A 115,343-nucleotide genomic window follows, 5' to 3' on the forward strand; every position below is an offset into this window, starting at 1 on the left:
TTGGACCCACCTGACTCCATGCCGAACTCAGTAGTGAAACGAAACAGCGCCGATGATAGTGTAGCATTTGCTATGTGAAAGTAGGACATTACCAGGCTTCAAATTGTAGAAAGCCCGACTAGAAATAGTCGGGCTTTTTTACGTCTGCAGAAAAGTGAAATGCGCGCAATTAACATACACTCACAGCAACACCCATCTCGTAGGCCGGGCGAGCGTAGCGACTCCCGATGTGAAAATCGCAACAAAACCCCTCAATATCTCAGTCGGTCGATACAGTAGCATTTCACTGTGATTTTCTACCGCTGTGGGCACTACGACATCCTACTGCGTAGCGCACCGACCTCAAATTGTAGAGAGCCTGACTAGAAATAGTCGGGCTTTTTTTCATCTTCAGAAAAGTGAAATATGGGGAGTAACGGACATTACATACTCGATTCTTCTCTAATTCATCTAAATGTACAAGTTGAGCGGAATAGCTCATTATTCCAGTACTAAAGTTAATAACCAAATTTAAAGGCTATTTAAAATAGTCCATAAGCTTGGGTTTCTTCACTTTCAGATTCTTCTAGTTGAGCTGGTTTAAATATTACGCTTGGATCAATTAATACACTATGCTTTTGGGGGAGCTTGATTAATCCTAGCATCATATTTTTAGTTTGTGGGTCTAGATCAAAACCAACCTCAGTGAGCTTATCCAGTGGCTTTATGTCTTCTTCTTTATAGTCGATATTATCTTCAACCTTATCTACTAATAAACCAACATGTGGATTTAGTCCGTCTTTGGTGGTGAAAACAATAATAGGTTTATAGTCTAAGGTTATTTGCTCTTTAGCGGATTCAAATAAACGCTCAAGCTGAATTAGACTATTACGCTTAATTTTGTCGAGCAGAGCTGATACTTGTTTATGATCACTTCGATTATGGGCTGCTATAGCTGCTTTTGCTGTCTCTAGTAATGATTGGAAGGGCTCGTCAAGCCGAGACATTGTTAATTTTAAGTCTTCATTGTCGGTGTTGAATTCTTTGTAAAACAAAACAAAATCTTGTAGTTCTGCGTCATTATTTGAAATAGAAGCCGAGCTATTTAATAAGTTACTTTGAAGGGTATTAAACCAGTTTAATAGTTTGTCTTGCCATATTCTTAGTTGTTTTAGTACATGCGCATTACTTTGTTCAGTTGAGATATTATTTAAAATAATACCTAAATCAAAAACAGGTGTTGGTATATCCATATAATCTTTAACACCAATAAAGCTTTTATTATTGTTTGGTAAAGTTGTTAGATTATTGTCAAAGCGCTCAGTTAATAAAATATCGAGTATTTTTAGCGAAATTGTTTTGCAGCCCACTTTAAAGTTTATTAATTCCATGCCTTTATCTTAATTTACCTATTAATGCTTTAAGGATAGAACAAATTAAATAAATAGCTTAAAGATGGATAAAATTTAACAGAGATAGGGCAACTAGAAATTATTAGATGGTGCTAGTGAGGTTTTTTATGGCACGTTTAAATTGATTCTCAAGCTGCTTTTTTCCTAATAAACCTAAGTGTTGAATCACTTTTTCATTACTTTCATTTTGAAGTACTAATTTTATTAAAAGTTGTTTATCCGACTCTGTTAATTGAGATATATAAGAAGGTGACTGACTCAGTAACTGCCAAAGAGTTGCAGAGATACTAAATTGAGTGAAGTTACTTTTAGTGAGCAGTGCTAATCGCTCGTGAGTCTCTAGGCTTATTAACTCGTCGCTAAATCCTTCAATTATAATATTCACGAGTTGCCAATCTAGTGTTTTAAAGTGTGTTAAAAGAGCATAAAAGAAATCGTTTTTAAACTGCTTTTTTAGGGGTTGGAGAATTGTACTTTTGTCACTCAAGCATTTAACCACAAGCGCCGAATGTTCAGCGGTGCTTTTATCGCGTTGATAACCTAATTTTACAGTATCAAACCCTAGGTTTTGCCAAAAATTAAGTAACTGCGCTGTTGCGCCAAAGCTTGCACCAAGCCAACTACATTGGCTTTTTACCTGCGACTCGCAATAACTAAGTAACTTTTTACCAAGTCCTATATTGTGGGAACTCGGATCAATCGCTATTCGTACAACGCGGGCGCTCAGTTGTGTTAAACAGTCATTATTAAAGCTAAGTTGTGAGAGTGCTTGCGCCATTAAATGTCCTTGCGGACGGCGCTCTCCACTTATAACTTGTAGGGCAAGTTCTTCACTCAAACCACCTTCTATGGCGATTAAGCATACGCCAACTAATTGATTATTAATTTTGCTAATAAATAGTCTTTGCGATGGTGCGTCTAGTAGTTGGCGTAAGTCGTTGACACTACTTTGATAGTGAGCCAGTGCAAGTAGGGCAATAACTTGCTGCAGTAAAGATTCATTGTTTACAAGGGATTGCTGAGTTACTTCGCTATGAATTGGCTGCTCTAATTCATCACTCCTTAACTCTATATATTCTGCATCGAGTGCAAGCAAGGTGCGAATGTGCTTCTCGAGGGGATCGTGTTTAGCAAAACGCAGTGGCTCATCAAGCGTTACAACTTTAGAGGCTTTATAGTGTGCTTTAATATAGTTACTAAAGCGAATGGTATAACCCCTACCATTGCCCTCATACCCAACCAGAGTGCTTGCAAATACTATACGAGGGTAATGAGCTAGCATTAGTAGTAATAACGGAACAGGGATTGCTGCAGCTTCATCAACGAGTAGTAAATCGCACTCAGGTAGTGTGTTTAATAACGCGTCAGGTGCAACGTAGTGCAAGTTGGCGAGCTGTTTATGTTCAGCGTTGTATTGAAGGCTTAACTCTTGGGCTAAATGTTTAAAGCTGCTATGGGTCGCTTTAAACTGAGTGCTGCAAATAATTACTTTTTTATCAGTTAGTTTTGCCGCGGCTAAGCCAAGTGCTGCCGACTTACCTCTGCCTCTATCAGCATTAATGAGTAAAGGCCTGTTTGCACGGCCATTAGCTACTTTTACTATCTGCTCAATACAGTTTTGCTGTGGCTCATAATCAATTTTATTATGCATTACATAGCTAGCGTTATTACTAATACAGCCATTTTTTTCACTAAAGTGAAAAGCAGGTAACGGTTCAATAATAGTCGCGAAACGTTGATTAAATATGCTGTAGTCAATGCTCTGACCGTGTGATTGCACTGTACTTAATGCGGGATCTTGCCAAGAGGCTAAATCATCTAGTTCAGGCAGTAATAAAAACAGTATACCGCCTGCTTTAATGGTGCCGGCAAGTGCTGCAAGTTTATCAGGGTGCAAACCACTAAAACCATCGTAAACAGCATGAGCAAATTCTTGCCCTAAAATTTGGTGTGTGCGAGTAGGCCAGTACGAATTTTTAATTGCGCACTGCTTTGATACAACAAGTGTATTGTTTTCATCTATTAATGAGTTAAGTATTTCATAACACCAAGCTGGGCTGCCCGTGATCAACACTAGCTGACGATGATACGCGCCAGCTAATTGTTGCTCTAACTCATTTAGGTGTGCTTTATACCGCTTGTAATCGTGCATAGGCCGTTACTAACCATTTGCTACCAAGGTCGTCAAAGTTAACTTGTACGCGAGATTGTGCGCCACTACCTTCATAATTCAGTACAGTACCAATACCAAACTTAGCATGCAGTACGCGTTGTCCTAAGTTAAAGCCACTGTCTTCAAATGCGGCATGGCTAACTGATGCGCTAAAACGCCCAGCGGCAGGTGGGCGAGAAACCTGTGTTTTAATACGGATTTCTTCTACGCAGTCTTCAGGGATTTCGCGTAAAAAGCGAGATGGGCTATGGTATTTTTCTTGCCCGTATAAACGGCGACTCTCAGCATGGCTAATGTATAACTTATCCATTGCTCGTGTCATGCCTACATAACAAAGGCGGCGCTCTTCTTCTAAGCGACCCGACTCTTCGTTGCTTTGCTGAGAAGGGAACATGCCTTCTTCTACGCCTACCATAAACACTAGCGGAAACTCTAAGCCTTTAGCTGAGTGAAGCGTCATCATTTGTACGGCGTCTTCGTGTTCTTCTGCTTGTCCTTCACCTGACTCAAGTGACGTATGGGCTAAAAAGCCTTGTAAAGGTGAGCTGTACTCTTCGTCTTCAGGCAGCTCATACTGATCACAAGCGCTAATTAGCTCTTCTAAGTTTTCTACGCGAGCACGGCCTTTTTCACCTTTTTCGGCTTGGTACATTGCCATCAAGCCTGAGGTTTGAATTGTGTACTTGGCTTGCTCATGCAAAGTTAGGTCGCTAATTTTATCTTCTATTTGTTCAACGAGTTCTACAAACTTACTTACTGCACCAGAAGCACGACCAGATAAATGCTGTTGTTCTACAATTGCTTTTGCGGCATACCAAAGCGGTAACGATTCTGCTCGTGCACAATCGCGTATATGGCTCAATGTTTTATCGCCAATACCGCGTGCTGGCGTATTAATTACACGCTCAAACGCGGCATCGTCTTGACGATTACCTACTAGGCGTAAGTACGATAACGCATCTTTAATTTCTTGTCGTTCGAAGAATCGCATACCCCCATAAATACGGTATTTTAAGCCTTCTTGCAGCATGGCCTCCTCGAGTACACGAGATTGCGCGTTACTACGGTATAAAATTGCGGCATCTTGTAGGGCATTACCTGCATTTAACCAGCTTCGTAGTTTGCTACTTACAAAGCGTGCTTCGTCTAACTCATTAAATGCCGCATAAATAGAAATTGGCTCGCCATCGTTACCGTCGGTCCATAAGCTTTTACCCATACGCTCTGAGTTATTTTGAATTAATGCATTAGACGCTTTCAAAATAGTTGCTGTTGAACGGTAGTTTTGTTCAAGACGAATGGTTTCTGCGCTAAAGTCAGTTAAAAATCGTTTAATATTTTCGATTTTAGCACCGCGCCAACCGTAAATACTTTGGTCATCGTCGCCTACAATCATGATACTGCTTGTATCGCCTGCAAGTAACTTTAACCAAGCATATTGAATGGTATTTGTATCTTGGAACTCGTCTACGAGCATATGTGCAAAGCGTTGCTGATAATGACGCAGTAACGTTGGGTTATTTTTTAACACTTCGTAGCTGCGTAGTAATATTTCGGCAAAATCTACTAGGCCTGCTCTATCACAGGCCTCTTGGTAGGCGGCGTAAACACGCAGCATCATTTGCTCGTTAATATCGTATGCTTGAATATCTTTAGGGCGAAGTGCTTCATCTTTTTTAGCGCTGATGTACCAGCCAAATTGTTTGGCGGGCCATTTTTTATCATCGATATTCATCGATTTTAATAAGCGCTTGATCATCCGAAGTTGATCGTCAGAGTCTAAAATTTGAAAGGCTTCTGGTAAGTTAGCTTCACGGTGATGAGCACGTAAAATACGATGCGACAAACCATGGAACGTACCAATCCACATACCACCTACAGGGGCTTTTAGTGTTTCTTCAACGCGGCTGCGCATTTCTTTAGCCGCTTTATTAGTAAAGGTTACGGCAAAAATACTGTAAGCAGATGCTTGCTCAACTTGCATAAGCCACGCAATACGATGAACTAACACTCGTGTTTTACCAGACCCAGCACCTGCTAATACCAGCATGTTTTGTAGTGGGGCTGCAACGGCATCGCGTTGTTTGTCATTTAAGCCATCGAGTAATTGTGAAACGTCCATCGTTACGCCTTTTTAATCAATATTGTGGGCAGTATAACAGGTGTTTTTGTTAGGCTAAATAAAATACTGTTTTTATAAACAGCTATTTATAAAATAGCCTTAAAAACGAGTAACTTGATAATTTTTTGAACAAACAAAAAAGCGTAAACGCACAATAAAAATTGCTAATTTGACCTAAAGTTAGCAAAATTTACTAACTCTCTAAATCTAGACTAATTTAACTATTTGATTTGTAAGCTTTAATAAATTGGCATAGAGTGTGTAAGTAAATAATTATAAAATCAAATAAATACAGAGGTTAGTATGGCAGATCAAGGTTCTGGCGGTAACGTAATCGCAGCATTATGTAATATATTTTTTCCTGGTTTAGGGCAGTTAGTGCAAGGGCGTATTTTAGCGGCTATATTTTTTGCACTCGCTATTATAATAAGTTACGCACTAATTTATGTGCTTGTAGGTTTTGTACTAGTGCCTATTATTTACTTATGGTCGATTATTGACGCAGCGCGTTATAGATCGCGAAGTTAACTGCTTTAAAGTTGAATAAAATAGCGCCCTTGTGGCGCTATTTTACTTTATATGTCCTGTGGTTTGCGGGCGTTTACGTATATAATTACGCAATTAAAGATTTACAGGCAAATCCTATGGAATATCAATTTATTCGCGACCCTATTAGTGGGCTACGTATTAAAATAAGTAGTGAACACGCTATTATTGGTCGCTGGCTAAACGAAGAAATAGGCAAAGACAAAGTAGCTATGGTTCAAGCGCTTATTGCATCGGTGAGTTCAAGCTATGAGCCGCTAACGCTAAAAGGCCAAGAAATAGATTTAATATTAACCAAAGACGAAGCACTATTTGAAGCCCATGCGCTTCATCAAGACAGTGAAGACCTAATAGCGTATCAAGATGACGATTTAGCGCTTGAAGAAAATGGTTTAAGTAGTGGTTGTGGCTTTGAAGATTTCATTGATTTAATTGATTCATGGGCTGAATTTAGCGGCTCAAAGTAAACTACATATTAAGATAGTGCTGATGCGTTAAGCTTCCTTTATCTGTACTATTACACTAATCAAAAACGACAGGAATGAATATGTCTGCCAATTTAAACAAGCTAGTAGTTATGCTAGAAATGCAAAACGCCATGAACACTAAAGTACATGAGCAATGGTTTACTCAAGGATTCGAATGGTACCGCGCTATTTGGGTTGAGTGCGCTGAAATGCTGGATCATCATGGTTGGAAATGGTGGAAAAAACAAACACCAGATACTGAACAAGTTATTTTAGAGTTGGTTGATATTTTTCATTTTGGTCTATCGCTTAGAATTGACGGCAAAACTAGCTACGAAGACTTAGCAAAGCAACTTGAAGCTGAGCTTAGTAATGCTCAACAAGCGGATGACTTTAAACAAACGCTAGAAATATTAGCGGCTTCCGCCGTTGCAGATAAAACGTTTAATGCCGCTGCCTTTGCCGGCTGTATGGCGCAAATGGGTATGGATATTGATGATTTATATCGCGGCTACGTAGGTAAAAATACGTTAAACTTTTTCCGCCAAGATCACGGCTACAAAGATGGTAGCTATATTAAAGAATGGAACGGGCAAGAAGATAACGAGCATTTAGTTGAAGTAGTTAAAAGCCTTGATACAGAACATGCAGATTTTGCAAAGTTAGTATACCAAGGCCTTGAAGCGCGTTACCCAAAAATCTAGCCCACGTAAACTGAGTTAAATAATCTTACGATAGTCGGTAACACTCAGGTAATCGGCTATTTCGTTATGTGGTTGTTGGCTATCAGGGTTAGCAACTGCCAGTAAGTGCTCGATGCCGTATTCTCGTGCGGCATTTAATACCGGCACACTGTCATCTACAAACAAAGTGCGCTGCTTATTAAACCCTAAGTCTTTTTGTACTTGGTGCCACAAACTTTGCTGCTCTTTACTTACTCCATATTCATGAGTAGACACTACACCATCTAGGTAGTTATCAATCGCTGTATGCTCAAATTTCAGCATGACACTCTCAGGGTGGGCGTTGGTAAGTAAAATTAACTCTTTGCCTGCTTTTTTAAGCTCGGTTAAAAAATGAGGTACGTCTTCGCGCATTTTAATTAAATGCTGAGACTCTCGTTTAAGCTCCATTATAGGCAAGTTTAATTGCTGCTCCCAATAATCTAAACAATACCACTGTATTTGACCGCTCACAGCTTGATAGCGTTTTAAAATATCTGCTTTAGCTGCATCTAGGCTAATGCCTCTAGCTAATGCGTGTTGCGCAGGGATAACGTTAAGCCAAAAATGACTGTCGTAATGTAAATCGAGTAATGTTCCATCCATGTCGAGCAAAACGGTATCGATTTTTGACCAATTTAACATAGGAATTTCAACTTATAAGGTTTATTATTGAACTAACTGCCATGATAGCAAATTAACGCCAATGACACAGAAAAAGCACCCAACACCACCACAAATCCTCAGTAACAATGTTGTTGCTAAAAGTCGCCTGTTTACTGTGGAGTCTTTAGAGTTAAAGTTTTCTAATAACGAAGAGCGCCAGTATGAGCGAATTCGCGGCGGTGGCCGGGGAGCAGTGATGATTGTTCCGTTAAGTGCAGATAATGAGTTACTACTTGTACGTGAATACTGTGCGGGCACCAACAATTACCAGTTAGGTTTTCCTAAAGGCTTAATCGATCCGGGCGAAACCCCAGAGCAAGCTGCTAACAGAGAACTTAAAGAAGAAATTGGCTTTGGCGCTGAGTATTTTAAACCATTAAGAACAGTAACAATGGCGCCGAGTTACTTTAATGCCACAATGCATATTTTATTTGCTAAGCAATTATACCCAAAAACCCTTATTGGTGACGAACCAGAGCCGCTAGTTGTTGTTAAGTGGCCATTAACTCAGTGGCAGTCATTATTAGACCAAGAAGATTTTACCGAAGCACGCAGTGTTGCAGCTTTGCTATTATTAGATAAGTATTTAGCGTCTGGAGCTGCCGATGAATAAATTAATCGAACCGTGCATTGAATTAGCTGAGCGTGCTGGCGATGCAATTATGGCCATTTATAAAAAAGGCGATATTGGCCAACAAGAGAAATCAGATAATACGCCTGTTACCAAAGCTGATCTAGCAGCAAATGACGTACTTGTTGCTGGATTAAAAGCACTTGCACCCGATATCCCAATTATGTCGGAAGAAACACCTATACCAGCACTCGCCGACAGACAAGATTGGCAGCGTTATTGGTTGCTCGATCCGATGGATGGTACAGGCGAATTTATTTTAGAAAGTGGCGACTTTGCAGTAAACATTGCATTGATTGAAAATAATCACCCTGTGCTTGGCGTTATTCATTGGCCTGCAAAAGGTGTGACTTATTTTGCTACTGCTAAAAATGGTGCCTTTAAACGTGAAAATTCAATTGATAAGCAAATATCTGTAGCGCCGCCAGAGAGCTTGACGCTTGCAGTGAGCCGCCGCCAAAAAATAGAAGCGGTGAGTCAGTATTTAAATAGTCAGTTTACAACGATTGCTATTGGTTCGTGTTCTTTAAAAGCCTGTACTGTTGCAGAGGGCAAAGCAGATTGTTTTTTAAGAATTGGTCCAACGGGAGAGTGGGATACAGGTGCTTCACAAGTTATTGTTGAAGAAGCCGGTGGTTGTATTACCGATGCAGAATTTAATCCGCTAACGTACAACCAACGAGAGAGTACTGAGAACCCTGACTTTATAGTGATGGGACATCCCGACTGGGAATGGCAAAAAATGATTAATCCACATCAAAGATTGATCGCAGAGTAGTAATTTGATTGCTTTTTGTTCGGTTGAACAACTTTAATTAGTTTAGGTCTTGCATTAAATGTTTATTCCTATATAGTAGCGCTCTCTTCAAGGCAGGCAAGTAAATATTACGAAAATGCTTTAAAGAAATTACAGGCGCGGGATGGAGCAGTCTGGTAGCTCGTCGGGCTCATAACCCGAAGGTCGTCGGTTCAAATCCGGCTCCCGCAACCAATTTCCTTAGGGATTGAGGTTACTGTAAACTCTAACTTAAGAGATAAAATAAAGTAGTCGATAGACTTAAAATATACAGGCGCGGGATGGAGCAGTCTGGTAGCTCGTCGGGCTCATAACCCGAAGGTCGTCGGTTCAAATCCGGCTCCCGCAACCAATTCTTTAATTGGAAGCCAAGTTGTAATGTAAGCAACTTTAAATAAGTCTACAAATTTCAGGCGCGGGATGGAGCAGTCTGGTAGCTCGTCGGGCTCATAACCCGAAGGTCGTCGGTTCAAATCCGGCTCCCGCAACCACTGAAATAAATAAGAATGAAACGACACGCTTAAAGCGTGTTTTTTTATGTCTAAAATTTGGTGTGTATATTGTGGCTCATAACCCGAAGGTCGTCGGTTCACCTTTTATAAGTTCAGGCTCCCGCAACCACTGAAATAAATAAGAATGAAACGACACGCTTAAAGCGTGTTTTTTTATGTCTAAAATTTGGTGTGTATATTGTGGCTCATAACCCGAAGGTCGTCGGTTCACCTTTTATAAGTTCAGGCTCCCGCAACCACTGAAATAAATAAGAATGAAACGACACGCTTAAAGCGTGTTTTTTTATGTCTAAAATTTGATGAGTGTGGTGATTTAGCTTATAGGATAAAGATCATCTTCACTGCATGAGGCATTCACTTCTCATAAGCGCAAGCTCCCGCCCCCCTGAGATACACTTTAAAATGTTATAAACTTCTTAAAATAAATCGTTATTACTTAAAACCTTGTTTGGTTTGTGTTAAAACGGCACAAATATTTTTAGGTTGTTACAAATATGACTGAACTTTACCACTGGTTTGATTTAATAGGCATTGCGGTGTTTGCTGTATCGGGCACTTTGCTAGCGTATGAGAAAAAAATGGATGGCTTTGGGGTCGTAGTTTTAGCGACAGTAACTGCTATTGGTGGTGGTACAGTGCGAGATCTAATTTTAGATGTTCCAGTGTTTTGGTTACACGATCAAAGTTACTTTTTTGCCATACTCGCTTCAGTATTTGTTACAACACGCCTTATAAATAAACAAAAGCCGATACCTCATTATATTTTACAAACAGCGGACGCGTTTGGGTTAGCTTTTTTTGCAGTAATGGGGGCGCAAAAAGCACAGCTTGTTGGTATGCCCGATATGACTGCGGTAATTATGGCTGTAATTACAGGCTGCTTTGGTGGATTAATTCGAGATGTGCTTGCACGCGAGATCCCTATGCTATTAAAGGGTGAGCTTTACGCTATTACCTGTATAGCGGGTGGTACTGTTTATACGCTTGGCATTAGTTTTTCGTTAGCAACCGAAATGGCGATGGTATTAGGAATGTTAATGACCTTATTACTTCGTTTAGCCGCTATAAAATGGCAAATCACATTACACGTTTTTAAATATCCTGACTAAACTGGTGTAATCACACCATTTACTAGGATAAGGAATGTCGTTAGCTCGTATATTTTCTCGTGCTCAAGTGGGCATAAATGCCCCTGAAGTTATTGTAGAGGTTCACCTAGGAAATGGTTTACCCGCTTTTCATATTGTAGGCCTGCCCGAAGCGTCTGTTAAAGAGTCGAAAGACAGGGTACGTAGCGCACTCGAAAACTCACAATTTGGTTTTCCCGATCAACGAATAACCGTAAATTTAGCCCCAGCCGACTTACCAAAAGATGGTGGGCGGTTTGATCTGGCTATTGCGGTGGGTATTTTAGTCGCCTCTGGGCAAATAGTGTGTCCTGATATTCATAAGTACGAGTTTTATGGTGAGCTTGCTCTTAATGGTGAAGTGCGTGGTGTAAACGCTATTTTACCTTCGGTACTTGCTGCTAAAGAAGAAGATCGCTGCTGCTTTTTACCTCTTGCAAACGACAGCCTAGCAAGCCTAGTTAATGGCGTTAAACGCAAAGCCGTAAGCTCTATTCAAGAAGTATGGGGCGACCTACTTAATCAACAACCCTTGCCATTAAATATAGAGTACCCCGACTGCACGCAAGCCCCTGACTTTTTGCTCGATTTAAGCGATGTTAAAGGTCAGCCCGGTGCAAAGCGAGTACTCGAAATTGCTGCAGCTGGCGGGCATAATTTACTATTTTTAGGCCCTCCAGGTACTGGTAAATCAATGCTGGCCCAGCGAATGGCTACAATTATGCCTACTATGTCGGACGATGAAGCTATTTCAACAGCTGCGCTTTACTCTATTATTGGACAATCCATAGATTTAACTAATTGGCGACAGCGGCCATTTCGTAATCCGCATCATACGTGCTCAGCTGTTGCCTTGGTGGGGGGCTCTTCAAATCCCAAGCCTGGTGAAATTTCGCTGGCACACAACGGTGTGCTCTTCTTAGATGAGTTACCGGAATTCGAGCGTAAGGTGCTTGATTCACTGCGTGAACCAATGGAGACCGGCACAGTAACTATTTCACGTGCAGCTAGGCAAATGGAGTTCCCAGCGCAGTTTCAGCTTATTACAGCATTAAACCCAAGCCCAACGGGGAGCCATACTGATAAGCGGGCAACTCCCGATCAAGTTATGCGTTATTTATCGCGAGTATCAGGGCCTTTTATTGACCGTATTGATTTGCAAATAGAACTACCTCGTTTAACGAGTGTTGAGCTACAAAGTACCAAACCAGAGGAAACCAGTGCTGAGGTTAGAGCAAGAGTTGAGGCTGCTTATTATGTGCAGCTAAAACGCCAAGGTAAGGTTAATGCGAGACTTAATAATAAAGAAATGAGTGTGCACTGTGAACTTGCGCCTGCAGAGTTGCAATTTTTAGCTAGAGCAAGCGAGAAGTTGTCTTTATCGCCACGCTCTTACCATAGAGTAATTAAGGTGGCGCGGACTATTAGTGATTTAAAAGGCGCTGAAAACATTAGTTTAAATGAGCTTAAAGAAGCACTTAATTACCGCGCATTTGAGCGCCTTATTGCGCAATTAACTAAGTATTAAATAGAAAGCATATAGCCTTTACCGCGTACGGTAACGATGCGTTTTTGATCTTTTTCGTCATTTAATTTTTTACGTAAACGACCAATAAGCACATCAACAGTACGATCGTTTGGACTCCAATCGGGCTGGCCTATTTCTTCTGATATTTTTTCACGGGATGTGGCTTTACCTGCATTACTAATTAAGCAAATAAGCACTTTATGTTCGGCTTCAGTTAAGCGTGACTCAACGCCCGCAGCAGTAATTAATGTGCGGTTATCAGGATGAAGCTTAAAGTCAGCATATTCTATAAACTCTTCGCTTTCGTCGTCTTCTAGGTTAACTGCAACACGCTTATAGATCGCGCGCATGCGAAGTTCTAACTCAAGTAAATCGACGGGCTTACAAATATAGTCATCAGCACCTTGTGCAAGACCTGCAATACGATCGGCTTGGGAGTCACGACTCGATAATACAATAACGCCAATATCGGTCAGTGTGTTTAATTCTTTTGCGAGCTGAAGCCCGTCGCGCTTTGGTAAGACAATGTCAATTATGGCTAATGATATAGCACCGCGCAGGTTTACCCGCTGCCTTACAATGTTAAGTGCATCAGCGCCAGTGGGGTCTACCTCTATTGTAAATTCGGTATCTGCAAAGTGATTTTGGATGCGTTTAACGAGTAGTTCATCGTCTTCAACCAATAAAACATTAATAGCCATAGTACTTTATTTTGAATGCTTATAGCTCTGTATGGTAGCACCATTAGGTAAATGCTGAGAAGGGGGTTTATTAGTTTTAAGTAACTTAATATTTCAAAGGTGTATAAGACGTTATTAGAGGATGAGGTTAGCACCTTTAGACTAATTAAAAGGTGCTAAATAATTAATTCTACTATTAATAAATCTGTATTAAGTCGTTATTTTAAAGGTTCAGGCTCAGTCATTTTTATACATCGAGTCCCACCATTGAGGCTCGTTTTTTAGCTTTTTATCAAAGTATGCGAGCATAGTGTTCCACCAATCAAATCGTTTATCGCGTGCAAAAATTTGATGATCGGCGCCTTTGTATTCGATTAACTCTACGTCCTTATTAAGCAGTTTAAGTGCAGTGTACATTGTTAAGCTTTCGCCAACAGGTACATTGGTATCACTATCACCATGAAGAAGTAGCATAGGTGTTGTTACTTTGTCGGCATGAAATACAGGGCTATGTTGGCTGTAAAGCTCAGGGTTATTCCACGGGAAGCTATTTTTTGATGCTTCGCCAGAATATAAGTAGCCCCACCAACCTTCACCCCAATACGAGGTAATATTAGAAATACCCGCATGAGCTATTGAAGCACTAAATATATCGGTTTTAGTTGCCAATAACATGGTCATGAAGCCACCGTACGATGCCCCTAAGTTACCTACTTTTTTACTATCAACATAGTTGTATTTATTTAAAAAGGCTTGTGTGCCTTCGATAATATCGTCTGCGGTGTAGTCGCCCCAGGCATTAACATGCTGCGCTGAAAACTTTTGTCCAAACCCTGTTGCGCCAGTAGGTTGTACTACATAAACAATGTAGCCATTTTCTGCCCATAAGTTAAACGGATAACGACCTGTAAAACCACGCGTAACTGGTGAAGTGCCGCCGTAGTAATACACGAGCGCCGGGTGCTTTTTAGTTTTATCTAAATTGCTAGGAATATAAACGCGGCCAGTTATTTCAACCCCATGTTTATTTTTAAAATTAAACTCTTCTAATGTAGGGAGTCGTATATTTGCATAGCTACTTGGTTTTGAATCCCATATTAAATCTGTTTTATTTTTACTGACGTTAAGGCGCTTTAGCTGTTGTGGCGCTAAAGCGTTAGTGCCACTTAATAAAATTTCGGTATTACGGTCGTGTGAGTAACTAAATTGTTCAACAATATCCAATCCTGTATTTAACTTTTTAAAGCGCTGTTTACTTAAATCAAATAGGTAAAGTGGTTGAGTGTCTTGCTCTGTTACTTTAATAAGCGCATCGCCGTTTTCTAAAACGTGCAGTTGGCCAATAGCGGGGTCGAACTGTTTACTGAGTGCTTTTACGTTTTTACCGCCTTCAGTAAGTAGGTAAAGTTGTCCGTCGTAGTTATTAGCGAGCATAGCTTTTGGTAATGCTCTGCCTGCGCCATTTTTAAAGTCAGGGCCTGCAACTACATAAATATCTTTATTTGCGTATTTGGCTAAATTAAACGTTTTGAATTTACCAAGCGATGAAAGCTTGTTTGATTTTAAATCGAGTTCAACAAGCTCTGTTTCAGGGTGGGTTGATGCCTGCATTGCCATTACTGGGCGGCTCATTAATACTTTGCCACGGTTACTATTTGAATCTTCAAGGCTGTAAGAAAGAGGACCTTGGCTAAGTGCTTTTGTTAAACCACTTTTAGTATCAAGCATATAAATTTGGCTGGTGGTACGTGCATACGACCAGCGATCTTGCAGACCTTTATAGTGCTTGGTTAAGCTGTTAGTGCTCTCAGGTGATTTAGACCAGCTAAACAAAAGACTGGTGTCGTTATAAAAGGTAAAGCTATTAGCTCCTTCTAAATCGTTTGCTAATGTTTTTATTGAGAGGTTTTTACGGTTAAGTTGTTTAAGCTCACCATTTAACAAATACACTAAATATTGGTTATCTGGACTCCAAATAATGTTACTTGGTTGGCCTGCTTCAAAGCGATAAAGCGTTTGATTGTCTGAATCTTTAAGTACAGTAACTGTATTTGCTTGATTTTGTGTTTTATCGCTATAAGTGCGAGTGGTAGTAACGTACTGCTTGGCATTAGGTGCGAGTGATAATTGGCTAATGGTAGGAGCATCAAACAGTTGTTTTGCAGATAAACGTTTTATGTGTGAAGTGCTGAGCGTAATTATATCAATGTCGCTCTTTGGAGCAAAATCAAGCGTTACATCGTGCCAATTAGCTACTTGCTGGGCTACTATTAAAACAGTGTGAGTACTGTTATTTAAAGTTAACTTATAGCTATTTTTATCGCCTGTTTGTAGTTCGCCATTAATAAATAACTGCCCTTGCTCAATCCCTTTTAAGGTAAGCGTACCTTGCGTAAAGCGGGTTGTTTCAATATTAAATTTTAGTGCCTGTAACCCACCTAAAGTGAGCGCATTGATTTTATTAAACGGTTGCCAGTTTTGTTTTTTCCCAAATACAGAAAAACTATCTGTGTCTGCTTGTAGTTGTGGCAATAGGTTGTTAATAATCGCACTGCCATGAGGTGTTTGAAAAGGCTTTAACTGCATGTCTTCGGCAAGTGGGCCGATAAACTGAATTTTTGATTTATCCAATGGTGCCGCTATTGCAGCAAAGCTTAAGCTGCTAAGCGTTAAAAGAGCTGCTGCGTACTTAAATAGCTTATTTTGATGACACCATGGTGCGCTAAATTTCATTATTATGCCTATTATTATTGGAAGTTTGGCCAAATATAGCATGTATTGTTACCATGCTCACATATCCAATATAGAGGAGAGAAAGTGACTTTACTGATAGTTTATATGGTAGTGGCGATTGTTATTTCGTTTTTATGTTCTGTGATGGAGGCTGTGTTATTAAGTATTTCGCCCAGCTATGTTGCATCACTTAGAAAAAAACACCCTGAGCTTGCTAAACAGCTCGAAAAGCTTAAAAACAATATAGATCAGCCTTTAGCTGCTATTTTAACTTTAAATACAGTTGCCCATACTGCAGGTGCAGCGGGAGTTGGTGCACAAGCGGCTGTCGTTTTTTCCGATGCGGCTGTAGGTATTGCATCAGCCATCATGACATTTCTTGTATTAATTCTTTCTGAAATTATACCTAAAACCTTGGGGGCTAATTACTGGCGAGCTTTAACCCCAAGTGTTACCTACGCTTTGCGTTTTTTAGTTATATCGCTAAAGCCTTTTGTATGGTTTGCACAAAAGCTAACAAATTTAATGGGTCCAAAGCACGATGAGGCTTACTATATTCGTCAAGAGATAGAGGCAATGGCTGATATAGGTACGGAGTCGGGTGCATTACATCAGGATGAGTCCGAAATAATTCGTAATTTATTGCATTTTAGACATGCAAAATTATGCGACTTAATGACGCCTCGAACTGTAATTTTTAAAATCCACAAAGACTTAACAGTAAATCAGTATTTAAACGATCACGGCTCGTCGTCATTTTCTCGTATATTGGTATTTGATAAAGACAGCGACGATATTGTTGGGTTTGTGCATAAAAACGATATTATGCTGGCATTTCACCGCTTAGGCACCGATTACAAAATTAGCAAATTGATTAAGCCTATTTATACCGTACCAACTTCTCAGAACGTATCGTCGTTACTGCAAACTCTTTTAACAAAGCGCACGCATATATGCCTAGTTGTAGATGAGTACGGTGACGTGCAAGGTATTGTAACGCTAGAGGATATGATTGAAGCTTTAATGGGGCTAGAGATTGTAGATGAGCGTGACCAATCTACTAATATGCGCGCAGTAGCAAGGCAGCGTTGGCACAAACGTTTAGCAAGTAGTGCGCATATAGTCAGTGAAGAAGATAAACACACTCGGGGTGATAATTAGTTAACCAGCCCCGATTAAATATTAATACCTCTTTAAGCGGGGCTGCCATCAGTTTTCAGCCAATCTTTAGCCCAAGATATAAATTCGTCTTGTGGTTTAGGGCGGCTAAATAAAAAACCTTGTATAGCTAGTTTTCTTTTATAATGCCTTAAATAAACGAGCTCTTCTGGGCGTTCAACGCCTTCTGCTACTAAGTCTAAATTATCTTTACTCGTAATATTAAATAACGAACTTACGACCACTTGAGAAAATAAATCTGTTTCTATATGGCTAATAAGTGAACGGTCTATTTTAATTTCAGTAAAAGGAAGATTTCGAAGCTGATTCATATTAGTAAAACCAACACCAAAGTCGTCTAGCGATATACCAAAGCCATGCATTCTTAATCTGTTTAGTGTTTCTAATTGCATTAGGCTTGAGAGTGCATGTTGTTCTGTTATTTCTATAATTATGTTACTAGGCGTGAGTTGGTTTAATTCTAAAATGAGCAGTAATTTATTAGGGCAGTTTAAGTCGTCGAGCTGAGTTGGCGATAAATTAAATGCCATTTTAAAATCATGACCTAGTTGCGCTTTCATATTTTTGAATTCGCTGGTGGCCTTTTCAAAAAGAGAAAATGTAATTTGATTAATTAAGTTGTGTTGTTCGGCAGTGTTTATAAAACGGTTAGGTAAAATAATATTGCCGTCTTTACTTGATAAAATACGCGCTAATACTTCAACGCTTTCAACTTTATTGTTATCAGCGTTTATTTTTGGTTGGTAAAAAGGCGTTATTTCATCGTTTTTTAATGCATCAATAAGCTCATCTTTTGAAATGGCTGACTCTTTTAATAAAGTGTGGCTGTTTAATTGCGCCACTTTAATAAGTAACCTACTAACCTGAGACAGTTGCACTGGTTTTGTAATATTACCAATGAGGTGAGCGTTATGTTGTTTCGCGAGATTGGCAGCTAAGCTAATAACTTTATGGTCCATTTCAGAAACAATTATAATACCGCCTTGATAATGTAGCTCTCCTAAGTGGCGGATTAGTTCCATGCCGTCCATTTCGGGCATATTGAGATCAGTAAAAATAGCATCAAAGTAGTTGATATCCTCTTTAACTTTTTCAAGAGCTTCTTTTGCATTCAGACACGTAGTTATAGTGTTAGACATACCCAATTCGTTAAGTATAGCTTCCATAACGATCAAAATTGCTTTTGAATCGTCAACAACTAAAATATTAGGCACTATCTTCTTCACTGTTATCCCTTTCAATGTATCGCTTGGAGTTACTATAAAAGTAGTAGTGTTTTTTTATTTTGTCAGTATCAAATACTTTTATTTTGAAAATAGTTACCTAGCACCTTCACTCGTGTTTTTAAGCTGATTAGGTATACTAGCGCCATTATTTTAAACGGTCTTAATTATGATAAGAATAGATCTTACTTTAGCCGAGCAACCATTTTCGCTTATGGTGTCTGGGCAAAGAATTGTGCAGGTATTTCACGCGCAACAAGCCATTACCTTTGATAACCCTCGTGAAAACTATTTTCAATTTACTTACGACAACAAAGTAATAGGTATCGATACAGCGGCGGTGAAAGAGCAAAGCATTTCGCTCTTTGTAGATGATCAATTTGCAACACAACTTGCGTTACCAGCACCTACAAATGGGTCACCTAAAAAAGGCTTTTTAGGGCTAGCTGCATTAGGTTTTAAGCTTTTTAAAAGCGCTAAGGTAATTAAAGTAGTGCTTGCAGGGGCTTCTGTTGCAGGCTATGCGTGGTTATTTAGTATTGAATTTGCACTAATGTTAATTGGTTGCTTAGTGGTACACGAATACGGCCATGTGCGAGCAATGAAATACTTTGGCATAAAAACCAAAGGTATTTACTTAATCCCGTTTGTTGGTGGGCTTGCTGTAAGTGACGATAAAATAACGACTCGTTGGCAAGATGTAGTTATATCATTAATGGGGCCTGCATTTGGTTTAATTACCTCGGTACTGGGTGTCGTTTTATATTACGCCACCGAGATGGAAATATTTGCAGGTGTGGCAGTGCTTAGTGCGTTATTAAATTTATTTAACTTGCTACCAATTTTGCCGCTTGATGGCGGGCATGTATTAAAAAGTATTAGCTTTTCAATGCGTTCATGGATTGGCCTAAGTGTATGTTTACTCGGTGTACTGTTTGGTTTATGGCTGAGCTACACATTTGGCTTAATGTTACTGGTATTCTTTTTGTTTGTAGGTGCGCTGGAAATTGTATTTGAATGGCGAGGCCGACATTACTCCCATTTAATGCCACTAGATAAATATGGCCAAGGCTTTTCAGCGGTTATGTATGCAGTTGTAGTAGCTGGGCATGTAGCTGTAATGATGCACTTTGCCGATTCAGAAAATCCAATATTGAGCCTGCCGATGACTATTTTATCGAGCTAGTATTTATCGTTCTAGGTAAAAGTGGGCTGTAATATTTGTTACAGCCCGTTAAAAATTAATAAAAGCTCAATACCAGCGATATAAAAACCCCAGTTACAAATAGCTGCACAACACAAAACCCCATAATATCTTTTGCTCTTAAGCCTGCGATAGCAAGGACTGGTAATGCCCAAAAAGGTTGAATTAGGTTAGTCCACGCATCACCCCATGCAACAGCCATTGCAACGCGAGATATATCAGCACCTAGCTCTTGTGCTGCGGGTATAACAATAGGCGCTTGTACTGCCCATTGGCCGCCGCCAGAGGGTACAAACATATTAACGAGTCCTGCACTTATAAAACTAAAAAATGGCAAGCTATCAGCATCTGCAACGGCAATAAAGCCACGTGATATCTGTTGTGCTAATCCGCTATCAACCATTACCGCCATAATGCCAGCATAAAAAGGAAATTGAATAACAATTCCAGCCCCGCTTGGAATTGCTTGTTGCAGACTGTTAAGTAAATTATGGGGTGTTTGATGCAGCGTAATAGCTAAAAACAAAAATACGGCAATAACGCTATTAAGGTTTAAGTTTCCGCCAGTAATAAAGAAGTAATAGCCTAAATATGCCAAACCTAATAAGCCAATTGTCATACCGAGTAGTTTACTTTGTTCCAAATGTTGGGCAGGTCTGGTTATTGTTGTGGGCTTAGGTGTTGTCTCTTGTAAAAGAGCTGGGTCGATATATACGCTTTCTTGCTCGCTTGGCAGCATATAGCGATTAACGAGCGGCATAATAATGAATAAACCAACTAATATGGCTATATTAAAGCCCGCAAATAAAGTGTGCTCTGTACTCATAATACCAATGCTGGCCTCTGAAAAGTGACCATCGGTTGCGATAGTTAAAGGAATCGAACCCGCTAATCCGCCATGCCATACAACAAAACCTGAGTAAGCGCTGGCTACTAATAATCGATAATCAACACGAGTATGTTTAGCAATTGCTTTGGCAAAAAGGGCACCAATAACTAAGCCAAATCCCCAATTTATCCAGCTCGCTAAAAGCGAAATAAGCGTTACCAATATAATTGCTTTAGGTGCTGTATTTGCGAGTGTTGCTAGTTTTTCTAATAACTTACTTATAGGTGGCGTACTTGCCAACATATAGCCTGTAATTAACACTAGTAGCATTTGCATCGCAAAACTTAATAAGTTCCAAAACCCACCTCCCCACGCTTGTAATACTTCAATGTTAGTTGCGGTTGTAAATAAGCTCGCACTGACAAGGGTAATTATTGTAAGTAAAATTACAAATATAAAAGGGTCGGGAAGATAGCGCTCTACAATTTTAGTAAAAGGGCGGGCTATTTTATTAAGCATAAGCACAACTGTTTTAGTTATTATTTTAACGCTAATTAATCATGAAAAATCACCATTGGCAAACAGCATTTAGTCTAATATTTGCGGTTAAAAGCTTAAACATTGCTTAAAAGCATCGCTTACAGTAACGTACTGTTTATAGATAATTTACTAACGAAGACTTTGTATTATGCCGGTGATATTTAAAAGGCTAGCGTTACTTGTTCGCGCTCATATAGATCAGTTGAGTTGGCAAGCAGTGGCATTAGCTATTTTGACTCATATGCTATTAACATGGAACTTACTATTTATAGCGAATGAGAAAGCGTTAACCTCGCTTACTACCTTTTTTTACTATTACACAGTAACAACATCAACAGTGGGATATGGTGACTTTAGTCCAACTACTGATCTTGGTCGTTGGGTGGTTGCATTAATACAAATTCCATTTGGTTTAGCTTTATTTGGTGTTTTGCTAGGAAAAGCAGGACAAACTGTTACTTACTTAATTAGGCGCGCTATGACTGGTGATAAAAACTTTGCCCACAGTAACCACCATATTATTATTTTTGGTTGGCACGACACTCGTACAAAAAAGATGATTGATTACATTTTGGCAGATACGAAACGTACTGACCGTCGTATTTTACTCGCGGTAACAGAGCAGATGGATCATCCTTTTTTAGCTAACGAAAGCGTTGATTTTGCACGTTTAACGAGCTTTACTAATTTAGCTGAGCTAGAGCGGGTTGCTATTCGTAGTGCTGATAAGGTGATTATTGATGGTCAAGATGACGATCAGACATTTACAACAGCCCTGCGCATTAGTCGCTTAGTAAAAGATGATTGCCATATAAGCGCTCACTTTTTGGATGAAACCAAAGTTGAGATGATGTTAGAGCATTGCCAAAATGTAGAGTGTAGTAGTGCAAAATCAGCTGAGATACTCGTACGCTCAATGCAAGATCCAGGTTCGAGCCGTGTGCAAGAGGAGCTGCTATCTACTTTGCACGGCGATACACAATTTAGTTTGAAAATACCAAGCGGCTGTAAAGATATGGAATTTGGTACTTTGTTTCATCATTTTAAGCTTGAGCATGATGCCATACTGTTGGGTGTTGCTCATAATTTAAGTGCGCAAAATATGGATTTAAACCCACCATTAGATTACAAAGTAAGTGAAGGCGATATTCTGCACTATATATCGGTAGATCGAGTATTAAGTAGTGAAGTAGACTGGTCGAGCCTAGAAAAATAATGAATGAAGTTGTATTTTTAATTGTTGTTTTAAGTGCTTATATATTACCTGTCGTTATCGTACTCAATAGTAAGCGTACACAGGGTCATGAAAAGAATGGCTGGCTAATGGGAATAATTATATTTTCTTGGTTAGGGTTAATGATGTACTTTGCCATTGTGCCCAAGTATGGGCACAAAAAGAAAAAGGCCAAATAGAGTAGTTGGCCTTTACAGCCGCTTTTACTGGCGTAACTACTCTTCTAGTTGCTTAATTTTATGCTCAATTAAAGGATCGTCAGGTACAAGTTGTTGAGCAACTTCTAATAACTGAATGGCATCATTAGGATGCTCATCTTGATGTTTAAGGGCAACATCTATTAATGGCTGAATATCAATTTTTGCCTGATGTTCCTGTACGTGAACTTCTTTTTCATCAATCAAAATATTATGAGCTTTGCTTAATAGTGTTTGACGGTGAGCTGAGTTTACATTCGCTTTATTAAGGCTTTTGTAATAATCCTCTTTAAAACGTAAGGTTTTAGTTTGCATACGAAATTGCGCAATATCAATTTGCTGATGCTGGATAAAATCGACGGCTACTTGCTTATAAAATCCAAACTTATTCAAATATGTGGCATGTGTGCCATGTCCCATACCAAATACTCGTAAGTGAGTTAACTGCTTATAGCGCTTAGCGTGCATTCGGTCTATACGATTAGTAGGATCGTAAATAATATAGCCTTGGGCATCTCCTAAATCTAGATCGTGATAATCTTGCTGCCAATCAAACTGCTGAGCTATATCGGTACTAGAGCGGTCATCCCACGGTACTAATTCTTTATTTTTAGTACTTACCGGATGGAAGAACAACACCTGATTTAGCTTTAATAGTTTAGCAAAAGCGCCAACAGCAAATCCGCCACGACTTAAACCATAGCCAAGTCGACAATTAAACGGCGTAAGTAATGTTGATAATTGCTCGAGAAAAAAGATTAAATTACGATTACGAAACCAATTACTTTTACCCAAATGCTGAAAAGCGATTACGTTTACGTTTTGTTTTTGAGCTAAGTGATAACCCCATGGTGCAAAATCAGGACGAAGATCTTGCTCTTGCACGTTAGTGCCAGCTGGGGAGAAGGTAAAAAGCAGGGGTTTATTAACGTCAACAAAATCATACTTAACAAATACATCGCCGAGTAAATCACTACCCGTCATGGGTAATCGAGTTTGTTGCTCATTGTGCGGGAGAGTTAACCATTCATCTAACCAATACAGTAATTTCATTAATCCTCCAGCTATAAGTCAGCATAGATCATATCAAACTCAATGAAATTAGGTCAAACCGATAGGGTATTACTGCGCCATTTTGATTATTACATCCCAGTCATTTTTAGTAACAGGCATTATTGATAGTCGTCCGCCCTTTTTAAGTGCGATTTCAGTAATATTGTCATTGGCTTTAATATCTTTAAGGCTAATTAATTTTTTTAAATGGCTTTGATAAGTAACCTCAACAACAACCCAACGTGGTTTGTCGCTGGTGGCTTTTGCATCGTAATAGTCGCTGCTTAAATCAAATTGAGTGGGGTCTGGGTAGGCTTCTTTAGTAACCTCGGCAATGCCCGCTACGCCCACGTGTTTACAGCTTGAATGATAAATCATTACTGAATCACCGACTTTGACGTCGTCACGCATAAAATTTCGTGCTTGGTAATTACGCACACCTTCCCAAAGAGTCGTTTGTTTTGGTGCGTTTTTTAAGTCATCTAATGAAAACGCATCGGGTTCAGTTTTAAATAGCCAGTAAGCCATAACAGTATTCCTAACAAATATTTACTTCCCACTATTGTATAGTATCATTTGGACACTAGGGTAATGAGGAAGAAATAATGAGCCAAGTATTAGATGATTTATTGTCGTTGTTAACACTTGAAGAAATTGAGCAAGGTTTATATCGAGGACAAAGCCAAGATTTAGGCTTTGGTGCTGTATTTGGTGGTCAAGTAATGGGGCAGGCGCTTTCTGCTGCCAAAGAAACTCTACCTGAAGGGCGAATAGTTCATTCATTACATTCTTACTTTTTACGCCCAGGCGATCCGGCTAAACCCATTGTTTATGACGTTGAAACTATTCGTGATGGTAAGAGCTTTAGTACGCGCCGAGTCAAAGCAATTCAGTACGGTAAACCTATTTTTTATATGACCGCGTCATTCCAAGGTGAAGAGAGTGGGTTATCGCATCAAGCGACAATGCCTGATGTTCCCGCACCTGAGGAATTACGTTCATCGCTTGAGTTTTACCAAGATAACGCTTCGCATATCCCAGAGGTTATCCGTAATAAGTTTACCCGTGAAATGCCAATTGAAATGCGACCGGTTACTTTTCATAACCCGTTTAAACCAGAAGTTATGGAGCCGGTAAAGCATATTTGGTTTAAAGCTAATGGTGAAATGCCGGACGATCAGCGTATCCATAATTACTTATTAGCGTATGCGTCTGATTTTGAGTTTTTACCAACTGCATTGCAACCTCATGGTGTATCGTTTATGCAGCCAAATATGCAAGTAGCTACTATTGATCATGCAATGTGGTTTCATCGTCCATTTAGAATGGATGATTGGATTTTGTATTCAATTGATAGTCCAAGTGCGAGTAATGGGTGTGGTTTGGTACGGGGGCAGTTTTTTGATCGCCAAGGCAACTTGGTTGCCTCAACAATGCAAGAAGGGGTTATGCGTCAACGCTAACCCCTTCTGTAAATGCATTGCTAGTTACACTGATCTTGAACTATATCGCTGATTGACTGCCAGACGCGTGCTGGCAGTAATGTTTTAAGGTGTGCGTAGGTTTCACATAGTTGTGTGCTACCTACTAAGCCCTTATCACCCTCTGTTATTAATGACTCACCACGTAAGTTTTCGATAAAACTAACAAGTACTTTTTTGTCAAAAAACTCAGGTGTTTTTATGCCGTGCAGTGTACCTAAACGTTGTGCGAGTACTTGGCTTTCTCTTTCAAGTTCTGCTTTTTCAATGCCATCACTTGTTTGAATAAAACCAATTACAATAGCGTAACGTTGTAGAGTAAAGCTAAGTGCTCGTCCAAGCATTTCAAGCTTAGCTAGGCAGTCATTACTGTCCGTTATATGAATGTTATCGCCATCAAACTCAATTAAATTTTGATCAGCAAAGTTAGCTAAAATACGCGTTATGTAGTTTTCATCAAGAGGCTGTAAATACCATTCTTTAGCAAATAGCGGATAAAATGTTTTTACAAGTTGTTGGCATTGAGCAATCGTAGTGCTGTGTTGTTTAAATAGATGTAGTGCAATTAAGCTTGGTACTGCAAACAAGTGCAAAATATTGTTTCGGTAGTAATTAAACAGTACTTTTTCTTTATCGCTAATCGTAATAATTTCGCCAAACTCATCACTGATAACTTCAAACTTATTAAGCTTTAATGCATGCGTTAGTAATTGCTCTGGAGTTTCGTCTGGTGTAGTTACTTTGTTACTGTAGCTTGCATCACGCTGTAAGCGCAGATAAAAATCAAGCTGAGCTAATAGCTTTGGTTTACTCAATGCTTGTTTATCGTTAACCAGCAATATCATCGCTAGTAAGTTAACCGCATTAAGCGCCGCTGCATTATTAATTTTAACCATTACTTGGTCGGCAAGTTTAGTTACTTGTGGTGCTAACCATTGTGGCTTTTGCACGTCAGTTGGGTGTATTGAATCACGCCAATCAGGTTGGTTATCGTTTAAGTATTGGTTAATAGAGATTGGATCGCCAAAGTTTAAGTTACCACGACCGTAGTTTTTAAGGTTTTTGATTGCCTTAAAAATACCAAATATAGATTCGCCTTTTTTATCTTTACCATCCAGCTCTTTAAGGTAGGTGTTAATTTCCATGACGTGCTCGTAGCCAATGTACACAGGAACAATAGATATTGGTCTGTCTATTCCGCGTAGCATTGCTTGTAATGTCATAGATAGCATACCCGTTTTAGGCGGAAGTAAGCGTCCAGTCCGGCTTCGACCGCCCTCCGTGTAAAACTTAACAGAGTAACCTTTAATAAACAGTTGGCTTAAATACTCTTTGAATATGGCAGAATAAAGTTTATTACCTGCAAATGAACGGCGAATAAAAAACGCACCAGAGCGTCTAAATATGCCTCCGGCAGGGAAAAAGTTAAGATTTATACCAGCAGCTATATGCGGAGGTACTAAACCCAAATGATAAATAGAGTAAGTAAGCAGTAAATAATCCATATGGCTGCGATGACAAGGCATATAAATTATTTCATGTCCTTTATCTGTTAGTTCATGAATTTGTTCGGCGTGTTTAATATCAATACCATTATAAAGCTTATTCCATAACCAAGTTAAAAACCTTTCGGCCACACGTATCATTGCTTCAGAGTAATTAGCGGCTATTTCATCAAGTAGCTTAAGTGCATTTTGACGAGCTTCTGTTTGGCTAATGTTTTTAGCGTTAGCTTCATCTTGAATTGCTTTTTTTATAGTAGGTGACGCTAATAATGAATTAAACAATTGCTCACGAGATGGCATTTTAGGGCCTGTAGCAGCTAGCTTTTGGCGCTTAAAGTGAACACGCGCTACGCGTAATAATTTATGAGGTAACTCACTTACATCGGCTTTTTCATTGACTAAAAGTGATAAGTCGAGTGGTTGGCTAAAGCGAATAAAGTTATCGCGCCCTGAAAATAACACCACAAAAAACTTTCTAAACCAGCTTGGAGTAAGAGAGTGTGTAATTAAAGTACGTAGTCCTGGCTTTTCTTTACCTGGATCGCGCCCCCATAAAATAGTAACAGGCACCACTTGTACGTTTTGCTGACCGCTTTTTATTAAGTACTCAATAATTTGCTTGCCTTGGGCTAAAGCATTGGTTGGTTTTGCTTCATCACCAAATAACGGTGGAGGATTTTTAATACCAATAAAACGGTCTAAATTTTGAGTCCCTAGCACTTGCTCTTCTGTTGGGCTAGGTAGGCCATTCTTTTTACAAACATGCGCCAGCGCGGCTAAATCAAAACGTGAATTTAAACGCACTATGTAAAATGTAGGGTACTCAGGGTTTAGATCATACTGTTTAATAGGATTTTCTGGCAGCACTTTGCTTTTCACAAATAAGCGACTAAATCCAGCAGACATAACATTTAAACAATAATTAAAAATACGCATCGACTCACCATATTGAGAGTATTAAGGGCAAAATTAGCGCAACAGGATACCATAATATCTAAAAATCCCTTAGTTTGCGCAATTAAGATGTTTAGTTGTTTGTTGACTAGCATCAAAAGCATTAGTTCAAGTATAGCTATTGAACATGTATGGACGCATATTTAATCAAATTAGTATTCATTACATTGTTTCTAAATAGTTGTTGCATTTATCACCAATACCTCTATAATACGCAGGCTTTCAAAATTCCTCTGGGAATTAGAAAGGATAAATTAAGCTTGGATTTCAAGCTAATAAACAGGAGTTCCGATTTGGAACTCAACGTAGATATAATCAAACAGCCGACATCTTAAGTTTTAAGATTGTTTCGGTCGTTTTTTTATGCTCTTTTATATGCTCTTTATATTGAGGTTAAGAATGTCAAATCAACGCATTCGTATTCGCCTAAAAGCTTTTGACCACCGTTTGATTGACCAATCAACGGCAGAAATCGTGGAAACTGCGAAACGCACTGGCGCACAAGTACGTGGTCCAATCCCACTACCTACACGCTTTGAACGTTTTACTGTACTAACTTCACCGCACGTTAATAAAGATGCGCGTGATCAGTACGAGATCCGCACCCATAAACGTCTGATAGACATCGTAGAACCAACTGACAAGACTGTAGACGCGCTTATGCGTTTAGATCTTGCTGCTGGTGTTGATGTTCAAATCAGCCTGGGTTAATCGAAAGATTAGAGAGGTTTTAGGAAAATGGCATTAGGTCTAGTCGGTCGTAAAGTGGGTATGACACGAATCTTCACTGAAGATGGTGTATCTATCCCTGTGACAGTTATTGAAGCGACACCTAACCGCATTGCTCAGATCAAATCTGACGCAACAGACGGTTATAACGCGCTTCAAGTAACCGCAGGCACTAAAAAAGCAAGTCGTGTAAACAAAGCTAAAGCGGGTCATTTCGCTAAAGCTGGTGTTGAAGCGGGTCGCGGTCTGTGGGAATTCCGCCTTAACGGTGGTGAAGGCGATTTTGAAGTAGGCGCTGAGCTTACTGTTGAATTATTCAACGAAATCAACAAGGTTGACGTAACCGGTACTTCTAAAGGTAAAGGTTTCCAAGGTGGTGTTAAGCGCTGGAATTTCAGCATGCAAGACGCTACACATGGTAACTCTCTATCTCACCGTGCTCCTGGTTCAATCGGTCAAAACCAATCACCTGGTAAGGTGTTTAAAGGTAAGAAAATGGCCGGTCATATGGGTGCTGAGCGTGTAACGACTCAAAACTTAGAACTAGTTCGCGTTGACGCTGAGCGTAATTTGCTTTTAGTTAAGGGTGCAGTACCTGGAGCTATTGGCGGTGACGTTATCGTTAAACCAGCTGTTAAAGCATAAGTCCTGGAGATTTAGTGATGGAATTAGCAATTAAAGACGCTTCTGGCGGTCTTGAAGTTTCTGAAGCTACTTTTGGACGTGAGTTTAACGAAGCATTAGTACACCAAGTAGTTGTTGCATACGCAGCAGGTGCTCGTCAAGGTACTCGTGCTCAGAAGACACGTTCTGAAGTAAGCGGTGGTGGTAAAAAACCATGGGCTCAAAAAGGTACTGGCCGTGCACGTGCCGGTACAATCCGTAGCCCAATTTGGCGTTCAGGTGGCGTTAGCTTTGCAGCTAAACCACAAGACCACAGCCAAAAAGTAAACCGTAAAATGTACCGTGGTGCGATTAAAAGCATCTTATCTGAATTAGTTCGTCAAGAGCGTTTAATCGTTGTTGAAAGTTTTGCTCTAGCAGCACCAAAAACTAAAGAACTAGTTGCTAAGCTTAAAGAACTTGAGCTTAAAGATGTTCTTATCGTGACTGAAGAAGTAGATGAAAATCTTTTCTTATCGGCACGTAACCTTTATAAGGTTGACACACGTGATGTAGCTGGTATCGATCCTGTAAGCTTAATTGCTTTCGATAAGGTACTTATTACAGCCGCTGCTGTTAAGCAACTTGAGGAGGCGCTAGCATGATTCGCGAAGAACGTCTTTTAAAAGTGATCCTTGCTCCACATATCTCTGAAAAAAGCACAATTGCTGCTGAAGAAAACAATACTATTGTTTTTAAAGTAGTAAATGACGCAACTAAAGCTGAAATTAAAGTAGCAGTTGAGAAGCTTTTTGAAGTAGAAGTAACGGGTGTTCGCACACTTAACGTTAAGGGTAAAACAAAACGTACTGGCGCACGTTTCGGTCGTCGTAGCGACTGGAAAAAAGCTTACGTTACTCTTAAAGAAGGCAGCGAGCTAGACTTTGTCGGCGGCGCCGAGTAATAAGGGGATAGAATTATGGCACTTCAAAAGTGTAAGCCTACTTCTGCGGGCCGTCGTCACCTAGTTAAAGTGGTTAACTCTGATCTACATAAGGGTAAGCCATACGCACCACTTTTAGAGAAAAACTCTAAATCAGGTGGTCGTAATAACAATGGTCGTATTACGGTTCGTCATATCGGTGGTGGTCATAAACAACATTACCGTTTAATCGATTTTAAACGTACTAAAGATGGCATTCCAGCTACTGTTGAACGTTTAGAATACGATCCAAATCGTAGCGCAAACATCGCTCTTGTATTATATGCAGACGGTGAGCGTCGTTACATTATCGCACCAAAAGGCTTAAAAGCTGGCGATGCAATCCAGTCTGGTGTTGATGCACCAATCAAACCTGGTAATGCATTACCAATGCGTAATATGCCTGTAGGTTCGACTGTTCACAACGTAGAATTAAAACCAGGTAAAGGTGCTCAAATCGCACGTTCTGCTGGTGCATACGTTCAAATCCTTGCTCGTGATGGTCAGTATGTAACATTACGTCTTCGTTCAGGCGAAGTTCGTAAAGTTGAATCTGATTGTCGTGCGACTCTAGGTGAAGTAGGCAATGCTGAGCATATGCTTCGTTCACTTGGTAAAGCAGGTGCAAATCGCTGGCGTGGTATTCGTCCGACAGTTCGTGGTGTTGCCATGAACCCGGTAGATCACCCACACGGTGGTGGTGAAGGTCGTACATCTGGTGGTCGTCATCCTGTGTCTCCATGGGGTAAACCGACTAAAGGTGCGAAGACGCGTAAGAACAAGCGTACGGATAAATTTATAGTACGTCGTCGTACTAAGTAATATTGAGGAATAGCCATGCCACGCTCTCTCAAGAAGGGTCCTTTTATAGACCTACACTTGCTGAAGAAGGTAGAGAAAGCTTTGGAAAGCGGTGAGAAAAAGCCAATTAAAACTTGGAGCCGTCGTTCAATGATCATACCTAACATGATCGGATTGACCATTGCTGTCCATAATGGTCGCCAGCACGTACCAGTTTTCGTTTCTGACGAAATGATCGGTCACAAACTAGGTGAATTTGCACCAACTCGCACTTACCGTGGCCATGCTGCGGATAAGAAAGCGAAGAAACGATAAGAGGGGAAGATAAATGCAAGCATTAGCTAAACATAAATTCGCCTCTGGTTCGGCGCAAAAAGCACGTCTAGTTGCAGATCAGATCCGCGGGTTACCTGTAGATCGCGCACTAGAAATCCTGGCGTACAGCCCTAAGAAAGCGGCTGTATTAGTTAAGAAAGTACTTGAGTCTGCTATTGCTAACGCAGAGCATAACGAAGGTGCTGACATTGATGAGCTTCGTATAACAACGATCTTTGTGGACGATGGTCCTACAATGAAACGTATTATGCCTCGTGCTAAAGGACGCGCAGATCGCATCCTTAAGCGTACAAGCCATATCACTGTTATGGTTTCAGATAGCTAGGAGTATAAGTAATGGGACAAAAAGTTCATCCTACTGGTATTCGCCTAGGTATATCTAAACCTTGGGTTTCTACCTGGTACGCGAGTTCAAAAGATTTCTCTGCACAGCTTTTTGGCGATCACAAAGTTCGTACATTCCTTACTAAGGAATTAAAAACGGCTTCTGTGTCTAAAATCGTTATTGAGCGTCCAGCAAAATCAATCCGAGTAACAATTCACACGGCTCGTCCGGGTGTTGTTATCGGTAAAAAAGGCGAAGACGTAGAAAAATTACGTCAAGCGGTAACTAAAATCGCTGGTGTACCTGCTCAGATTAATATCTCTGAAGTACGTAAACCAGAACTAGATGCACAACTAGTAGCAGACGGCATTGCCTCTCAACTAGAACGTCGTGTTATGTTCCGTCGCGCTATGAAGCGTTCGGTACAAAATGCAATGCGCATCGGTTCTAAAGGGATTAAAGTTGAAGTTAGCGGTCGTCTTGGCGGCGCTGAAATCGCACGTTCAGAATGGTATCGTGAAGGTCGTGTACCTCTACATACTCTTCGTGCTGATATCGATTACGCAACTTCTGAAGCCTTAACCACTTATGGTATCATTGGTGTTAAAGTTTGGATCTTCAAAGGCGAAGTTATTGGTGGTTTACCACTAGTACAAGAGCAAGAGAAGCCAGCTAAACGCGCACCAAAGAAAGCCAAGAAAAGTGCTAAGTAGAGGTAGCGAGTAATGTTACAGCCAAAACGTACAAAATTCCGTAAAATGCACAAAGGCCGCAACCGCGGTTTAGCGCAAAACGGTAACAAAGTAAGCTTCGGTACTTTCGGATTGAAAGCAACTGGCCGTGGCCGTATGACTGCTCGTCAAATCGAAGCAGCTCGTCGTGCTATGACGCGTCACGTGAAACGTCAAGGTAAAATCTGGATTCGTGTCTTCCCTGACAAACCGATTACAGAAAAACCTCTTGAAGTTCGTATGGGTAAAGGTAAAGGTTCTGTTGAATATTGGGTTGCTGAAATTCAGCCTGGTAAAGTACTTTACGAAATGGAAGGTGTTTCAGAAGAGCTTGCTCGTGAAGCGTTTGACCTTGCTGCTCGTAAACTGCCATTCAAAACAACTTTCGTAACTCGGACGGTAATGTGATGAAAGCTAGCGAACTAAAAGATAAAAGCGTAGAAGAGCTTAATGCTGAACTTCTAGGACTACTTCGTGAGCAATTTAATATGCGCATGCAAGCTAGCACTGGTCAGTTAGCTCAGACACACACGCTAAGAACAGTACGCCGCGATATCGCGCGTGTAAAAACAGTTATTAACCAGAAGGCAGGTCAATAATGAGCGATAAAATTCGTACTCTTCAAGGCCGTGTAATCAGCGACAAGATGGAAAAATCTTTCACTATCGCTATCGCACGTTATGTGAAGCACCCAATCTATGGGAAATTCATTAAACGTACGACTAAGTTACACGTACATGACGAAAATAACACAGCAAAAGCGGGTGACGTAGTTACTATCCGTGAATGCGCACCAATTTCTAAGAATAAATCTTGGACTTTAGTAGACGTTATTTCTAGTCCAAAACAAGCTTAATTTTTAATTAAGTTAGTTTTGTAAAAAAGCCCTGGCATTAGCCGGGGCTTTTTGTTTTCTGGAACTGCCTTGTCTTGAAACGTGTTTACACATTTAGGACTTATACCAATCCGCAATAATACTTAATCATTTTGTGGGGCTAAACGTGTCGCTACCTGCTTTAAAAAATGCTCATTTAGAACAACTAAATAGCGAATTTTTTGCCTAGCTATCAACACGTTTTTCCAGCCTCAAAATAGATCACTTAATTAAGCGAATTGGTATTATCTTTTTATCAGAAATACAAAAGCATGCAGGGTAGTTTTCTGGTTTGTGTCATCAACTCCGTTGTTGCTATATATTTTTTAGTATCAGAACTAGTGGCTGAATCATAAAAGTTTGATTATAAGCTTACATATCTCAGTAACTTTAATACTTGCTATAGGCATATAAGCCGTAGCGTTACTTTTCTCTTACTTTATTTCAATGTTACAGTTTTAAGGTATCGAAAATAGATATTCAAATATAACTTAATCATTCGCTTGTCTGGTTTTTTTATGTCTAAAACCTCAATTTATCGCCTTAAATGAATATTCTGGTATGATTAGCAAATATGCGCTTTTGAATGAATTTTTGAGGTAATAATGACGCGTAGTTTTGAATTTCATTTAACTGATGAGATTGCCACGGTTACAATGGGTAATCGCGTTGCTGATATTATAGAGCAAGGTGCGGTTATTTATTTACATGGTGATTTAGGTGCTGGTAAAACAACGTTTACACGAGGTGTAGTGCAAGGCTTTGGCCATACAGGTAAGGTTAAAAGCCCGACCTATACACTAGTAGAACCTTATGAGCTTGAGCGTGCAAATGTTTATCATTTTGACTTATACCGCTTAGGTGATCCTGAAGAACTCGAATACATGGGAATACGCGATTATTTCTCAGCAGACGCAATTTGTGTTGTTGAATGGCCTGAAAAGGGTGGTGAATTTATTCCTGTGCCTGATTTAGATATTACTCTAAGCTATGTGGGTAACGAACGTAAAATTGTTATAAATAGTGCGAGTGAGCGCGGTATAGCAATTGTCGAAAAACTAAATAATCAATAATAATATAGTTAAGGCAGTAATTATCCAATGAGCCGAGGTGTAGTTAAACTTTTTATTTATCTTATGGTTATCACCATAAGCTTGCCGCTATGGGCTAAAAACACAATCAATAGTGTGCGTGTATGGCCGTCTCCAGATAGTACGCGCGTGGTATTTGATTTAAATGATAAGCCCGACTTTAGCTATTTCATGCTTAAAAACCCTAGCCGCCTAGTGATTGATTTAGAAAATACTAGCGAGTTAAAAACATTGCCAGGTGTGCCCCCGAAACATCAAATAGTAAGCAAATTACGTTACTCAAAACCTAAAAATAAACAAAGCGTACGTTTAGTATTTGAATTAAGCGCGCCAATAAAGCCAGTGGTATTTGCCCTCGCACCTACAGGCCCTTATAAAAATAGACTCGTTGTTGATTTATATAATAAAAGCCAAGCTACTACAGTTGCTTCTCCTGCTCAAACAGCCGCTAAAAACCGTCAACTAAGCCAAGAGCGCGACATTGTTATTGCGATTGATGCGGGGCATGGCGGCGAAGATCCTGGTTCAATTGGGCCATCAGGCACCTACGAAAAAACAGTTACACTGCAAATTGCGAAACGTTTAGAGCGCATGATTGATGGCGAACGTGGCATGATTTCGCGCATGGTACGAAGCGGTGACTATTTTGTAAAATTAAATACCCGTACTAATCGAGCCCGTGAAAAAAAGGCAGATTTTTTTGTTTCTATTCATGCTGATGCATTTACAAGCCCTGGGCCAAATGGTGCCTCTGTGTGGGTTTTATCATTAAGACGTGCTAATTCAGAAATAGGTAAATGGATAGAAGATAAAGAAAAACACTCCGAGCTTTTAGGTGGCGCTGCTGATGTAATGAAAGATGCCGCCAATGAAAAATATCTAGCACAAGCGTTGCTTGATATGTCGATGGACCACTCTATGAAAACTGGCTTAAATGTAGCTGATGAAGTGGTTAAAGAGCTTCGTAAGGTTGCCAAACTGCATAAAAAAGATCCCCAGCATGCGAGCCTTGCAGTACTAAAATCACCAGATATTCCATCTATTTTGGTAGAAACGGGGTTTATATCTAACCCGCGAGAAGAAAAGCTACTTAAAAGCCCTAATCATCAAGAGCGTTTAGCTAAAGCGATATTTACTTCAATTAAAAATTATTATTTGAAAAATCCGCCGGATGATTCTTTATTTGCTAAATTAAAGTCGCAATATCCAACAAAGCATAAAGTACGCCCCGGTGAATCTTTAAGTATGTTAGCGAGTCGCTATGGCGTTACAGTCAATAAATTAAAACAAGTTAATAAGCTTAGTTCTAATACCTTATTTATTGGGCAAGAGCTCGATATACCTCAAAGTTAGTCATTATTATTAGCGCAATGTTTGCTAGGAAGTCTCATGAATATTGAAATATTACCCGCGCGTTTAGCCAACCAAATTGCCGCAGGCGAAGTGGTTGAGCGCCCAGCGTCGGTAGTAAAAGAGCTTGTTGAAAATAGCTTAGATGCTGGCGCAACGCGTATTCAAATTGATATTGAGCGCGGCGGCCACAAACTTATTCGTATTCGTGATAATGGCGCAGGGATAAGTAAAAATGAGCTAACGCTCGCACTTTCTCGCCACGCGACAAGTAAATTAAAATCACTTGATGACCTTGAAAACATTTGCTCACTTGGTTTTAGAGGGGAAGCACTTGCGTCAATTAGTTCTGTGTCGCGTTTAACGCTGAGCTCAAAACCAAAAGAGCAAGAAGCGGCTTGGCAAGCTTTTGCAGAAGGCCGCGACATGGCCGTTCAAGTAAAACCTGTAGCGCATCCCGATGGCACAACCATTGAAGTAAAAGATTTATTTTTTAATACTCCAGCACGTCGTAAATTTTTACGCACCGAAAAAACTGAATTTAGCCATATTGATGAGTTGATAAAGCGTATTGCGCTTAGTCGCTTTGATGTCTCTATTACACTAACTCACAACGAAAAAGTAGTAAGGCAGTATCGTGCCAAAACTGATCCCTCTCAGGCTATAACACGCGTAGCACAAGTTGCAGGCAAGGACTTTGCCGAGCAAGGTTTGCATATTCAATCAGGAGAAGGCGGTTTACAGTTGCATGGTTGGGTGCTACCTGTAGGCTCAGCTAATACGACTCAGTACACTTATGTGAATAATCGCATGATGCGCGATAAGCTTATTTTGCATGCTATACGCCAGGCATTTGAAGAAGTAAGTGGAACACAAGAATTACCCGGTTTTGTCATTTATATTGATATTGACCCTCGGCAGGTTGATGTAAATGTTCACCCTGCTAAGCATGAAGTGCGTTTTCATCAAGGGCGGTTAATTCATGATTTTATATTGCAAGCTATTAAGCAGGTAGTAGTGCCATTGCAAGGCGAATTCACTAACGAATCAGCGAGCACAGCAGCAGAACTCACGCCAGCGTTCATTGAGTCGTCTCATAGCAGTGCTAATAATATAGAAAGCGAAGGAGTGTTTGATTACCCTAAATCGCAATTACAGCCCTCTTCCTCTGGAAGTGCTGGTTGCTCAAGTTCGTCCTCAGGTACTAGAAGTGTTGGCGGTGCATACCGTGCTGCACCAAGTACGAGCCATCATGACGTAAATGCGTTTTATCAAGGAGTGAGTGAGCAACACGCCGCGCATTTTGATAATGCAGCCAATATATCTGCTGCACCACACCAGTCCATATCTGTGGATAATGTCTTAAAAGCTGTTTCTATTATAAGTGTTAGTGAAGGAGTGTGTGTCTTTAGTGAAGAGCAGCAATTGTATTGCTCACATTTTAAATATGCATTAGTTGATGATTGGCATAATCAAATTAAAGAGTTCGGAAGTTTAGAAGGGAAAGCCCTTTTGTTACCAGTGCGAGTAAACTTAGAAAAAGAAGATTGCTTACTTATAGAATCCCAGCAATCGTGGTTTACCTTACTTGGTTTTGAACTTGTAATAGAAAAACAATTTGTAATGGTTAAAAAATTGCCAGCGTGTTTATATTTACTTGACGTAAGTGCAGCGGTAGGTGAGCTACTTGATGCGTGTAAAGCAAAACTTGAAAATATAGAGAATTGGTTAGAATGGCAAATGAAATGCGTGCCGACCCGATTTTATTTAAGCAATGTATTTTTAGCGCAACAAATGCGCTTACAAAATAATCCACAAACTATTGAACGCTTGCGTAAAAAAGCAGTTAAAATAGAGCTAAATCACTATTTAACGCAATTAGATTAAGGTATCAGTGTTGAGTAATTTACCAGTTATATTTTTAATGGGTCCAACTGCAGCAGGTAAAACAGCATTGGCAATCTCGCTGTGCGAGCATTTAAATACAGAAATAATCAGCGTAGATTCAGCGCTAGTGTATAAAGGTATGGACATTGGTACAGCAAAACCTGATGCCGAAGAATTAGCCAAAGCTCCGCATCATTTAATTGATCTACTTGACCCGAGTGAAACGTATTCAGTTGCAGATTTTAGGCGCGATGCAGTGCAAAAAATTGACGAATTTCACAGAAAAGGTAAAGTGCCTGTATTGGTTGGAGGTACAATGCTGTACTTCAAATCTTTAATTGATGGTTTATCGCCTTTACCTGAAGCAGATACAGAGATAAGAGCAGAGCTAGAAGCGCAAGCTAAAGAATTTGGCTGGCCTCATTTATATAAAGAATTAGTTAAAGTTGACCCAAAAGCAGCCGAAAAAATAAGTGAAAATGACTCACAAAGAATTAATCGGGCTTTAGAGGTTTACAGGTTAACTGGTAAGACCATGACTGAGTTGCAAATGCAAAAACAGCCGGCTTTACCTTATACTTTTCATCAATTTGCGATTGCACCGCAAGAACGCAGTGAATTACACCGCCGAATTGAAGAAAGGTTTAAAATAATGATTGATCAGGGGTTTGAAAATGAAGTTTCGACCCTATATCTACGTAAGGATTTACACCCCAATATGCCTTCTATTCGTTGTGTTGGTTATAGACAAATGTGGGATTACCTTGCGGGTGAAACAAACCATGATGAAATGGTTTTTCGTGGCATCGCAGCAACACGTCAGCTGGCAAAACGGCAGTTAACGTGGCTTCGTAGTTGGCCTGATGTTACTTGGTTAACAACAGGCGACGAAGAAAACTTGCATCGTGTAGTAAGTTCGCTAAGCTAGTAGTAGTTGAATATTGTTTTTTATCAAATAAGTTCAGCCACTTAATTATAATAACACCTAGAACGAAGGAACAATAACATGGCAAAAGGCCAATCGTTACAAGACCCATTTTTGAATGCACTACGACGTGAGCGCATTCCAGTATCAATCTTTTTGGTAAATGGCATAAAATTACAAGGCAAAATTCAGTCATTTGACCAATTTGTTATTTTACTAGAGAACACCGTAAATCAAATGGTTTATAAGCATGCAATTTCTACAGTTGTCCCTGCTCGCGCAGTTAACTTCCAAGCAGTTCAAGGGAGTGAAGACACTGAAGAGGCAGAAGCTGGAAACTTTTAATTAGGAGCATAATGTTTGTTTGACCGCTATGAATCCGGCGAACAGGCAATTTTAGTTCATATCGACTTGCCTAAAGAAGGAGATCGTGAAGATCTTCACGAATTAGAAATGTTGGTATCTTCTGCTGGTGTTAGTAGTTTGGCGGTTGTGCAAGGCAGCCGTCAAGCACCACATCCGAAACTATTCGTCGGTACCGGTAAAGCAGAGGAAATAGCTGAGATTGTCAAAATCCACAAAGCAGATGTCGTAATTTTTAATCATCAACTCAGGCCATCACAAGAGCGTAATTTAGAGCGCGTTTGTCAATGTCGTGTGCTTGATAGAACGACGCTAATTCTTGATATTTTTGCCCAGCGCGCACGTACCCACGAGGGTAAGCTGCAAGTTGAATTGGCTCAACTTCGCCATATGTCGACTCGATTAATTCGAGGCTGGACTCACCTTGAACGTCAAAAAGGCGGGATTGGTTTACGTGGTCCTGGTGAAACTCAACTTGAAACTGACAGAAGATTACTTCGTGCCCGTATTCAAAATATTCGTGCACGTTTAGCTAAAGTTGCAGTGCAACGCGAACAAGGTAGGCGAGCTCGTACTCGCAACGAAATACCTACAGTTTCATTAGTTGGTTATACCAATGCGGGTAAATCTACGTTATTTAATCGAATTACAAATTCAGATGTATACGCGGCCGATCAGTTGTTTGCCACGCTTGATCCGACTCTACGTAAGCTTGAGTTAGGTGATGTTGGCCCTGTTATCTTAGCTGATACAGTGGGCTTTATTCGTCACCTACCACATGACTTAGTTGCTGCTTTTAAAGCAACGCTTACTGAAACTCGCGAAGCTGATTTGCAGTTACATGTAATTGATGCCGCAGACTCACGTCTGCAAGAAAATATTGAACAAGTACAATCGGTGCTTAAAGAAATTGAGGCCGATGAAGTACCACAGCTATTAATTTATAATAAAATTGATGCGCTGGATAACGTAAGCCCACGTATTGATCGAGATGACGAAGGTCAACCTATAAGAGTATGGCTTAGCGCTCAGACTGGTGAAGGGTGTGAATTACTTAGCGAGGCTATCAGTGAGTTACTAGCTAAGAAGATGTTTAACGAAACATTATTTCTTACGCCATTGTATGGTCGCTTAAGAGCTGCATTGTTCAGTTTAAATGCAGTGCATGAAGAGCAATTTGATGAGCAAGGTAATTGGCTGTTAGATGTTAGAATGCCAATGGTTGAGTGGAATCGTTTAATTAAAGAATTTGGTCCTGAAATTGCTGGTTTTATCAACCGTAATTAAAAATTGACGTTTTAATGTCGGTTTTTGTATGAGAAACGCGGTAGATTTGTTAGATTTAACACAATTTCCTAATTTATTTAGATAACAATGGAGTATAGCTATGGCCTGGAATGAACCGGGTAATAATGGCAATGACAAAGATCCGTGGAATAATAAAGGCGGACGTGATCAAGGCCCACCTGATTTAGACGAGGTGTTCCGCAAGTTTAGTAACAAGTTCAGCGGCTTATTTGGCGGGAAAAAATCCGGCAATGGTAGCGGCGGTGGACTTGGCGGAGCCGGTATTTCATTCATACTTATTATCGCCGTTATTGTATGGGCGTTAAGTGGTATTTATACGGTTAAAGAAGCCGAGCGTGGTGTGGTTCTACAATTTGGTAAATATGACCGAATTGCTGATCCTGGTTTGCGCTGGAAAATGACTTTCATCGAAACGGTAATCCCAGTAGATATTGAAGCTGTTCGTTCACTATCGGCTTCTGGTTTTATGCTTACTGAAGACGAAAACGTAGTTAGCGTTGAGTTTCAGGTGCAATACCGTGTTATTGACCCATACCTTTATGAATTTAGCGTAACTAACGCTGATAGTAGCTTAGAAGAAGCGCTAGACAGTGCACTGCGTTATGTTGTGGGCCATGCAAAAATGGACCAAGTATTAACTAATGGCCGTGAGGTTGTTCGTCAAAATACATGGGATGAGCTTAATAAGATTATCGAACCATATAACTTAGGTTTAATTGTTACTGACGTGAACTTTAAAGACTCTCGTCCACCAACTGAAGTTAAAGATGCATTTGATGATGCAATTGCTGCACAAGAAGATGAAGAACGTTTCATCCGTGAAGCAGAAGCATATGCTCGTGAAATTGAACCGCGTGCTCGTGGTCAAGTAACGCGTATGACTCAAGAAGCGGAAGGTTATCAAGAGCGCATTACATTGGAAGCACAAGGTGAGGTAGCTCGCTTTGAAAAGCTTTTACCTGAATATCAAGCAGCTAAAGAAGTTACTCGTGAGCGCTTATACATTGATGCAATGGAAGAAGTGTTAGGGAGTAGTTCTAAAATATTGGTTGATGTTAAAGGCGGCAATAACATGATGTATTTACCTCTTGATAAAATCATGGACAAGCAAGGAACCGCAACACGAGTTGCACTTCCAAGTTCAAGTGATATTCAAGACTTACGTAATAAAGTTAATACGTCGCGCAATAGCTCTGTTAATAGTGGCAATGACCGCTTTAACAACGACCGCTTCAATGATGGGAGATAATCATAATGAAAAACTTTAGTTTAGTAATACTATTAGCTGCCATTGTTATGTCTTTCTCATCGGTATTTGTTGTACCTGAAGGGCAAAAAGCAATTGTAATGTTATTCAGTAAAGTACAAAAAGATAGCGACGACAAAGCGATTGTATATGGCCCAGGCCTACAATTTAAAGTACCATTTTTTAGCCAAGTACGCCGTATTGATGCACGTATTCAAACGCTAGATGGTGCGCCAGATCGCTTTGTTACTAGCGAGAAAAAAGACTTAATTGTTGATTCGTTTGTAAAATGGCGAGTTAATGACTTTAGTGCTTTTTACTTACGTGCTCGTGGCGATAAGCAATATGCTGAAACGCTACTTAAGCAAAAAGTAAACAATGGTCTTCGTACAAACTTTGGTACACGTACAATTCGCGAAATTGTATCAGGTGAGCGTAGCGAGTTGATGGAAGAAGCGTTAGTACAAGCTTCTGAAAGTGCACGTGAGCTAGGTATTGAAGTACTAGACGTACGTGTTAAGCAAATCAACTTACCACAAGAAGTGAGTAGCTCTATTTACCAACGTATGCGCGCTGAGCGTACTGCGGTTGCAAAAGAGCACCGTTCTGAAGGTCAGGAAAAAGCAGAGACTATTCGTGCGGGAGTTGACCGTCGAGTAACTGTAATGCTTGCTGATGCTGAGCGTAATGCACGTTCTGTACGTGGTCAAGGCGATGCTGATGCTGCAGGCATTTATGCTAATGCGTATAACAAAGACCCTGAGTTCTTTAGTTTTGTACGTTCACTTGAAGCTTACAAAAAGACTTTTAAAGATAAGCAAGATGTTATGGTGCTTTCACCAGATAGCGACTTCTTCCAATATATGAAAGGCGCTAAAGCTCAATAGACTTTACGTTAATTATTTAAAAGTTAAAAAGCCTCGCATTTGCGGGGCTTTTTGTTAAATACAAACTAGTGCGTTAAATCACTGTTATTTATGTGGTTATTGGTCAATATTTGGATATAACAATTGCCCGCAGAAAAAATAAGCTGAACAGGGGTGATCTTTACTTTAGTTTTCTGGTAAAATCTCGTCCTAATTTTCTCTAAGTGAATTTACGATGGGTAAAAACGTTGTTGTATTAGGCACCCAATGGGGTGACGAAGGAAAGGGTAAGGTAGTTGATCTCCTTACAGACAAAGCATCTTTAGTAGTTCGTTATCAAGGTGGCCACAATGCGGGTCATACTTTAGTTATCGAAGGTGAAAAGACGGTTCTACACCTTATTCCATCGGGTGTATTACGTGACAATGTTAAATGTGTGATTGGTAATGGTGTAGTTTTATCACCAGAAGCGCTAATGAGAGAAATTGGCATGCTTGAAGAGCGCGGCGTACCAGTACGCGAGCGTCTTTTAATAAGTGAAGCATGTCCGCTAATCTTGCCTTTCCATGTTGCATTAGATGTAGCCCGCGAAACAGCTCGTGGCGATAAGCCTATTGGTACAACTGGCCGTGGAATCGGTCCTGCGTACGAAGATAAAGTAGCACGTCGTGGTTTACGCGTAGGCGATTTATTTAATCCTGAAGTATTTGCAGCTAAATTAAAAGAAGTGCTTGAGTACCACAACTTCACTTTAGTTAACTACTACAAAGTAGATGCTGTAGATTTCCAAAAAACGTTTGATGATGCAATGGCTGTTGCTGATATCTTAAAAGCAATGGTTGTAGATGTAACTGAGCTTTTAGATCAAACGCGTTTAGCAGGCGAAAACATTTTATTTGAAGGTGCACAAGGTACGTTACTTGATATAGATCACGGTACTTACCCTTATGTAACATCTTCAAACACTACCGCTGGTGGCGTTGCGACTGGTGCAGGTTTTGGTCCATTAAACCTTGATTACGTTTTAGGTATTATTAAAGCGTACACTACACGTGTTGGTTCAGGTCCTTTCCCTACAGAGCTTTACGACGGTCTTGATAAACAAGATCCAGTTGGTAAGCACCTAGGTGATAAAGGCCATGAGTTTGGCGCTACAACAGGTCGACTTCGTCGTACTGGTTGGTTAGATGCAGTGGCTATGCGCCGTGCAGTTCAAATCAACAGTATTTCAGGTTTTTGTTTAACTAAGCTTGATGTTTTAGATGGCTTAGAAACACTTAAAATCTGTACTGGTTACAAGCTTGAAGATGGCACAGTTACTAACGTAACACCATTAGCGGCTGAAGGTTACGATAAAGTAACACCAGTATACGAAGAAATGCCAGGTTGGTCAGAAAACACTGTTGGTGTAACTAGTCTTGACGGTTTACCAAAAGCTGCGATTGACTACATCAAACGTATTGAAGAAATTACGGGTGTTCCAATTGATATTATTTCTACAGGTCCTGACCGTGTAGAAACTATGGTGCTTCGCAATCCGTTTGCGTAATTACCATTAGATTAAAAAAAGCTGCTTCGTGCAGCTTTTTTTGTGTCTAAAATTCACCTTGGAACGATCTTTGTATATTATTTAATAAGTTTATTTATATAAGTGGTGAACATGCGTTTATTTAATCGTAATTGCGTACTAAGGCTTTCGTTAATACCGCTGTCTTTATTTATAGCAACCAACAGCTTAGCTACAGAAAGCCCTGCTGCTGTGCCGCTATATACAGAATCAGAGCTAATTGCGTTAATAAATAAAAATACGCATTTAGCGCGCGTAAAGGCAGATGATTGCCAGTTGGTGCAAGATATAGAAGCACGAGCCAATAAAATGGCATTGCCGTCTTATCAATTTTTATACGGCGATATGCTGGCTTATAACGTGTGCGTTGATCGCAATGTAGAGTTAGGTGTGTATTACATGCGAAAAGCAGCTGAGCAAGGCTTAGCGGCAGCGCTAGAGCAATTGGGACGATACTACGACACTGGTCGCTTAGTTCAGCAAGATAAAGCAATGGCAATTACCTATTTGCGTGAAGCCTCGTCGCAAGGCAATTTAAAAGCACAACTACGTTTAGTTAAATTATTTAATGATGGTTATGGCAGCCCGCGTGATTTTGAAGATGCCTATCGTTGGCTATTTAATTCTATGGTGGCAGATAAAGCGACTCATAGAAAAATTGAGCGAGCGCTGACTAAGTTAGCGCAAAAAATGCCAGATAGTGTGGTTGCTCGAGCTCGCCTTCCTATTTAATGGCTGTTAAAAACAAAACCCTAACTTTTTAAGTTAGGGTTTTTTAGTTTTTACAGACTGTAAAAGTATTTAACTGTCTTCTTTAGTCTTTGTTTGCGGGTCTTTTAAAACTGACATTTTAGGCGGCTGTAAAGCAACAACGCGTTCGCCTTCTTGCGGCGGTTTTTCCATGTTGATTGTAAACGGTCTTAGCTTAATTGGTGTATCGTCATCACTGTCTTTATCACCTTTGAGAATAAATAAAGGGATAGCCTCAGGGTTCATTTCTAAGTATTGTTCCCAGCTAAACTCATCCGAGATACGTGTTGAACTAACCTTACCGCCTTTAGCTATAATACTGCTTAAACGTGCATACGAGCCTTCGTCTCCAAACAGTATTTGTCTAGATAAAAACGTTGCGCTGTCTTTATTTGCTTTTGCATGCGACGTTGATGAGCGTAGCGAAAATACATTTTTCTCATTAAGTAAATGCGAAAAGTATTGAACACCTAACGCATTATGATGACGATTTGGCGATAATGCTAATACACTACGAATCGTTGTTAGAGGTAAGTAGCGTTCAGCATGCTCTGATTGCGGGTTACCATAATAACAAGCTAAACCATCCATACGTGCCATTCTGCAGTTTTCCCATGCAGGATCTGACAGGTGAACCGGAATGTTTTGCTCTTGTAAGCCTCGGCCGATTGCACGCGATACATGGTTTGCACCAATAATTAATATTGTATTTGGCGATGGCTGGCGTACACCTAATAGCTTGGCGACAGGAATGGCGGTTAAGCTCTGTAGTACAACGGTAATTATAATTACTGTAAATATAAGAGGTACCATTTTTTCAGCATCCGCAACACCAGACTCCATCATGCTAAGCGCAAATACTGACCCAACGGCTGCGGCGACTATACCGCGTGGAGCTATCCAGGCAAGTACCAAACGAGACTTCATTGGTAAGTCAGTACCAAAGGTCGAAATAGCAATACACAGTGGCCGAGCAACAAAAAGCACGATAGCTAAAAATATAAATACATCGCTGTCGAGCATCATTAAATCAGAGAGCTGTAAGCGTGCTGCAAGTAAAATAAACAGCGTTGATATTAATATCATCGACAAGTCTTCTTTGAACTCAAGTACAGAATCTATTTCTAAATCGTCTTGGTTAGCAAGCCAAATACCAAATACAGTCACTGCTAATAGGCCTGATTCATGGCTTAAATAGTTTGATACAGAAAAACTAATGAGTACTAATGCCAATATACCAAACTTATGTAATTCAAATGGTAGCCACTCGCGGCGCATTAATAGTGTTGTTAACCAACCAGCAGCAACACCAATACTTAATCCAACACCTAGGGTTTTAACTAAAGCAATAATAGTGTGGCTAAATACTTCGCCTTGGCCTACCAGCATTACGGCTTCAAATACTAATACAGCGAATAATGCGCCGATCGGGTCTATTACAATACCTTCCCATCGAAGTATGCGGTCAATGTCTTGTGTTGGGCGCATTGAGTTTAATAGCGGTGCTATAACAGTAGGGCCTGTTACAACTAGCACTGCACCTAATACCGCAGCTACACGCCAATTAAGTTCAAGCAACCAATAGGCGCTGAGGCTAATAATAATACAGGTAGTAAGCATGCCGATGGAGCAAAGGTTTCTTACAACTTTTCCGATTCCTTTTAGCTCTCTGAAATGCAGAGTTAAGGATCCTTCAAATAAAATGATGGCAACACTTAGTGATACAACTGGAAACAGTAAATCACCTAACAATGCATCAGGGTCTAAAACACCACTAAATGGCCCAAGTAAAAGACCAGTAAGCAATAAGAAAAGAATAGCGGGCACTCTAAAAGCCCACGCGACCCATTGGGCAAGCACAGAGCAAAGTGCGATACCGGCTATGTAAATTGCTGACATAGATTAAGAATTCCTTATTTATGACGGTTTGTTTAGAAAGTATAACTTTTGTTAATTATTAATACAGGGGTATACACGGGAAATTCAAATATTACTAATCAATTTTAGCTGCTTATAGAAGATTAGTAGGCTTAAATTATTTTGCGCGTGTTAAGCCGCCTTATTTTAGGCTGTATTAATTGTTTAATTGGTTGAATTTTAATAACAATCTAACACCACAAACGAGGAGGAATTAGCTTCGCTCGAATTTTAACCTTGATTTTTAAGGGGTATTTAGTGTAATATGCTTCGTGTTCTAATGATTAGTTATCTAATGAAGTTTATTGGAAGTAAAAGTGGTTTGTTAATCTTAACGTCATTTTTAACCTTTATAATCATGCATTAGTGGTGTTACTAGTATTCGAACACTATATAATTTCATTTGCCGAACTCTTGGTATGGTTTTGCTAAACAAGTTTATTTAATTATTTAAGTAAATAAAGGTTTGAGTTGAACTATTACTTTCAATGTTTAACCCCCATCGTGGCGGTTAAATCTCGGTCCTTTGGTCTTCACCCTATCTGTTGGTGTATCAGACTTTAGAGGCTCTATGTATGTTGTTAATAAAAAAGCCACACACAGCTTTTTACAGCGATGCATAAACAACACTTTTAAATTTTTTGATTAGTGCTGCTCAATATTATTGGGTTGTTGCTACTTTATACTTAACCTTAAATCTAAGCTTCTTGTTTTAGATGTGGTTTTTGCGTGTGTGTAAAAAAGTGTTGCCTAAATGAAAAGCAAAATTCGAAGCTATGTTTTAAACCTAGCTACTTAGTTTTAGCTCGTCTAATTAAGATGAGCGCAGATAAAATGGAAAGTTGAGCATTTATGCAAAAGTTAAATTGGCGACGTATCGTACTTAAAGTAGGTAGTGCATTAATTGCACCAGATCAAGATGGCTGCCGTTCGCGTTACATATTAACCATCGCACAGTTCATTGTTCGTTGTCGTGCCCGTGGAATTGAGGTGATTTTAGTATCATCGGGTTCTGTAGCGGCTGGAGCGCATTTATTCCCTTCAGACAAACCTCGTTCTGTGGTGATGAAAAAAGCAATGGCAGCAGCAGGTCAAACAGAAATGATCGCCATGTGGGACCGCTTTTTTGACTTTCCATCTGCGCAGCTATTATTAACGCACGGTGATTTACGTGATCGAGAGCGTTACCAAAGTATTCGTGAAACAGTGTTTACTTTACTTGAGCATGGTGTTCTTCCTATCATTAATGAAAATGATGCTGTAACTACCGACGACTTAAGAGTGGGTGATAACGATAACTTATCAGCAATGGTTGCAGCAGCTGCCGACGCTGATGCTTTATTAATATTCTCAGATGTTGACGGGCTATATGATAAAAACCCTAACTTACATGATGATGCGGTGTTACTGCCTGAAATAAAATCAATTGATGAATCTATTTATGCTATGGCAGGATGTGCTACAAGTGCCGTTGGTACTGGTGGTATGAAAACTAAAATAGAAGCGGCAGAAAAAGCAACGTCACATGGTATAGCAACTTATATTATAAACGGCTTTAAAGAAGAAACATTTACGAAATTGCTAGCTGGGGAAAATCCTGGTAGCGTATTTTTACCGTACGAAAAACCGATGCAGGATTCTGTGCATTGGATGACACACACAGCAAACGAGCAAGGTGAAGTTGTTGTTGATGGATCATTTGATGAATCCCTGGAAGGGGAAAGCGGCTGTATTCGTGGTGACGAAATCATGGAAGTCCATGGTGAATTTGCTGTTGGTGATACTATTTTAGTACGTAGTGAAGACGGTACGCGTTTAGCTAAAGCGACCGCAAATTATAGTAGCTGTTTGTTAAACTTTATTGCAGACAACGAACAGAGTGAATTCAGCGAAAAAATGCAGGATTCAATTGGACCAGTTATATCTGAAAAACATATCGCATTATTGGAGAAGTCATGAGCTTAATTACGGACATTTCACGCCAGACAGCTAAAGCTGCCCATACACTTGCTTTACTCGACACCGAGACTAAAAATCAAGTACTAGTTGAAATGGCAGCGGCACTAAGAGAGCAAAAAGCATTTATAATCAAAGAAAACGAGAGTGACCTAAGCGCAGCACGCGACAATAACTTAGCAGCCTCAATGATAGACCGCTTAACGCTAAACGATGAGCGCATTGAAGCAATGGCAGAAGGCATTGAAGTAATAGTAAGCCTAGATGATCCTGTTGGTCAGCTACGTGATATTACTGAGCGCCCAAATGGTATTAAAATTCGCAAAATGCGAGTACCTCTTGGTGTTGTATGTATGATTTACGAAGCACGCCCGAATGTGACAGCAGACGCTGGTGCATTATGTTTTAAATCAGGTAATGGCGTAATTTTACGTGGCGGCAAAGAAGCACTTAAAAGTTCACAAGCTATCGCAAGTGTAATGCACAGCGTACTTGAGAAGCACAACTTACCGGTATCACTTATTTCAGTGATTCCAGATCCAGACCGTGCGCTGTTAATGGAACTGATGCAGCAACGCGAAAGCATTGATTTAATCATTCCACGCGGCGGCGAGGGTTTAATTAACTTTGTTACTGAAAACAGTACGATCCCAGTAATTCAGCATTACAAAGGCGTTTGTCATCTATATGTAGATAAAGATGCCGACCTAGAAATTGCGCTTAACTTACTGCTTAACGGTAAAACCCAGCGTACCGGTGTTTGTAATGCACTAGAAGGTTTAGTTGTGCATCAAGATGTGGCAGATGAGTTTTTAAATTTGTGTGCAGTTGTATTACGCCAAGAAGGTGTAAAAATAAATGCTGACAGCTTTGCAGCTAAATACTTTGATAACGCAACAGTCCTAGCTGATAACGAATTTGGTGAAGAATATCTAGACCTAGAAATCGCTATTCGCGTTGTACCAAACTTTACGGCAGCGGTTGAACACATTGCACAGTTTGGATCAAACCATACAGAAGTAATTTGTACTAAAAATGAAGCTGCTGCAGAGTTATTCCAACGTAGTGTTGATGCTTCTGTAGTAATGGTTAACGCATCGTCTCGTTTTTCTGATGGCTCACAATTGGGCCTAGGTGCAGAGATTGGAATAGCTACTTCCAAGCTACATGCATACGGTCCTATGGGCCTCGAATCACTAACGACAGAAAAGTATTTAGTTAATGGAGTTGGCCAAGTTCGCGAGTAACCGCAAAAATTAAGTCCATAAAAAGCCGAGCATATTTATGCTCGGCTTTTTAGTTTATAAATCACGCTACAGTTACTTTAACTTTTTTAACCAATCACTTGCAGGTTCTGGTCTATGCAAATAATAGCCTTGCAGAATAACCTCAGGATACTCCTGTAGTAAATCAAAGTGGGACTGGTTCTCTACGCCTTCAGCAACTATCTCGAGTTCAAATAAACGACCTAAGCTTACAATCATATCAATAATTAGTTTATCGTTGTTATCGGTAGGAGCCTCTAAAACAAAAGAACGATCAATTTTAAGTTCTTGTATTGGTAATTGTTTAAGGTAGGTTAAGCTCGAGTATCCAGTACCAAAGTCGTCAATTGATACTCTAATACCTAACTTCTTGAGAAAGTGAACGGCTTCAATAGCCGCTTCCATATGATTAAGTAACGTACCTTCAATTATCTCAATAGTGAGTTGTTGAGGATTAATGTTATGTTGCTTTATCTGTTGGCTAATAAAGTTTAAAAAACGCGCTTCATGAAAGTGCCTGCCACTTATATTAATTGATAAGTTTAACTCAGGGTGGGTTTTACCAAGTTGCGTTAGTATTTCAAGTGCATTTGAAGTTACCCAGCAATCTAAATCATAAATTATGTCTGACTCTTCGGCTATAGATATAAACTCACCAGGGCTAATAAAGCCTTTTTGAGGGTGCTCCCATCTTAATAAAACCTCAGCGCCCTTAAGAGTTTGGTTTCGATCAAATTGGGATTGTAAATATAGTGATAGCTCATTATTTAAAATAGCTTTACGTAAATCTTGTTCTATTTCAAAACGGCGTTTTGCTTGCTCGCCAAATGAAGTATCAAAAAAGGTAACTCTATTGCCGCCTTTCTCTTTTGCCTTGTAACAGGCCGCTTCACAGTTACGAATAGTCTCAATAGCACTTTCCCATTGATCTTCTCGTGGAAAAATATAGGTGCCTATACTTACTGTTAAGCTAACGTCTTGTTCAGCAACGACAAATGGATGGTTTACACTTGCAAGTAGCTCTTGGGCTTTATTTTCAGCCATAGCTTGAGCTCTAGCTCTGCCCACACCTTTTTCAACTGTACATAGTACTGCAAATTCATCACTACCTAAGCGAGCAATAACATCTTTTTTACTCACGTGAGTATGGATTCGTTTAGTTAATTCTTTTAATATGTTATCGCCAGCGAGTAATCCTAATCCATCATTGATTGAGTGGAAGCTGTCTATGTCAATAATATAGATATAGGCATAACTATTTTCGGTACTGCAAACCTGAAGTTGCTGCTCTAACTGCTTTAAAAAACCATTTCGGTTTGGTAAACCTGTAAGGTCATCGTGCCATGTTAGGTAGTCAATTCTTTCTTGGGTTACTTTAACGCTCGAAATATCACTAAATACACCAATATAGTGCACGTTAGTATCTTGATCGCCTTTAACCAAACTGAGAGTTAGTAGCTCTGGATAAAGTTCGCCATTTTTTCGTCTGGTTACAAGCTCACCACTCCAATAGCCTGCTTGATTCGCATGTTCCCATACTTGGTCAAAGCTAATACTAGGGTGGTTGTTTTGTTTAATATCGTGCAACTGCATTTGCAGTGAGTCTGATTCACAGTAACCGGTTATACGGCAAAATGAAGGGTTTACGGCTATAATTTTGCCATTACTATCGGCAATAACAACACCATCAGCGGTTCCCGTTAGGGCTTGATAAAATAATTTTTGTTTTGATGAGAGTTCTTTTAATTCTTCTTCTCGCTGGCTAAGCTCTTTCGCAAGAGACTCTATTTCGAGTAGCTTGTCGTGCAGGTCAAAGTTTTTTTCTATAAGCCTATCTAGCATGCCTTGAGCGGTAATATGAGTGCGAATGCGTGCTCTAACGAGCGCTAGCTTGTAAGGTTTGTGTATGTAGTCAATTGCGCCCATCGCGAAGCCTTTTTCTTCAGACTCTTCCTCGGTAAGCGCTGTTACAAATATGACAGGGATCCCTTTGGTATTTTGTTTCGCTTTGAGTATATTACATACTTCGTAGCCGTCCATGCCTGGCATCATTATGTCTAATAAAATCAAGTCAGGCCGAGTTGACTCAATAAAGATCAAAGCCTGCTCACCACTAGTAGAAATACGTACATCGTAGTCAGTTAAAAGTCCTTCTACTAATACGTGTAAATTACTAGGTTCGTCATCAACAATAAGAATTAAAGGTTTATGCTTTTGTTCTGTGGTTAATCCATTACTGTTTGCGAGGTAATTTGAATGCACTATCTGTCCTTCTCTGCGTTCTTTACAATATTAAATCTAGTTCAGGTTAGTGGTTATGCCTAATTTTTATTATCGTTTCTATACATATCAATAAGCTCAATTACTAACGCGTAGTTAAAATGATCAATTGCTTCTTTGAGCTTAAATAGGGAGTGGCCTCTCTCATATTGATTCATTTCTAGCTGTCTAACCAAACTGCTAGGTACGGGGCGAGCCGTTAATGCTAATGAGTATATATTATCAATAACCGAGTCTTCGTTTTCTAGTTGATGTTGCTGTATATGTTCTTTTTTAAAGCTGTCAGCTATCAAAAATTGTTTTACAGCAAAAAGTGTAAGTGTTAATTGTTCATTAAAATGAGATAAGTTAATACTTTTCTTATCTATTAAGCTTTTCTCAACACTTTGCGCGCTGTGTTGCAGTAGCTCAAAGCCTAATGTGCCGGCCAGTCCTTTGAGTGTATGTACTAGTCGAATTAAGCTTTCTAACTCTCTATTTTTGATTAATATATCAGCTTTAGTCGAAAAGTCATTGTAATCGTTGACAAACTGAGTAAATAATTTAGTTAACAATTTGTCATTGTTTTCTAGGTTTTCTTTTGCTAATGGCAGGTTTATAGTGCTCAGAGGTTCACTACTTTGCAGATGCTTTTCTATACTTTTGTAAAGTGCATCAAAAATAATCGGTTTTACTAAAAAGTCATCCATACCGGCTCTAAATGCTGCTTTTTTATCATTAGGGTCTGCGGCTGCCGTAATAGCAATTATAGGAGTTTTGTAGCCTCGCTCTCTTAATATGCTTGTTGCTTCTAGTCCGTCCATAACTGGCATTTGAACATCCATAAAAATAATATCGATGTCATTTGTCTCTATTTTATCTAATGCATCATGTCCATTATCAGCAATGATCACGGTCATATCTAATCTGGCTAAAAGAGCGGAAGCTATTTCTTGATTAATTTTATTGTCGTCAACAACTAATGCATTAAAACCCGAGAATTTAGGATGGGGCTTTAATTGCTTTTCTTTAAAATTATTTGGTGCGAGTGCTCTTAAAATTTCTACTTCACTATTTTTATTACCAATAATTATAATGTTTATATTTTCATTTTTTGCAATTGGTTCTGGAGACTCTTCATCGGTAATTAATAAAATAAGTGTCAATTTTTCATTAACGTTTTTATTTTGAGCGTACAGTTGTTGTAAAATAAAGTTATCGTTGAGCTCTTTTTTTTCTATCGACATTATTACAATACTAAATGGGCTACTAGGCTGAGACATTTTTGCAATGGCTCTTAATGGTTCTTTTGTTGTTTCTGTCGTTATGTCTATACCACTTAGTAAGTCCATTAATTTTTTAATTTGCTCATTATCAGGGCTAATTAATAAGGCGTGTTTTTTAAGCTTTTGTTGCTCAGATAAAGTAAAGGGTAGAGTAAAGAAAAACTCGCTACCTTGATTAATCGTGCTCCTTACTTGTATATCTCCGCCCAGCAATTTAGTTAATTGTTTGCTTATAGTGAGTCCTAAACCGGTCCCACCATACTTTCTTGTTGTGCTTGAATCACCTTGCGAGAAAGACTGGAATATAATTTTTGATTGCTCTTCAGTCATCCCAATACCCGTGTCTTTTATACTAAAGCGAAGGTTTATTGTTTTTTCGTGTTGAGATGTCGCTTCTATAATTAATGATATTTCACCATGCTCAGTAAACTTAATTGCGTTACCTACACAGTTATTTATTATTTGGCTTAAGTGCATTGGGTCGCCAATAAGTTCAAGCCCTGCATCAACGTGTAAAGTAAAGTTTAATAACAAACCTTTTTGCTTGGCATTTGTTGAGAATAAATTTTGAACGTTAGAAACTATAGTATGTAAGGTAAAAGGGATTTGCTCTAACTGAACTTTTTCCGATTCTAGCTTAGAAAAATCCAGAATATTGTTTAAAATCTGCAATAAATTTTGAGCACTTGAAAAAGCTTTATCTGCGTAGTGTTTTTGCCTTGAGGGAAGCTCGCTGCTTTGTAAAAGTTGCAACATACCTAATATGCCATTCATTGGGGTGCGAAGTTCATGACTCATATTGGCTACAAAATCTATTTTTGTTTTATTGGCTTTATCGGTTTGCTCCATGGCACTCGTCAGGTCGGCATTCATTGCTTCCATTTGGGAATTTAATACGCGGGTTTCATTGAGTAGCTCTTTGGTTTGCTTATTTTTTAAATATAAAGCGTTAGCTGCTTTTATTACCGATGCTATTTCAGTTTGATTTTGGCTGTTATTTGAAATAGTTACTGGCTTTTCGCTATTCATATCTTTAAGTAATAAAGTGAGCTGAGTAATTGGTTTTATAACCGATCTAAAAATAAAATAGCTTAAAAATAAAATGATTAACATAATTAAAACGGCAAATATATTTGCCTGTTCTGTATTTTTTGTTAAGTGGCTACTTAGTAGCTCTTCTGTTTTGATTAGTTTATTTTTTTCTATGTTTTTAATTTCATTAGTTAAATACAGCAATTCGTTTTCTATGCCTGTAAGCACTACATTTACAGAAAAAGTGTAGCTACGGGTGAGTAATACAAGTTGGTTATAAGCTTGTTTTAAGCTTGTTGTTTTATTGGAGAGGGATTCATTTATTACAGAGGTGCTCGTTAGTTTTTTATGTAAGTGATTTAAGTTTTGTTTTACATTTTGTGCTTCATCAAAATTAGGTTTATAGAGGTAGCTTATAATTGCATGTTTTAAATTACTTATTGTGAGTAAAACATCGTTAAAAATAACTTTATTATCATTGTTTGAAGACCCTTCTAAATCACTAATTGTTACTTGTAAGTCATCAATAGGTTGTTTGAACTGAGTAATGTAAAGGTGTTCGCGTTTTTGTCTGTTTACGACAACTTGGCCAAATGTATCTTGGTAATTACTTAAATACTCGCCAAGGCGTATTAGTGAGTTTTGATACTCAGGGGTCTGGTTTTGAGTGTTTGTTTTTAGCTGCTCGAGATTTAGATTTGCCTTATTTAAGTAAAAATTAAATTTGGTAATCGTATTTTCATTTGCATTGTCAATAAATGAAACTGCATGCCCTTGCAGGGAAATAATATCGTTTTCTAAGTTAGTTACAGCTTCACTTTGAATAAGCGCGTTATGTTGCGATTTTTGCAAGTTAAGTAAAGACGTTTGCGAATAGTTAAACAAATAGCTCTGTAAAAGAAGTAATCCAATCAGCGAACACAGAGCTAATATTATTTTTGATTTAATTGAGTTTATTATCATTATCGGCTAATCAACTCATACCATTTTTGCAGGCTGTAGTCATAGGTTGGCATAACTGTATTCCACACTGCTACATTACTAAAGCGTTTATGGTAACTACCGCCATTACGTTGCCCACCTGCTTTTACTGCTACGTCGCCATTGGTATTTAATAAATCTATGTTTGTTGCTTTTCCACCGTACCAGTAATCCCATTCAGACTGAGATAGGAGTAGTTTAGAGCGCTGCGGGTTACTAATGTAATAACCTTGGCGAGCAATAAATGCACCAGGCCAGCCTGAAAGCCACCAATTCATATAATCGTAAGCTGCATCTTTTGCGCTACTTTGTATTTGTGACGATAAACACATAACACCATGCCAGCCTCGGTAGCCTTCTTTTGGCGCGGCAAATCGTACATTAATATTTTGGCTGTTTAATGCAGAAACTGCAGGCGAAAACATGCTTTCTATATGGGCTCGTTTACTTTTCATAAATTCAATCGACTCAGGAACCGAGTTCCAATAGCCACTAAAGTGACCTTGGCGTTTAAAGTCGAGTAATATACTAAACAATCTATCAAGTTCTGGGCGGGTCATTGCACCTATATTGTTAAATTTTATAAGCCCTTTACTTTGTGCTGCTAGGGCTAGGTCAAATAATCCAATGGTAGGCGCATTTACAATAGCTACTTTACCTCTGTTCTCGTCATCAAGCAGCCAACTCCAGCTTTCTGTTTCGTATGCTATACCGGGCTTAATAAAGTCGGTGTTGTAACCAAAAGAGTCAACATTATGCACATAAGGTAAAAAGCTAAGATGATCGCTTTCTTGTGCGCTTAATGTGCCATCGGGTTGAACATTTAATAATTTATAGGGGGAATCACCTGCACCAATACTTGCAGTTTCGGTTAGTTTTCCCGTTTTAGTAAGTGGATTTATCTCGTTAAAGTAGGTGAGTCGTTTTTTTTCTATTGGCTGAATGGAACCTGCATCCCAAAGCACATTAATGCTGTCTGACCATTGTTCGTATAAATCAAAGGAGCTAGGGTCCATTGATGCCTTTTGCAAAACAGCAGCGCTGCCTGCGGGAGTAAATTCTATATTAATACCCAAGTCTCTCATCGCTTGCTTGCGGATAGCCTCTTGGAGTGTTACATGCGTACCAAGCACTCTTAATGTGACTTTTTTTCGGGCAAAAACATAAGGCGCATGTGTTATTGCACCAGCTGTTAAACCTAGTGCAGCTAGCTTTTTTAGCGTTGAACGCTTAGGGTTGTCCATGTTAAGCCTAAAGTACTAATGTGTGACATTATGTATAGCTAAGAACTTGTAAAGACACAAGTTGAATGGATAAATTTAAAATTATATAGAATGAAAAATTAGAATATTAGGGTGTCAAAAAATAATAAAAACAGTGGAAAAATAGAAGAGTAGAACGAATTTGAAAAGGAGTAGGAAAGTGGTGGAGCTAAGCAGGATCGAACTGCTGACCTCCTGCGTGCAAGGCAGGCGCTCTCCCAGCTGAGCTATAGCCCCACATTCCTAAGTTACATATAATGTAACTGCTTGACTGCTGAGTTCCAAGCGGGACGAACTTTAAGTTTTTTTATAAATTTGGTCAAGTATTTTTTCGTAAATTTTCACTGTTTACGTCAATTTTTGTTAGACTCGGCTTAATTCAAAACTAAAACGATAAAAAACAATGAAAAAATGTGTTCTAGCGCTTATGGTTTTACTCGCTGGCTGTGCCTCAAATGATGAGCCGCCTTTTGAAATAAATAATAAACAGTTTCACGAAAAGCAAGATGATCAAGGCAATAAGCTTTTTGCTTATGTTGTTTCGGTAAAAGCTAAGCATCGTGAAAACTTTAACCTTGACCGTGGTTCTAATAAGAGACCAAGTCGTGGTGAGGTTAAGCAGTATATAGAGAAAGAGCATTTTGAAGAGTCGAGCATTCTGAAGTTACAGCTAGAAGACCAAGCAGTTGAATTATTAAATCAGGAGCTAAAAGATCGTAAGTATTGCGACAACAAGCATGAAGTTAATGATGTTTTATGGCGAGATTTGAGTGTACAACTAAGAGGGCGTTGTTTGTAATATGTTGGCTGATAAAACTAAGTTAGCAGAGCTTTTGGCGCACCTAGATATTAACTATGATGTAATAGAGCATCCGCCGCTACATACTAGCTTAGCGGCAGATGAGTTTATGATTGAGCGCCCAGGTACTCGTCTTAAAAACCTATTTTTACGCGATAACGAAGGCAAGCGACACTTTTTAGTTATTACAGCGCACAATAAGCAGCTCGACTTAAAGGCACTATCAAAGCAACAAGGGCTTTCACGCTTAGGGTTCGCATCGAGTGAGCGGCTAGCTAAATATTTAAAAGTGGCTCCTGGGTGTGTATCTATGTTGGCTCTTTTAAATGATAAGCAAAACGAAGTGAGCTTATGGGTTGACCAAGATATTTGGCACGGTGATTTGTTTCATTGTCATCCGTTTGAAAACACCCAAACATGGTTGCTTAGTAAAGCTGATTTAGAAACATTTTTTAATTACACAAAGCATCAACCGCGCGTTGTATTTTTACCCTCAAAATAAGCCCACATAATTAACGATAAACCACATAAGCAAACCGCAAGCAGCGTAAACATAAACGCTGTTTGCCCATGATGTTGGTATACCACACCGGGTAATAACGACCCCAATGCGCCACCACTGTAATAAAACGATACATATCCGCCATTGGTTACACTTGGTGGGGCTTTACTTATTTTATTAACGAGCGGTGCGGCAGTTGAATGAATCACAAACATAGCACCACAAAACAAAGTAAATGCGATTAAAAATAAGCTAAGCTGATGGCTCATTAATAAAATAATACTCACACTATAAAAACTAAATACCGCAGTTAATAAGTGCCAAGGCGAAGGGACTTTTTTAAGTAACCAAGGTGCAGCAATAGAGGCGAGGGCACCAATTAAATAACCACTGTAAACTAAACCTATGTCACGAGTATTGGTAATTAAAAACGTGTTTTGTAATATAAACGGTAAGTAATTAAGCAGTGCAGCGAAACAAAAAAACATACAAAAAACGGCGCCGTAAACTTTAAGTACAGCGCCTTCTTTAAGTTGTTTAATGTAATCGAGTGGGGAGAGCTGCGACTGTTTAGCTGGGTTTGTAAAGCGGGAATGCTTAACTGTCAAAGCTAAGCAAAGAAGCATAAAAGCAATTACGTAATAAAAGCTCTGCCAATTCCATAAGTCGCTAAACAAAGCGGCAAGCACACGTCCAAAGTAACCACCAACTATACTGCTACCAATATATAGGGTCATATTTTTTTGAAGTGTATCAGCGCTATAACTCATGCCTATATAGCTAGTCATTGCTGTTAAAGCTGCGGGGAGCGTTAAACCCTGTAAAAATCTGACTAATAATAAAAGCTCAAAGCTAGGTACATAAATAAAAAGTAAGCAGCTAAGGCCTAAAAGCACCATTGCAATACGTAATATAAGTAGTGGATTTATTTTTGCTAAAAATAAACCATAAACGAGCGGGGCAATGGCTAAGGGCAGCATAGTTGCAGTCATTAAGCTGCCAGCTACCGCAGGTGCTACATTAAATTCGCTCGCAAAAAGGCTAAGTAGGGGTTGCGGTGCATAAAGCACAAAAAATATAAATACCGAGCAAACGAGTAGATGAGGTAAACGCATTATATGGCTTGTGCATTTGCTGATTGGTTGTCTGGTATTGTATTAAAAATTGGTTTTAATTCATAATTAAAACCATAGTCATTGCGCTATATCATGGTTTGTTTTAACTAGTTTGCTAGATTAATGTCGATAGCGCTGTTATTTGAACTCGTTGGTGATTAAAATAGCGATAATATTAGTTTTTAGTGGAACAAAGTCATGGGTTCATTACAAGACCAATTGCTTCAAGCAGGATTAACAACATCGCATAATGCTAAAGTTGCTAAATCAGAAAAGCGTAAGCAACAAAAAAAGCAAAAGAAAGGGGCTACTAGCAACCCAAGTGATCTGCAAAAGCATATTCAACAAACCAAGCTAGAGCAGCAAAAAAAAGCTGAAGAGCTTAACCAAACACGCCAAGTGAGCTTAAAGCAGCGCGAACAAGAAGCGCGTGTTAAACAAATTTTAGAGCACCACAACCAAGACGCTATTCGTGGTGAGCGCACATTTAATTTTACTTATCAAAATAAAGTAAAAAATATCGACGTGAACGAGAAAACGCAAAAAGCGTTATCGGGCGGTCGTTTAGCTATTTGTGTACTCGAAGGGCAATTTTACGTACTAGACGACGAACCAGCACGCAAAGTGGCTGAAGTTGACGAAAAGTATATTGTTTTTCATGTAGAGCCTGAAAACAAACCAAAAGATGAAGATGACCCATACGCAGACTTTGAAGTACCAGATGATATAGTATGGTAATAGTTATTAAGGGTAAGCTCATTTTTATTTGCTAAAGTATATAAAAGTGAGATAGAAACGAGTTAGCGGTTTTTGGTTAAGTTGATCGTCTAGCGTCGTTTCGTACGTATGCTTTTTATTTGATTGTTTACTACAATCAATAGAACAGTTTTTCTAACCGTCAAAAAAGAAGAGTAAATACAATGAGCAAGATGAAAACACTACTATTAGGCGCGGGTATTACTTTAGCCGCAAGCTTCTCGTTTAATGCAGCAGCTGCCGATGGCGCTGCACTTTATACCGCTAAAAATTGTCAAACTTGTCATGGCGCTGAAGGTAAAGCACCAATTATGGGTATGTACCCTAAACTAAACGGTCAAAACAAAGACTACTTAGTAGCGCAAATGAAAGACATCAAATCAGGTGCACGTAATAACGGTATGACCATGGCTATGAAAGCAATGGTTGCAACGGTAACTGATGAAGAGTTTGAAGCAATTGCAGATTACCTAGCTAACGTAAAATAATTTACGCAGTTATACCATTTTAATGCAATTGGTATTTTAGTTTTATAAACAGCCACACAATAGTGTGGCTGTTTTGTTTGGTGTTTGCTATAAAATAGAGACTGCTTTAGACTTCTAAACATCTGTTCGTACAGGTTAATAATGTACGTTTTTATAAGGCTCATTATGTTTGATTTACCCCAACTCGATTTAAAAAATAAAGTATCAGCACAAGAGTGGCAACTTCGTGTTGATTTAGCCGCGTGTTATAGACTGGTAGAGCACTTTCGTTGGGGGGATTTAATCTATACGCATTTATCAGCACGTTTACCTGGCACCGACCACTACTTAGTGAATGCGTTTGGTTTAACCTTTGATGAAGTAACTGCCTCTAATTTAGTAAAGGTCGACTTAGACGGCAACATTATTGACGATACGCCATTTAGTATTAATCCAGCTGGATTTACTATTCACAGTGCGATTCACGAGGTACGCGAAGACGCTCATTGTGTTATTCACCTTCATACCAAAGAAACAATCGCAGTCGCTACACAAAAAAATGGTTTATTACCGCTTAGCCAATATTCAATGTTTTCACTGCCATCGCTTTCTTATCATGGTTACGAAGGGCTTGCAGTAAACGACGACGAGCGAAAAGTGCTGCAAGATGATTTGGGCAGCACTAACCATATGTTATTGGTAAATCATGGTGGCTTAACAGTAGGCCCAACGGTAGGCGATGCGTTTATGCGCTTTTATGATTTACAGCGAGCGTGTGAAATTCAACTAGCGCTACAATCAAGCTCGCAAGAGGTGATTGAAGTACCGCAACCTATAATCGACAATATTTATAATCAAGCAAACGTAGTACACAGTGGCAGCACCGGCGGGCAACTTGCGTGGCCTGCAATGTTACGTAAAGCGTATCGACTTGACCCTAGTTTTGCAAAATAACCCATAGCGGTTAATAAGGAATTTTAATGAAAGTAAATCGCGTTGAAGTATTTGATATTCACTGTCCTGATAGACCTTCTTGGACACCTGTGTTTGTACGAATTCATACTGACGAAGGTATTAGTGGTGTTGGCGAAGCGGGCCTTGCATACGATTTAGGTCACAGTGCTGCGGCGGCTATGATTAAAGAAATGGCCGACGCCTTTTTAATCGGCCACGACCCATTTCAAACAGAAAAACTATGGTCTCGTATGTTACGTGAGAGCTTTTGGGGTTTAGGCGGCGGACCTGTTGTATATGCTGCAATGAGCGCAATTGATACCGCACTTTGGGATATAAAAGGTAAAGCGCTTGGTTTACCTGTATACCAGTTATTAGGCGGTAAAGTTAACGACAAACTACGCACTTACGCATCGCAATTACAGTTTGACTGGGATAGCGAATTTAAAGCGCTAGTACAACCGCAAGAATATGCCGAAGCGGCTTTAAAGGCGATGGCCGAAGGTTACGATGCAGTAAAAGTAGATCCAATTCAGTACGATAAAGACGGCAATACTTATTACGATCGTACAAAGATAATTTCACGTACCGAAATGAAGCTATACCGTGCGCGCATGCAAGCTATTCGCGAAGCAGTAGGCGACGAAGTAGACATTATTTTTGAATGCCACAGTTTACCAGGCGTGACAACAGCCATTCAGTTGGGTGAAATTGCAGAAGAATTTGACTGTATGTACTTTGAAGAGCCAGTTAACTATTTAAACCATTCATTGCATGCAAAAGTAGCAGATAAAGTTAATGTGCCAATTGCTGGTGGTGAACGTTTGTATAATCGCTGGGGTGTGCGCCCGTACTTAGAAGATCAAAGTATTGATGTTCTGCAACCTGATATTGGTTTATGTGGTGGCTTTACCGAAACTAAAAAAGTATGTGATTATGCTGATATTTTTGATGTGCGTATTCAAGCTCACGTATGTGGCGGGCCTGTTGCAACAGCAGCATCACTACACTTAGAAACGGCTATCCCTAACTTTTTGATTCATGAGCACCACACTTATGCGATTAAAAAGTGGAACCGCGAGTTATGTTTACAAGACCCTCAACCTAAAAATGGTTTCTTTGAAGTGTCAGAAGAGCCAGGGTTGGGTATTGAATTAAATGATGAGATTGTTATGCGTTCTCAACGCGTAGAAATAAAATAATAGCCTTTTAACCTAACTTTAGGTCATGCATTAAAAAGCAAAAGCCGGTAAGTGATTAGTCACTTACCGGCTTTTGCTTATTTAGGGGGAAGTAAAGCTTGTTATAACTCGTTAATTTTACATTCTACGTCTTTAAGCTCAATAGTGGCTTTACTATCAAGGTGGCGTATATAGCATTGCTTGCCTTTAATCATCAATTCAAACTGATCGGGTGTATTGCGACTTTGCGTGTCGATAATATTATTACCATCCACATTGCTAAGGGTTACTGTGCTGCTGGTAGTAAATACATTCTCAGCTAATTGAGTTTCTTGTATATGTACAAGTGTTTTAATTGCTTTGCTAACGGCTGTTTTATTTGGCTTTGCCAGTAGAGCATGTTGCAGCTTAGGTGTCGGATCTGGATTTTGAGATATGCAGCCATTGAGAAAAAACGCAGAAAATACAAAGATTAGTAAAAAGTACATTTTCATAAATTGGCCGTATTATTATAAAAAGAGAGTTTAATATAACTAGTTTTACTTAAACTTGGTAGTAGTGCTTAGCGTTTGTATAGCTAAGGTCATGCCATGTCTTATCGTTTGAGCATAACGCCTTATGGGAGTGCCATAGGGTGTTGTAGCTTGTATTTATTTGGCACACAGGAAAGTTGCTTGCAAACATAATACGCTGCTGGCCAAAGTGATTAAAAAGAATATTAAAACACGCTGCTTGTTGCTCACTGGTAAGTTGTAGTAATTCAAAACCAGAGAATTTAATTGCTATGTTGTCGTGCTGAGCAAGTAACTCAACACCTTGTCGCCAATCATTTAAATTACTTGGCAGTCCTGCATGATTAATTATAATTTTAAGCTGCGGTAGCTGCTTAGCGTAGTAAGCTATTTTTTTGGTTATTTCGCTATTTTCAATATCAAATTGAGCTTCAAAATGCAGTTTATTTGTAGCCAATAAATTAAGGTTATTAATACAATGAGGGCTTTTTAGTCTCACTGCGTCATCTTCTTCGGTTATATCTCTTATACCACAAAGGCTTGAATGAGCCAGTGCATTTAGCGCGTGATTAAATTGCTCTGCGGGCGCATCAATTTGGTTGTAACTAATAGCCTTAAATGAAAGGTTTTTTAAATGCGAGCTTAGCCAGTTTAACTCGTTTTTAGGTGATTGATTATCAAACCCAGCCTCAATGTGCACAATACCCGCAAGTTCAAAATCAGTACTTTTAACAAGTTGCTCTGCACTTATTGGTTGTTTAATTTTTTCTAGGTTAGGCCATGCTGGTGGGTTTTCGCCTTGTAGCCAAGTATATTGCCCCTCGGCAAGATTAAAAAAATGCACATGAGGGTCAATAATTTGCATGCTCATTGGGCAGTGTAACCACCATCAATACTTTGTAGGCTGCCTGTTATAAAACTGGCATCATCACTTGCTAAAAAGCTCACAAGGGCTGCAACCTCATCGGCTTGACCTAATCGGTTAAGCGGTTGAAGACTTGCTTCCTCGGCAACTATTTCAGCTTTGTTTGCGCCACTTTTTGCGCAGTACGCATCTATCGCGTTATGAAATAGCGGGGTTTCTATTGTGCCAGGGCATACCGCATTTACTCTAATATTAAAGCTCGCGTAATCAAGCGCTGTTGTTTTGGCCATTGAGGCAAGGGCATGTTTTGTTAGGTTATACGCAAAAGAGTTTTGCTTACCTATAATTGCTTGATCGGATGCGACTAATATAATAGCGCCGTTATTTTGCGCTTTCATGCTTGGCAATACGCTTTGTACTGCGGCATAGGCGCCTTTAACATTAAGCGCAAAAAGTGCATCGAGAGTTTGCTCATCGGTGCTTTCTATATTTGCGCTTAAGTGTTTTCCAGCATTAGAAACAAGTACATCAATGCGTTTGCTTTGTTCACAGATAGCGTTGATACAGCTTTGTACCGCCGATACATCACTTACATCACACTGATGAAATATACCAGTTTCGCTTGGCTCTATATCAAGGTTATGTACTTTATAGCCATTACTTAGAAAACGCTTTACAACGGCTAGACCAATTCCTTTTGTACCACCTGTAACTACTGCAACTTTAGACATACTTACTTCCTTTATCGCTAACTAGTGAGAGTGACCACAGCCGCCTTCAGCGTGCACATGTCCGTGAGAAACTTCTTCACTTGTTGCTTCACGTACAGATACAACTTCAACGTCAAACGTTAGTGTTTTGCCCGCAAATGGGTGGTTTAAATCACAATCTGCGTTAAAACGACCAACCTTAACAATAGTAACCTGATGACGACCTTGGTTAGAGCTAACCATTGCTGTCATACCTGGTTTCCATACTTTAACGTCGCCTTGTAGATGCTTAAGCGGAATACGTTGAATTAAATCATCAACACGCTCGCCGTACGATTCACTTGGCTCTAGAGTTACACTAAATTTTTCGCCGGCTTCTTTACCTTCAAGTGCTTTTTCTAAACCAGGAAGCATGCCTTCGCTGCCATGAATGTAAGTAAGTGGCGCTTCGTTTGTGCTACTTTCAATTTGCTCGCCCGCTTCGCTAAGGGTGTAATGAAATTCAACTGCTGAATTTTTGCTAATTTGCATGCTTGTCTCTTCAAATAATAACTATGTTAGGGCGCAATTTTACGCGAAATATACTTGTTTATAAACTTAACGTGGCTGATTTAGTGTTTTTTGTAAATCTAGCAGTAAATCTTTTTTTATTGGTGCTGCTTTTTGCTTTTCAGCCTGTGGTATAAACAGTACTAATTGAGTGCCAGGCTTTAAAATGCTCGATGCAGAGAGTTTGTTCCATTTTGCCAAGTCGCTATGAGGTACATCGTAAAGCTGACTTATACTCCAAAGGCTATCGCCTGACTTAACTTCGTAATCTATTTCAATGGTGGGAATCGCAATCTCTTGGTGTTCTAAATAAGGGCTGATTTTGTAATCCACAGTTAATGTGCTTGGCAGAGTTTTAGGTTGCCCAACTAATAACTTTTCTCCAACACCTATTAAATTATTATTTTTATTATTAAGTTGTTTCAAAGCTTTTACAGACATACTAAAACGCCTGGCGATACTGTAAAGCGTATCGTTTTGTTTAACGATGTACTCTCCAGCAAAGTTTGATTTGAAGAACTGACTTTTTAATAATGCTTCTTGCCCTATAGGCAGCAGTAAAGTGTGCGGCCCGTTAGGTGAGCTTTGATTTTTTAAATATCCCTGATTAATAGCATGTAACTGCTTTGAACCTATACCAGAGAGCTTGGCAATGACTGAAAAGTCGAACTGCTGGCCTATGTTCATCTGTGTTGTAAATGGTTTATATGCAAGCTTTGGGCGTTTAATGCCCTTTTGTGGATGTTTAACTAAATAGCTTAAAGCGAGTAATTTGGGTACATAATCAGCGGTTTCTTTTGGCAGGCTGAGCGACCAGTAATCGGTGCTTTTACCGCGTTTTTTATTTTTTTCTATTGCGCGTTTAACGCGGCCTTCACCACTGTTATAAGCGGCCAAAGCGTGTAGCCAATTACCATCAAAGCGTTTATGTAAGTAACTTAAGTAATCAAGTGCAGCATCGGTTGAAGCAAGTACGTCTTGGCGCCCGTCATACCATTGGTCTGACTTAACACCAAAGTGATGCGCCGTTGCGCCAACTAACTGCCAAACACCAACAGCTTGCTGTGATGAGGCTATTGTTGGTCTAAAATCGCTTTCTACAAATGGTAGTAATGCGAGCTCCATAGGTAATTGCTTTTGCTCAATTTTTTTTACGATGTGATACAGGTAAGGCGCTGCGCGTTTGCTCACCGTTTGTAAGTAGTTAGGTTGCTTTGCATACCAGCTGATACGCTTTTTTAACGCGCGATTTTGATAAATCGTAAAGTGTAGATTATTGGCTATATGCACCCACAGATCGGTGGTTTTTGGTGGGCGCTTTTTTACGATTGTTTTTTTGAATTGAAGTGGCGTAACTGGCTCATTAACTTGAGGCGTTTGAGCTACTTCCTCGTCAATATCATAAGTATAGTCAGGCTCAAAATGAGTAAATATTTGTGGAGCGTCTTGTGGTTCTTGCTCCGTTGATTGACAACCAAATAACAAAATACCCAAACAACATAAAACCAAACTGCGCATAGTGATCACTTTTGTAAATTCCTTTTATTATTTTAACACAATCCGTTGTGTTGAGTTATTTTGCGCGATTTAGGCCAGCTTGTAAAAAGAAGTTGCTCGATTTTATATTAAGCGCTTCTTGTTTATAAGGCTCAATAACTGATTCAGGAAACGATAGCATTAACTGCTCAATACTTTGATCTTTATTGTTTTTAACGTGCTCTGTTATGGCTGTTAAAAATGATAGTGGCTGTTTCAGCTGCTCTTTTGTTAATGTGCCGCCGTGGCCAGGTATAATAATAGTGAGCTTTTCGTCGTTAATATATTGCTTAAGCAACGTTTGCCAACTTTTAAGTTCACCGTGTCCAGGGTAAGGAAGCCAGTCAACGATATCGCCACCAATCAGCACACTGCCATTATTAGTAGTAATAGTTAAATCACCGTTAGTATGGGCTTGCTGCGGCTCAAGCGTTACCTCAAAACCACCAAGGTCGATAATTTTACGACTATTAATGACTATTTCGGGTTTGCTAAGCTGATACTCCTGCCAGCGAAAAAGTCGCTTTTTTGCAAGCTTTAACTTATCACGCCATTTAGATTGCTCTTCTTTGGGTACATTCGCTAATCGTTGGTAGCTCAGCTCAATGCTCTTTTCATAGGTGTCTAGTTTGTCGGTATATGCTGTTTGGTAAAGGCTAAAATTTTTATTTACTTGCTGATGAACAACGAGCTTGGCATCAGGATAAAAATTTTGCATAACCGCCATACCGAGCAAGTGATCGTCATGGTAATGCGTGGCAACCAAATAGCATAAAGGTGTTTTAAGGCGTTTTTTTAAATCTTCAGCAAGTTGTTCAACTGCAGCAAAATTGGCACTCGTATCAACCAGTAGGGCACATTTTTCGCCTTCAATTAATACTTGGTTAGAGTCGTAAAAGCGAAGCTTGTCTTGTTGCTTTAAAAACTGAATATGAGGGTTTATTGTATTCCAAATAACGGCAGCGTAGGTGCTAGGTGCTATTGATAGTAAAGTGCATGACAATAGTAAGTGCTTACATGAAGAGGTTATGTTTGAAAGTTTTAACTTCATTTATTATCTCTACGCTGAGGTTTAATTACTTTAATAATAAACAAAAAGCGCAGTATGCGCTTTTTATTTTTGGTGTTTGGGGTCATTTGCCAAATGCTGACTGAGTTTATCAATCAATTGGTCTTGATGCTGTTGTTCAACTGTAGCCTGTGTTTTTGCTTCTAGCAATTCGTGGCTTAAGTTTAATGCTGCCATTAGTAGGGCTTTTTGATCGTTTCTAACGGTTGAGCGTTGTTTCATTTGCTCAACTAAGTCATTTAGATTTTTAGCTGCTGCTATTAATGCATCTTCCTGCCCTTCGGGGCAAGCAAATTGCTGCTCTTTACCTAGCAACTCAACAGTGACCCGCTGGTTTTGCAGCTCAGACATTAGCTAGCCTGTTGTGCGCTTTGTAATTTATCAAGAAGACCAGATAAAGTAGTGCTGGCATCTTTTTGCTTTTCTTCATTTTCTAAAGCTTCAAGCTGTAGTAATTCGTTTTCATCGCTTAGTTTAGTGTTCTGTTCTTTTAAAGTAGCAACATCTGTTTGTAATTGATTATTACGTTCGATTAGAGAATCGATCAGTTGTTCGAGTTGTTGAAGAGTAGTGTTGTTCATAAAGGCGCTCATATAACTGTAATTAATGTCATGCAAATGTAAAGCAAAGTGTGTTGATTTGCCAGCATTTACGGTGGTTTTAGCTGATTTTTCTTCTGCGTTAAGGGATAATTCAGCATATGAGCTTTTTCATTCAGAAATGGTTCACTTTAACACTCTCTTATCTTGGTGTGAGTTGCCAAAGCCTAGTGCTTATGGTTCACTTACGATATTAAATTGCGTATGGCGAAAATAAATAATGCTTAGTTACAGACACTCATTTCATGCGGGTAATCCTGCCGATGTACTTAAACATTTAGTACTGGCACAAGTACTAAATTACCAAACAATTAAAGATAAACCGCTTGATTATATAGACACGCATTCAGGTGCTGGCTTTTTTGAACTGGCAGCTGCTGATGCGCAAAAAACGCAAGAGTATCAAGATGGTATTGAAAAACTTTGGCAACATAAAAGTGAACATGCTGAGCTTAATGAGTACATTGAATTAATTAAGTCATTTAACGACACTGACGAACTTGCATTTTATCCGGGTTCACCAAAAATTGCAGAGCATTACTTGCGCCGCCAAGATAAGGGTTGGTTTTTTGAACTGCACCCGCGCGATTTATTATTACTTGAAGAAAATATGCAAGGTAAGCGCTCCATTCGTGTGCGCGGAGAAGATGGCTTTACCGGCTTAGTAGGATTATTACCACCAGCATCTCGCAGAGCGTGTGTGTTAATTGACCCTCCGTACGAAATTAAAGATGACTACGAAACGGTTGTAAAAACCTTAGTTAAAGCTCATCAGCGTTTTGCTACAGGTACTTATATGATTTGGTATCCGGTAGTAGACAGAGAGCGCATTGATAATATGGAGCAGGGCTTAATTGATTCAGGAATGCGCAACATTCAGCTATTTGAATTAGGCACTGAAGCGGACACTGACGTACACGGCATGACAGCATCTGGCATGATTGTGATTAACCCTCCATGGAAGCTAAAGCAAACAATGGATGCAATAATGCCTGAACTTGTTGATTTGTTGAGTGAGCCAAGTGGTTTTTACAGAAGTGAACAACTCGTTGATGAGTAGCTTTAAATAGTGCTTACAATGAATGATAAAATGCCCAGTTTTGCTGGGCATTTTATTTAAAATCAATACGAATGTGTTAGGTAACACATATATTAGGGAGCTAAATATTAATTAAAATAAACTGCGTTAAAAGTAGCAAGCGTATTACCGCTGTTGTTTTTAAGTTTTAGTGACTCGCCTGTAATTTCCCACTTTGAAGTATTGTTAAGTACGTTAGACATAGCTGCCTCTTGGTCCATATTCTCCGAACACATCTTTTTTGTACTCGCTAACTGACTAAGTGTAATTGTGTGCTGCTCAGTGCTATAACTTCCGCTAAAATTATTACAGCCTAAAAAGCCATTAACACGGTAGTCTTTATCGAACTGAATAAACGGCTCTTTAGTTGTAACATTTACTGTTTGAGCATTGATTGTTATTGCTTTCCAGTACGTGTTTGTAAGCGTTACGTCTGGCTTTTCAACGGATACTTTTGAAAGCTCAATTTTATAAGGGCCAGTTAGCTGTAACTCTCTAAATGGGTCGTTATTTGTGGTACTTGTGTAAAGTACTTTGTCTTTATTTATGATTCTGGCGCTTAGGCTATAGCGGTGTTTATCGTTAACTTTACTGGCATCATAAGTTAGCTCTACAGTAAATGGTGGGGCTTGGGTAATATCAATCACTTCTTGGGTTATTATATCTGCTTTTACATCCATTTTAGATACATCCGAAAGCGTAACTATTAACTGTGAACCGGGGCGAAGCATACTGCGATCTTTGTAGCTAACTTGGGTAGTTAGAGTCGATATTGATTTTGCTTGCTCTGTATTTTCAGTCGGCTTTGTTTGTTGATCACAACCGGTTATAGCAAAAGCGCTTAGTGCTAATAAACTAAGTCCTGTAAGTGCTTTTTTACGTGAATATACTGCTTGATACTTTTCCATGTTTGTTATCCTTACTCAATATTATCCCCCTAGTGTATTACCTAGTGACTTAATCATTCCTTAACTTATTTTAAACATAAAAAAAGGCGCATTAGCGCCTTTAATAATTAAAAACAAACGATTATTTTTTAACAAACTTAGTTAAAATAACTATGCGCTGGCCGTCAACTCGCCCTTCAATATGTTCAGGGTTGCTGGTTAGGCCAATATTACGAACAGCTGTTCCGCGTTTAGCTGTAAGGCTACTACCTTTAACGTCTAAGTCTTTAATTAGGGTAACAGTATCGCCTGCTTGAAGTACTACACCGTTGCTATCTACATGCTTTAAATCGTCATCTTCAGCAAGTGCTTTTTTAGCCCACGTTAGCGTGTCTTCTTCAAGGTAAATCATGTCTAGCGCATCTTGTGCCCAGCCATTATCAGGCGCTAAACGCGAAAGCATTCTGTAAGCTACAACTTGTACTGCAGGCGTTTGGCTCCACATGCTATCGTTTAAACAGTGCCAATGTGTAGGCGTTATTTCGCTGTTATTCTCGATTTGATCTTTACATGTTTGACACGTGTAAATACATTTATCTGAGTGGGTTTCAGTTACCGGTGGTACTTCATAAACAGATAAGTTCTCGGTGGCTGCACACAATTCACATTGATTATTACTACGTTCGATTAAGGCTTTTTCAATACTCATGGGGCTCTTTCTGATTCTGGTCGAGTTAACATTTGCTGCTATTGTACTCCAAAACACGAGCTCTGCGCCATTAGTCCCTTAATTTTGTGTGGGTATATTACTCATATACTTATCTTCAATAGTTTTTATATATCCTTGAGCGTGAAGGTTTTTAATTGCTAGGTTTATCTGGGGCAATAATTCTTTGTGTTTGCTCAATAAGCGAATTCTTAAAAAACCATGGGAATGCTGTGCGCCAAAGGCAATGTTTATCCCTAACTGCTTTGCCCAATAGAGCGCAGTTAACTTACCTACTAGTGCAGCTTCTACACGGTTTCTTGATAGAGCTGTCATAAGTTCTTTTTCGGATGGAAAGTCAACACGCTCAAAGGTGTTGTCATTAAAGTAATAGTAACCTAGTACCGTTCCTATATTTTTACCCTTCAAGCTATCAGCGCTTTGCCAATGCTGGGCATTTTTAGGCAAGGTAACAATCATTTCTGTGGCATAAATAAGCGGCTCTGAAAAAACATAACGAGGGTCATTTCTCTCACTCTTTGAGAGCCATTCTAATGAAATAACATCAAAATCGATTATTTCATCTTGTAAATATTTGGTAATACGCTTTGTAGGTAGGTCGATATGAGAAGCTGCAATATTGGCATCATCGAGTACTTTTTCAATAATTTCGGGTAATATGCCAGGCTTTTCTGGATCATTTGTATAATATGGATAATGACTCCCTGACGCGCTGACATTATATTTGAGGGGAGTAGGATTAATGCTGGCATAGCTAAAAAATACAAATAGCAGAGGGCTCAGTACTAATAACCGAATAAAGTTAGTCAAATCTCTACCTTTTATATTAATATTTTATATTAGTGTTGTGTAATTTTAACGTTTTTGCAATGACGACTATATTTATCTTATGCGTGTTGCATTAAAGTACACATATTATTGGCTGTTTTGCCATCTTTTATTTATAGGTTTAGAGCCAAGTGAAATTACATAACATACCTGATGAAGTACAAAAAATAACTCAGTTTGTTGCGCGGCAACCTATTTTTGATATAGACCAGAATGTTTTCTCGTACGAATTGCTTTATAGAGACTCAGCCAATAATGCGTTTCCTGTAGGCACTTCTGATGTCCATGCGACAAGCCGCCTATTTTTTAATGCTTTAATGTTGGTTGGTTTAGATAGACTTACCGCACATCATTTAGCTTTTATAAACTTGTCATCAGAAACTATTCTCGATAACTTCCCCAAACTTTTATTGCCAGAAAATAGTGTTATTGAAATAGTGGAGCGCACGGGTAATATTCCTGCGGTGGCTGAGCGTGTGCAAGAACTTAAAAAAGAAGGCTATGTTTTTGCACTTGATGATTACGATGGCGATCCAAAATGGGAGCCACTGTTAGCACATGTTGATTACATAAAAATTGAGATAGATGATCCGGTTATTAAAACCAATATGCGCATTAAAAAAATAAAACGCGCAAATCCACATGCAAAAATAATTGTTGAACGAATAGAGACGCATGAACAATTTAATGTATTAAAATTGGCTGGCTGCGATTTATTTCAAGGGTTCTTTTTTTCTCGCCCAGAAATGATTACGTATAAAGGTGTAGAGCCTTCTAAGCTAACCGTTTTTGATCTATTGCGTTTTACAGCAAAAGAAACACTTTGCTTTAAAGAAGTTCATCAACGAGTGGCCAGAGATGTCGCCATAACAGCGAGGGTTTTAAAGCTAGCTAACGCGCGTTCAGGCAAAGCAAATTTAGTCATTACGTCTATTTCACAAGCGGTTATTTATTTAGGTGAGGACACAATAAGACAATTTGTTCGCGTATTAGCAATTAGTGAGTTAGGGGTCGAAAAACCAACCGAATTAACTAAGCTTGCTTTAACGCGGGCTCAATTTATGTCGCTAATATTGGAGCAAAATAATAAAGAGTTGACCGAGCAAGGGTATCTGGTGGGTTTGTTCTCGGTGCTTGATGCTATTTTAGATGCTGAATTAAAAGATATAGTTAAAGAGTTTACTTTAGATGCTGCAATATCTGATGCGTTACTATTAGAGAGCGGCATCTTAGGGAACTGTTTATCGCTTATAAAAGAGTTTGAATTAGATAATATAGATGAAGCTATGGTCCATTTGGCCAACATAAACTCAGAGCTGCATATTGGCGATATATTTAATTTTTTATTGGATGCTGTTTTATACAGTGATGACATTATTGAGGCAATAGCAGAATAAATATGCGTAATTGGTTGTCGGTTATAAGTGTAGTGGTTGCTCTTTGTTTATTGTTTCCTGGTATTACAAAACCAGTATTAACAATAGAGGGCAACATAGATAAATCAAAATTAGCGCAAGCGGGCATTGAAATGCTTGCTGAAGAGGGTGATGGTCGGGCTCGTAGCATGCTAATGATGTTCTCGAATATGCTAGGGCTTGATAAGTTAGAGGGCGAGATTAGCGCCTATAACAAAACACAAAGTATTTTAGGCACAGTTCAAGAGCTTTCTAGCAATAATAATTTATTTGTAGCTGCTTTAGTGGGGTTGTTTTCTATTGTTATTCCAAGCTTGAAGCTGCTATTACAATTGCTTTATTGTTGCCTACCTTTGAATGGGTTGAAGCAAAAGCTCGGTCTGGTTATTTGTGCATTAAGTAAGTGGAGCATGGTTGATGTATTTGTTATTGCATTAATAGTGACTTACCTAGCAGGTAACGCTCATGGTAAAAGTGGTGAGCTACTTGTTATGAAAGCACAATTTGGTGAGGGTTTTTGGTATTTTAGCGCATATTGTATATTTGCAATTATCGCGAGTAACTTAATTAAAACACCTGATAAACCGCAGTCTACATAATTAAAGTATTTGTGGTTGCCGTTAGGTTATCTTACAATCATTTTAAAATTTATTAAAAGGCATAATGTTGCAACGTTTTTACTCTAGTTTACTCATGATAACTTTACTGCTCACTTTTGTGGGTCAGGCAGTTGCGTCTGTAGCTATGGTATGCGAAATGCCACATTTGCCAACGAAAACAGCAATGCATGCCCAAATGCCAATGACACACAGTAGTGATGCAACAGCTGTTGCTAGCATGTCTGAAAATATGATGCAGATGGATTGTTGCGACGACGAAAGTACGCCACAAAATGATTGCAAATGCCCTGTCAGTGGCTGCGCTGCTAATTCAATGCTTAGTGTTGATACTTTATTTAGCGTTACTTTACTTGAATCTGAAAAAGTAAATATAAGTGTATTTACTACACAAATTAATATACCTCGTTCACTCTACCGCCCTCCTATGTCTGCTTAATAGCAGGATAGGTGTAATATCAATTTTATTGAAAACATGCTCATTCTAGGAACTAAATACCTCTCTAACTGCGTTAAAAATTACTTATATAAAGCAACTATACTGCGTAATTTTTTCCTTGTTATAGAGCAATTTTCCTACCGCAATAATAGATCATTAATTCAATGCAATTGATATAAAAGGTTTTTGTAAAACTCCTAAACACCTTTTTTGCTTCTTAATTTAAGAATTTCTTTTATTTTTAGATGGAGCAGGTGATGAACCACGCTGTAAGTATTAAAGCCGTATTATGTAGTGTTGTGTTATTTAGCACAGTTGTTAATGCGCAAAACAATTCAAATAACCTAAATATCGATACGCTAAAGCAAGCCCGCAATGAGCAAACGCTTAGCTTAACGCAAGCGCTTAATTATGCACTAACGCATGAGCCATGGCTAAAAGCGAGTGGCTACCAAGAAGATGCCACAATAGCGCAAAGTATTGCCGCAGGCACCTTACCCGATCCTGTTTTAACGGTTGGCTTACTTAACTTGCCTACTAACGGTTATGCATTTGATCAAGAAGGGATGACGCAGCTTAAAGTCGATTTGAGCCAAAAGTTTAGCCGAGGGAATAGTTTAGCACTTAAACAAAAGGCATTAGCTCAGTCTGCTCAACAATATTCTTGGCAGCGCGCCGATCGCTTAGCACAAGTAAAAGCAATTGTGATTGAGTCGTGGTTAAACGCGTATCGTGCTCAGCGAAGTATTGCTTTAATTGAGCAAGATAAAGGGCTATTTACTCAGCTTATTGAAGTTACCGAAGCAAGCTACGCAAGTACCTTAGGTAAAACACGCCAGCAAGATATTATTCGTGCGCAATTAGAACTCACTCGCCTTGAAGATAAGTTGGTTATGCTTGAGCAGCAATTTGAAAGTGCTAAAAACCGTTTAGCACAGTGGTTACCTATGAATATGCTTATGCAGCCTTTAAATGCCGAATTTACTAAAACCACAGGGCTGGTTGATTTTGCAAACCTTGAATTTGATAAATTAATACAGTTGCTTATGGCGCATCCCGCAATTATTGCGATAGAAAAAACCGTCACCGCAAAGCAAACCGAAGTTGCACTCGCCAAGCAAAGTTACAAACCTCAAATGGGCGTTAATGTGGGTTATGGTTACCGAGATGAAACGCCTATGGGGGAGTCGCGAGCTGATTTACTTTCAGTAGGATTTAGCATTGATTTGCCATTGTTTACTGATAACAGACAAGATCAACAGGTTAAATCGGCTATTGCTAGTGCAGAAGCTACTAAAACACAAAAGCTGGTGGCGCTTCAAAAACTCAAAGGCATGTACTTTAAGGAGTTTAGCCAACTCGCTCGTTTGCAAAAACGCGATGCGCTTTATCAAAATACGTTATTACCGCAAATGTCAGAGCAATCTCAGGCAACACTAAATGCTTATACACGCGACGACGGGGATTTTTCTGACGTGATGCGCGCGCGCATTGGTGAACTTAACGCCAAAATAGACGCGCTTAATATTCAAGTAGATCAGCATATTATTACCGCTCGCCTTAATTATTATGCAAGTAGCTTAGACCCCCAAGTAATGAGCGATAAAACTGGAGAATTACATAATGAATACTAATTTAAAGTTACTTGTTGCTGCCTTAGTCGGTGCGGGCGCATTTGCGTTAATTGGCGCCTTAGTGATGCAGTTTTTACCTAGCAGCTCGGCAATGAATGAACAGCAAAGTGCTGAAAAACAGCCCTTATATTGGGTAGCCCCTATGGATAGTAATTACAGGCGTGACGCGCCAGGACTGTCGCCAATGGGAATGGATTTAGTCCCTGTATATGAAAACGATAGCAACGCTCAGGATGGACCAGGTGCAGTAACTATTTCGCCTGCAGTCATCAATAACTTGGGTGTAAGAACTGCCAAAGTAGAGCTTAAAACACTTCACAGCGATATAAATACTGTGGGTTATGTGCAATATAACCAAGACCAACTTATTCACATTCATCCGCGTGTAGAGGGCTGGATTGAAAGTTTATATGTTAAAGCGCAAGGTGCACAAGTTAAAGCCGGTGAGCCTTTATATACTTTGTATTCCCCACAATTGGTGAATGCACAGGAAGAATTTTTACTGGCGGTTAATCGTGATAATACCGTGTTAATTCGCGCAGCAAAGGCACGTTTAGAGTCGTTAAATGTGTCTGATGGATTTATCGAGCGCTTACAAAAAAATAAAAAGATAATGCAAAATATTACTTTTTACGCAAAGCAAAGTGGTGTGGTAGATGAGCTAACAGTACGAGAAGGCTTTTACGTTAAACCAGGCACATCAATGATGAGTATTGCTCAGCTTGATGAAATTTGGGTAGAGGCAGAAGTGTTTGAACGCCAATCAGAACAAGTGAGCGTGGGCTTGCCCGTTACAATGACGCTTGATTACTTAAAAGGTCAAAAGTGGGAAGGTAAGGTTGATTACATTTACCCCGCGCTTGATGCTAAAAACCGAACGCTGCGTGTAAGACTCAGGTTTGAAAATGCAGATCATCGGTTAAAACCAAATATGTTTGCACAAGTGAGCATTCACGCTAAGGCGAGTAAAGCGCAATTTACAGTCCCTAAAGAAGCGGTAATTCGCACGCAGCATCAAAACCGTGTGGTTATTGCATTAGGTGAGGGTCGTTTTAAATCGGTAGAAGTCGAAGTTGGGCAAATTAATAGTAATGAAGCGGTCATTTTGTCAGGTGTAATGACAGGTGACACGGTAGTGACTTCAGCGCAATTTTTAATAGATTCTGAGTCAAGTAAAAGCTCCGACTTTAAACGAATGGAAATGCCTAGTTCTAGCATTAGCTCAGGTATGAGCTCGGATTCTGGTTCAGGCTCTAATATGAACATGGATATGCAGCCACAAAGCGCCACGGTTAACGGCACTATTAATGCCATAGATAAACAAAATCGCATTATTAATATTAGCCGAGAAGCCATTGAAAAATGGAATCGAGAACCCGCCACAATGGACTTTGTATTAGCGCCAGATATTGATATTACCAAGTTTGAAAATGCCCAGTATATTAATTTTACTTTTAGCATTATTAATGATGAATTTGTAATTACTAAAGCGCAAAACGCAGAGCCGATTGATAATTCTACTATGCAACCTATGCAACCTATGCAACCTATGCAACACAGTTCTCACTAGGAGCCATTATGATAACTGCCATTATTCGCTGGTCTGTTGGCAATCGCTTTTTTGTGTTGTTGCTTACATTAATTTTACTAGGTGGAGGGTTGTTTGCACTAAAAAATACGCCCGTGGATGCCTTGCCTGACTTATCTGATGTTCAGGTCATTATAAAAACTACTTATCCGGGGCAAGCGCCGCAAGTAGTGCAAGACCAAGTTACATTTCCGCTCACCACTGCAATGCTTTCTGTGCCGGGTGCACAAACTGTAAGGGGTTTTTCGTTTTTTGGTGACTCGTACGTTTACGTTATTTTTGATGAAAAAACTGATTTGTATTGGGCGCGTAGCCGAGTACAAGAATACCTAAGCCAAGCAGCAAACCGATTGCCCGATAGCGCTACGCCAGAGCTTGGCCCTGATGCAACAGGCGTAGGTTGGATTTACTTATACGCACTAATTGATAAAACAAATAAACACGATATTAGTCAGCTACGAAGCTTACAAGATTGGTTTTTAAAGTTTGAGCTACAAACTGTGCCCGGTGTATCTGAAGTGGCTGCTGTTGGTGGCATGGTTAAGCAATACCAAGTCAATGTAGAGCCCGATAAATTACGGGCTTATGGTATTCCGCTAAGCCTTATTCAAACAGCTATTCAACAAGGCAACCAAGAGATGGGCGCCTCGGTAGTTGAAATGGCTGAAGCTGAATACATGGTAACAAGCACCGGCTACATTAAGAGTGTTGCCGACTTGGAAGCTATTCCGCTTGGTGTAAACGCCAACGGTACTGCGCTGCAATTACGTGATGTAGCTGATATTCGGGTCGGACCGCAAATGCGCCGTGGTATTGCAGAGCTAAATGGCGAAGGCGAAGTAACCGGCGGCATTGTTATTATGCGCTATGGCGAAAATGCACAAAAAACCATTGAGCTCGTAAAAGCGAAATTAGAATCGCTTAAAAAGGGATTACCAGAGGGCGTTGAAATAGTCCCTGTGTACGATCGCTCTAACTTAATAAATAACGCGGTAGATAATCTAACAAGTAAGCTAATTGAAGAGCTTATTGTAGTTGCTTTAGTGTGTGTGGTGTTTTTGTTTCATGTGCGCTCATCGCTGGTGGCGATTATTACGTTACCGCTTGGGATTTTAACGGCATTTATAATTATGTATTGGCAGGGGATTAACGCCAACATTATGTCTTTAGGAGGAATTGCAATAGCGATAGGCGCAATGACCGACGGCGCTATCGTTATGATTGAAAATATGCATAAGCATATGGAAAAAACGCCCCTTACCAAGGAAAACCGTTGGGAAGTTGTGGCTAAATCGGCGAGTGAAGTAGGTCCTGCATTATTTTTTAGTTTATTAATTATTACCGTCAGCTTTATGCCGGTATTTATTTTAGAAGCGCAAGAAGGGCGTATGTTTGCGCCACTGGCTTACACTAAAACGTATGCTATGGCAGCGTCTGCTGGGCTTGCGATTACCTTAGTGCCGGTATTAATGGGTTACTTTATTAGAGGTAAAGTTATTTCGGAGCAAAAAAATCCAGTTAACCGATTACTTGTTGCAGCGTATCGGCCATTACTTAACTGGGTGCTTAAATTTCCAAAAATGACATTGGTACTCGCGGTGGTTGTTTCTGTTATTGGCTTTTACCCGGTAAACAAAATAGGCAGTGAATTTATTCCGCCACTCGATGAGGGCGACTTAATGTATATGCCCACAACGTATCCAGGTTTATCGGTAGGTAAAGCGCGCGAAATACTACAGCAAACCGACAAGTTAATTGCCACAGTACCCGAAGTTAAAACGGTATTTGGTAAAGTTGGGCGAGCAGAAACTGCAACAGATCCTGCGCCGCTTACAATGATAGAGACGTTTATTCAGCTAAAACCAAAAGACGAATGGCGCGAGGGTATGACCCTTGAAAAGCTTAAAAAAGAACTCGACGGTTTGGTTAAGTTTCCGGGGCTGACGAATGCGTGGGTAATGCCAATTAAAACACGTATTGATATGCTCGCAACCGGTATTAAAACTCCCGTGGGCATTAAAGTTGCGGGACCAAAGTTGAGTGAAATTCAAAAAATTGGTCAACAAATAGAAGTGCTTTTAAAAGATGTGCAAGGCACTGCATCGGTTTACTCAGAGCGAGTAGCCGGTGGGCGTTATATAAAAGTAGATATAAACCGAGAAAAAGCGGCGCGTTATAGCTTAAATATTAGCGACATACAGCAAGTTGTATCTACTGCAATTGGTGGTACAAACGTAACTCAAACCGTAGAAGGGCAAGAGCGCTACCCAGTTAATTTGCGTTACCCGCAAGCATACAGAGACTCGCCAGAAGAGCTAATGTTGTTACCTATTGTAACGCCTACAGGGCAGCGTATAGCACTTGGTGATGTAGCTGATGTATTTATTGAAGATGGACCGCCTGGTATAAAAAGCGAAAATGCACGTTTAAACGGTTGGAGTTTTATTGATATAGATGGCGTTGATATTGGTACTTACGTTGAGCACGCTCAGCAAGTGCTCGATAAAGACCTAATACTACCTGCTGGCTACTCAATTACGTGGGCTGGGCAGTATGAATACATGCAGCGCGCTAAAGACAAACTGACTTATGTATTACCACTTACATTAGCGATTATTATTGTATTGCTTTACCTTAATTTTAGAAGCTTTGCTGAGGTCACTATTATTATGGCCACGTTGCCACTGGCAATGATTGGTGGCGTATGGCTAATGTATTTAGAGGGCTTTAACTTTTCAGTTGCAGTAGGTGTGGGCTTTATTGCCTTAGCTGGGGTAGCGGTAGAAATTGGGGTCATTATGTTGGTGTATTTAAACCAGGCCTATCAAGAAAAATGCATCGAAGCAGAGCAGGCAGGTAAGCCACTTAGTTTAGTGCAATTACAGCAAGCTATTATTGAAGGTGCAGGGCTTCGAGTACGCCCGGTTATGATGACTGTCGCGACAATTATTATTGGCTTGCTACCAGTGCTGTATGGCACAGGCACCGGAAGCGAAGTAATGAGTCGAATAGCTGCACCTATGGTTGGCGGTATGGGCAGTGCAATTGTACTCACCTTACTTGTTATTCCTGCGGTTTACCTACTGTGGCGCAAACAAGGACTTAAATAATATAAAGCAACAAGACGATAGAGCAGTGCGGTTACTACCCACGCATTGCTCTATAAAAATTACCTATAATTTGTAAGTTATTCTATTAAATTGCTAACTAATATCCATTTTGAAATTAACCTTCTGTTTTTAAATGGTTTTTTAATTGGCACGCTTTACGCAGTGTAGTACCTATACAGTCAACTAAGTAAGGAATGCACATGCAAGTTAAAACAATTAAAGAGGTATACGATTGGACCGTTTTGTTTCATACGCAAATGGCGGCTAATTTTCATAGCGTAAAGGATTTACTCGATGAACATAATGCAATGCTGGTGGACTACTACCTAAATTACGAAAAAAAACTCGCTGAAGATTTAGTCGGGTTTAAAGCGATAACCGAAATAAATACGCTCGATACGTACTGTTATGAATACTTTGCTAAAAATCCTGAGCTAATTACTTTCGAAGACATTAGTAAAGACCAGCAATTTGATGAGAAAGTTATTCAAGCTTACTTATCAGAGCAGCATCAAAAGGTAATTGAATTATACGAATACTTACTTGAGCGCGCTGAAACTCAAAGTGGCCAAGAAAAGCTGCAACAAATACTAGAGCTGGAAAAGCAAGGTATAAAGCAAATGATGCAAAGTACGAATCGTCATATGGATATGTAGCTTTATAAGATAACCATTTAAAATAGCCGATGCTTGCATCGGCTTATTTTATGTCTGCGTTAAATAACCCGCAGAGGGCTTTGATAGACTGGCTAGAATAATATGCGTGTCAACGTGTGGCACGCACCTAGGGAGATCAAACTTCTTCTGTATCTACAATTAAATCACTTGTTATTGATTCCAATGCTTCAATGACTTCATCTTTATTCATACCATTGGGTAAAGTAACGGTAGCAACAGCGCTAAAAATAGGCACCCCCCAATTAGGCGCACTTTGCTGCCTTGAATTTAAATGAGTAATGTTAGCGCCTTTGTGGCGTATTACACTCGCCAACTCTTGAACAATACCTGGGCGATCGTTACCTGTTATAACCAGATTGATTTGTTCTAATGTTGATGGTTCAATTTCTGTGTTTCCGGTTTCAATTCGAACGTCTAACTTAGGTAACTTATTTAAAGCGCTTTGTAGTGATTGAAAGTGCTCCTCAGCAACTTCAAGTTGAATAATACCTGCAAAATGACCTAATAAATGGCTTAAGTTACTGCTTAGCCAGTTGCCATGATTTTGTAACACGACGGATGAGATACTCTCTACTAAACCAGGGCGATCTTGCCCTAGAATAGTTATAACCAACTGCTTCATAAATAATTCTCTTTTTAAGCCCAAAGAAAGTAAATGCATAGGCATTAAGTGTATTGTCTAATCTAAATTGTGTATTGTTGCACTTTTATAAATCGTTGATTTTAAAATAATAAAATTGAATGTGGTTGTGTTGACTATACGCGGTATTAATAGTCATTCTTATTTAGTAAGTACTCTTTTAGTATTGACCTCGATAAATGCTTTGTCCAATTATTTTATAATTTAGTTCACTTAAAAATCATCTATATGAGACTTATTTAGCGATTTTCTTCGCTAGTTTTATTTAAAACCGTTTTAACGTGCTTATTATTACTGCTGTAACATTACTGTCATCTTGATGAAATATAATTTATAGAACGTTAAGATTTAAGGGTGTTTTGATGACTTCAAATCCGAATAAACCGTCTTTTAATACGGATCGAAGCCGTCTATTTAAAGATCGGTTTGCCAAATTTGGTATAACCGCAGGTGGGATAATGGTATTGGTAGCACTGCTATTAATATTCTTTTACCTTCTTTATGTAGTACAGCCAATTTTTGAATCAGCAAAAGTAGAAAAACGCGATAGCTTTCAGGTCGCTAATTCGCAGCAAATAGCAGGCCTAGGTGTAGAAGAGCAAACTGAAGTTGCTTATTTACTCAGTCAGCAAGGTCAGGTTGATTTTTACAGTGTGCAAGATGGCAGCTTTGGTAAAAAGCTTAAAACATTAAACGCCGAGCTACCAAGTGATGCAACAAGCTTTGCAACTAGCGCGCCTTTTCAAGGGTATTATGCGTTTGGTTTAAAAGATGGCACTGTAATGGTCGTAGCACCTAAATTTTTGGTCACCTTTCCTAATAATGAGCGTAAATTAACGCCTCGTTTAGACTTTCCTCTTGGGGAAATGGCTTTGGAAGTAGATGAACAAGGCTCAGCTATTAAACGCTTTGCATTTAGCCACTATGAAGACAGAACAGCTGTTGTCGCACTTACAGAAGACAAACGGGTGCTGTTTAGCAGTTTTGTTGCTGAAGAGAATATGTTTACTGGCGAAGTTGAGTGGGTTGTTGAGCGCACAGAGCTAGATGTTGAAGGGCGTGTAGATGAGCTATTAATGTCGCCAGATACAACCCGTACTTTTGTACGTTCTGCTAATCAAGTTTACGTATACGATACACGTGACCCAAGTGATGTAGAGCAAATTCAGCTACTTTCAGCTAACGAAGAAAATGCCAATATTGTATCTGCACAATTACTAGCAGGTGCAAACTCATTAATGCTTGCCAATGATAACGGCGAAGTTTCGCAGTGGTTTGAAGTTAACACTGACACTGGCCGCGAATATGAAAAAATACGTTCATTTGAAACGACTAAGCAAAGTAAATTAAATGTATTTACAGAGTTCTACCGTCGTACTTTTTTTACGACCAGCAGTAACGGTGAGCTTGGGGTGTACTACACAACAAGCGAAGCAAAATTATGGCAAGGTAAAGTAAGTGAAGGCGCAATACAAAACTTTGCAATTTCACCGCGTTCAAATGCTGCATTAATTTTGGCGGATAACAAACTAACAGTATTAGAAATACATAACGAGCATCCAGAAGTTACTTGGTCAGCGCTTTGGCAAGAAGTATGGTACGAAGGTTACCCAGAGCCAGGTTATATATGGCAGTCAACATCAGCCAGTGATGACTTTGAATCTAAGTTTTCATTAGTGCCAATTTCGTTTGGTACATTAAAAGCAGCCCTTTACGCGATGTTATTTGCAGTGCCTATTGCGCTTTCGGCGGCAATTTACACGGCATACTTTATGTCGAGCAAATTACGTAAGGTAGTTAAGCCTACTGTTGAAATAATGGAAGCATTACCCACCGTTATTTTAGGTTTTTTAGCCGGTCTTTGGTTAGCTCCATTGATAGAAGAGCACTTACCTGCAATTGTTGGGTTACTCATATTATTACCTTTAGGTATGTTAGCGACAGGTTTAGCTTGGACTAAATTACCAACCAAAATTCGTCATCGAATTCCTGAAGGATCTCATTCAATTATCCTTATTCCGGTCGTTTTACTTATTGGCTGGTTTTCGTTTGCGATGAGTGAATTTGTTGAGCTTTGGATGTTTGACGGCAATGTACGTCAGTACTTAACAAATGAGCTAGGTATGACATTCGATCAACGTAACTCGCTGGTTGTAGGTATTGCGATGGGGTTTGCAGTTATTCCAACTATATTCTCAATTGCAGAAGACGCCGTATTTAGTGTTCCAAAGCATTTATCAAATGGCTCATTAGCATTAGGTGCAACGCAGTGGCAAACACTAATACGTGTTGTATTACTAACAGCAAGCCCTGGTATTTTCTCTGCGGTAATGATGGGACTTGGCCGCGCCGTTGGCGAAACCATGATTGTACTTATGGCAACGGGTAATACACCTATTATGGATTGGAGCATCTTCCAAGGTATGCGTACGCTTGCAGCAAATATTGCAGTTGAAATGCCTGAGTCAGAAGTAGGTAGTTCGCATTACAGAATATTGTTCTTAGCGGCCTTTGTACTATTCATATTCACATTCATTTTTAACACAGTCGCTGAGTTTGTTCGCCAGCAACTGCGTGAAAAATATAGCTCAATGTAAGCGGAGAGACATGACATGGTAAAGCAGTGGTTTAAGTCTGGTTCTCCTTGGATTTGGATGACCGGTGGTGCAGTGAGCATCAGTTTAATTTCAGTTCTAGGCTTATTAGCAATGATAGCCTGGAAAGGATTAAGTTTTTTCTGGCCTTCAGAAGTTGTGCAGTTTGAACTTGAAGGGTCAATTTCAAAACAAACCGTTATTGGCGAAGTTTATGACCGTGAATTAGTACCAAAAACGCGTTTAGCCGCGACAGGTATTGACGTTAGCGGATTTGAAAAAGAAGAAATAGAGCGCTTACTTATTAAAACAGGTAATCGTGAGTATGTAGATTTAGACTTTCGTTGGATATTAGAAACCGACATTAAAAATAAAACAACGCCTGCAACGCTTGCTGTATTTGAGCGTAGTAAAAACGGTAATTTTTATGGTTATGTTGAAAGTGTAATTAAAGATGGTAAACCAGTCGAAGGCGATAAAATTGAAGCTCTACATGAACTTGTAGAGCGTGCCGTGGATTTAAACGACGAAGCACTTGATTTACAAAATGGTGACATTGGGCATATTAACTATGAGCTTGAGCGTCTTCGTTTAAAAGAAAAGGGCTACTTACTAGATAACGCACTCACTGATGAACGTGTTGCTGAGCTTGCTCAAGAGCGTGCTGAATTACGTGCGCAGTATGGTGTACTTGAAAAAGATTTATTTGCACTACGTAAACAAGCTAAACGTGACCACGTAACTGTAAAAGATATGCGCGGTGAAGTAGTTACGATTCCAATGTATCAAGTACTTGATGTTTGGTTTCCAAATGATATGGGCTTTTTTGCAAAGCTAGGGCACTACTTTGTGCAGCTAGGTAAGTTTGTATCTGATGACCCACGTGAAGCAAATACAGAGGGCGGTGTTTTCCCTGCTATATTTGGTACTGTGTTTATGGTTATGCTGATGGCTGTAATAGTGACGCCGTTTGGTGTTGTTGCTGCAATTTACTTACACGAGTATGCCGCTAAAAATGCAGTCACTAAGATGATTCGTATTGCGGTGATTAACTTGGCCGGTGTGCCTTCAATTGTGTACGGTGTGTTTGGCCTCGGCTTTTTTGTATACATGTTAGGTGGTAGCTTAGACCAATTATTTTACCCTGAAGCGGCACCAACGCCAGTATTTGGTACGCCAGGTGTAATGTGGTCGGCGTTAACGCTTGCTATATTAACTTTGCCAGTTGTTATTGTATCGACTGAGGAAGGCTTATCTCGTATTCCAAGTACCGTACGTGACGGTTCACTAGCGCTTGGCGCAACAAAGGTTGAAACGTTATGGCGCATAATTATTCCAATGGCAAGCCCTGCAATTATGACTGGTTTAATACTGGCAGTTGCGCGTGCTGCAGGTGAAGTTGCACCATTAATGTTAGTAGGCGTTGTGAAAATGGCCCCTACATTACCACTTGATGGTAACTTCCCGTATTTTCACTTAGATAGAAAGTTCATGCACTTAGGCTTTCATATATACGATGTTGGCTTCCAAAGCCCTAATGTTGAAGCGGCACGTCCGCTGGTATACGCCACTGCCTTTTTATTGGTGTCGGTGATTATTACCCTAAACATAACAGCCATTGGTATACGTAACCATTTACGTGAAAAATTCAGATCGCTTGAACACTAATTAGTAAAGATTTTATAGGTAACAAAAATGATTACAGTCGCTCCACAAGTAAACCAAGCTAATATCGGTCAAAAGTTAGACCTAGAAAATTTAACGGATGATCAAAAAGCGCTAGAGATTAAAGACCTCGATCTTTACTACGGTGATAAGCAGGCGCTTAATAAAGTAAATATGAACATTCCTAAAGGCCAAGTAACTGCGTTTATCGGGCCGTCTGGGTGTGGTAAATCAACATTACTGCGTTGTATTAATCGCATGAATGATTTGGTTGATATTTGCCGTATTGAAGGTGAAATATTACTCCATGGTCAAAATATTTACGATAAGAGCGTAGATGTAGCAGCACTTCGTCGTAATGTAGGCATGGTGTTTCAGCGCCCTAATCCATTTCCTAAATCAATTTATGAAAATGTAGTTTATGGCCTGCGCTTACAAGGCATTAAAGAGAAACGTAAATTAGATGAAGTAGTAGAGCAATCACTTCGTGGTGCTGCTTTGTGGGATGAAGTAAAAGATAGATTGCACGATAGCGCGTTTGGCTTATCGGGTGGTCAGCAACAACGTTTAGTTATAGCTCGCTCAATTGCAATTGAGCCTGAGGTACTTTTACTTGATGAACCAACATCAGCACTCGACCCTATTTCTACTTTGGTAATCGAAGAGCTAATAAACGATTTAAAAAACAAATTTACCGTTGTTATTGTTACACACAACATGCAACAAGCAGCGCGTGTATCTGATCAAACAGCCTTTATGTATATGGGCGAATTGATTGAATACTCAGACACAAATACCTTATTTACTACACCAACGAAGAAAAAGACTGAAGATTACATTACCGGTCGTTACGGTTAATTAGCCCGTTATAGCGTGTTGTACAAGATTAAGAGAGAAGGTAACTATGGAACATAATATTAATAAGCATATTTCTGGGCGCTTTAACCAAGAACTAGAAAATGTACGTAACCATGTATTGAGTATGGGTGGCTTAGTTGAGCAGCAATTAAATAGCGCGCTTGATGCGGTGAGTCGTAACGATGCTGAGCTTGCTCAAAAGGTACGTCAGAACGATTACAAAGTAAATGCAATGGAAGTCAGCATTGATGAAGAATGTACGCGTATCATTGCTCGTCGTCAGCCTGCAGCAAGTGACTTACGTTTAGTGATTGCAATTGCAAAAACTATTGCAGATTTAGAACGTATTGGCGATGAAGCTGAGCGAATTGCTAAAGTTGCACTAGACTCATTTACTAAAGATCAACAAGACTTGTTAGTAAATATTGAGAATATGGGCCGCCAAGTTCTAAAGATGTTACATGATGTACTAGACGCATTTGCACGTATGGATGTGCAGCGCGCATTTCAAGTACATAAAGAAGATGCAAAAGTTGACCGTGAATATGAAGCTATCACACGTCAAATAATGACTTATATGATGGAAGATCCACGCTCAATCCCTAAAATTATGGACTTAGTTTGGTCTGTTCGTTCATTAGAGCGCATAGGGGATCGTTGTCAAAATATTGCGGAATACATTATTTATTTTGTAAATGGCAAAGATATTCGTCATACATCTCAAGAAGATATAGAAAAATCGCTATAATTTTTTACCTATTTTTCTTTTTTATTAAAGCGGCTTAGTGCCGCTTTGTGCATTGCAAGCCTTAGTGAAGTAATAAAAAGCGTTCACAATCTTGGTTAATACTGTAAAATTCATGCTGCAAAGCATATCAATTTGATTAAAGGGTCAGTTATGCCTACAAACGCGTTTTTAGGAGTATTTGCAAAATCTCCTATCAAACCAATGGAAGAACACATCAAGAAGGTTCATCAAGCAAGTAAAGCTTTGATACCTTTTTTTAATCACGTATTTAAAGAAGAGTGGGTACAAGCTGAAGAGCTTCGCATCACTATTCGCAATTTAGAACGTGAAGCTGATGATATGAAAAGAGATATACGCTTACAATTGCCACGTGGTTTATTCATGCCGGTAGAGCGTACAGATCTTCTCGAATTAGTAACTCAACAAGATAAAATTGCCAATAAAGCAAAAGATATTGCAGGACGAGTGATTGGTCGTGAAATGACCATTCCTAAAGTGATGCAAGCTGATTTCTTAGCTTACTTAACCCGTTGTGTAGATGCGACTAAACAAGCATCTAAAGCAATTAACGAATTAGAAGAATTGCTAGAAACGGGTTTTAAAGGTCGAGAAGTCACCTTAGTAGAAAAAATGTTAGTTGAATTGGATGCCATAGAACAAGACACGGACGAAATGCAGATAAAAGTACGCCGCCAGCTACGTGATGTAGAGGGTGAGTTAAACCCAATTGATGTGATGTTTTTATATAAAATCATTGAATGGGTTGGCGAGCTTGCAGATATTGCAGAGCGCGTAGGATCACGTCTTGAGCTGATGTTAGCTCGTTAATTTAAAATCAGTTCAAACACGAAAGATTAAGGTTTTACAATGGATATCATTGCATCTTACGGCACGGTATTAATTTTAATTGCCGCAGCAGTCGGCTTTTTTATGGCTTATGGTATTGGCGCGAACGACGTAGCGAACGCCATGGGTACATCTGTAGGTTCAAAAGCGCTAACAATCAAACAAGCTATTTTTATAGCGATGATTTTTGAATTTGCAGGCGCCTATTTAGCAGGTGGTGAGGTTACATCAACAATTCGTAAAGGAATTATTGATGCAGCACCATTTGCAGATATTCCGGAATTAATGGTTCTGGGTATGATTTCGTCTTTATTTGCAGCCGGCGCTTGGTTATTAATGGCCTCGTTCTTAGGCTGGCCTGTATCTACAACTCACTCAATCATTGGTGCAATCATTGGTTTTGCGTTAGTTGCAGTAGGTACTGAGGCGATTCAATGGGATAAAGTAGGTGGTATTGTAGGTAGTTGGATTATAACACCTGCCATATCAGGCTTTATTGCATACTTAATATTCATGAGTGCACAAAAACTTATTTTTAATACAGATGCACCACTAAAAAATGCTAAACGTTATGTCCCTCTTTATATGGGCTTAGCAGGTTTTATCATGGCATTGGTTACAATTAAAAAGGGCTTAAAGCACGTTGGTATAGACCTAGGCTCAGCTGAAGGCTATGCACTGTCAGTAGGTGTTGCAATAGTTGTTGCTGTGATTGGTAAAATTGCCATATCTCGCTTAAATATTGATCCAAAAGCAGATAAACAAATGCAGTTCAACAATGTTGAAAAAGTATTTGCTGTTCTTATGGTACTAACAGCATGTTGTATGGCATTTGCACATGGTTCTAATGACGTTGCTAATGCAATTGGTCCACTAGCAGCTGTTGTAAACATTGTTGAAAACAATGGTGAAATTGCTAAAAAAGCAGCTATTGCTTGGTGGATTCTACCTCTAGGTGGTTTTGGTATTGTTGCTGGTCTTGCTATTTTAGGCAAAAAAGTAATCAAAACAATCGGTGAAGGTATTACACATTTAACACCTAGCCGTGGTTTTGCTGCTGAACTAGCTGCTGCTTCTACCGTTGTTATTGCCTCAGGTACTGGTATGCCAATCTCTACTACTCAAACCCTAGTGGGTGCGGTATTAGGTGTAGGTATGGCACGTGGAATTGGCGCGCTTAACATGGGTGTTATCAGAAACATTGTAGTTTCTTGGGTAATTACATTGCCAGTTGGCGCTGCCCTTGCTATTGTTATTTTCTACGTACTAAGAACCGCATTTGGGGTTTAATAAAAAAGTACTCAAAGACTTTTAGCTTGAAAAGATCTCAATGCCCTAGGTGTTGGGGTCTTTTTATTTGTGGAAAGAAAAAATGACTAACCTTCCAAGTATTAAACAACTACAGTATTTATTAGCTGTTCATCAACATCAGCACTTTGGCAGAGCCGCTAGTGCCTGCTTTATAGGACAATCTACTTTAAGTAGCGCTATTCAAAATCTTGAAGAAACACTAGGCTGTCAGCTAATTGAGCGTGAAAATCGCAGCCTGATGTTTACCAGTATTGGTGAAGAAGTTGTTGAGCGTTCTCGTAAAATAATTAACGATACAATTAGTTTAAAAGAGCTTACAAAAAGTTTTTTAACACCACTAAGTGGTAAGCTGACTGTGGGTGTTATACCTACAATTGCAAGCTTTATAGCGGCTCCGCTTTATCATTTTTGTAAAGAAACCTTTTGTGATTTAGAGCTGGTATTAATTGAAGATACGAGTGACAAGCTACTGGATAAACTTGAACATGGGCATATTGATTTAGCGCTACTTGCACTGCCGTACGAAACAGATAAATTTCATACACAAGTATTGGCAAAAGATCAGTTTAGTTTAGTGCACCATAAGGATTACAGCGCTGCAAAGGGCGTAGTCGACTTTAATCTATTACCAGAGGCTAGCGTATTCTTATTAGAGCGCGAGCACTGCATGACGGGCCATGCGCTTAGTGCATGTCACTTAAACCGTGCCAGTTGTATTAACCCATTTGAAGCTGCAAGCTTACATACTCTATTAAGCATGGTTGAGCATCAGCTCGGGGTGACTTTTTTACCACAGATGGCGATTAATGCGGGTATTTTAGATAATAAAAATATGGTGGCTACACCATCACAAAGTGATGCATATAGAGATATTGGTATCTTGTGGCGTAAAACTACGGGCCGAATTCGAGACTTTAGGCTATTTAGTCAACAGCTTGAGGTGTTTTTAAAGCGTCAATGTAGTTTAGATTTTTCTAAAGCAGAATAATAAGTGAACTAAAGCAGCCTACAAAGGCTGCTTTTGATTTTGAAGATGGCTTTCAAAAGGCTCAAGTTCAGGTAAAAATAATAAATAAATCCATACCACCAAGTTAAAGTAAGGCACGCAGCCTAATACAGTAAATACCTTAACTGGGTAGCCTTTAATATTCGCGTAGCGGTAACACTGATACGCGATTGCAAAATGTATAATCAGTAATAACATAACTAGTTGTGTCATACCTTCTTCCTTAAAAGCTTAAATAGCTTTGAAACCCACTATAAATATCGGTACTACGCCGCCAAAAGGTAATGTCATGTTTTTAAAGTGAAATACATAAAAAGGAACGACATTTTTCATTTGATGCTGAAAGTATAGGCAAGAAAGGTAATATTGGTAGTAATAAAATGATTAAAATTGTTTAATTTTGTTTATTTTGGGCTAGCTTGTTGTTGGTAAAACGTTTTATTTTTAGAAATTTTTTCGAGTTCATCTTTTACTTTTTCAACAGGTATTGGGCGTGCAATAAAGTAGCCTTGCCCATAATCAACACCAATTTCTTTTAGTGCAAAAAATATCTCTTCGTTTTCAACGTACTCAGCTACAGAGCGCTTATCGAGAGACCGACTAATATCATTTATTGCTTTTACTAACGCTAAATCTATAGGGTCATTGAGCATATCACTTACAAATGAGCCGTCAATTTTCACATGCTGTGCTGGTAGCTGTTTTAAATAATTAAATGTACTAAATCCAGTTCCAAAATCATCGATAGAAAAATGACAGCCTAAGCTATTAAGCTTCTCAATCATTTTACGAGTGGCCTTTAGGTTATTGATACTCGCAGATTCAGTTATTTCAAAAATTATCCGCGAAGCAGGCACGTTATACTTTTCAAGGTTTGATTCAATTAATGGCAATAAGCGTTCATCTAAGAACGATTGTGCTGACAAATTAATAGCAACTTGGTTTAACTCTGGGTGCTTAGATACACAAGCAATAGCATTACGTATAACGCATTGATCCATCAAAAATGTGTCGTTAAGCATTTCTAAAGAGGGAATAAACTGATTTGGGTATACGAGTTCACCTTTGAGTTTTAAGCGTAAAAGCGCTTCAAAATAAGCAACTTTACACTCTTTAAAATCCCAAATAGGTTGGTAATGTAGTTCAATATTATCTTGCTGTAGTGCTTGGCGAATTTCATGGCCCCATTCAAGCCCTGTTTGTAGTGTATTGTTTTGAGCATCTTCTTTTGAATAGCAATGTACTAAGTTACGCCCTAGGTTTTTGGCAATATACAAAGCAATATCGGCTTGTTTTAAACACTCATTAGGGTCGTTATTTTGTGTCGTGATTTGAGTTAAACCAATAGAGCAGCTAATAGTGTATATCTGATCTTCTGATTTAAAAGCATGTTTTTCTATCGCACTACACACACCTTCTGCAATAAGGTGTGCATCCAGTAAATTCATATTGGTAAGTATGACTGCAAATTCATCCCCACCAATTCTGCATACCAGGTGATCGTCGCCAATATTTGCTTTAAATAATTGCGCCACTTCTTTTAAAACTATATCGCCCTGATGATGGCCTTTACTGTCGTTTATTATTTTAAAGTGATCGAGGTCAATATAAATAACAGCATGCTCTATGCCATCATAGGTGTATTTATCTTGGCATATTTTATTAAGCTGTTGATCAAAATAATAACGATTATGTAAACCAGTTAATGGGTCATGGTGTGCTAAATGACGTAGTTGAATCTCAGCTTGCTTTCGTTCGTGTATATTGTCGATAGTTGCGGTTATAGTCGCGTTGTTACGACTATTTTTTATTAGCTGCAATCTGCATTCAACCCAAATTAAATTGCCATTTTTGTGGGTTAACTTTACTTCTATTTGTTGCTGTTGCTCGCCACCATGTAAAATATCGTTAATAGTGTAGTCAAGCCTTCCTTTATCTTCGTTATTACAATAAGCGCTTAATGGGTTTTGTAGTGATGATTTAACACCAAAACCGCTTAATGTTTCCCATGCGGGGTTAATAAAACGAATATTACCTTGCTGATCGAGCTCTAAAACAACTGTATTTAAGTGCAATAAAATACGCTGATGAGCTGAAAATAACTCTTTGTAACGCACTTCGCTCACGCTTAATTGTTCTACTTTGTAAGCAAATTCAGCATAACTCACCATAAAATCTTCACGTCGTGCGGCGTGGTCACACACTTTGTTTAAAAATGAAGGATCGTAAGGGGCTCTAATAAAGTCGGTAACACCCGAAAGCAAAAGCTGCTCAGCGTAATCGGCATCGTCACTTTCTATAATTGTAACAATAGCTTGTTTAGAATTGTGCTGGAGGATTTCTTCAACGAGTACACTCGAGCTCTCTGCACTTGATGTAGTGGCATCGAGTAACACAATTGAAAACTGCTGTTGGTTATAAGCGTTAAGTGCCGCTTTAGCTGAAGTTACGTGAGTGATAGCAAAGTTTAACTTTAACTGTTCACTTATTTTATCTGCCGTATTTTGAAGTGGCTCTAATAATAATAAGTTTAGCCGGCTACTTTTTTCTAAGTGAGTAGATAAAACATTCGCAAGTACTTGAGGGAGCATATCTTTGTGCTCAAACGGTAGTACAGCATCTATCCCATAGCTTCGGGCTGTTGTTTCGGCAATCCGCTCACAGTAAATTGGCGGAATAAGTAAGATTGGTGTGTTTTTTGGTGTTTTTAATAATCCTGAGCGGATCATCCTAGAAAAGCGCCAACCATCAATTTTACCAACATTAATGCCCGTTATTATAATATCAACAGGGTGTTGTTTTAAAAGCTTTAAAGCTTGTTGGCTGTCTTGGGCATCAATAAAGGTAAATACATTTAAGCTCTCTAAAGTGCCCTTAATCGCGCGACGTTCAGCACTACTTGCGTTTAATATTAGCAATTTAAGCTGGTTTGGCACGAGTTGAACACCCCTAATATAACTTATAATAATTTAGCCGAATAAGAATAGTGACATTTAACCATAAGAACAAGAGAATTTAGTGGCAAACACGCAAACAGACATTATAAGTTTGGCTGATTTCTTGAGCTTAATATCCGATACATATACACTTGGCGCGATTTTAAATGATGTGGATTACTAATTATGCGCGTGGCTGACTTTAGCTTTGACTTACCTGATGAATTAATAGCTCGTTTTCCTAAAGCGGACAGAACCAGCAGCCGTCTACTCACTTTAGATGGCCCAAGCGGAACTTTAGAACATAAAGTGTTTAGCGATATACTTGATTTAGTAAACGAAGGCGATTTATTGGTCTTTAACAATACACGCGTTATTCCAGCACGTATGTTTGGTCAAAAAGCTTCAGGCGGAAAAGTTGAAGTACTTGTAGAGCGGGTATTAGATGAGCATCGCGTACTTGCGCATGTACGGGCAAGTAAGTCGCTTAAGGTCGGTAACGAAGTTATTTTAGAAGGCAAAGCCAAGGCAATAATGGTTGCACGCCACGATACTTTATTTGAGCTTGAGTTCGATCATAGCCAAAACGTGTTAGATATACTTAATGATATTGGCCATATGCCACTGCCTCCTTATATTGACCGACCTGATACCGATGCTGACCGTGAGCGTTATCAAACTGTTTATGGAGAAAAACCAGGTGCAGTTGCAGCACCAACTGCAGGTCTACATTTTGACGATAAGTTAATGACAGCACTCAAAGATAAAGGCGTAAACATGGCTTTTGTTACGCTACACGTTGGCGCTGGTACTTTTCAGCCGGTACGAGTTGATAGTGTTGATGAGCATGTGATGCACTCAGAGTACATAGAAGTACCTGATGACGTAGTTGCAGCTGTTGCGCAAACTAAAGCAAATGGTGGGCGTGTAATTGCGGTAGGCACAACTTCAGTTCGCTCATTAGAGTCGGCTGCTAAAGTTCACGGCGGCAAGTTAGATACGTATTTTGGTGATACCGATATATTTATTTTTCCGGGTTATCAATTTAATGTTGTTGATGCCATGGTCACAAATTTTCACTTACCAGAATCAACGCTTATAATGTTAGTCAGCGCATTTAGCGGCCAAGACAATATTATGGGCGCTTACAATACTGCAATAGAGCAGCAGTACCGCTTTTTTAGTTATGGCGACGCGATGTTTTTAACACGTAAGTAACAAAATATTGTTTAATACTCAGTAGAATATATTAAAACCCCCAGCTTAGTTGCTGGGGTTTTTGTTTGCGGCAATTGGCAAAACTGAATTTATCGCAGCTAATAGTATTAGTGAGGCAAAAAGGGTAGAATCAGGCGGTTAAATTATAGCTTGTTGGACTGTTTTTCCGACATTGAGGATGATATGAAATTTGAATTAGATTGTACTGACGGAAAAGCGCGCCGCGGCCGCTTAATTTTTGACCGTGGTGTAATAGAAACACCTGCTTTTATGCCTGTTGGTACTTACGGTACTGTAAAAGGTATGACGCCAGATGAAGTTAAAGCCACTGGTGCGCAAATATGTTTAGGTAATACCTTTCATTTAATGCTTCGCCCAGGTACTGAGATCATTAAACAACATGGTGATTTACACGACTTTATGAATTGGGACTTCCCAATTTTAACTGACTCAGGCGGTTTTCAAGTATTTAGCTTAGGCGCAATGCGTAAAATTACTGAAGAAGGCGTTTTATTTCAATCTCCAGTAAATGGTGATGAAATTATGATGTCGCCTGAAAAGTCGATGGAAGTACAGCGTGACTTAGGTTCAGACATCGTTATGATTTTTGACGAGTGTACGCCATACCCAGCGACTGAAAAAGAAGCTAAAGATTCTATGGAGTTATCTCTTCGTTGGGCTAAGCGCTCAAAAGAAGGGCATGGCGATAATCCATCTGCTTTATTTGGTATTATCCAAGGTGGTATGTACCCAGAATTACGTGCACAATCACAAGCTGGTCTTGAAGAAATTGGTTTTGACGGTTATGCATTAGGCGGCCTATCAGTAGGTGAGCCTAAAAACGAAATGATGAATATCCTTGATCATTGTGCGTTTAAAATGCCAGAAGACAAGCCTCGTTACCTTATGGGTGTAGGCAAGCCAGAAGACTTAGTTGAGTCGGTTCGCCGTGGTATTGATATGTTTGACTGTGTTATGCCAACACGTAATGCGCGTAACGGCCATTTATTTATTACCACGGGTGTAGTAAAAATACGTAACGCAGTGCATAAAACAGATACAGGGCCACTTGACCCTGAGTGTGATTGCCATACGTGTAAAAACTATTCACGAGCTTATTTGCATCACCTTGATAAATGTAACGAAATTTTAGGTGCGCGACTAAACACAATTCATAACTTACGTTACTATCAACGTGTTATGGAAGGTTTACGTAATGCAATTAGCGAAGGTAAATTAGAAGAATTTGTACAAGATTTTTATGCTCGCCGAGGCCAAGATGTGCCAGAGTTAGCAGATATAAAAAATTAAACTTTAAAATTAAAGAGGAAGTATCATGAGTTTATTTATTTCAAATGCACACGCAGCAGCTGGTCAACCTGCGGCAGGCGGTGGTTGGGAAATGCTAATAATGTTAGCTATTTTCGGTTTGGTTTTTTACTTTTTAATCTACCGCCCACAAGCTAAGCGCGTTAAAGAGCACAAAAGCTTAATGAGTATGATGGCTAAAGGTGATGAAGTACTTACCCAAGGCGGTTTAGTGGGTAAAATTGTGAAAATTTCTGAAGAGAAAGATTTCATCGTTATCTCTTTAAACGAGCAAGCAGAAGTTACAGTACAAAAATCTGCAGTATCTGCAGTATTGCCAAAAGGCACAATGAAGTCGCTATAAAAATAATAAGGACGACCCCGTGTTAAACAAGTTTCCAGTTTGGAAGTATTTACTTGTTTTAGCTGTGGTAGCCATTGGCCTTTTATATGCCTCTCCAAACTTGTATGGTCGCGATCCGGCCATACAAGTTTCAGGTGCTAAAGGCGCTGATGTCGATCTCAGTGTTGTAGACAAAGTAAACGCAATCCTTAAAACAAATAATGTAACCGCTAAATCGACAATACTTGAAGATGGACAAATTTTAGTTCGTTTAAAAAATGTTGAAGAGCAACTTAAAGCGCATGACTTACTACGTGATTCGCTGAGCGATGATTACATTTCTGCTATTAATATGGCACCTGCTCAACCAGCTTGGTTAAAAGCGGTCGGTGGTAACCCTATGAAGCTAGGTCTTGATTTAAGTGGTGGCGTACATTTCACCATGGAAATCGACATGGCAACAGCGGTTGATAACCAGCTTGAGCAAATGGAACAAGATTTTCGCAGTGACCTGCGCGAAGAAAAACTACGTTATCGTAGTGTTCGCCGCGTAGCAGGCTCCGATCGTATGCGTGTAGAAATGCGTACCGAAGAAGATAAAAATGCTGCAGAGAGTTTCTTAGAAACTCGCTACCCGCTAAATGTCTATATTGATGACAGCAGTAACGATAAAGCATTTTTTGCGACAATGAGTGAGCAAAAACTCAAAGAGATTCGTGACTACGCTATCAAGCAAAATGAAACGATTATTCGTAACCGTATCAACCAAATTGGTGTTGCAGAGCCTAACGTACAACGCCAAGGTGCTGAGCGTATTATTGTTCAACTACCTGGTATTCAAGACACAGCACGCGCTAAAGAAATTTTAGGCGCAACAGCAACACTTGAATTTCGTGAAGTAGACGAAAACGCTGATATTAGCGCTGCTGCTCAAGGTCGTATCCCTGCGGGTACTGAAATGATCATGAGCCGCGACGGTTACCCTGTTGTACTTAAAAAGCGTATTATTCTAGAAGGCAGCCATATAACTGGCGCGCAATCTGGCGCTGATGAATACCAACGCCCGCAAGTGAGTATTACGCTAGATAGCAAAGGTGGGGCAAAAATGAATGCCTTTACCAAACGTGCTATTGGTAAGCGTATGGCAACGGTATTTATTGAGTACAAGCCATCAGGTAAAAAAGATGCAGATGGTAAAGCGCTTCCGCCTATTAAGGTTGAAGAAGTTATTAACGTAGCAACAATTCAAGCACGTCTTGATCGCTCGTTCCGTATTACAGGTATCGATAACCCAGCTGAAGCACATAACTTAAGCTTACTACTTCGTGCTGGTGCACTTGTAGCGCCAATTCAAATTGTTGAAGAGCGCACAGTAGGTCCAAGCTTAGGACAAGAAAATATTGAAGCGGGTATGACTGCGGTTGCACTTGGCTTTGCGTTTGTACTTGTGTTTATGCTTGTGTACTACAAAGGTTTTGGTATGGTTGCAAACCTTGCGCTTGCGGCTAACTTAGTACTAATTGTAGGTGTTATGTCTTTAATTCCGGGCGCTACACTTACGCTACCAGGTATTGCCGGTATTGTATTAACGGTAGGTATGGCGGTTGATGCTAACGTACTTATTTTTGAACGTATTCGTGAAGAGCTGGCCGATGGCCGTAGCCCTCAACAAGCGATTCATTTTGGTTACGATAGTGCATTTAGCACTATATTTGATGCCAACATCACGACACTAATTGCTGCCATTATACTGTTTGCAGTGGGCACTGGTCCGATTGCGGGCTTTGCAGTGACACTTGCGATTGGTATTTTAACTTCAATGTTTACAGCCATCGTTGGTACCCGTGCGGTAATCAACTTATTTGTTGGTGGTAAACGCATTGATAAACTTTCGATTTAAGGAGCAGACATGCAAATTTTAAGTTTGGGTAGTAGAACCCTTCGTTTCATGTCTCTTCGAAAAGTGGCTATGGGTTTCTCGACGCTACTAATTTTAGCGTCGTTTGCATCAATTTTTATCAAAGGCCTAAACTTTGGTTTAGATTTTACCGGCGGTACTGCGGTAGAAGTGGGTTTTTCACAACCGGCTGACCTTAAAAAAGTACGTGATGCACTAGCTGATAATGGTTTTGCTGATGCATCAGTGCAGCTATTTGGTTCAAGCCAAGAAATTTTAGTTCGCTTAGCACCACGCGGTAGCGATGTAAAAGCTGAGGTGATTGGTAACCAAGTAATCGATGCACTTAAAAAAGCAGACGACAGCGTAGTAATGCGCCGTATTGAATTTGTAGGCCCAAGTGTAGGTGAAGACTTAAAAGAGCAGGGTGGCCTTGCCATGTTAACTGCGCTTATTTGTATCTTAATCTACGTTGCGTTTCGTTTTGAATGGCGCTTTGCAGTAGGTGCGGTAGGTGCACTACTACACGATGTTATCATTACTGTGGGTTTATTTTCGGTATTAGGTTTAGAGTTTGATTTAACTATATTAGCGGCAATTCTTGCGGTAATTGGTTATTCACTCAATGATACGATTGTTGTATCAGACCGTATACGTGAAAATTTCCGTAAGGTACGCATTGACGATACGATAGAAATTATTGATATTTCACTTACGCAAACACTTAACCGTACACTTGTAACATCAATCACGACTATTTTAGTATTGATTGCCTTGTTTGCATGGGGCGGACAAACCATTCATGGTTTTGCAACTGCATTACTGTTTGGTGTGTTTATTGGTACTTATTCTTCGATTTATGTTGCAAGCTCTGTTGCTATAGCAATGGGCGTAAGCAAAGAAGATTTAATACCTGAAGTGATAGAAAAAGAAGGCGCAGACCAAGACGCTATGCCGTAACTAGATTTGTACTTAATAAAAACCGCTCTTATGAGCGGTTTTTTTATGAGCGCATTTTTTTGCGCAATAAAAATGTCATACACACTTGGTACTTTATTGCTCCAATCAAAATAGTTGTAAGGCAAATACGTGACGATTCAGCGCAAAGTATTAGAGTACATTTTAAAAAGCGGTGAAATAACAACGCTGTTTCAGCCTATTTTTGATATTAGTAATCAAGTTATTTTAGGTTACGAAGCACTTAGTCGAGGACCTAAAAATAGCCCGTTAGAAATGCCTAATACGTTATTTAAAGTTGCCCATGAGGAATGTTTAATTTCGGAGCTTGAATTACTATGTCGCTCTAAAGCGATTGAAAACTTTGTAAGGCTTAACCTACAAGGTAAATTATTTTTAAATGTAAGCCCTAAAACACTACTAGACCCTTGCCACCCTAAAGGGGAAACATTGCACCTAATAGAGCAATTTGGCTTAGCTGCTAACCGTGTAGTTATAGAGGTTACTGAGCAAGAAAAAGTAGATGATGGCTTCTTGTTATTAAAAACGATAGCCCATTATCGAGAGCTCGGTTTTACTATAGCAATAGATGATTTAGGCGCTGGGTATTCAGGGTTAAAGCAATGGTCTGAACTATGCCCTGATTTTGTAAAAATTGACCGCTATTTTATTGATCATTGTGATGAAAGCGAAGTTAAAAAAGAGTTTTTGAAATCTATTACTATTTTGGCCAGAGCTACTAATACTCAGGTTATTGCCGAAGGCATCGAACGTCCAGAAGAGCTTACATTTGTAGAAAACTTAGGCATTAGTAATGTACAAGGGTTTTTACTCGAAAAGCCAAGCATAAAGCCAAGTGAAGATTTCAGCTCAGAGCAACTAAAAGCTCTTTCATTTACGCAATCAAACACATTGTTTGATCAATCTATGGCCATAGGTCGCTTATCGGTTACGCAACCTGCAATAAGCAGCGACACTCGCTGTAAAGATGCGCATAAGCTCTTTGAGCAAGATAAATCACTCATAAGCATTGCAGTGTTAAATACTGAAAACCAGCCAGTAGGGTTACTTCACAGAGATCAATTAACAGAAGTTTTTGCAGCGCCCTATGGGCATGCTCTTTACGATAAACGCCCCGTTACTGCACTGATGGATAAGCAGCCCTTAGTCGTTGACGAAAACCAATTACTCGATACCGTAAGTAAACAAATAACTGAGCAAGACTTTGATATACGCCGCCATATAGTGATAACCAGAGAAAACGCTTATTTAGGTTTAGCGCCGCTTCGCGATATTTTAAAACACATAACCGAAGAAAAAATACGCCATGCACAACACGCTAATCCACTGACTATGCTCCCTGGTAATGTGGCAATTAATGAAGCTATAGAGCAGCGATTAAAAGGTAGTAATCCGTTTTCACTCGCGTATATAGACTTAAATCATTTTAAGCAATTTAATGACTTATACGGCTACGCTAGCGGCGACAGTGTAATTAAACTATTAGCTGATGTAACAGTGCAAGCGTGTAAAAATAGTGCTAACTTTGTAGGACATATAGGTGGCGATGACTTTATGGTAGTGTTTGATCAGCACAACGCGGTTGATATATGTAATATCATTATTGAGCAATTTCAACTCCAGTCTCGTATATTTTTTACACCTGAGCACATAAAGAGCGAAGGGTATTGGGCCACAAATCGTGAAGGAGAAAAGCAATTTGTGCCTCTACTAACGTTATCAATTGGCTTAGTTGAGCCTGATTTACAACAATGTAAAAACAGTCACCAAGTTGCAGCACTCGCAACTGATGCTAAAAAAGAAGCCAAACGTTATCGCCATAGTTATTTGTTTATTTGCAAACGTAAAGGGCCTGCTCCCGCAGTGGTGCGCCTAGCAAGCAATAAGCAGGTAATTTAAATAAAAATAGGTAATTATTATGTTGCCAATAAAAATCTCGACCAGTGTACTTGGTCTGCTTGCAAGTTTTGCACTTATGGCGCAAGAGCAAATAATTAATGTAGCCCAAAAGCAAGATACTCAAAACGCACGAGAAGAGTACTTAAGTGAGCTACTGGTACGTGCACTTGAGAGTGTTAACTATCCTGGAGTTATTAGGATGACTCCCATACCAGATCAGCAAAAACGTAAGCTCATAAACCTAAATGATAACGAACTAGATATGTATTGGAGTATGAGTAGTCCAGAGCGAGAGGCACTTGCTTTAGCTATTAAAATACCACTATTTAAAGGTTACATAGGAAAGCGGGCTTTACTCACTAATAAACAAAACGTAGCACGCTTTAAAGACGTAAAAACCCTAGAGCAGCTAGGAGAGTTTTCAGCAGTGCAGGGTCACAACTGGCCAGATACAAGAATAATGTCCTATAACGGCTTACGTGTAAGGCCGCTTACCAATTACCAAGCCATGTTCACTTTAACGAGCCGTGGGCGAATAGATTACTTTCCTCGCTCGTTTATTGAGGTTAATTCTGAGCTTATTGAAAACAAACAAAGTAACTTAGTCGTTGTGCCTGATTTATATATAAGCTACCCAACGGGTATTTATTATTTTGTGACTAAGAGTAAACCCGAATTGGCAAAGGCAGTAGAGGAGGGCTTAATATTAATGCAGACAAACGGCGAGTTTGATGCATTATTTAATGAATACTTCGCAAAGGATTTAAATACACTACCTTATACAAAAGGTAAAACAATAGAGATTAAGCTCGATAACCCTTATTTTTAGGCACAAAAAAAGGAGCCTAGGCTCCTTTTTAGTATGCTATTAATAGCATTTAATTAGCGAAGTAACGACTCAGTTAATACTGGACGAATTTCGCGGATAATTGCTTGAGTCAGTTTTGGTGAACCACAGATAATATTGCCGCTGTGGTTATAGTTATTACCACCGGCGAAATCTACAACCATACCGCCCGCTTCTTTAACCATTAGTTCGCCCGCAGCAGAGTTCCAAGGTTTTAAACCAATTTCAAAAAATCCATCAACACGGCCAGCTGCAACGTATGCCATATCTAAAGCAGAACAACCTGCACGGCGAATATCAGCAGTGTGTACAAACAATGCTTTAAACGCTTCAGTGTATGCATCCATGTGGTTTTTGTTTTTGAAAGGGAAACCAGTAGCAAGTACAGTGCCTGCAAGAACCGTAGTTTTGCTAACGCGTAGACGTTTACTGTTTAACTGAGTGCCTTGACCGCGAGATGCAGTGAAAAGCTCACCACGAATTGGATCATAAATAACAGCTTGGTCTAAACGACCTTTAACTTTAAGTGCGATAGAAACCGCGTAATGAGGGATACCTTTGATGAAGTTAGTTGTTCCATCGATAGGATCTACAATCCATTGGTAATCATCATCCTTGCCTTTATGCTCACCTAGTTCTTCACCAACAATTGAGTGAGTAGGGTAAGACTGTAAAATAGTGTCACGAATTACGGCTTCGGCTTCTTTATCAATGTTAGTTACTAAGTCGTTAGCGCCTTTTTGTTGCACTTCAACTTTTGATAAATCTTCACTTGCGCGAAGTAAAATTTTGCCTGCGTTGCGCGCAGCGCGAACCGCAATGTTTAACATTGGATGCATGGTATTACCTTTGGGTTGTAAAAGAACGTTTATATATTTCAGCCGGCGTATTTTAGCGACTTTTGCCATAAAGTAAACAATAAACCCCAAATACTTGTGTTTGTTTTTTATACAAGATTGAAAAGTTTATATATTTTTAAAAAATAATTATCTGCATTTAAATAAATTAATTTTAAATAACACTTTACCTAAAGTTAACTTGAGGTTTTATCGTGCTCCTAACTTAACTGATAGGATAACATTATGTATTTAGAGCACGTAAACTTAGTCGCGAGTGATATAGATAGTATGCTTACATTTTATCGCGCTGTATTTCCACATTGGTCGATTAGAAGTGAGGGCAGAGGCGATTGGCATGGAAAACCAAGACGCTGGGTACACTTTGGAGATGACACGCATTACATTGCGATAAGCAGTCATGGTGAAGGTGAAAACAGAAACTTATCGGGCCATCAAATTGGTTTTGCACACTTTGCTTATGTAACTAATAATTTAAGCGCAGTAGTAATGCGCTTAAATAAAGTGGGTTTTACTCTAAGCAAGCAAGGTAACGAGAATCCTTTCAGAAAGAATGTCTACTTTATTGATCCTGCAGGGTTTGAAGTTGAGTTTGTAGAGTATTTAAGTGATATACCAAGCGAGCGAAATAACGATTTATAATAAAATACTAAGCAGCACGCTAAAGTGCTGCTACTCAATTATAGTGAGCGATTATTATTACCCGTGCCAAACTGGGTTTTTAGCTCATTTGCAAAGCTCATAAATTTTTCTTTAATTGTGCGCTTTATTTTTACCTCAACCGAGCCCATTACTGCCTTTCCTTCAATATGAATTGTAGGGCCTTGGCGTTTGTTAAGCGACACAGATTTATTTTCAAGGCTACTTAAAATACAAAACATTTTAGACACTACATTGACATGCTCTGGTACGTAAATTTCATCGCTACCAAAAATACAGTTAACGTGAATAGTTACATTTTGATGCGCAAAAATAGCATCGGTAAAATCAAGCACCACCGATCCCATAAAGTTACTCAAATATATATTTTTTGGCACAACCCACTGACCACTTCGCTCGTTAGATCCTAAAATACTGCGTAATGTAAAATCATCATCACTGTTTTGCTGTGCACTATAATGTGGTGTAAATTGCGATTGTTTTTCTGCTTTATATTGCTGATCGGTATTAAGTGTTAAGTCTTCTACTAAGGCTAGCAGTGCTTCGTTATTAGGTGCATCCATCGCATTATCTAAACGTCTTTCGAATGCATCAACAGAAATAACACCATGACTGTAATTATAAATTAATTGATCAATCACTTGTTCGCGTACTTGCTCTATTGGGCGGTCTTCAACTTTTACAGACATGAGTTATTCCTTATTATATTTACTATTGATACTGCTCTTGTAGTTAGGCTGCAAACCGCGTACCAAATATAATTTCATTAATTATCAATTGGTTATTTTTTAACGGTGTTTTTTGTTTTGTTATATTAACGATAGATTAACCAAAAGAGCAATTATCTAGCTATTTTCACTATTTGAGAAAGTTTTACCGAGTAGCCTGTAAATAGTTACACAAACATAGATAAGGTTTTATCTTTTAATTAATTCAAGTCTTTGAATTTTAAGTATAAATAAAGTTGGCCTGAAGCTCGCATTAGTTAAAGTGTCTTTAATCAAAAGGAGAAAGATTATGAAAACATTTAACAAATCTATTATCGCAGCTCTAGTTCTTGGTACTACGGCTATGGGTGCCCAAGCAAACAGCTGGGAAAACGAAAGTAAAGATGCTTGGATTGATGGTAAGGCAGAAACCGTTCTACTTATGAACACTAATCTAAACAACTTTGACATTAACACTGATGTAAAAAATGGCAAGGTAGTACTTACAGGTAAAGTTAATAGCGAACTCGATAAAGAGCTAGCAGAAGAACTTGTACTTAGCCTAGATGGTGTAACTGATGTTGATAACAGCCTTACTGTTGTTAAAAGCATGGACACCGAAGATAAAAGCAACGACATGATGGACGATGATGATAACGACCTAACGGACGCTAAAATCACCACTGTAATCACTACTCGCTTCCTGTTTGACTCAGAAGTAGGTGGTACAGACATTGATGTTGATACCGACAACGGTGTGGTAACTCTGAATGGCTCTGTAGAGTCTGAAGCTGAAAAGCAACTAGCAGTTAAAATTGCTAAAAATGCTGAAGATGTTCGCGACGTAGTTGATAAACTAGCTATTGTTGCTGAATAATACAGTATAGTTAAGGCCCAGTAATACTGGGCTTTAAGTCTTTTCAATGTTTAATTTAAATGGAGTTTGATCATGGATATTATTCGTATAATACTTTCGGTTTTATTACCGCCATTAGGTGTGTTTTTGCAAGTTGGCTTAGGTATGCATTTTTGGTTAAATATTCTATTAACACTGCTAGGTTATTTCCCAGGGTTAATACATGCAATCTACATTATTGCGAAAAAATAATGACAGATTATATATTGTGTAAGCCGACTACTGAGGTTTAGCTAAATACTTTAGTACCGATCGGCTCACAATACTAGTTTTTAGAGAGTTTTTAGATTAAATCCAATTTTTAAAACTCTTCAACCCATTAATTCACTTCCTTAACTCACTCCCAATATTATTTTAAAACTATACTTATTGTTTACTAATAAGCTTTCCAGTTAACAGTCGCGCTCAGATTCTGATTTGATGCCATTTAGGAAATCTTCAACATTAGTGTGTTTATACATCCATAATATACAATCAAATACCTTATTATTTAGTGACAATATTACCTTCACTTCTAGTGTTATCATTAAACTAGGTTTTTAGGCATGTTGAGGTAGTTAATTGAATATTCGACTTATAATGTCAGGCGTTGTGTCATTCATTTTTTATTTTAGTTGGGCCTTCTGGGCAAATAGTGCGGCAGACATTGCTAAATCGGTCACTTTTCAAGCTGCATTAGTGCAAGGGTTGTATAGTGGATTTGTAACGCTGTTTTTTACCTTTATTTTAGAAAAGGTCGTCAACAAGTATAAGTTTAGTTATGTAACGCTTGCGTTCGTAACTCCAATTATTTGTATGTTTCATTCTAAAACACCACAAAACGTCGCAATACGACAAAGTTTTAATAATGCAATTAACTCTAGCGCCTCGTATTTAAGTAATAAAAAAATAGCAGGCGTACTTTTTGCGCCTATTATTCCGATTACTGTTCAATCGAGCTTAGTGATTATGGTGAATGTAGTTAATCAGACACCTAATCTGGCACTGACAGTAACCCCAAGCATATTTTTTACAGCCTTGTATGCCTACACATATATGTTAGCTTTGCTTAAAAAGTAGAGGGTTAAATATAAAAGACTATATGGGATAGGTACTGTTTATAATTTAATGCAGTGAATAGCACGGTAAATATCTTACATTTTATGTTTATGCCCACTTAAAAGATTACTATTTAAGCAGTTAGCTTGTTGATTGTTAAAATAAAGGTTTTTGGTAGTGACAAGCACCTAAAAAGTTTTTATACTGCAACCCGCTTTAGTCGCTCTGTGACTGAACGCTTCAAAAATTAACTGCCTAGCAGTTATATAAAGTTGGCCCCTTAGCTCAGTTGGTTAGAGCACACGACTCATAATCGTTAGGTCCCCAGTTCGAGTCTGGGAGGGGCCACCACTTTTACAAGCTTTCCAAGTAAATACCTACTAACCGAAATTACCCTGTGCTACCTCTGTGCTACTTTTTACTATAAATCAATTATTAAAAATAGTCCTATCAAATTAATTGATATTGCAATTAATATCTTTAAAGTACGCATTTGGTCTCTTTTTAATAGAGCTAACTAAAAAGGATTCATTGCAGTCATTACTTTATTGGCTGTTAAAGCATATGAGGCAATATATGGATAATGGCTATACCCTACTGATTTCTATACTAAGTGGCTTATTTGGAGCCCTAATATCAGCTTTCTTGAGTTTTAAAGTTAGAGTTATAGCCCAAAATAAAATAAAAAAGGACTTAGAACATCGTATTGCTTATGTCTATGTATCTCAGTTAAGTTTTTTGGTTGCTGCAAATGCATGGTTACAATCTTTTTTTGAGAAAATAGAAGCCCAAGTAGACACTCCGATCCCTGAAAATGAGTTTACTTTTTCACACGCGATATCAATTATCTTTGAGGATATGATTAGAGAAAACAATAGTCATTCATACGAAAATATAGTTGGTTTTGAGGGATTAGTAGAGCTTCATATTGACAACCTAACAAAGACTTATCTGACATTTGAACAACAAGCTGAACTACCGAAAGATGCTCTTATCTTTTACCAACGTTATGAGAATAAACTAAAAAATGTTGTTGTAATTATTAAGCAATTTAGCTCGTACCTTTCAGATAAAGAGCAGTTCTTAAAGCTTGATGCCATTCAAATTTATCAAGCAATCGAAAATATTAAACTATTTCTTGATTCAGCAGGGTTGCTGCGTACAGCAATGATTAAGTTCGGGAAAATAAATCAAGCTGAAGCTAACTTAATGCTTGAGCAACAATTACAAACTATTGAAAAAGATATTTTAGTAGCAGGTAAAAATAAGGTGCAACTATCAAAAGCAAGACAATTTTTAATTAGAGAAGGGGCAATTAAAAAGTGAAAGATATCAAGCCCAAGTTAATGTTACCTTGAAATCAATGTTTTATGTTGTCCATAAAAACTCTATTGATTATAAAGATCGGCTGGTAAGTAGCGTCGGAATATGCACATGATTGAACTTTTACAGTATTTTTGGAGATAACATGACATTATTTTGGGCTGCTATTAGTGCGGTTTTAGTTTTTTATTTTAGGGAGTCAATAAAAGTTGCACATCGACAGCGAAATATAACATCAAAACTTGATGCTTATTTGGTTCACTGGTCTTTGAAAATAATAGAGGGTGATGACACTGTCTTTAAGTTATCTAGTGTAGGTTTAAGCTGGGCTGAAAAGCATCAGAATTGTAATAGTATTGAAGAAGTATTAAAAATAAATGAAGAGTTCAAAGTAAAACTTCAGGAAATGAAAAGTGAGTTATTTTTAGAAGGTGTATTTGAAGAAGTGCTCTCAAGTGCTAACCAGAAAGTGAAAAGCAGTGGGCTTAGCTTAGATCAAATCTCGAAAATGCTAACAGAGTATCGTCGTGATTTTATAGACGGAAAGTTGTACCCAAGCGATAATGACTTATCTGTACTCTCTCCATCAACGGCTAGGTTAGCTATATCCTTAAAGCTTAATATAATATCTATACTTGAGGGGTTGGTGATATTATTGGTTAAGATTGAAAAAGCTCCAAATCAAATGGAATCAAAAGATGAATTATTTGATTTATATATTTGCTGGCTTAAAGTTGTTCGAGATAAACACTTATTGATCAAGTCAAATCGAGAGCTACTGTCTGAAGGGGTATTTAGGATTGCCTGCGGTAACTTCATTTCTGGTTTATGAAGCTGGGCTCAAAAAGCTGATCAATTAAGTGTTATTACGTATTACCTTAAATAAACCTCAGTAATTTCAGCCCTGAAGTGACCTAGCTCCTGTGACACTGTTTCAAGAGCTATTTGCCTACTAAACCCCAAACCTTTAAGTTCATCCATTCTCTCTTGCGCGTAGCTATGTCTAAGACCATGTCCGCCATTAGAAAAAAAGAGTGTACGACTAGATGCTTTTGAGAATGAGCATGACCATTTATGACCACCACCAATATCATAACGTTGCAAATAGTTAATTTCCCTATCACGAACCGTTATAGGCTGCGCTAAGCGCCTTTGTTCTAGCTGCGTAGCTAGAGCGCTAGGTATTAGTACATCTCGGATTAGGCCGCCTTTGCCTTTCACTGTATAAATACAACCTTCTCGACCAAGCCATTTACTGTTTAATGCAGGGCGGCTATCAGCTTTACGCTCTGATACTCTGGCAATCGTTAAAAGTTCATGGGCTCTTAACCCTGCTGCGTAGGCTATTTGTGTAGATAAATTATATTTTCTAGTTTGATGTTCACTAATTGCATGAGCTTGAGCTGGAGTGTAGGCGCGAGACTTCTCGATTATCTCTTTTTCGGATTTTATTACAGTCAGTGTTTCTTTGGGGCCAAGTTTGCCGTTGAGTTTAAACATAGCTTGAATTGCTTGTCGTTCCATATCCAGTGTTTTTTGGCCTGCAAACTCACTGCGGTAATCAAGGTATTTATAAGCATCTTGAAGGCTCATGCCCTGTACTCCATTAATCCCAAGATCTTTTGACCACCGAGCTATTTTTATAAGTGCAGTTTTATAGCTTCGAGCAGTACCTAGAGATTTAATAATTTTGTGCTTATATAAGTTTTTAGCCAGCTTTTCCGCTTGCGTTTCTGGTTTTGCGAACTTAGGCATTCTTTTGTACCCAACGTTTTACAGTTGTCCAATGTACTCTCATTCCTTTACGCAAGAGCCATCTTTGAAGATTAGCTATACATGTATCTTCCTCGTAAAGAGCCAGAAGTCGTTGTTTATGTTTATCTAACTTGGATGGCTTAAATCGTTTTTTACTGATTAATTTTTTCTCATTTTTTAGGCGCAGTGCCTCTGCCTTAACATTAAAGGTCATAGTTATTCTCCGTTGTGTTTGTAAGAAAAACTGGCTGATTAAGCTCAGCGGCTAACGCCTATTCGCCCCTGTTTTACGCATGCGTAAGGCTCGGACTGATCGCGCCTAAAAATCAAAAGACTTGGTTTTATAATGAAGCTGAAAGCTTCTGAAATGGGGGTTACAGAGAATGTAACAACGTGTTGAAGGCAGCAGAAAAGCGCCTGTTTTTTTCTTGCCCGTAGGGCTTGATTAATATTTAGATTAGCAGCTTTAATTAATATTTCAATCTGCAAATAAAAATCTGCGTGTAAGATACTCAAGAGCCCATACCCCGCTATGTGTAAGCCTATTTTAGGCTTCTACATAGCGGGGTATGGGCGAAGCCCAGAAAAGAGGAGGCAATTGCTCATGATGCCTCATTTTGAAATATCTAAATTAATGTTTCATCATGTATAAGAAATGAATATTATGTAATTCGCGTTATTTAAAAACTCAAATTATTATGGGTTATTAGTGAGAATGAAATGGACTTTTTAAAAAATAATTACTTACGAGTTCCTATATTGCTATACCTAGTAGGATTTGTTGTACATAACTCATATTTGGCTAGTTACGGTAGTTATGAATTTGAGTTGGTACAAGCGAGGTATATGCTAACTGGGTTTGGCTCAGTTTTTATTTTTACAGCAATGTTTCTGTTTGTTTTTTACAGGACTAACATTTCGGATGTTTCAAAAACTTATACACCCAATATTCTTTTTCCTTGGTTACTGAGAATCGCTTCAGTACCTGCTGGAATTTATAGTATTTTGCATGAAGTTAATCACTTACAGTTACCTTATTCGGCATTTGGTGCTTACATGAGCTTTGGTGTTTACTTCTTTTATAGTAGCTTTATTTTGTTATTTATAGAGGTAGTAAAAGGAGATAAATTTAAGTCAAAGATACTTAAAGTTATGATTTATATAATAACAATCCCCTTCATTGTGCTTCTTTATTATGCTGTTAGTGAAAGTGAGTTATTAGGACAGTATTCAAAGTTTGCCCTGTTTTTTTTCTTTGGTGCCTATGGGGTCGCGCTCTCCCAAGATGATGAAAAAAAAGGCTTAATAGTTAATCATTTAGATGAGGGGTCAGACCCGAAGCATGAAAAAAATTTTTCTCTAATACTTGCTCTTTTATGTTTGTCATATGGTACTTTTCAGTTTGTTTCTATTTATGCTAAACATATTTACCCTTATATACCGACAGCTTTGGGCGGTTCAAAAATAGTTAATGCAACAGTATTTCTCGCTGATTCAAAAGCTAAGGTTAAAATCATTCAAGAAGGTCATAAGTGGTTTCTTGTTTATAATTTAAAAACTTCAACTATAGAAAAAATTAAGTCATCCGAAATTTTAAAAGTTGAATACCATGTGGATGAGCTTCCTAAACTTTTGAAATAGGATATTTGTGGGTAAAAGTAAGACTAGGCATTATTTGATACGTTATCATCATATTTTAAAATGTTCTTTGCTAACTTATCTTCAATACAATACAGATATGCAGTGGGCACTTCTAAAATATCAGCAAGTGCTTTTACTGTTTTAAAATCTGGTGCATGTACACCTTTTTCATATTGATTCATTCTTGCTGATGCTGAAAATTCATCCATGCCAGCTAAAATCCCCAGCTGTTTTTGTGATAAGCCTTTGGCTTTTCTTGCCTCTTTTAAGCGCTTTGGAAATGGTGATTCGTCATTAGTTTTCATTATCTGTTGTTCTTAACTTGAAAACTAAGAGTTTCTTAGCTTTAATTGAATCTAGATACTAAGGAGTTCTTAGTTTTGTTTTTGTAACGAATTTAGTTTGGAGGAATGAATATGCTTGAAACATTTGTGTGTGTATTAGTTGGTACGATCTACTTGCTGGTAAGTATATTTACAAGCGATGAGCAGTTGGCGAACGAAAACGAGCAACTAGATCAATTGAATGATGGTATGGGCAATATTATCGCTGATGGTGAATTTATGTCGCGTGAAGAAGCTGAGGATGCACAATCACGTGGTGAACTTTTCGACACCTATTACTAATAAAGTTAGGCATGCCTAACTTTAAAGAACAGGATAGTGAGCAAAATTAGGCATGCCTAATTTCAGGAGCAATATAATGCGACTTTTAGATCTATACAAAATAATTGAGCTAAGGCCATTCATCCCTGTAGTAGCTGAGTTTCAAAGCCGCTTAGCTGGTATCGAAGTTGAATGTGAACCATTAGGGCTATCATTTGAGAAAGAAGTGCAGTCAGAGCAGGAAATCTTTTTTGCTTTGATTTCTCAAAAAGCGTTGGCTTTCGATGTAACAAATGAAATCGGTGAGGTTTGGGATATTAGATTAGAGCCTTTCAGTCATTTTAAGTCTCGAAGCAAAAAAATTACTTTCCCCTTCATGGGCTGCAATGAGCAGAAGCAACAAAATATTAGTGAGTGGATTATTGCTTTGTGTAATTGGGAAGGATCTTTTCTATACTCAAGTGCAAAGCATTAGCTGAGATTGCAGTTATGACATTATACGAATGGTTTCAAATGTTGATTTTAATGGTGTTAGCGATTCGCGCTACTCGACGCTACGACAAGCTGAAAAATGGCCTTTTCACAGCAATTAAAGAAGGCAGGATTTAAATATGGCTCCTGTACTCGCTGGTTGCGCTTTGATTCTAAGTCTTGTGATCTTCTTCGCTACTTTGTTTTATCTTAAATGTAAGTGATATTACGTAGACCTCTCCAAAAGCCTACTTAAAAAGATTATCAAGAAAATTTTTTTGTAGGTATTTTCACTAGCCGATCCCACTTTAAAAAATAATATAGATAAAAATCATAAAGTTATTCTTTTTCGTTTACTTAATATTTTCACTTTGTCCCTAAAACATCAAAAACCCCCTGAAAGTTCCCCTAGCTTTTCAAAGACAACTATCTGATCACTTAATTACCATTATCGCTCAACTAATTAATAATGTGTTGAGCTAATAATTGAGCTCAACGCTTACGCTTTGAGGTCAATATAATGGAAAAGGTATTTTATCGTTCAGAAGAAGTAGCCGACTTACTTTTTATCAGCAAACAAGCTCTTTTTAATCAAATCTCTAAGAACAAACAAGGCTGTGGTAATTACCCATTACCACCACATATTAAAATTGGCGCTCGATTACTCTTCCCTGTTGAAGACTTTCACAACTGGTTAGCTTCTCAACCAAGAAACAAGTAACGCTAGTTATGGCGCATTTCGAATGTAAAATGAAGTATATGACTTTAAGGTCAGATATTTTCTCTATGTTTTGGCCTATATATGCTTTAGATGGAAAGTCAAAAGGTTATGTTGACTTCGAGTATAGAGGTATTTCTTTAACTATAACCTCGAGTGAATTCGGGCGGGCAACAGTCAAAGATAAAGAGGTGATCATCTACTGCTTAAGCCATTTAATGGCCGCGCAAAATATGAAAATTGAGATTAATCGAAAAGTATTGTTCTGTCGCTACGACTTTTTAAAAACAACAAATAGAAGTACTTCGGGGAAAGACTATAAAATCCTTGATAACGCTTTGAAACGTTTACAGAGTACAAGATTTACTACTGATGCAACTATATCTGATATTAAGATTCCTGAAGATACTTCCATGATTGAGGAGTTTAGAAAAGTCCAAATAAATGAAAGTGTCTATTGGGAGGTCACTTTACCAGAGTGGTTATTTGCAATGGCTCAGAATAGAAAAGTGCTCAAATTAGATGATGGCTACTTTAAACTAAAACCGTTTGAACGCCGGCTTTATGAAGTATGCAAAAAGTGCTGTGGACGAAAGCCAAGTTATGAATTTCCGATAGATAACATGAAAAAAAGAATCGGTGTTAAGCTCACAATATCTCAATTTAAAAGGCGCTTAAGACATTGCAGAGAGTTGTTGGGACTAAGAGTTCTTTACGATGATAGAGATGTTTTAATTTTTAATATAACCGCAGGAGGTAGTGCTTTATTTGAGGTAAAGGCTAAGGAGCTTGGAATAGAGTTAAAGGAAGGTGAAAATTAGCACTAAGCGTCATCTGGTTCGTAATTATTCGTATCGCTATCTTTTGTAGTAGTTGATATTGATTTGATTAATAGGTTTTTAGCTCATCTGGCAGGTGACCATGAGGAGTTATCAAAAGTTTCCTGAAAAATAAATTTACAAATAATATCATTAACTCTAACTTAATGATTAAATAGGAATATAGTTTAATAAGAAGTAGCTCATTGGAATGTTGATTTTAGGAACAATTGTTATCAAAAGGTAATAATCTTAAGTGGCTTTGTAAATCTTTTTGCGTTTCTCAATGTTAATGTCTTTATGTGTATTTTTATATATGACTTGCTAATAAGCCTTTTAAGTTTTAAAAAAGAGCCGTAAACATAACAAGACTATTAAAATAGGTTTTTGTCATCAGGCGATCGCAACCTTGTGTGGCTTATGGTGGCGTCACATTTATTTGATACTCAGATATACTTTTCAACAGTTCATTGCCAAAAATGTAGGTCAAATTTGAATATAAAAAAAACTTTTCTCTTTGGAATGCTTTTCCTTTTGATAAGCGCATTCATTCTTCTGATTGCTTGTACGGCTATTCCTAATCTTTATAAAAAAATAGGACTTTCTGATACCCATCAATATAACGTTGAGGGTGGTGGCACGATAGAGCTTAGCAAAGCTGTAATTGCGGATGCATGTGAAAAAGGTAGAACTAATTGCTTGAAAAATGTTCTTCTCATACAAGGGTTAATTGATGGAGGGACTATTTCAAGTATACAGAAGTTAGCTTCCCTGAATGATGTTGAGACAATATGTTTCAGAAGTCGCGGCGGATATAACGATAAAGCACAGATGCTAATGTCATACATAAAAGATAATGATATTAATACATGTCTTGCTGAAGAGTACTATATAGAAGGTAAAGGAAGTATTAGCGGTACATATTGCAAATCGGCATGCCCTCTTATTTTATTAATGGGCAAAGAAAGATTTCATATTGGTAATGAAATTACTATTGGTATTCATCATTCAGGTAAAGTCCTTGATTTTTGTTTTACATGTATTTTTTACGATAGTGGAGGTGAAGGTTTTATGTCCTTCTTTAGCGATGAAAGTCATATAAAACTTTTCGAAAGAAGCCGTAAAACACCGTTAAAAAATATGGATTTTCTGCAACGGGATGAGTGGAAGGAATATAATATTTTCACAAACGGTTAGTGTTCGCGTGTAGTAAGTAGCATTAAATAAACTTAAAACAATACTCTTTTTTAAAAGCGATGTTTACTTACCTCCGTTATTTAGTGCTTGCTATGGACGTTATATCAAATTTTTCTATCGGTCGAGGCTGTCCTTTAGGAAAATTACCATAAGAAATAGTTTTTATGGCTACTATTTGATATTCATATGTCGGTGGCTCAGATATAGACGGAAGTTAGTTATATAGAACAATCAGTTTAAGTTACGGGTATTGACGCATGATATGCACCTATACTTCAGAAGTATAGCCATGCATTACACGCTCCTAATAAGGGAGCTATTTTATCTATTGGATGGATTGAATTTTTATGACTTTCTATAAGTATACAACCACAACGACTGCTGAAATTGTTCTAAAAAACCAATCGTTACGCTGGTCAAGCCCTTTACTCTTTAACGATATTGAAGAGTGTCAGTTTACACCGTTCACTGAAGAGCAATATTTGAAAGCATTTAGTTCGTACATAAAAATTGTCGAGTTATGCGCGAAGGGCTGTTTGGTGTTAGATACTCGCCGATTTAGCTATGAGGCATTGATGCTAATTGAGCTTTTTAAAAGGTGTACTGAAAGAGGAGAGACTGCTCCGATTTTATCTGATTTTTTTCTAAAAAATCATAGGCATATTCACCACGAGTATATAAACAAAGGTTTATTGAATTGCTTTCGAATTCTATGTGTTACAACTGAGTATGATAACAATCTCA

111 protein-coding genes and 5 tRNA genes (1 of these 116 running past the window's edge) are annotated in these 115,343 nt (G+C 39.0%); 80 read left to right on the top strand and 36 right to left on the bottom strand.

Going from position 1 to position 115,343, the window contains the following annotated elements; translation table 11 throughout:
• Positions 1 to 521: 521 nt before the first annotated feature.
• The 3 genes from H5089_RS08535 to uvrD all read right to left on the bottom strand — a co-directional run bounded on the left by H5089_RS08535 (position 522) and on the right by uvrD (position 5,686).
• Positions 522 to 1,370 carry a chemotaxis protein gene (locus H5089_RS08535; protein WP_182712000.1) on the bottom strand — a complete coding sequence of 283 codons (849 nt, stop codon included), beginning with the start codon at positions 1,368 to 1,370 and terminating at the stop codon, positions 522 to 524.
• A gap of 103 nt (positions 1,371 to 1,473) precedes the next feature.
• Positions 1,474 to 3,543: a GNAT family N-acetyltransferase gene (locus H5089_RS08540; protein ID WP_182712001.1), complete on the bottom strand. Its 2,070-nt coding sequence runs from the start codon at positions 3,541 to 3,543 to the stop codon at positions 1,474 to 1,476.
• Positions 3,521 to 5,686: a DNA helicase II gene (gene uvrD, locus H5089_RS08545; RefSeq protein WP_002963007.1), complete on the bottom strand. Its 2,166-nt coding sequence runs from the start codon at positions 5,684 to 5,686 to the stop codon at positions 3,521 to 3,523. Before uvrD ends, H5089_RS08540 begins: the two co-directional genes overlap by 23 nt.
• A gap of 303 nt (positions 5,687 to 5,989) precedes the next feature.
• On the opposite strand from uvrD, the gene H5089_RS08550 reads away from it, so the two are divergent.
• The 3 genes from H5089_RS08550 (at position 5,990) to H5089_RS08560 (ending at position 7,403) form a co-directional block, all read left to right on the top strand.
• On the top strand, positions 5,990 to 6,214 hold the full coding sequence (locus H5089_RS08550) for a hypothetical protein (RefSeq protein WP_002963009.1): 225 nt from the start codon (positions 5,990 to 5,992) through the stop codon (positions 6,212 to 6,214).
• A gap of 116 nt (positions 6,215 to 6,330) precedes the next feature.
• Positions 6,331 to 6,699 (top strand): YacL family protein, encoded by a 369-nt coding sequence (locus H5089_RS08555; RefSeq protein ID WP_002963010.1) that lies wholly within the window; start codon positions 6,331 to 6,333, stop codon positions 6,697 to 6,699.
• Between the two features lie 80 nt (positions 6,700 to 6,779).
• Positions 6,780 to 7,403 carry a dUTP diphosphatase gene (locus tag H5089_RS08560; protein WP_002963012.1) on the top strand — a complete coding sequence of 208 codons (624 nt, stop codon included), beginning with the start codon at positions 6,780 to 6,782 and terminating at the stop codon, positions 7,401 to 7,403.
• 15 nt (positions 7,404 to 7,418) lie between these two features.
• Here the strand turns inward: H5089_RS08560 and yrfG are convergent, their stop codons facing one another.
• The gene (gene yrfG, locus H5089_RS08565; protein WP_165724387.1) at positions 7,419 to 8,066 is read right to left on the bottom strand and encodes a GMP/IMP nucleotidase; all 648 of its coding nucleotides are present in this window, start codon (positions 8,064 to 8,066) and stop codon (positions 7,419 to 7,421) included.
• A 61-nt stretch (positions 8,067 to 8,127) separates the two neighbouring features.
• Here yrfG and nudE point away from each other — a divergent pair, with 61 nt between their 5' ends.
• The 7 genes from nudE (at position 8,128) to H5089_RS08600 (ending at position 12,681) form a co-directional block, all read left to right on the top strand.
• Entirely contained in the window at positions 8,128 to 8,700 is a 573-nt protein-coding gene (gene nudE, locus H5089_RS08570; protein WP_165744910.1) for an ADP compounds hydrolase NudE, read from the top strand.
• Positions 8,693 to 9,496, top strand: a complete 804-nt coding sequence (gene cysQ / locus H5089_RS08575; protein ID WP_182695533.1) for a 3'(2'),5'-bisphosphate nucleotidase CysQ — start codon at positions 8,693 to 8,695, stop codon at positions 9,494 to 9,496. The genes nudE and cysQ overlap by 8 nt, the downstream gene beginning before the upstream one ends.
• A 136-nt stretch (positions 9,497 to 9,632) precedes the next feature.
• Positions 9,633 to 9,709, top strand: a tRNA-Met gene (locus H5089_RS08580).
• An 80-nt stretch (positions 9,710 to 9,789) separates the two neighbouring features.
• Positions 9,790 to 9,866: transfer RNA gene (locus H5089_RS08585), tRNA-Met, on the top strand.
• 62 nt (positions 9,867 to 9,928) lie between these two features.
• Positions 9,929 to 10,005: transfer RNA gene (locus H5089_RS08590), tRNA-Met, on the top strand.
• 515 nt (positions 10,006 to 10,520) lie between these two features.
• Positions 10,521 to 11,135 carry a trimeric intracellular cation channel family protein gene (locus tag H5089_RS08595; RefSeq protein WP_002957915.1) on the top strand — a complete coding sequence of 205 codons (615 nt, stop codon included), beginning with the start codon at positions 10,521 to 10,523 and terminating at the stop codon, positions 11,133 to 11,135.
• Positions 11,136 to 11,169: 34 nt separating this feature from the next.
• On the top strand, positions 11,170 to 12,681 hold the full coding sequence (locus H5089_RS08600) for a YifB family Mg chelatase-like AAA ATPase (RefSeq protein WP_182712002.1): 1,512 nt from the start codon (positions 11,170 to 11,172) through the stop codon (positions 12,679 to 12,681).
• On the opposite strand, the gene H5089_RS08605 is transcribed toward H5089_RS08600, so the two are convergent.
• The gene (locus H5089_RS08605) at positions 12,678 to 13,382 is read right to left on the bottom strand and encodes a response regulator transcription factor (protein ID WP_182712003.1); all 705 of its coding nucleotides are present in this window, start codon (positions 13,380 to 13,382) and stop codon (positions 12,678 to 12,680) included. The two genes, H5089_RS08600 and H5089_RS08605, sit on opposite strands and share 4 nt — an antisense overlap.
• Before the next feature lie 216 nt (positions 13,383 to 13,598).
• Positions 13,599 to 16,094: a S9 family peptidase gene (locus H5089_RS08610; protein WP_182712004.1), complete on the bottom strand. Its 2,496-nt coding sequence runs from the start codon at positions 16,092 to 16,094 to the stop codon at positions 13,599 to 13,601.
• 84 nt (positions 16,095 to 16,178) lie between these two features.
• Here H5089_RS08610 and H5089_RS08615 point away from each other — a divergent pair, with 84 nt between their 5' ends.
• Positions 16,179 to 17,255, top strand: coding sequence for a hemolysin family protein (locus H5089_RS08615; RefSeq protein ID WP_182712005.1), 1,077 nt, complete (start codon positions 16,179 to 16,181; stop codon positions 17,253 to 17,255).
• Positions 17,256 to 17,287: 32 nt separating this feature from the next.
• Here the strand turns inward: H5089_RS08615 and H5089_RS08620 are convergent, their stop codons facing one another.
• On the bottom strand, positions 17,288 to 18,499 hold the full coding sequence (locus tag H5089_RS08620) for an EAL domain-containing protein (RefSeq protein WP_182712006.1): 1,212 nt from the start codon (positions 18,497 to 18,499) through the stop codon (positions 17,288 to 17,290).
• 166 nt (positions 18,500 to 18,665) lie between these two features.
• Here H5089_RS08620 and H5089_RS08625 point away from each other — a divergent pair, with 166 nt between their 5' ends.
• A complete protein-coding gene (locus tag H5089_RS08625; RefSeq protein ID WP_182712007.1) occupies positions 18,666 to 19,682 on the top strand; it encodes a metalloprotease in 1,017 nt (338 codons plus the stop codon).
• Positions 19,683 to 19,737: 55 nt separating this feature from the next.
• On the opposite strand, the gene H5089_RS08630 is transcribed toward H5089_RS08625, so the two are convergent.
• On the bottom strand, positions 19,738 to 21,048 hold the full coding sequence (locus H5089_RS08630; RefSeq protein WP_182712008.1) for a short-chain fatty acid transporter: 1,311 nt from the start codon (positions 21,046 to 21,048) through the stop codon (positions 19,738 to 19,740).
• Positions 21,049 to 21,217: 169 nt separating this feature from the next.
• Here H5089_RS08630 and H5089_RS08635 point away from each other — a divergent pair, with 169 nt between their 5' ends.
• Positions 21,218 to 22,285, top strand: coding sequence for a potassium channel family protein (locus tag H5089_RS08635; protein ID WP_182712009.1), 1,068 nt, complete (start codon positions 21,218 to 21,220; stop codon positions 22,283 to 22,285).
• The gene (locus tag H5089_RS08640) at positions 22,285 to 22,482 is read left to right on the top strand and encodes a PLDc N-terminal domain-containing protein (RefSeq protein ID WP_002957905.1); all 198 of its coding nucleotides are present in this window, start codon (positions 22,285 to 22,287) and stop codon (positions 22,480 to 22,482) included. The genes H5089_RS08635 and H5089_RS08640 overlap by 1 nt, the downstream gene beginning before the upstream one ends.
• A 36-nt stretch (positions 22,483 to 22,518) precedes the next feature.
• Here the strand turns inward: H5089_RS08640 and H5089_RS08645 are convergent, their stop codons facing one another.
• A complete protein-coding gene (locus H5089_RS08645) occupies positions 22,519 to 23,553 on the bottom strand; it encodes a cytosolic protein (RefSeq protein ID WP_182712010.1) in 1,035 nt (344 codons plus the stop codon).
• 69 nt (positions 23,554 to 23,622) lie between these two features.
• Complete coding sequence (locus H5089_RS08650) at positions 23,623 to 24,081, bottom strand: EVE domain-containing protein (RefSeq protein WP_182693725.1); 459 nt, start codon at positions 24,079 to 24,081, stop codon at positions 23,623 to 23,625.
• A gap of 77 nt (positions 24,082 to 24,158) precedes the next feature.
• On the opposite strand from H5089_RS08650, the gene tesB reads away from it, so the two are divergent.
• A complete protein-coding gene (gene tesB, locus H5089_RS08655) occupies positions 24,159 to 25,016 on the top strand; it encodes an acyl-CoA thioesterase II (protein WP_024597275.1) in 858 nt (285 codons plus the stop codon).
• A gap of 20 nt (positions 25,017 to 25,036) precedes the next feature.
• Here the strand turns inward: tesB and plsB are convergent, their stop codons facing one another.
• Positions 25,037 to 27,475 carry a glycerol-3-phosphate 1-O-acyltransferase PlsB gene (plsB, locus tag H5089_RS08660; RefSeq protein ID WP_182712011.1) on the bottom strand — a complete coding sequence of 813 codons (2,439 nt, stop codon included), beginning with the start codon at positions 27,473 to 27,475 and terminating at the stop codon, positions 25,037 to 25,039.
• A 417-nt stretch (positions 27,476 to 27,892) separates the two neighbouring features.
• On the opposite strand from plsB, the gene rpsJ reads away from it, so the two are divergent.
• The 21 genes from rpsJ to H5089_RS08765 all read left to right on the top strand — a co-directional run bounded on the left by rpsJ (position 27,893) and on the right by H5089_RS08765 (position 44,209).
• Positions 27,893 to 28,204 (top strand): 30S ribosomal protein S10, encoded by a 312-nt coding sequence (gene rpsJ, locus H5089_RS08665; RefSeq protein ID WP_002957900.1) that lies wholly within the window; start codon positions 27,893 to 27,895, stop codon positions 28,202 to 28,204.
• Positions 28,205 to 28,231: 27 nt separating this feature from the next.
• A complete protein-coding gene (gene rplC, locus H5089_RS08670; RefSeq protein ID WP_002957898.1) occupies positions 28,232 to 28,867 on the top strand; it encodes a 50S ribosomal protein L3 in 636 nt (211 codons plus the stop codon).
• A 17-nt stretch (positions 28,868 to 28,884) separates the two neighbouring features.
• Complete coding sequence (rplD, locus tag H5089_RS08675; RefSeq protein WP_002957897.1) at positions 28,885 to 29,490, top strand: 50S ribosomal protein L4; 606 nt, start codon at positions 28,885 to 28,887, stop codon at positions 29,488 to 29,490.
• On the top strand, positions 29,487 to 29,789 hold the full coding sequence (rplW, locus tag H5089_RS08680) for a 50S ribosomal protein L23 (protein ID WP_002957896.1): 303 nt from the start codon (positions 29,487 to 29,489) through the stop codon (positions 29,787 to 29,789). The genes rplD and rplW overlap by 4 nt, the downstream gene beginning before the upstream one ends.
• Before the next feature lie 15 nt (positions 29,790 to 29,804).
• Positions 29,805 to 30,629, top strand: coding sequence for a 50S ribosomal protein L2 (rplB, locus tag H5089_RS08685; protein ID WP_002957895.1), 825 nt, complete (start codon positions 29,805 to 29,807; stop codon positions 30,627 to 30,629).
• Positions 30,630 to 30,644: 15 nt separating this feature from the next.
• Positions 30,645 to 30,923 carry a 30S ribosomal protein S19 gene (gene rpsS / locus H5089_RS08690; protein ID WP_004588689.1) on the top strand — a complete coding sequence of 93 codons (279 nt, stop codon included), beginning with the start codon at positions 30,645 to 30,647 and terminating at the stop codon, positions 30,921 to 30,923.
• 13 nt (positions 30,924 to 30,936) lie between these two features.
• Entirely contained in the window at positions 30,937 to 31,269 is a 333-nt protein-coding gene (gene rplV / locus H5089_RS08695) for a 50S ribosomal protein L22 (RefSeq protein ID WP_002957892.1), read from the top strand.
• An 11-nt stretch (positions 31,270 to 31,280) separates the two neighbouring features.
• A complete protein-coding gene (gene rpsC, locus H5089_RS08700; protein ID WP_002957891.1) occupies positions 31,281 to 31,982 on the top strand; it encodes a 30S ribosomal protein S3 in 702 nt (233 codons plus the stop codon).
• Positions 31,983 to 31,994: 12 nt separating this feature from the next.
• On the top strand, positions 31,995 to 32,408 hold the full coding sequence (rplP, locus tag H5089_RS08705; RefSeq protein ID WP_002957890.1) for a 50S ribosomal protein L16: 414 nt from the start codon (positions 31,995 to 31,997) through the stop codon (positions 32,406 to 32,408).
• The gene (gene rpmC / locus H5089_RS08710; RefSeq protein WP_002957889.1) at positions 32,408 to 32,599 is read left to right on the top strand and encodes a 50S ribosomal protein L29; all 192 of its coding nucleotides are present in this window, start codon (positions 32,408 to 32,410) and stop codon (positions 32,597 to 32,599) included. Before rplP ends, rpmC begins: the two co-directional genes overlap by 1 nt.
• Positions 32,599 to 32,856, top strand: a complete 258-nt coding sequence (rpsQ, locus tag H5089_RS08715; RefSeq protein WP_002957888.1) for a 30S ribosomal protein S17 — start codon at positions 32,599 to 32,601, stop codon at positions 32,854 to 32,856. The genes rpmC and rpsQ overlap by 1 nt, the downstream gene beginning before the upstream one ends.
• A 623-nt stretch (positions 32,857 to 33,479) precedes the next feature.
• Positions 33,480 to 33,947 carry a tRNA (adenosine(37)-N6)-threonylcarbamoyltransferase complex ATPase subunit type 1 TsaE gene (gene tsaE / locus H5089_RS08720; RefSeq protein ID WP_182712012.1) on the top strand — a complete coding sequence of 156 codons (468 nt, stop codon included), beginning with the start codon at positions 33,480 to 33,482 and terminating at the stop codon, positions 33,945 to 33,947.
• 27 nt (positions 33,948 to 33,974) lie between these two features.
• Positions 33,975 to 35,318, top strand: coding sequence for an N-acetylmuramoyl-L-alanine amidase (locus H5089_RS08725; RefSeq protein ID WP_182712013.1), 1,344 nt, complete (start codon positions 33,975 to 33,977; stop codon positions 35,316 to 35,318).
• 36 nt (positions 35,319 to 35,354) lie between these two features.
• Positions 35,355 to 37,202, top strand: a complete 1,848-nt coding sequence (gene mutL, locus H5089_RS08730) for a DNA mismatch repair endonuclease MutL (protein WP_182712014.1) — start codon at positions 35,355 to 35,357, stop codon at positions 37,200 to 37,202.
• Between the two features lie 10 nt (positions 37,203 to 37,212).
• Positions 37,213 to 38,130: a tRNA (adenosine(37)-N6)-dimethylallyltransferase MiaA gene (gene miaA / locus H5089_RS08735; RefSeq protein ID WP_182712015.1), complete on the top strand. Its 918-nt coding sequence runs from the start codon at positions 37,213 to 37,215 to the stop codon at positions 38,128 to 38,130.
• Positions 38,131 to 38,208: 78 nt separating this feature from the next.
• On the top strand, positions 38,209 to 38,472 hold the full coding sequence (gene hfq / locus H5089_RS08740) for an RNA chaperone Hfq (RefSeq protein WP_024597268.1): 264 nt from the start codon (positions 38,209 to 38,211) through the stop codon (positions 38,470 to 38,472).
• A 15-nt stretch (positions 38,473 to 38,487) separates the two neighbouring features.
• Positions 38,488 to 39,777: a ribosome rescue GTPase HflX gene (gene hflX, locus H5089_RS08745; RefSeq protein ID WP_024597267.1), complete on the top strand. Its 1,290-nt coding sequence runs from the start codon at positions 38,488 to 38,490 to the stop codon at positions 39,775 to 39,777.
• A gap of 100 nt (positions 39,778 to 39,877) precedes the next feature.
• Positions 39,878 to 41,047 carry an FtsH protease activity modulator HflK gene (gene hflK / locus H5089_RS08750; RefSeq protein WP_002957881.1) on the top strand — a complete coding sequence of 390 codons (1,170 nt, stop codon included), beginning with the start codon at positions 39,878 to 39,880 and terminating at the stop codon, positions 41,045 to 41,047.
• A gap of 5 nt (positions 41,048 to 41,052) precedes the next feature.
• On the top strand, positions 41,053 to 41,931 hold the full coding sequence (hflC, locus tag H5089_RS08755; RefSeq protein ID WP_002957880.1) for a protease modulator HflC: 879 nt from the start codon (positions 41,053 to 41,055) through the stop codon (positions 41,929 to 41,931).
• Positions 41,932 to 42,145: 214 nt separating this feature from the next.
• On the top strand, positions 42,146 to 43,459 hold the full coding sequence (locus H5089_RS08760; protein WP_024597266.1) for an adenylosuccinate synthase: 1,314 nt from the start codon (positions 42,146 to 42,148) through the stop codon (positions 43,457 to 43,459).
• 111 nt (positions 43,460 to 43,570) lie between these two features.
• Positions 43,571 to 44,209, top strand: coding sequence for a tetratricopeptide repeat protein (locus H5089_RS08765; RefSeq protein ID WP_039489024.1), 639 nt, complete (start codon positions 43,571 to 43,573; stop codon positions 44,207 to 44,209).
• Positions 44,210 to 44,278: 69 nt separating this feature from the next.
• Here H5089_RS08765 and H5089_RS08770 read toward each other — a convergent pair whose 3' ends face one another.
• Positions 44,279 to 46,126, bottom strand: a complete 1,848-nt coding sequence (locus H5089_RS08770; protein WP_182712016.1) for a sodium:proton antiporter — start codon at positions 46,124 to 46,126, stop codon at positions 44,279 to 44,281.
• 870 nt (positions 46,127 to 46,996) lie between these two features.
• On the opposite strand from H5089_RS08770, the gene proB reads away from it, so the two are divergent.
• Together proB and H5089_RS08780 are read left to right on the top strand one after the other, a co-directional pair.
• A complete protein-coding gene (gene proB / locus H5089_RS08775) occupies positions 46,997 to 48,103 on the top strand; it encodes a glutamate 5-kinase (protein ID WP_024600220.1) in 1,107 nt (368 codons plus the stop codon).
• Positions 48,100 to 49,347, top strand: a complete 1,248-nt coding sequence (locus tag H5089_RS08780; RefSeq protein WP_182712017.1) for a glutamate-5-semialdehyde dehydrogenase — start codon at positions 48,100 to 48,102, stop codon at positions 49,345 to 49,347. Before proB ends, H5089_RS08780 begins: the two co-directional genes overlap by 4 nt.
• 72 nt (positions 49,348 to 49,419) lie before the next feature.
• Here the strand turns inward: H5089_RS08780 and H5089_RS08785 are convergent, their stop codons facing one another.
• The 4 genes from H5089_RS08785 to H5089_RS08800 form a co-directional block, all read right to left on the bottom strand.
• Positions 49,420 to 51,627 (bottom strand): EAL domain-containing protein, encoded by a 2,208-nt coding sequence (locus tag H5089_RS08785; RefSeq protein ID WP_182712018.1) that lies wholly within the window; start codon positions 51,625 to 51,627, stop codon positions 49,420 to 49,422.
• Positions 51,628 to 51,686: 59 nt separating this feature from the next.
• The gene (locus H5089_RS08790) at positions 51,687 to 54,905 is read right to left on the bottom strand and encodes a hybrid sensor histidine kinase/response regulator (RefSeq protein WP_182695518.1); all 3,219 of its coding nucleotides are present in this window, start codon (positions 54,903 to 54,905) and stop codon (positions 51,687 to 51,689) included.
• On the bottom strand, positions 54,905 to 56,167 hold the full coding sequence (locus H5089_RS08795; RefSeq protein ID WP_182712019.1) for a PotD/PotF family extracellular solute-binding protein: 1,263 nt from the start codon (positions 56,165 to 56,167) through the stop codon (positions 54,905 to 54,907). Before H5089_RS08795 ends, H5089_RS08790 begins: the two co-directional genes overlap by 1 nt.
• A 179-nt stretch (positions 56,168 to 56,346) precedes the next feature.
• Positions 56,347 to 56,422, bottom strand: a tRNA-Ala gene (locus tag H5089_RS08800).
• A 166-nt stretch (positions 56,423 to 56,588) separates the two neighbouring features.
• On the opposite strand from H5089_RS08800, the gene H5089_RS08805 reads away from it, so the two are divergent.
• Positions 56,589 to 56,984, top strand: coding sequence for a hypothetical protein (locus H5089_RS08805; protein ID WP_182694033.1), 396 nt, complete (start codon positions 56,589 to 56,591; stop codon positions 56,982 to 56,984).
• A gap of 1 nt (position 56,985) precedes the next feature.
• Positions 56,986 to 57,486 (top strand): prolyl-tRNA synthetase associated domain-containing protein, encoded by a 501-nt coding sequence (locus H5089_RS08810; protein ID WP_154903604.1) that lies wholly within the window; start codon positions 56,986 to 56,988, stop codon positions 57,484 to 57,486.
• Here the strand turns inward: H5089_RS08810 and H5089_RS08815 are convergent.
• The gene (locus tag H5089_RS08815; RefSeq protein ID WP_165723902.1) at positions 57,453 to 58,601 is read right to left on the bottom strand and encodes an MFS transporter; all 1,149 of its coding nucleotides are present in this window, start codon (positions 58,599 to 58,601) and stop codon (positions 57,453 to 57,455) included. The two genes, H5089_RS08810 and H5089_RS08815, sit on opposite strands and share 34 nt — an antisense overlap.
• A gap of 198 nt (positions 58,602 to 58,799) precedes the next feature.
• On the opposite strand from H5089_RS08815, the gene H5089_RS08820 reads away from it, so the two are divergent.
• The 4 genes from H5089_RS08820 (at position 58,800) to H5089_RS08835 (ending at position 61,980) form a co-directional block, all read left to right on the top strand.
• Positions 58,800 to 59,339: a DUF2058 domain-containing protein gene (locus tag H5089_RS08820; RefSeq protein ID WP_002957867.1), complete on the top strand. Its 540-nt coding sequence runs from the start codon at positions 58,800 to 58,802 to the stop codon at positions 59,337 to 59,339.
• A gap of 182 nt (positions 59,340 to 59,521) precedes the next feature.
• Entirely contained in the window at positions 59,522 to 59,845 is a 324-nt protein-coding gene (locus H5089_RS08825) for a c-type cytochrome (RefSeq protein ID WP_002957866.1), read from the top strand.
• Between the two features lie 165 nt (positions 59,846 to 60,010).
• Complete coding sequence (locus tag H5089_RS08830; protein ID WP_010554363.1) at positions 60,011 to 60,778, top strand: class II aldolase/adducin family protein; 768 nt, start codon at positions 60,011 to 60,013, stop codon at positions 60,776 to 60,778.
• A gap of 26 nt (positions 60,779 to 60,804) precedes the next feature.
• A complete protein-coding gene (locus tag H5089_RS08835) occupies positions 60,805 to 61,980 on the top strand; it encodes a mandelate racemase/muconate lactonizing enzyme family protein (RefSeq protein WP_007375956.1) in 1,176 nt (391 codons plus the stop codon).
• Positions 61,981 to 62,081: 101 nt separating this feature from the next.
• On the opposite strand, the gene H5089_RS08840 is transcribed toward H5089_RS08835, so the two are convergent.
• The 8 genes from H5089_RS08840 to zapB form a co-directional block, all read right to left on the bottom strand.
• Positions 62,082 to 62,453, bottom strand: a complete 372-nt coding sequence (locus H5089_RS08840; protein ID WP_182712020.1) for a hypothetical protein — start codon at positions 62,451 to 62,453, stop codon at positions 62,082 to 62,084.
• A gap of 49 nt (positions 62,454 to 62,502) precedes the next feature.
• The gene (locus tag H5089_RS08845) at positions 62,503 to 63,342 is read right to left on the bottom strand and encodes an amidohydrolase (RefSeq protein ID WP_182712021.1); all 840 of its coding nucleotides are present in this window, start codon (positions 63,340 to 63,342) and stop codon (positions 62,503 to 62,505) included.
• Positions 63,339 to 64,067 carry an SDR family NAD(P)-dependent oxidoreductase gene (locus tag H5089_RS08850; protein ID WP_182712022.1) on the bottom strand — a complete coding sequence of 243 codons (729 nt, stop codon included), beginning with the start codon at positions 64,065 to 64,067 and terminating at the stop codon, positions 63,339 to 63,341. The genes H5089_RS08845 and H5089_RS08850 overlap by 4 nt, the downstream gene beginning before the upstream one ends.
• 21 nt (positions 64,068 to 64,088) lie before the next feature.
• Positions 64,089 to 64,577: a peptidylprolyl isomerase gene (locus H5089_RS08855; protein ID WP_002957860.1), complete on the bottom strand. Its 489-nt coding sequence runs from the start codon at positions 64,575 to 64,577 to the stop codon at positions 64,089 to 64,091.
• Positions 64,578 to 64,643: 66 nt separating this feature from the next.
• On the bottom strand, positions 64,644 to 66,113 hold the full coding sequence (locus H5089_RS08860; RefSeq protein WP_182712023.1) for a LysM peptidoglycan-binding domain-containing protein: 1,470 nt from the start codon (positions 66,111 to 66,113) through the stop codon (positions 64,644 to 64,646).
• A gap of 55 nt (positions 66,114 to 66,168) precedes the next feature.
• Positions 66,169 to 67,182, bottom strand: a complete 1,014-nt coding sequence (locus tag H5089_RS08865; RefSeq protein WP_182712024.1) for an MBL fold metallo-hydrolase — start codon at positions 67,180 to 67,182, stop codon at positions 66,169 to 66,171.
• A gap of 63 nt (positions 67,183 to 67,245) precedes the next feature.
• On the bottom strand, positions 67,246 to 67,551 hold the full coding sequence (locus H5089_RS08870) for a cell division protein ZapA (RefSeq protein WP_002957856.1): 306 nt from the start codon (positions 67,549 to 67,551) through the stop codon (positions 67,246 to 67,248).
• Positions 67,551 to 67,781: a cell division protein ZapB gene (gene zapB, locus H5089_RS08875; protein ID WP_002957855.1), complete on the bottom strand. Its 231-nt coding sequence runs from the start codon at positions 67,779 to 67,781 to the stop codon at positions 67,551 to 67,553. The genes H5089_RS08870 and zapB overlap by 1 nt, the downstream gene beginning before the upstream one ends.
• Before the next feature lie 238 nt (positions 67,782 to 68,019).
• Here zapB and H5089_RS08880 point away from each other — a divergent pair, with 238 nt between their 5' ends.
• A complete protein-coding gene (locus H5089_RS08880) occupies positions 68,020 to 68,859 on the top strand; it encodes a 23S rRNA (adenine(2030)-N(6))-methyltransferase RlmJ (protein WP_182671457.1) in 840 nt (279 codons plus the stop codon).
• 107 nt (positions 68,860 to 68,966) lie between these two features.
• On the opposite strand, the gene H5089_RS08885 is transcribed toward H5089_RS08880, so the two are convergent.
• The 3 genes from H5089_RS08885 to H5089_RS08895 form a co-directional block, all read right to left on the bottom strand.
• Complete coding sequence (locus tag H5089_RS08885; protein ID WP_182712025.1) at positions 68,967 to 69,785, bottom strand: META domain-containing protein; 819 nt, start codon at positions 69,783 to 69,785, stop codon at positions 68,967 to 68,969.
• 121 nt (positions 69,786 to 69,906) lie between these two features.
• Entirely contained in the window at positions 69,907 to 70,473 is a 567-nt protein-coding gene (locus H5089_RS08890) for a PhnA domain-containing protein (RefSeq protein ID WP_007586451.1), read from the bottom strand.
• Positions 70,474 to 70,551: 78 nt separating this feature from the next.
• Entirely contained in the window at positions 70,552 to 71,301 is a 750-nt protein-coding gene (locus tag H5089_RS08895; RefSeq protein ID WP_024595823.1) for an ABC transporter substrate-binding protein, read from the bottom strand.
• 149 nt (positions 71,302 to 71,450) lie between these two features.
• On the opposite strand from H5089_RS08895, the gene H5089_RS08900 reads away from it, so the two are divergent.
• The 7 genes from H5089_RS08900 (at position 71,451) to H5089_RS08930 (ending at position 80,778) form a co-directional block, all read left to right on the top strand.
• Positions 71,451 to 72,716, top strand: a complete 1,266-nt coding sequence (locus tag H5089_RS08900) for an EAL domain-containing protein (RefSeq protein WP_182694109.1) — start codon at positions 71,451 to 71,453, stop codon at positions 72,714 to 72,716.
• A 2-nt stretch (positions 72,717 to 72,718) separates the two neighbouring features.
• Entirely contained in the window at positions 72,719 to 73,333 is a 615-nt protein-coding gene (locus H5089_RS08905) for a paraquat-inducible protein A (RefSeq protein WP_182712026.1), read from the top strand.
• A 94-nt stretch (positions 73,334 to 73,427) separates the two neighbouring features.
• Complete coding sequence (locus H5089_RS08910; protein WP_259396069.1) at positions 73,428 to 73,790, top strand: hypothetical protein; 363 nt, start codon at positions 73,428 to 73,430, stop codon at positions 73,788 to 73,790.
• Positions 73,791 to 74,047: 257 nt separating this feature from the next.
• The gene (locus H5089_RS08915; RefSeq protein WP_024597388.1) at positions 74,048 to 75,424 is read left to right on the top strand and encodes a TolC family protein; all 1,377 of its coding nucleotides are present in this window, start codon (positions 74,048 to 74,050) and stop codon (positions 75,422 to 75,424) included.
• Positions 75,414 to 76,994: an efflux RND transporter periplasmic adaptor subunit gene (locus tag H5089_RS08920; RefSeq protein WP_182712027.1), complete on the top strand. Its 1,581-nt coding sequence runs from the start codon at positions 75,414 to 75,416 to the stop codon at positions 76,992 to 76,994. Before H5089_RS08915 ends, H5089_RS08920 begins: the two co-directional genes overlap by 11 nt.
• 8 nt (positions 76,995 to 77,002) lie before the next feature.
• Positions 77,003 to 80,122 carry an efflux RND transporter permease subunit gene (locus tag H5089_RS08925; RefSeq protein ID WP_182712028.1) on the top strand — a complete coding sequence of 1,040 codons (3,120 nt, stop codon included), beginning with the start codon at positions 77,003 to 77,005 and terminating at the stop codon, positions 80,120 to 80,122.
• A gap of 200 nt (positions 80,123 to 80,322) precedes the next feature.
• On the top strand, positions 80,323 to 80,778 hold the full coding sequence (locus tag H5089_RS08930) for a hypothetical protein (RefSeq protein WP_002957844.1): 456 nt from the start codon (positions 80,323 to 80,325) through the stop codon (positions 80,776 to 80,778).
• A gap of 136 nt (positions 80,779 to 80,914) precedes the next feature.
• Here the strand turns inward: H5089_RS08930 and H5089_RS08935 are convergent, their stop codons facing one another.
• On the bottom strand, positions 80,915 to 81,421 hold the full coding sequence (locus H5089_RS08935; protein ID WP_002957843.1) for a glycine cleavage system protein R: 507 nt from the start codon (positions 81,419 to 81,421) through the stop codon (positions 80,915 to 80,917).
• A gap of 380 nt (positions 81,422 to 81,801) precedes the next feature.
• Between H5089_RS08935 and H5089_RS08940 the strand changes: the two genes are divergently transcribed.
• From H5089_RS08940 to H5089_RS08970, 7 genes are all read left to right on the top strand, one after another.
• Entirely contained in the window at positions 81,802 to 84,036 is a 2,235-nt protein-coding gene (locus H5089_RS08940; RefSeq protein WP_182712029.1) for an ABC transporter permease subunit, read from the top strand.
• A gap of 15 nt (positions 84,037 to 84,051) precedes the next feature.
• Positions 84,052 to 85,701 carry a phosphate ABC transporter permease PstA gene (gene pstA / locus H5089_RS08945; RefSeq protein ID WP_002957841.1) on the top strand — a complete coding sequence of 550 codons (1,650 nt, stop codon included), beginning with the start codon at positions 84,052 to 84,054 and terminating at the stop codon, positions 85,699 to 85,701.
• Between the two features lie 27 nt (positions 85,702 to 85,728).
• Entirely contained in the window at positions 85,729 to 86,556 is an 828-nt protein-coding gene (pstB, locus tag H5089_RS08950; RefSeq protein WP_002957840.1) for a phosphate ABC transporter ATP-binding protein PstB, read from the top strand.
• A 46-nt stretch (positions 86,557 to 86,602) separates the two neighbouring features.
• Positions 86,603 to 87,304 (top strand): phosphate signaling complex protein PhoU, encoded by a 702-nt coding sequence (gene phoU, locus H5089_RS08955; protein WP_007586465.1) that lies wholly within the window; start codon positions 86,603 to 86,605, stop codon positions 87,302 to 87,304.
• Between the two features lie 150 nt (positions 87,305 to 87,454).
• Positions 87,455 to 88,132, top strand: coding sequence for a TIGR00153 family protein (locus tag H5089_RS08960; RefSeq protein ID WP_002957838.1), 678 nt, complete (start codon positions 87,455 to 87,457; stop codon positions 88,130 to 88,132).
• 39 nt (positions 88,133 to 88,171) lie between these two features.
• A complete protein-coding gene (locus tag H5089_RS08965; protein ID WP_024597536.1) occupies positions 88,172 to 89,440 on the top strand; it encodes an inorganic phosphate transporter in 1,269 nt (422 codons plus the stop codon).
• Positions 89,441 to 89,522: 82 nt separating this feature from the next.
• Positions 89,523 to 90,449: a hydrogen peroxide-inducible genes activator gene (locus tag H5089_RS08970; RefSeq protein WP_002957836.1), complete on the top strand. Its 927-nt coding sequence runs from the start codon at positions 89,523 to 89,525 to the stop codon at positions 90,447 to 90,449.
• An 18-nt stretch (positions 90,450 to 90,467) separates the two neighbouring features.
• Here the strand turns inward: H5089_RS08970 and H5089_RS08975 are convergent, their stop codons facing one another.
• Positions 90,468 to 90,680, bottom strand: coding sequence for a hypothetical protein (locus H5089_RS08975; protein WP_002957835.1), 213 nt, complete (start codon positions 90,678 to 90,680; stop codon positions 90,468 to 90,470).
• Between the two features lie 191 nt (positions 90,681 to 90,871).
• The gene (locus H5089_RS08980; protein ID WP_039489071.1) at positions 90,872 to 93,403 is read right to left on the bottom strand and encodes a GGDEF domain-containing protein; all 2,532 of its coding nucleotides are present in this window, start codon (positions 93,401 to 93,403) and stop codon (positions 90,872 to 90,874) included.
• Between the two features lie 186 nt (positions 93,404 to 93,589).
• Here H5089_RS08980 and queA point away from each other — a divergent pair, with 186 nt between their 5' ends.
• The 7 genes from queA to H5089_RS09015 all read left to right on the top strand — a co-directional run bounded on the left by queA (position 93,590) and on the right by H5089_RS09015 (position 101,875).
• Complete coding sequence (gene queA, locus H5089_RS08985) at positions 93,590 to 94,621, top strand: tRNA preQ1(34) S-adenosylmethionine ribosyltransferase-isomerase QueA (RefSeq protein ID WP_002957832.1); 1,032 nt, start codon at positions 93,590 to 93,592, stop codon at positions 94,619 to 94,621.
• Positions 94,622 to 94,804: 183 nt separating this feature from the next.
• Positions 94,805 to 95,932 (top strand): tRNA guanosine(34) transglycosylase Tgt, encoded by a 1,128-nt coding sequence (gene tgt, locus H5089_RS08990; protein WP_002957831.1) that lies wholly within the window; start codon positions 94,805 to 94,807, stop codon positions 95,930 to 95,932.
• A gap of 25 nt (positions 95,933 to 95,957) precedes the next feature.
• Positions 95,958 to 96,293 (top strand): preprotein translocase subunit YajC, encoded by a 336-nt coding sequence (gene yajC, locus H5089_RS08995; RefSeq protein ID WP_002957830.1) that lies wholly within the window; start codon positions 95,958 to 95,960, stop codon positions 96,291 to 96,293.
• 19 nt (positions 96,294 to 96,312) lie between these two features.
• Entirely contained in the window at positions 96,313 to 98,172 is a 1,860-nt protein-coding gene (gene secD, locus H5089_RS09000) for a protein translocase subunit SecD (RefSeq protein WP_002957829.1), read from the top strand.
• Positions 98,173 to 98,181: 9 nt separating this feature from the next.
• Positions 98,182 to 99,129, top strand: a complete 948-nt coding sequence (gene secF, locus H5089_RS09005; protein ID WP_002957828.1) for a protein translocase subunit SecF — start codon at positions 98,182 to 98,184, stop codon at positions 99,127 to 99,129.
• Between the two features lie 129 nt (positions 99,130 to 99,258).
• Entirely contained in the window at positions 99,259 to 101,046 is a 1,788-nt protein-coding gene (locus H5089_RS09010) for a GGDEF domain-containing protein (RefSeq protein ID WP_182712030.1), read from the top strand.
• Positions 101,047 to 101,065: 19 nt separating this feature from the next.
• The gene (locus H5089_RS09015) at positions 101,066 to 101,875 is read left to right on the top strand and encodes an ABC transporter substrate-binding protein (protein ID WP_182712031.1); all 810 of its coding nucleotides are present in this window, start codon (positions 101,066 to 101,068) and stop codon (positions 101,873 to 101,875) included.
• A 53-nt stretch (positions 101,876 to 101,928) separates the two neighbouring features.
• On the opposite strand, the gene suhB is transcribed toward H5089_RS09015, so the two are convergent.
• A complete protein-coding gene (suhB, locus tag H5089_RS09020; RefSeq protein ID WP_002957826.1) occupies positions 101,929 to 102,732 on the bottom strand; it encodes an inositol-1-monophosphatase in 804 nt (267 codons plus the stop codon).
• A 243-nt stretch (positions 102,733 to 102,975) separates the two neighbouring features.
• Here suhB and H5089_RS09025 point away from each other — a divergent pair, with 243 nt between their 5' ends.
• The gene (locus H5089_RS09025) at positions 102,976 to 103,392 is read left to right on the top strand and encodes a VOC family protein (protein WP_182682573.1); all 417 of its coding nucleotides are present in this window, start codon (positions 102,976 to 102,978) and stop codon (positions 103,390 to 103,392) included.
• 38 nt (positions 103,393 to 103,430) lie between these two features.
• Here H5089_RS09025 and H5089_RS09030 read toward each other — a convergent pair whose 3' ends face one another.
• Positions 103,431 to 104,099, bottom strand: a complete 669-nt coding sequence (locus H5089_RS09030; RefSeq protein WP_024597540.1) for a LiaF domain-containing protein — start codon at positions 104,097 to 104,099, stop codon at positions 103,431 to 103,433.
• A gap of 328 nt (positions 104,100 to 104,427) precedes the next feature.
• Here H5089_RS09030 and H5089_RS09035 point away from each other — a divergent pair, with 328 nt between their 5' ends.
• The 6 genes from H5089_RS09035 to H5089_RS09060 all read left to right on the top strand — a co-directional run bounded on the left by H5089_RS09035 (position 104,428) and on the right by H5089_RS09060 (position 108,226).
• Positions 104,428 to 104,994 (top strand): BON domain-containing protein, encoded by a 567-nt coding sequence (locus H5089_RS09035; protein ID WP_024597541.1) that lies wholly within the window; start codon positions 104,428 to 104,430, stop codon positions 104,992 to 104,994.
• Between the two features lie 72 nt (positions 104,995 to 105,066).
• Positions 105,067 to 105,225 carry a YqaE/Pmp3 family membrane protein gene (locus tag H5089_RS09040; RefSeq protein WP_002957822.1) on the top strand — a complete coding sequence of 53 codons (159 nt, stop codon included), beginning with the start codon at positions 105,067 to 105,069 and terminating at the stop codon, positions 105,223 to 105,225.
• A gap of 369 nt (positions 105,226 to 105,594) precedes the next feature.
• Positions 105,595 to 106,092: a hypothetical protein gene (locus H5089_RS09045; protein WP_259396070.1), complete on the top strand. Its 498-nt coding sequence runs from the start codon at positions 105,595 to 105,597 to the stop codon at positions 106,090 to 106,092.
• A 253-nt stretch (positions 106,093 to 106,345) separates the two neighbouring features.
• Positions 106,346 to 106,422: transfer RNA gene (locus tag H5089_RS09050), tRNA-Ile, on the top strand.
• Positions 106,423 to 106,647: 225 nt separating this feature from the next.
• Complete coding sequence (locus H5089_RS09055; protein ID WP_182712032.1) at positions 106,648 to 107,397, top strand: hypothetical protein; 750 nt, start codon at positions 106,648 to 106,650, stop codon at positions 107,395 to 107,397.
• Positions 107,398 to 107,539: 142 nt separating this feature from the next.
• Positions 107,540 to 108,226 (top strand): hypothetical protein, encoded by a 687-nt coding sequence (locus tag H5089_RS09060; protein WP_182712033.1) that lies wholly within the window; start codon positions 107,540 to 107,542, stop codon positions 108,224 to 108,226.
• Between the two features lie 41 nt (positions 108,227 to 108,267).
• Here H5089_RS09060 and H5089_RS09065 read toward each other — a convergent pair whose 3' ends face one another.
• Together H5089_RS09065 and H5089_RS09070 are read right to left on the bottom strand one after the other, a co-directional pair.
• Positions 108,268 to 109,149: a site-specific integrase gene (locus H5089_RS09065; RefSeq protein ID WP_182712034.1), complete on the bottom strand. Its 882-nt coding sequence runs from the start codon at positions 109,147 to 109,149 to the stop codon at positions 108,268 to 108,270.
• Positions 109,142 to 109,363 (bottom strand): hypothetical protein, encoded by a 222-nt coding sequence (locus H5089_RS09070; RefSeq protein WP_182712035.1) that lies wholly within the window; start codon positions 109,361 to 109,363, stop codon positions 109,142 to 109,144. Before H5089_RS09070 ends, H5089_RS09065 begins: the two co-directional genes overlap by 8 nt.
• Positions 109,364 to 109,869: 506 nt before the next feature.
• Between H5089_RS09070 and H5089_RS09075 the strand changes: the two genes are divergently transcribed.
• Positions 109,870 to 110,790 (top strand): hypothetical protein, encoded by a 921-nt coding sequence (locus tag H5089_RS09075; protein ID WP_182712036.1) that lies wholly within the window; start codon positions 109,870 to 109,872, stop codon positions 110,788 to 110,790.
• A gap of 23 nt (positions 110,791 to 110,813) precedes the next feature.
• Here H5089_RS09075 and H5089_RS09080 read toward each other — a convergent pair whose 3' ends face one another.
• Entirely contained in the window at positions 110,814 to 111,095 is a 282-nt protein-coding gene (locus H5089_RS09080) for a helix-turn-helix domain-containing protein (protein WP_182712037.1), read from the bottom strand.
• A 111-nt stretch (positions 111,096 to 111,206) separates the two neighbouring features.
• Between H5089_RS09080 and H5089_RS09085 the strand changes: the two genes are divergently transcribed.
• The 6 genes from H5089_RS09085 to H5089_RS09110 form a co-directional block, all read left to right on the top strand.
• A complete protein-coding gene (locus H5089_RS09085) occupies positions 111,207 to 111,416 on the top strand; it encodes a hypothetical protein (protein WP_182712038.1) in 210 nt (69 codons plus the stop codon).
• 76 nt (positions 111,417 to 111,492) lie between these two features.
• The gene (locus H5089_RS09090) at positions 111,493 to 111,870 is read left to right on the top strand and encodes a hypothetical protein (protein WP_182712039.1); all 378 of its coding nucleotides are present in this window, start codon (positions 111,493 to 111,495) and stop codon (positions 111,868 to 111,870) included.
• Positions 111,871 to 112,386: 516 nt separating this feature from the next.
• Entirely contained in the window at positions 112,387 to 112,587 is a 201-nt protein-coding gene (locus H5089_RS09095; protein ID WP_033032042.1) for an AlpA family transcriptional regulator, read from the top strand.
• A gap of 29 nt (positions 112,588 to 112,616) precedes the next feature.
• Positions 112,617 to 113,405, top strand: a complete 789-nt coding sequence (locus H5089_RS09100) for a replication initiator protein A (protein ID WP_182712040.1) — start codon at positions 112,617 to 112,619, stop codon at positions 113,403 to 113,405.
• Between the two features lie 489 nt (positions 113,406 to 113,894).
• On the top strand, positions 113,895 to 114,599 hold the full coding sequence (locus H5089_RS09105; protein ID WP_182712041.1) for a hypothetical protein: 705 nt from the start codon (positions 113,895 to 113,897) through the stop codon (positions 114,597 to 114,599).
• A 347-nt stretch (positions 114,600 to 114,946) separates the two neighbouring features.
• Positions 114,947 to 115,343: the beginning of a DUF2971 domain-containing protein gene (locus H5089_RS09110; protein ID WP_182712042.1), read on the top strand. 524 nt of this gene lie beyond the right edge of the window; the window shows 397 of its 921 coding nt (coding positions 1-397); the start codon lies at positions 114,947 to 114,949; its stop codon lies beyond the right edge, outside the window.

The organism is Pseudoalteromonas sp. SR45-1 (genome assembly GCF_014163655.1).
Classification (GTDB): domain Bacteria; phylum Pseudomonadota; class Gammaproteobacteria; order Enterobacterales; family Alteromonadaceae; genus Pseudoalteromonas; species Pseudoalteromonas distincta.

Coding starts and splice junctions, on each gene's coding strand:
- H5089_RS08535 (WP_182712000.1), bottom strand. CDS start 1,370: ATGGAATTAATAAACTTTAAAGTGGGCTGCAAAACAATTTCGCTAAAA.
- H5089_RS08540 (WP_182712001.1), bottom strand. CDS start 3,543: ATGCACGATTACAAGCGGTATAAAGCACACCTAAATGAGTTAGAGCAA.
- uvrD (WP_002963007.1), bottom strand. CDS start 5,686: ATGGACGTTTCACAATTACTCGATGGCTTAAATGACAAACAACGCGAT.
- H5089_RS08550 (WP_002963009.1), top strand. CDS start 5,990: ATGGCAGATCAAGGTTCTGGCGGTAACGTAATCGCAGCATTATGTAAT.
- H5089_RS08555 (WP_002963010.1), top strand. CDS start 6,331: ATGGAATATCAATTTATTCGCGACCCTATTAGTGGGCTACGTATTAAA.
- H5089_RS08560 (WP_002963012.1), top strand. CDS start 6,780: ATGTCTGCCAATTTAAACAAGCTAGTAGTTATGCTAGAAATGCAAAAC.
- yrfG (WP_165724387.1), bottom strand. CDS start 8,066: ATGTTAAATTGGTCAAAAATCGATACCGTTTTGCTCGACATGGATGGA.
- nudE (WP_165744910.1), top strand. CDS start 8,128: ATGACACAGAAAAAGCACCCAACACCACCACAAATCCTCAGTAACAAT.
- cysQ (WP_182695533.1), top strand. CDS start 8,693: ATGAATAAATTAATCGAACCGTGCATTGAATTAGCTGAGCGTGCTGGC.
- H5089_RS08595 (WP_002957915.1), top strand. CDS start 10,521: ATGACTGAACTTTACCACTGGTTTGATTTAATAGGCATTGCGGTGTTT.
- H5089_RS08600 (WP_182712002.1), top strand. CDS start 11,170: ATGTCGTTAGCTCGTATATTTTCTCGTGCTCAAGTGGGCATAAATGCC.
- H5089_RS08605 (WP_182712003.1), bottom strand. CDS start 13,382: ATGGCTATTAATGTTTTATTGGTTGAAGACGATGAACTACTCGTTAAA.
- H5089_RS08610 (WP_182712004.1), bottom strand. CDS start 16,094: ATGAAATTTAGCGCACCATGGTGTCATCAAAATAAGCTATTTAAGTAC.
- H5089_RS08625 (WP_182712007.1), top strand. CDS start 18,666: ATGATAAGAATAGATCTTACTTTAGCCGAGCAACCATTTTCGCTTATG.
- H5089_RS08630 (WP_182712008.1), bottom strand. CDS start 21,048: ATGCTTAATAAAATAGCCCGCCCTTTTACTAAAATTGTAGAGCGCTAT.
- H5089_RS08635 (WP_182712009.1), top strand. CDS start 21,218: ATGCCGGTGATATTTAAAAGGCTAGCGTTACTTGTTCGCGCTCATATA.
- H5089_RS08640 (WP_002957905.1), top strand. CDS start 22,285: ATGAATGAAGTTGTATTTTTAATTGTTGTTTTAAGTGCTTATATATTA.
- H5089_RS08645 (WP_182712010.1), bottom strand. CDS start 23,553: ATGAAATTACTGTATTGGTTAGATGAATGGTTAACTCTCCCGCACAAT.
- H5089_RS08650 (WP_182693725.1), bottom strand. CDS start 24,081: ATGGCTTACTGGCTATTTAAAACTGAACCCGATGCGTTTTCATTAGAT.
- tesB (WP_024597275.1), top strand. CDS start 24,159: ATGAGCCAAGTATTAGATGATTTATTGTCGTTGTTAACACTTGAAGAA.
- plsB (WP_182712011.1), bottom strand. CDS start 27,475: ATGCGTATTTTTAATTATTGTTTAAATGTTATGTCTGCTGGATTTAGT.
- rpsJ (WP_002957900.1), top strand. CDS start 27,893: ATGTCAAATCAACGCATTCGTATTCGCCTAAAAGCTTTTGACCACCGT.
- rplC (WP_002957898.1), top strand. CDS start 28,232: ATGGCATTAGGTCTAGTCGGTCGTAAAGTGGGTATGACACGAATCTTC.
- rplD (WP_002957897.1), top strand. CDS start 28,885: ATGGAATTAGCAATTAAAGACGCTTCTGGCGGTCTTGAAGTTTCTGAA.
- rplW (WP_002957896.1), top strand. CDS start 29,487: ATGATTCGCGAAGAACGTCTTTTAAAAGTGATCCTTGCTCCACATATC.
- rplB (WP_002957895.1), top strand. CDS start 29,805: ATGGCACTTCAAAAGTGTAAGCCTACTTCTGCGGGCCGTCGTCACCTA.
- rpsS (WP_004588689.1), top strand. CDS start 30,645: ATGCCACGCTCTCTCAAGAAGGGTCCTTTTATAGACCTACACTTGCTG.
- rplV (WP_002957892.1), top strand. CDS start 30,937: ATGCAAGCATTAGCTAAACATAAATTCGCCTCTGGTTCGGCGCAAAAA.
- rpsC (WP_002957891.1), top strand. CDS start 31,281: ATGGGACAAAAAGTTCATCCTACTGGTATTCGCCTAGGTATATCTAAA.
- rplP (WP_002957890.1), top strand. CDS start 31,995: ATGTTACAGCCAAAACGTACAAAATTCCGTAAAATGCACAAAGGCCGC.
- rpmC (WP_002957889.1), top strand. CDS start 32,408: ATGAAAGCTAGCGAACTAAAAGATAAAAGCGTAGAAGAGCTTAATGCT.
- rpsQ (WP_002957888.1), top strand. CDS start 32,599: ATGAGCGATAAAATTCGTACTCTTCAAGGCCGTGTAATCAGCGACAAG.
- tsaE (WP_182712012.1), top strand. CDS start 33,480: ATGACGCGTAGTTTTGAATTTCATTTAACTGATGAGATTGCCACGGTT.
- H5089_RS08725 (WP_182712013.1), top strand. CDS start 33,975: ATGAGCCGAGGTGTAGTTAAACTTTTTATTTATCTTATGGTTATCACC.
- mutL (WP_182712014.1), top strand. CDS start 35,355: ATGAATATTGAAATATTACCCGCGCGTTTAGCCAACCAAATTGCCGCA.
- hfq (WP_024597268.1), top strand. CDS start 38,209: ATGGCAAAAGGCCAATCGTTACAAGACCCATTTTTGAATGCACTACGA.
- hflK (WP_002957881.1), top strand. CDS start 39,878: ATGGCCTGGAATGAACCGGGTAATAATGGCAATGACAAAGATCCGTGG.
- hflC (WP_002957880.1), top strand. CDS start 41,053: ATGAAAAACTTTAGTTTAGTAATACTATTAGCTGCCATTGTTATGTCT.
- H5089_RS08760 (WP_024597266.1), top strand. CDS start 42,146: ATGGGTAAAAACGTTGTTGTATTAGGCACCCAATGGGGTGACGAAGGA.
- H5089_RS08765 (WP_039489024.1), top strand. CDS start 43,571: ATGCGTTTATTTAATCGTAATTGCGTACTAAGGCTTTCGTTAATACCG.
- H5089_RS08770 (WP_182712016.1), bottom strand. CDS start 46,126: ATGTCAGCAATTTACATAGCCGGTATCGCACTTTGCTCTGTGCTTGCC.
- proB (WP_024600220.1), top strand. CDS start 46,997: ATGCAAAAGTTAAATTGGCGACGTATCGTACTTAAAGTAGGTAGTGCA.
- H5089_RS08780 (WP_182712017.1), top strand. CDS start 48,100: ATGAGCTTAATTACGGACATTTCACGCCAGACAGCTAAAGCTGCCCAT.
- H5089_RS08790 (WP_182695518.1), bottom strand. CDS start 54,905: ATGATAATAAACTCAATTAAATCAAAAATAATATTAGCTCTGTGTTCG.
- H5089_RS08795 (WP_182712019.1), bottom strand. CDS start 56,167: ATGGACAACCCTAAGCGTTCAACGCTAAAAAAGCTAGCTGCACTAGGT.
- H5089_RS08805 (WP_182694033.1), top strand. CDS start 56,589: ATGAAAAAATGTGTTCTAGCGCTTATGGTTTTACTCGCTGGCTGTGCC.
- H5089_RS08810 (WP_154903604.1), top strand. CDS start 56,986: ATGTTGGCTGATAAAACTAAGTTAGCAGAGCTTTTGGCGCACCTAGAT.
- H5089_RS08815 (WP_165723902.1), bottom strand. CDS start 58,601: ATGCGTTTACCTCATCTACTCGTTTGCTCGGTATTTATATTTTTTGTG.
- H5089_RS08820 (WP_002957867.1), top strand. CDS start 58,800: ATGGGTTCATTACAAGACCAATTGCTTCAAGCAGGATTAACAACATCG.
- H5089_RS08825 (WP_002957866.1), top strand. CDS start 59,522: ATGAGCAAGATGAAAACACTACTATTAGGCGCGGGTATTACTTTAGCC.
- H5089_RS08830 (WP_010554363.1), top strand. CDS start 60,011: ATGTTTGATTTACCCCAACTCGATTTAAAAAATAAAGTATCAGCACAA.
- H5089_RS08835 (WP_007375956.1), top strand. CDS start 60,805: ATGAAAGTAAATCGCGTTGAAGTATTTGATATTCACTGTCCTGATAGA.
- H5089_RS08840 (WP_182712020.1), bottom strand. CDS start 62,453: ATGAAAATGTACTTTTTACTAATCTTTGTATTTTCTGCGTTTTTTCTC.
- H5089_RS08845 (WP_182712021.1), bottom strand. CDS start 63,342: ATGAGCATGCAAATTATTGACCCTCATGTGCATTTTTTTAATCTTGCC.
- H5089_RS08850 (WP_182712022.1), bottom strand. CDS start 64,067: ATGTCTAAAGTTGCAGTAGTTACAGGTGGTACAAAAGGAATTGGTCTA.
- H5089_RS08855 (WP_002957860.1), bottom strand. CDS start 64,577: ATGCAAATTAGCAAAAATTCAGCAGTTGAATTTCATTACACCCTTAGC.
- H5089_RS08860 (WP_182712023.1), bottom strand. CDS start 66,113: ATGCGCAGTTTGGTTTTATGTTGTTTGGGTATTTTGTTATTTGGTTGT.
- H5089_RS08865 (WP_182712024.1), bottom strand. CDS start 67,182: ATGAAGTTAAAACTTTCAAACATAACCTCTTCATGTAAGCACTTACTA.
- H5089_RS08870 (WP_002957856.1), bottom strand. CDS start 67,551: ATGTCTGAGCTGCAAAACCAGCGGGTCACTGTTGAGTTGCTAGGTAAA.
- zapB (WP_002957855.1), bottom strand. CDS start 67,781: ATGAACAACACTACTCTTCAACAACTCGAACAACTGATCGATTCTCTA.
- H5089_RS08880 (WP_182671457.1), top strand. CDS start 68,020: ATGCTTAGTTACAGACACTCATTTCATGCGGGTAATCCTGCCGATGTA.
- H5089_RS08885 (WP_182712025.1), bottom strand. CDS start 69,785: ATGGAAAAGTATCAAGCAGTATATTCACGTAAAAAAGCACTTACAGGA.
- H5089_RS08890 (WP_007586451.1), bottom strand. CDS start 70,473: ATGAGTATTGAAAAAGCCTTAATCGAACGTAGTAATAATCAATGTGAA.
- H5089_RS08905 (WP_182712026.1), top strand. CDS start 72,719: ATGCGTAATTGGTTGTCGGTTATAAGTGTAGTGGTTGCTCTTTGTTTA.
- H5089_RS08910 (WP_259396069.1), top strand. CDS start 73,428: ATGATAACTTTACTGCTCACTTTTGTGGGTCAGGCAGTTGCGTCTGTA.
- H5089_RS08915 (WP_024597388.1), top strand. CDS start 74,048: ATGAACCACGCTGTAAGTATTAAAGCCGTATTATGTAGTGTTGTGTTA.
- H5089_RS08920 (WP_182712027.1), top strand. CDS start 75,414: ATGAATACTAATTTAAAGTTACTTGTTGCTGCCTTAGTCGGTGCGGGC.
- H5089_RS08925 (WP_182712028.1), top strand. CDS start 77,003: ATGATAACTGCCATTATTCGCTGGTCTGTTGGCAATCGCTTTTTTGTG.
- H5089_RS08930 (WP_002957844.1), top strand. CDS start 80,323: ATGCAAGTTAAAACAATTAAAGAGGTATACGATTGGACCGTTTTGTTT.
- H5089_RS08935 (WP_002957843.1), bottom strand. CDS start 81,421: ATGAAGCAGTTGGTTATAACTATTCTAGGGCAAGATCGCCCTGGTTTA.
- H5089_RS08940 (WP_182712029.1), top strand. CDS start 81,802: ATGACTTCAAATCCGAATAAACCGTCTTTTAATACGGATCGAAGCCGT.
- pstA (WP_002957841.1), top strand. CDS start 84,052: ATGGTAAAGCAGTGGTTTAAGTCTGGTTCTCCTTGGATTTGGATGACC.
- pstB (WP_002957840.1), top strand. CDS start 85,729: ATGATTACAGTCGCTCCACAAGTAAACCAAGCTAATATCGGTCAAAAG.
- phoU (WP_007586465.1), top strand. CDS start 86,603: ATGGAACATAATATTAATAAGCATATTTCTGGGCGCTTTAACCAAGAA.
- H5089_RS08960 (WP_002957838.1), top strand. CDS start 87,455: ATGCCTACAAACGCGTTTTTAGGAGTATTTGCAAAATCTCCTATCAAA.
- H5089_RS08965 (WP_024597536.1), top strand. CDS start 88,172: ATGGATATCATTGCATCTTACGGCACGGTATTAATTTTAATTGCCGCA.
- H5089_RS08970 (WP_002957836.1), top strand. CDS start 89,523: ATGACTAACCTTCCAAGTATTAAACAACTACAGTATTTATTAGCTGTT.
- H5089_RS08975 (WP_002957835.1), bottom strand. CDS start 90,680: ATGACACAACTAGTTATGTTATTACTGATTATACATTTTGCAATCGCG.
- queA (WP_002957832.1), top strand. CDS start 93,590: ATGCGCGTGGCTGACTTTAGCTTTGACTTACCTGATGAATTAATAGCT.
- tgt (WP_002957831.1), top strand. CDS start 94,805: ATGAAATTTGAATTAGATTGTACTGACGGAAAAGCGCGCCGCGGCCGC.
- yajC (WP_002957830.1), top strand. CDS start 95,958: ATGAGTTTATTTATTTCAAATGCACACGCAGCAGCTGGTCAACCTGCG.
- secF (WP_002957828.1), top strand. CDS start 98,182: ATGCAAATTTTAAGTTTGGGTAGTAGAACCCTTCGTTTCATGTCTCTT.
- H5089_RS09015 (WP_182712031.1), top strand. CDS start 101,066: ATGTTGCCAATAAAAATCTCGACCAGTGTACTTGGTCTGCTTGCAAGT.
- suhB (WP_002957826.1), bottom strand. CDS start 102,732: ATGCATCCAATGTTAAACATTGCGGTTCGCGCTGCGCGCAACGCAGGC.
- H5089_RS09025 (WP_182682573.1), top strand. CDS start 102,976: ATGTATTTAGAGCACGTAAACTTAGTCGCGAGTGATATAGATAGTATG.
- H5089_RS09030 (WP_024597540.1), bottom strand. CDS start 104,099: ATGTCTGTAAAAGTTGAAGACCGCCCAATAGAGCAAGTACGCGAACAA.
- H5089_RS09035 (WP_024597541.1), top strand. CDS start 104,428: ATGAAAACATTTAACAAATCTATTATCGCAGCTCTAGTTCTTGGTACT.
- H5089_RS09040 (WP_002957822.1), top strand. CDS start 105,067: ATGGATATTATTCGTATAATACTTTCGGTTTTATTACCGCCATTAGGT.
- H5089_RS09055 (WP_182712032.1), top strand. CDS start 106,648: ATGGATAATGGCTATACCCTACTGATTTCTATACTAAGTGGCTTATTT.
- H5089_RS09060 (WP_182712033.1), top strand. CDS start 107,540: ATGACATTATTTTGGGCTGCTATTAGTGCGGTTTTAGTTTTTTATTTT.
- H5089_RS09065 (WP_182712034.1), bottom strand. CDS start 109,149: ATGCCTAAGTTCGCAAAACCAGAAACGCAAGCGGAAAAGCTGGCTAAA.
- H5089_RS09070 (WP_182712035.1), bottom strand. CDS start 109,363: ATGACCTTTAATGTTAAGGCAGAGGCACTGCGCCTAAAAAATGAGAAA.
- H5089_RS09075 (WP_182712036.1), top strand. CDS start 109,870: ATGGACTTTTTAAAAAATAATTACTTACGAGTTCCTATATTGCTATAC.
- H5089_RS09080 (WP_182712037.1), bottom strand. CDS start 111,095: ATGAAAACTAATGACGAATCACCATTTCCAAAGCGCTTAAAAGAGGCA.
- H5089_RS09085 (WP_182712038.1), top strand. CDS start 111,207: ATGCTTGAAACATTTGTGTGTGTATTAGTTGGTACGATCTACTTGCTG.
- H5089_RS09090 (WP_182712039.1), top strand. CDS start 111,493: ATGCGACTTTTAGATCTATACAAAATAATTGAGCTAAGGCCATTCATC.
- H5089_RS09095 (WP_033032042.1), top strand. CDS start 112,387: ATGGAAAAGGTATTTTATCGTTCAGAAGAAGTAGCCGACTTACTTTTT.
- H5089_RS09100 (WP_182712040.1), top strand. CDS start 112,617: ATGAAGTATATGACTTTAAGGTCAGATATTTTCTCTATGTTTTGGCCT.